The 114,183-nt window shown below is 58.0% G+C and carries 105 protein-coding genes, 1 tRNA gene and 6 pseudogenes (1 of these 112 only partly in view); 55 read left to right on the top strand and 57 right to left on the bottom strand.

Features of this window, described 5'->3' with window-relative positions:
• Both AC1DNW_RS26660 and AC1DNW_RS26655 read left to right on the top strand, forming a co-directional pair.
• On the top strand, positions 1–570 hold the 3' portion of the coding sequence (locus AC1DNW_RS26660) for a GntR family transcriptional regulator (RefSeq protein WP_477854880.1). Its footprint begins 198 nt before the window's first position; 570 of the gene's 768 nt are visible here — the last part of the coding sequence; the start codon falls outside the window, past its left edge; it ends in the stop codon at positions 568–570.
• Positions 571–707: 137 nt separating this feature from the next.
• Positions 708–1,469: a glucosamine-6-phosphate deaminase gene (locus AC1DNW_RS26655; protein WP_477854879.1), complete on the top strand. Its 762-nt coding sequence runs from the start codon at positions 708–710 to the stop codon at positions 1,467–1,469.
• A 548-nt stretch (positions 1,470–2,017) separates the two neighbouring features.
• Here AC1DNW_RS26655 and AC1DNW_RS26650 read toward each other — a convergent pair.
• Positions 2,018–2,866, bottom strand: a complete 849-nt coding sequence (locus tag AC1DNW_RS26650; protein ID WP_477854878.1) for an oxidoreductase — start codon at positions 2,864–2,866, stop codon at positions 2,018–2,020.
• Between the two features lie 194 nt (positions 2,867–3,060).
• On the opposite strand from AC1DNW_RS26650, the pseudogene AC1DNW_RS26645 reads away from it, so the two are divergent.
• A pseudogene (locus tag AC1DNW_RS26645) lies at positions 3,061–3,515 on the top strand (AraC family transcriptional regulator); the annotation flags it as partial.
• 147 nt (positions 3,516–3,662) lie between these two features.
• Positions 3,663–3,974, top strand: coding sequence for a helix-turn-helix transcriptional regulator (locus tag AC1DNW_RS26640; RefSeq protein ID WP_477854891.1), 312 nt, complete (start codon positions 3,663–3,665; stop codon positions 3,972–3,974).
• 55 nt (positions 3,975–4,029) lie between these two features.
• Here the strand turns inward: AC1DNW_RS26640 and AC1DNW_RS26635 are convergent, their stop codons facing one another.
• A complete protein-coding gene (locus AC1DNW_RS26635) occupies positions 4,030–4,404 on the bottom strand; it encodes a VOC family protein (protein ID WP_115036735.1) in 375 nt (124 codons plus the stop codon).
• 45 nt (positions 4,405–4,449) lie between these two features.
• Positions 4,450–5,256, bottom strand: coding sequence for an AraC family transcriptional regulator (locus AC1DNW_RS26630; protein ID WP_162805084.1), 807 nt, complete (start codon positions 5,254–5,256; stop codon positions 4,450–4,452).
• A gap of 70 nt (positions 5,257–5,326) precedes the next feature.
• Here AC1DNW_RS26630 and AC1DNW_RS26625 point away from each other — a divergent pair, with 70 nt between their 5' ends.
• From AC1DNW_RS26625 to AC1DNW_RS26610, 4 genes are read left to right on the top strand one after another with little or no spacing between them, the layout of a single operon-like run.
• Positions 5,327–5,692, top strand: a complete 366-nt coding sequence (locus AC1DNW_RS26625) for a hypothetical protein (RefSeq protein ID WP_115036734.1) — start codon at positions 5,327–5,329, stop codon at positions 5,690–5,692.
• Complete coding sequence (locus AC1DNW_RS26620) at positions 5,689–7,719, top strand: FUSC family protein (protein WP_477854877.1); 2,031 nt, start codon at positions 5,689–5,691, stop codon at positions 7,717–7,719. The genes AC1DNW_RS26625 and AC1DNW_RS26620 overlap by 4 nt, the downstream gene beginning before the upstream one ends.
• Positions 7,716–7,925, top strand: coding sequence for a DUF1656 domain-containing protein (locus tag AC1DNW_RS26615; RefSeq protein WP_113298913.1), 210 nt, complete (start codon positions 7,716–7,718; stop codon positions 7,923–7,925). The genes AC1DNW_RS26620 and AC1DNW_RS26615 overlap by 4 nt, the downstream gene beginning before the upstream one ends.
• A complete protein-coding gene (locus tag AC1DNW_RS26610) occupies positions 7,922–8,800 on the top strand; it encodes an efflux RND transporter periplasmic adaptor subunit (protein ID WP_477854876.1) in 879 nt (292 codons plus the stop codon). The genes AC1DNW_RS26615 and AC1DNW_RS26610 overlap by 4 nt, the downstream gene beginning before the upstream one ends.
• A 196-nt stretch (positions 8,801–8,996) precedes the next feature.
• Here the strand turns inward: AC1DNW_RS26610 and AC1DNW_RS26605 are convergent, their stop codons facing one another.
• The 3 genes from AC1DNW_RS26605 to AC1DNW_RS26595 form a co-directional block, all read right to left on the bottom strand.
• Positions 8,997–9,665, bottom strand: a complete 669-nt coding sequence (locus AC1DNW_RS26605; protein WP_477854875.1) for an NAD(P)-dependent oxidoreductase — start codon at positions 9,663–9,665, stop codon at positions 8,997–8,999.
• Positions 9,666–9,735: 70 nt separating this feature from the next.
• Entirely contained in the window at positions 9,736–10,209 is a 474-nt protein-coding gene (locus tag AC1DNW_RS26600) for an AtaL-like protein (protein ID WP_477854874.1), read from the bottom strand.
• Between the two features lie 35 nt (positions 10,210–10,244).
• Complete coding sequence (locus tag AC1DNW_RS26595) at positions 10,245–11,114, bottom strand: SDR family oxidoreductase (protein ID WP_477854873.1); 870 nt, start codon at positions 11,112–11,114, stop codon at positions 10,245–10,247.
• A gap of 105 nt (positions 11,115–11,219) precedes the next feature.
• On the opposite strand from AC1DNW_RS26595, the gene AC1DNW_RS26590 reads away from it, so the two are divergent.
• Positions 11,220–12,110, top strand: a complete 891-nt coding sequence (locus AC1DNW_RS26590) for a LysR family transcriptional regulator (protein WP_477854872.1) — start codon at positions 11,220–11,222, stop codon at positions 12,108–12,110.
• Positions 12,111–12,253: 143 nt separating this feature from the next.
• Positions 12,254–13,327 carry an extracellular catalytic domain type 1 short-chain-length polyhydroxyalkanoate depolymerase gene (locus AC1DNW_RS26585; protein ID WP_477854871.1) on the top strand — a complete coding sequence of 358 codons (1,074 nt, stop codon included), beginning with the start codon at positions 12,254–12,256 and terminating at the stop codon, positions 13,325–13,327.
• A 256-nt stretch (positions 13,328–13,583) separates the two neighbouring features.
• Here the strand turns inward: AC1DNW_RS26585 and AC1DNW_RS26580 are convergent, their stop codons facing one another.
• Positions 13,584–13,922: a hypothetical protein gene (locus AC1DNW_RS26580; RefSeq protein WP_113298920.1), complete on the bottom strand. Its 339-nt coding sequence runs from the start codon at positions 13,920–13,922 to the stop codon at positions 13,584–13,586.
• Positions 13,923–13,977: 55 nt separating this feature from the next.
• Entirely contained in the window at positions 13,978–14,169 is a 192-nt protein-coding gene (locus tag AC1DNW_RS26575) for a CsbD family protein (protein ID WP_477854870.1), read from the bottom strand.
• Between the two features lie 232 nt (positions 14,170–14,401).
• Here AC1DNW_RS26575 and AC1DNW_RS26570 point away from each other — a divergent pair, with 232 nt between their 5' ends.
• On the top strand, positions 14,402–14,578 hold the full coding sequence (locus tag AC1DNW_RS26570) for a hypothetical protein (RefSeq protein ID WP_477834400.1): 177 nt from the start codon (positions 14,402–14,404) through the stop codon (positions 14,576–14,578).
• A gap of 34 nt (positions 14,579–14,612) precedes the next feature.
• Positions 14,613–15,665, top strand: a complete 1,053-nt coding sequence (gene rsgA / locus AC1DNW_RS26565) for a ribosome small subunit-dependent GTPase A (protein ID WP_477854869.1) — start codon at positions 14,613–14,615, stop codon at positions 15,663–15,665.
• A gap of 90 nt (positions 15,666–15,755) precedes the next feature.
• Here the strand turns inward: rsgA and AC1DNW_RS26560 are convergent, their stop codons facing one another.
• The 5 genes and pseudogenes from AC1DNW_RS26560 to AC1DNW_RS26540 form a co-directional block, all read right to left on the bottom strand.
• A complete protein-coding gene (locus tag AC1DNW_RS26560) occupies positions 15,756–16,001 on the bottom strand; it encodes a hypothetical protein (RefSeq protein ID WP_113298923.1) in 246 nt (81 codons plus the stop codon).
• Positions 16,002–16,700: 699 nt separating this feature from the next.
• Positions 16,701–16,793: pseudogene (locus AC1DNW_RS26555) on the bottom strand (YjiS-like domain-containing protein); the annotation flags it as partial.
• Positions 16,794–17,227: 434 nt separating this feature from the next.
• A complete protein-coding gene (locus tag AC1DNW_RS26550) occupies positions 17,228–17,929 on the bottom strand; it encodes a GntR family transcriptional regulator (RefSeq protein ID WP_113297796.1) in 702 nt (233 codons plus the stop codon).
• Positions 17,930–17,966: 37 nt separating this feature from the next.
• Entirely contained in the window at positions 17,967–19,397 is a 1,431-nt protein-coding gene (locus tag AC1DNW_RS26545; RefSeq protein ID WP_477854868.1) for an MATE family efflux transporter, read from the bottom strand.
• Positions 19,398–19,408: 11 nt separating this feature from the next.
• Positions 19,409–20,041, bottom strand: a complete 633-nt coding sequence (locus tag AC1DNW_RS26540) for a cysteine hydrolase family protein (RefSeq protein WP_477854867.1) — start codon at positions 20,039–20,041, stop codon at positions 19,409–19,411.
• A gap of 307 nt (positions 20,042–20,348) precedes the next feature.
• Between AC1DNW_RS26540 and AC1DNW_RS26535 the strand changes: the two genes are divergently transcribed.
• Genes AC1DNW_RS26535 through AC1DNW_RS26505 form a run of 7 tightly spaced genes read left to right on the top strand, consistent with a single transcriptional unit; the run spans position 20,349 to position 27,164 of the window.
• Positions 20,349–21,464, top strand: coding sequence for an extracellular solute-binding protein (locus tag AC1DNW_RS26535; RefSeq protein ID WP_115038086.1), 1,116 nt, complete (start codon positions 20,349–20,351; stop codon positions 21,462–21,464).
• Positions 21,465–21,478: 14 nt separating this feature from the next.
• Positions 21,479–22,531 (top strand): ABC transporter ATP-binding protein, encoded by a 1,053-nt coding sequence (locus tag AC1DNW_RS26530; protein ID WP_477854890.1) that lies wholly within the window; start codon positions 21,479–21,481, stop codon positions 22,529–22,531.
• A gap of 2 nt (positions 22,532–22,533) precedes the next feature.
• Positions 22,534–23,406: an ABC transporter permease gene (locus AC1DNW_RS26525; RefSeq protein ID WP_477854866.1), complete on the top strand. Its 873-nt coding sequence runs from the start codon at positions 22,534–22,536 to the stop codon at positions 23,404–23,406.
• Positions 23,403–24,203, top strand: coding sequence for an ABC transporter permease (locus tag AC1DNW_RS26520; RefSeq protein WP_477854865.1), 801 nt, complete (start codon positions 23,403–23,405; stop codon positions 24,201–24,203). Before AC1DNW_RS26525 ends, AC1DNW_RS26520 begins: the two co-directional genes overlap by 4 nt.
• Before the next feature lie 16 nt (positions 24,204–24,219).
• Positions 24,220–24,840: a cysteine hydrolase family protein gene (locus AC1DNW_RS26515; protein WP_477854864.1), complete on the top strand. Its 621-nt coding sequence runs from the start codon at positions 24,220–24,222 to the stop codon at positions 24,838–24,840.
• A gap of 1 nt (position 24,841) precedes the next feature.
• Positions 24,842–26,227 (top strand): zinc-binding metallopeptidase family protein, encoded by a 1,386-nt coding sequence (locus AC1DNW_RS26510; protein ID WP_477854863.1) that lies wholly within the window; start codon positions 24,842–24,844, stop codon positions 26,225–26,227.
• Between the two features lie 46 nt (positions 26,228–26,273).
• The gene (locus AC1DNW_RS26505; protein WP_477854862.1) at positions 26,274–27,164 is read left to right on the top strand and encodes an MBL fold metallo-hydrolase; all 891 of its coding nucleotides are present in this window, start codon (positions 26,274–26,276) and stop codon (positions 27,162–27,164) included.
• A gap of 182 nt (positions 27,165–27,346) precedes the next feature.
• On the opposite strand, the gene AC1DNW_RS26500 is transcribed toward AC1DNW_RS26505, so the two are convergent.
• From AC1DNW_RS26500 to AC1DNW_RS26480, 5 genes are read right to left on the bottom strand one after another with little or no spacing between them, the layout of a single operon-like run.
• Positions 27,347–28,579 carry an amidohydrolase family protein gene (locus tag AC1DNW_RS26500; protein ID WP_477854861.1) on the bottom strand — a complete coding sequence of 411 codons (1,233 nt, stop codon included), beginning with the start codon at positions 28,577–28,579 and terminating at the stop codon, positions 27,347–27,349.
• A 9-nt stretch (positions 28,580–28,588) separates the two neighbouring features.
• Complete coding sequence (locus tag AC1DNW_RS26495) at positions 28,589–29,938, bottom strand: 8-oxoguanine deaminase (protein WP_477854860.1); 1,350 nt, start codon at positions 29,936–29,938, stop codon at positions 28,589–28,591.
• Between the two features lie 37 nt (positions 29,939–29,975).
• A complete protein-coding gene (locus AC1DNW_RS26490) occupies positions 29,976–31,172 on the bottom strand; it encodes an amidohydrolase (protein ID WP_477854859.1) in 1,197 nt (398 codons plus the stop codon).
• Positions 31,173–31,190: 18 nt separating this feature from the next.
• Entirely contained in the window at positions 31,191–32,228 is a 1,038-nt protein-coding gene (locus AC1DNW_RS26485) for a questin oxidase family protein (RefSeq protein WP_477854858.1), read from the bottom strand.
• Entirely contained in the window at positions 32,225–33,676 is a 1,452-nt protein-coding gene (locus AC1DNW_RS26480) for an NAD(P)-binding domain-containing protein (protein WP_477854857.1), read from the bottom strand. The genes AC1DNW_RS26485 and AC1DNW_RS26480 overlap by 4 nt, the downstream gene beginning before the upstream one ends.
• Positions 33,677–33,895: 219 nt before the next feature.
• On the opposite strand from AC1DNW_RS26480, the gene AC1DNW_RS26475 reads away from it, so the two are divergent.
• From AC1DNW_RS26475 to AC1DNW_RS26465, 3 genes are all read left to right on the top strand, one after another.
• Positions 33,896–35,182, top strand: coding sequence for an ABC transporter substrate-binding protein (locus AC1DNW_RS26475; protein ID WP_113297782.1), 1,287 nt, complete (start codon positions 33,896–33,898; stop codon positions 35,180–35,182).
• Between the two features lie 162 nt (positions 35,183–35,344).
• Positions 35,345–36,286 carry a carbohydrate ABC transporter permease gene (locus AC1DNW_RS26470; RefSeq protein WP_113310879.1) on the top strand — a complete coding sequence of 314 codons (942 nt, stop codon included), beginning with the start codon at positions 35,345–35,347 and terminating at the stop codon, positions 36,284–36,286.
• Entirely contained in the window at positions 36,283–37,101 is an 819-nt protein-coding gene (locus AC1DNW_RS26465) for a carbohydrate ABC transporter permease (protein WP_477854856.1), read from the top strand. The genes AC1DNW_RS26470 and AC1DNW_RS26465 overlap by 4 nt, the downstream gene beginning before the upstream one ends.
• A gap of 113 nt (positions 37,102–37,214) precedes the next feature.
• On the opposite strand, the gene AC1DNW_RS26460 is transcribed toward AC1DNW_RS26465, so the two are convergent.
• On the bottom strand, positions 37,215–38,363 hold the full coding sequence (locus tag AC1DNW_RS26460; protein WP_477854855.1) for an ABC transporter ATP-binding protein: 1,149 nt from the start codon (positions 38,361–38,363) through the stop codon (positions 37,215–37,217).
• 46 nt (positions 38,364–38,409) lie between these two features.
• Entirely contained in the window at positions 38,410–39,195 is a 786-nt protein-coding gene (locus AC1DNW_RS26455) for an SDR family oxidoreductase (protein WP_113297778.1), read from the bottom strand.
• A 165-nt stretch (positions 39,196–39,360) separates the two neighbouring features.
• On the opposite strand from AC1DNW_RS26455, the gene AC1DNW_RS26450 reads away from it, so the two are divergent.
• The 5 genes from AC1DNW_RS26450 (at position 39,361) to AC1DNW_RS26430 (ending at position 44,971) form a co-directional block, all read left to right on the top strand.
• The gene (locus AC1DNW_RS26450) at positions 39,361–40,212 is read left to right on the top strand and encodes a DeoR/GlpR family DNA-binding transcription regulator (RefSeq protein WP_477854854.1); all 852 of its coding nucleotides are present in this window, start codon (positions 39,361–39,363) and stop codon (positions 40,210–40,212) included.
• Between the two features lie 65 nt (positions 40,213–40,277).
• On the top strand, positions 40,278–41,078 hold the full coding sequence (locus AC1DNW_RS26445) for a BtpA/SgcQ family protein (protein WP_477854853.1): 801 nt from the start codon (positions 40,278–40,280) through the stop codon (positions 41,076–41,078).
• A 15-nt stretch (positions 41,079–41,093) separates the two neighbouring features.
• The gene (locus AC1DNW_RS26440) at positions 41,094–42,575 is read left to right on the top strand and encodes an FGGY-family carbohydrate kinase (RefSeq protein ID WP_477854852.1); all 1,482 of its coding nucleotides are present in this window, start codon (positions 41,094–41,096) and stop codon (positions 42,573–42,575) included.
• A gap of 72 nt (positions 42,576–42,647) precedes the next feature.
• Positions 42,648–44,207, top strand: a complete 1,560-nt coding sequence (locus tag AC1DNW_RS26435) for a gamma-glutamyltransferase family protein (protein ID WP_477854889.1) — start codon at positions 42,648–42,650, stop codon at positions 44,205–44,207.
• Positions 44,208–44,713: 506 nt separating this feature from the next.
• A complete protein-coding gene (locus AC1DNW_RS26430) occupies positions 44,714–44,971 on the top strand; it encodes a CrpP-related protein (protein ID WP_113297774.1) in 258 nt (85 codons plus the stop codon).
• 830 nt (positions 44,972–45,801) lie between these two features.
• Here the strand turns inward: AC1DNW_RS26430 and AC1DNW_RS26425 are convergent.
• Positions 45,802–46,158, bottom strand: a pseudogene (locus AC1DNW_RS26425) (transposase); the annotation flags it as partial.
• Between the two features lie 197 nt (positions 46,159–46,355).
• Here AC1DNW_RS26425 and AC1DNW_RS26420 point away from each other — a divergent pair.
• Entirely contained in the window at positions 46,356–46,838 is a 483-nt protein-coding gene (locus tag AC1DNW_RS26420; protein WP_477854851.1) for a hypothetical protein, read from the top strand.
• A 75-nt stretch (positions 46,839–46,913) separates the two neighbouring features.
• On the top strand, positions 46,914–48,971 hold the full coding sequence (locus AC1DNW_RS26415) for a sigma-54-dependent Fis family transcriptional regulator (protein WP_477854850.1): 2,058 nt from the start codon (positions 46,914–46,916) through the stop codon (positions 48,969–48,971).
• Positions 48,972–49,112: 141 nt separating this feature from the next.
• Here the strand turns inward: AC1DNW_RS26415 and groEL are convergent, their stop codons facing one another.
• The 7 genes from groEL to AC1DNW_RS26380 all read right to left on the bottom strand — a co-directional run bounded on the left by groEL (position 49,113) and on the right by AC1DNW_RS26380 (position 57,096).
• A complete protein-coding gene (groEL, locus tag AC1DNW_RS26410; protein WP_477854849.1) occupies positions 49,113–50,747 on the bottom strand; it encodes a chaperonin GroEL in 1,635 nt (544 codons plus the stop codon).
• A gap of 73 nt (positions 50,748–50,820) precedes the next feature.
• Positions 50,821–51,612: an iron-sulfur cluster assembly protein gene (locus tag AC1DNW_RS26405; RefSeq protein WP_477854848.1), complete on the bottom strand. Its 792-nt coding sequence runs from the start codon at positions 51,610–51,612 to the stop codon at positions 50,821–50,823.
• Between the two features lie 5 nt (positions 51,613–51,617).
• A complete protein-coding gene (locus tag AC1DNW_RS26400; RefSeq protein ID WP_477854847.1) occupies positions 51,618–52,640 on the bottom strand; it encodes an amidohydrolase family protein in 1,023 nt (340 codons plus the stop codon).
• A gap of 74 nt (positions 52,641–52,714) precedes the next feature.
• Positions 52,715–53,083: an MmoB/DmpM family protein gene (locus AC1DNW_RS26395; protein ID WP_477854846.1), complete on the bottom strand. Its 369-nt coding sequence runs from the start codon at positions 53,081–53,083 to the stop codon at positions 52,715–52,717.
• 17 nt (positions 53,084–53,100) lie between these two features.
• A complete protein-coding gene (locus AC1DNW_RS26390) occupies positions 53,101–54,159 on the bottom strand; it encodes an aromatic/alkene monooxygenase hydroxylase subunit beta (protein WP_477854845.1) in 1,059 nt (352 codons plus the stop codon).
• An 85-nt stretch (positions 54,160–54,244) separates the two neighbouring features.
• Positions 54,245–55,330: a 2Fe-2S iron-sulfur cluster-binding protein gene (locus tag AC1DNW_RS26385; protein ID WP_477854844.1), complete on the bottom strand. Its 1,086-nt coding sequence runs from the start codon at positions 55,328–55,330 to the stop codon at positions 54,245–54,247.
• Positions 55,331–55,422: 92 nt separating this feature from the next.
• Complete coding sequence (locus tag AC1DNW_RS26380) at positions 55,423–57,096, bottom strand: aromatic/alkene/methane monooxygenase hydroxylase/oxygenase subunit alpha (protein ID WP_477854843.1); 1,674 nt, start codon at positions 57,094–57,096, stop codon at positions 55,423–55,425.
• 476 nt (positions 57,097–57,572) lie between these two features.
• Between AC1DNW_RS26380 and AC1DNW_RS26375 the strand changes: the two genes are divergently transcribed.
• Genes AC1DNW_RS26375 through AC1DNW_RS26360 form a run of 4 tightly spaced genes read left to right on the top strand, consistent with a single transcriptional unit; the run spans position 57,573 to position 59,668 of the window.
• A complete protein-coding gene (locus AC1DNW_RS26375) occupies positions 57,573–58,013 on the top strand; it encodes a hypothetical protein (RefSeq protein WP_477854842.1) in 441 nt (146 codons plus the stop codon).
• The gene (locus tag AC1DNW_RS26370; protein ID WP_477854841.1) at positions 58,010–58,345 is read left to right on the top strand and encodes a hypothetical protein; all 336 of its coding nucleotides are present in this window, start codon (positions 58,010–58,012) and stop codon (positions 58,343–58,345) included. The genes AC1DNW_RS26375 and AC1DNW_RS26370 overlap by 4 nt, the downstream gene beginning before the upstream one ends.
• Position 58,346: 1 nt before the next feature.
• Complete coding sequence (locus tag AC1DNW_RS26365) at positions 58,347–59,465, top strand: WD40 repeat domain-containing protein (RefSeq protein WP_477854840.1); 1,119 nt, start codon at positions 58,347–58,349, stop codon at positions 59,463–59,465.
• Between the two features lie 26 nt (positions 59,466–59,491).
• Positions 59,492–59,668, top strand: coding sequence for a hypothetical protein (locus AC1DNW_RS26360; protein WP_477854839.1), 177 nt, complete (start codon positions 59,492–59,494; stop codon positions 59,666–59,668).
• A gap of 57 nt (positions 59,669–59,725) precedes the next feature.
• Here the strand turns inward: AC1DNW_RS26360 and AC1DNW_RS26355 are convergent, their stop codons facing one another.
• Both AC1DNW_RS26355 and AC1DNW_RS26350 read right to left on the bottom strand, forming a co-directional pair.
• The gene (locus AC1DNW_RS26355) at positions 59,726–60,022 is read right to left on the bottom strand and encodes a ribbon-helix-helix domain-containing protein (RefSeq protein ID WP_477854838.1); all 297 of its coding nucleotides are present in this window, start codon (positions 60,020–60,022) and stop codon (positions 59,726–59,728) included.
• 108 nt (positions 60,023–60,130) lie between these two features.
• Positions 60,131–61,183 carry an NAD(P)-dependent alcohol dehydrogenase gene (locus AC1DNW_RS26350; RefSeq protein ID WP_477854837.1) on the bottom strand — a complete coding sequence of 351 codons (1,053 nt, stop codon included), beginning with the start codon at positions 61,181–61,183 and terminating at the stop codon, positions 60,131–60,133.
• 222 nt (positions 61,184–61,405) lie between these two features.
• Here AC1DNW_RS26350 and AC1DNW_RS26345 point away from each other — a divergent pair, with 222 nt between their 5' ends.
• Entirely contained in the window at positions 61,406–63,280 is a 1,875-nt protein-coding gene (locus AC1DNW_RS26345) for a sigma-54-dependent Fis family transcriptional regulator (protein ID WP_477854836.1), read from the top strand.
• An 11-nt stretch (positions 63,281–63,291) separates the two neighbouring features.
• Here the strand turns inward: AC1DNW_RS26345 and AC1DNW_RS26340 are convergent.
• Positions 63,292–63,393, bottom strand: a pseudogene (locus AC1DNW_RS26340) (lactoylglutathione lyase); the annotation flags it as partial.
• Positions 63,394–63,903: 510 nt separating this feature from the next.
• Between AC1DNW_RS26340 and AC1DNW_RS26335 the strand changes: the two are divergent.
• The 8 genes from AC1DNW_RS26335 to AC1DNW_RS26300 all read left to right on the top strand — a co-directional run bounded on the left by AC1DNW_RS26335 (position 63,904) and on the right by AC1DNW_RS26300 (position 73,088).
• Positions 63,904–65,229 (top strand): acetyl-CoA hydrolase/transferase family protein, encoded by a 1,326-nt coding sequence (locus AC1DNW_RS26335; protein WP_477854835.1) that lies wholly within the window; start codon positions 63,904–63,906, stop codon positions 65,227–65,229.
• 431 nt (positions 65,230–65,660) lie between these two features.
• Complete coding sequence (locus AC1DNW_RS26330; protein ID WP_477854834.1) at positions 65,661–65,822, top strand: hypothetical protein; 162 nt, start codon at positions 65,661–65,663, stop codon at positions 65,820–65,822.
• Between the two features lie 338 nt (positions 65,823–66,160).
• Positions 66,161–67,954, top strand: coding sequence for a glycosyltransferase family 8 protein (locus AC1DNW_RS26325; protein WP_477854833.1), 1,794 nt, complete (start codon positions 66,161–66,163; stop codon positions 67,952–67,954).
• 35 nt (positions 67,955–67,989) lie between these two features.
• Entirely contained in the window at positions 67,990–68,676 is a 687-nt protein-coding gene (locus AC1DNW_RS26320) for a glycosyltransferase family protein (RefSeq protein WP_113297770.1), read from the top strand.
• A gap of 142 nt (positions 68,677–68,818) precedes the next feature.
• Complete coding sequence (locus AC1DNW_RS26315) at positions 68,819–69,040, top strand: hypothetical protein (RefSeq protein WP_477854832.1); 222 nt, start codon at positions 68,819–68,821, stop codon at positions 69,038–69,040.
• Between the two features lie 206 nt (positions 69,041–69,246).
• Positions 69,247–69,372 carry a hypothetical protein gene (locus tag AC1DNW_RS26310; protein WP_477834917.1) on the top strand — a complete coding sequence of 42 codons (126 nt, stop codon included), beginning with the start codon at positions 69,247–69,249 and terminating at the stop codon, positions 69,370–69,372.
• A gap of 1,122 nt (positions 69,373–70,494) precedes the next feature.
• Complete coding sequence (locus tag AC1DNW_RS26305; protein WP_477854888.1) at positions 70,495–72,090, top strand: ABC transporter substrate-binding protein; 1,596 nt, start codon at positions 70,495–70,497, stop codon at positions 72,088–72,090.
• A gap of 377 nt (positions 72,091–72,467) precedes the next feature.
• Complete coding sequence (locus AC1DNW_RS26300) at positions 72,468–73,088, top strand: helix-turn-helix domain-containing protein (protein ID WP_477854831.1); 621 nt, start codon at positions 72,468–72,470, stop codon at positions 73,086–73,088.
• Positions 73,089–73,132: 44 nt separating this feature from the next.
• On the opposite strand, the gene AC1DNW_RS26295 is transcribed toward AC1DNW_RS26300, so the two are convergent.
• A complete protein-coding gene (locus tag AC1DNW_RS26295; protein WP_477854830.1) occupies positions 73,133–73,459 on the bottom strand; it encodes a hypothetical protein in 327 nt (108 codons plus the stop codon).
• Positions 73,460–73,999: 540 nt separating this feature from the next.
• Positions 74,000–75,382, bottom strand: coding sequence for an FAD/NAD(P)-binding protein (locus AC1DNW_RS26290; RefSeq protein ID WP_477854829.1), 1,383 nt, complete (start codon positions 75,380–75,382; stop codon positions 74,000–74,002).
• 389 nt (positions 75,383–75,771) lie between these two features.
• On the opposite strand from AC1DNW_RS26290, the gene cysE reads away from it, so the two are divergent.
• Positions 75,772–76,620, top strand: coding sequence for a serine O-acetyltransferase (gene cysE, locus AC1DNW_RS26285; protein WP_477854828.1), 849 nt, complete (start codon positions 75,772–75,774; stop codon positions 76,618–76,620).
• A 628-nt stretch (positions 76,621–77,248) separates the two neighbouring features.
• Here the strand turns inward: cysE and AC1DNW_RS26280 are convergent.
• The 7 genes from AC1DNW_RS26280 to AC1DNW_RS26250 all read right to left on the bottom strand — a co-directional run bounded on the left by AC1DNW_RS26280 (position 77,249) and on the right by AC1DNW_RS26250 (position 86,535).
• On the bottom strand, positions 77,249–78,250 hold the full coding sequence (locus AC1DNW_RS26280; protein ID WP_477854827.1) for a GlxA family transcriptional regulator: 1,002 nt from the start codon (positions 78,248–78,250) through the stop codon (positions 77,249–77,251).
• Complete coding sequence (locus AC1DNW_RS26275) at positions 78,250–78,813, bottom strand: isochorismatase family protein (RefSeq protein ID WP_477854826.1); 564 nt, start codon at positions 78,811–78,813, stop codon at positions 78,250–78,252. Before AC1DNW_RS26275 ends, AC1DNW_RS26280 begins: the two co-directional genes overlap by 1 nt.
• 852 nt (positions 78,814–79,665) lie before the next feature.
• Positions 79,666–80,673, bottom strand: coding sequence for a fatty acid desaturase (locus tag AC1DNW_RS26270; RefSeq protein WP_477854825.1), 1,008 nt, complete (start codon positions 80,671–80,673; stop codon positions 79,666–79,668).
• A 250-nt stretch (positions 80,674–80,923) separates the two neighbouring features.
• Complete coding sequence (locus AC1DNW_RS26265; protein WP_477854824.1) at positions 80,924–82,519, bottom strand: ABC transporter substrate-binding protein; 1,596 nt, start codon at positions 82,517–82,519, stop codon at positions 80,924–80,926.
• 29 nt (positions 82,520–82,548) lie between these two features.
• Complete coding sequence (locus AC1DNW_RS26260; protein WP_477854823.1) at positions 82,549–83,742, bottom strand: M20 aminoacylase family protein; 1,194 nt, start codon at positions 83,740–83,742, stop codon at positions 82,549–82,551.
• Between the two features lie 202 nt (positions 83,743–83,944).
• Positions 83,945–84,358: a hypothetical protein gene (locus AC1DNW_RS26255; protein WP_477854822.1), complete on the bottom strand. Its 414-nt coding sequence runs from the start codon at positions 84,356–84,358 to the stop codon at positions 83,945–83,947.
• A gap of 560 nt (positions 84,359–84,918) precedes the next feature.
• Positions 84,919–86,535, bottom strand: a complete 1,617-nt coding sequence (locus AC1DNW_RS26250) for an ABC transporter substrate-binding protein (RefSeq protein WP_477854821.1) — start codon at positions 86,533–86,535, stop codon at positions 84,919–84,921.
• Between the two features lie 877 nt (positions 86,536–87,412).
• Between AC1DNW_RS26250 and AC1DNW_RS26245 the strand changes: the two genes are divergently transcribed.
• The 5 genes from AC1DNW_RS26245 to AC1DNW_RS26225 all read left to right on the top strand — a co-directional run bounded on the left by AC1DNW_RS26245 (position 87,413) and on the right by AC1DNW_RS26225 (position 91,975).
• Complete coding sequence (locus AC1DNW_RS26245; RefSeq protein ID WP_477854820.1) at positions 87,413–88,450, top strand: ABC transporter substrate-binding protein; 1,038 nt, start codon at positions 87,413–87,415, stop codon at positions 88,448–88,450.
• Positions 88,447–89,316, top strand: a complete 870-nt coding sequence (locus AC1DNW_RS26240) for an NmrA family NAD(P)-binding protein (protein WP_477854819.1) — start codon at positions 88,447–88,449, stop codon at positions 89,314–89,316. The genes AC1DNW_RS26245 and AC1DNW_RS26240 overlap by 4 nt, the downstream gene beginning before the upstream one ends.
• Before the next feature lie 5 nt (positions 89,317–89,321).
• Positions 89,322–90,572 (top strand): FAD-dependent oxidoreductase, encoded by a 1,251-nt coding sequence (locus AC1DNW_RS26235; protein ID WP_477854818.1) that lies wholly within the window; start codon positions 89,322–89,324, stop codon positions 90,570–90,572.
• A 16-nt stretch (positions 90,573–90,588) separates the two neighbouring features.
• Positions 90,589–91,239: an NAD(P)-dependent oxidoreductase gene (locus AC1DNW_RS26230; protein WP_477854817.1), complete on the top strand. Its 651-nt coding sequence runs from the start codon at positions 90,589–90,591 to the stop codon at positions 91,237–91,239.
• Positions 91,240–91,621: 382 nt separating this feature from the next.
• A complete protein-coding gene (locus AC1DNW_RS26225) occupies positions 91,622–91,975 on the top strand; it encodes a recombinase family protein (RefSeq protein ID WP_477854816.1) in 354 nt (117 codons plus the stop codon).
• Between the two features lie 146 nt (positions 91,976–92,121).
• Here the strand turns inward: AC1DNW_RS26225 and AC1DNW_RS26220 are convergent, their stop codons facing one another.
• Together AC1DNW_RS26220 and AC1DNW_RS26215 are read right to left on the bottom strand one after the other, a co-directional pair.
• Positions 92,122–92,592, bottom strand: a complete 471-nt coding sequence (locus AC1DNW_RS26220) for a GNAT family N-acetyltransferase (RefSeq protein WP_477854815.1) — start codon at positions 92,590–92,592, stop codon at positions 92,122–92,124.
• Positions 92,592–92,865 (bottom strand): annotated as a pseudogene (locus tag AC1DNW_RS26215) (type II toxin-antitoxin system TacA family antitoxin). Before AC1DNW_RS26215 ends, AC1DNW_RS26220 begins: the two are co-directional and overlap by 1 nt.
• Before the next feature lie 419 nt (positions 92,866–93,284).
• Between AC1DNW_RS26215 and AC1DNW_RS26210 the strand changes: the two are divergent.
• The 5 genes and pseudogenes from AC1DNW_RS26210 to AC1DNW_RS26190 all read left to right on the top strand — a co-directional run bounded on the left by AC1DNW_RS26210 (position 93,285) and on the right by AC1DNW_RS26190 (position 96,689).
• The gene (locus AC1DNW_RS26210) at positions 93,285–93,527 is read left to right on the top strand and encodes a hypothetical protein (protein WP_477854814.1); all 243 of its coding nucleotides are present in this window, start codon (positions 93,285–93,287) and stop codon (positions 93,525–93,527) included.
• Positions 93,524–93,646 carry a hypothetical protein gene (locus tag AC1DNW_RS26205; RefSeq protein ID WP_477854813.1) on the top strand — a complete coding sequence of 41 codons (123 nt, stop codon included), beginning with the start codon at positions 93,524–93,526 and terminating at the stop codon, positions 93,644–93,646. The genes AC1DNW_RS26210 and AC1DNW_RS26205 overlap by 4 nt, the downstream gene beginning before the upstream one ends.
• Before the next feature lie 142 nt (positions 93,647–93,788).
• The gene (locus AC1DNW_RS26200) at positions 93,789–94,301 is read left to right on the top strand and encodes a hypothetical protein (RefSeq protein ID WP_477854812.1); all 513 of its coding nucleotides are present in this window, start codon (positions 93,789–93,791) and stop codon (positions 94,299–94,301) included.
• Between the two features lie 207 nt (positions 94,302–94,508).
• Positions 94,509–95,432: pseudogene (locus tag AC1DNW_RS26195) on the top strand (HEPN domain-containing protein).
• 231 nt (positions 95,433–95,663) lie between these two features.
• Positions 95,664–96,689 (top strand): NAD-dependent epimerase/dehydratase family protein, encoded by a 1,026-nt coding sequence (locus AC1DNW_RS26190; protein WP_477854811.1) that lies wholly within the window; start codon positions 95,664–95,666, stop codon positions 96,687–96,689.
• Between the two features lie 14 nt (positions 96,690–96,703).
• Here the strand turns inward: AC1DNW_RS26190 and AC1DNW_RS26185 are convergent, their stop codons facing one another.
• Positions 96,704–97,318 (bottom strand): class I SAM-dependent methyltransferase, encoded by a 615-nt coding sequence (locus AC1DNW_RS26185; RefSeq protein ID WP_477854810.1) that lies wholly within the window; start codon positions 97,316–97,318, stop codon positions 96,704–96,706.
• A 159-nt stretch (positions 97,319–97,477) separates the two neighbouring features.
• On the opposite strand from AC1DNW_RS26185, the gene AC1DNW_RS26180 reads away from it, so the two are divergent.
• A tRNA-Val gene (locus tag AC1DNW_RS26180) sits at positions 97,478–97,553 on the top strand.
• Between the two features lie 20 nt (positions 97,554–97,573).
• On the opposite strand, the gene AC1DNW_RS26175 is transcribed toward AC1DNW_RS26180, so the two are convergent.
• The gene (locus AC1DNW_RS26175; protein ID WP_477854809.1) at positions 97,574–97,885 is read right to left on the bottom strand and encodes a tyrosine-type recombinase/integrase; all 312 of its coding nucleotides are present in this window, start codon (positions 97,883–97,885) and stop codon (positions 97,574–97,576) included.
• Between the two features lie 443 nt (positions 97,886–98,328).
• Here AC1DNW_RS26175 and AC1DNW_RS26170 point away from each other — a divergent pair, with 443 nt between their 5' ends.
• Positions 98,329–99,705, top strand: a complete 1,377-nt coding sequence (locus AC1DNW_RS26170; RefSeq protein WP_477854808.1) for a hypothetical protein — start codon at positions 98,329–98,331, stop codon at positions 99,703–99,705.
• A 37-nt stretch (positions 99,706–99,742) separates the two neighbouring features.
• Here AC1DNW_RS26170 and AC1DNW_RS26165 read toward each other — a convergent pair whose 3' ends face one another.
• The 13 genes from AC1DNW_RS26165 to AC1DNW_RS26105 all read right to left on the bottom strand — a co-directional run.
• Positions 99,743–100,978: a glycosyltransferase family 4 protein gene (locus tag AC1DNW_RS26165; RefSeq protein WP_477854807.1), complete on the bottom strand. Its 1,236-nt coding sequence runs from the start codon at positions 100,976–100,978 to the stop codon at positions 99,743–99,745.
• 10 nt (positions 100,979–100,988) lie between these two features.
• Positions 100,989–102,128, bottom strand: coding sequence for a non-hydrolyzing UDP-N-acetylglucosamine 2-epimerase (gene wecB, locus AC1DNW_RS26160; protein WP_477854806.1), 1,140 nt, complete (start codon positions 102,126–102,128; stop codon positions 100,989–100,991).
• Position 102,129: 1 nt separating this feature from the next.
• A complete protein-coding gene (gene wbjC, locus AC1DNW_RS26155) occupies positions 102,130–103,239 on the bottom strand; it encodes a UDP-2-acetamido-2,6-beta-L-arabino-hexul-4-ose reductase (RefSeq protein WP_477854805.1) in 1,110 nt (369 codons plus the stop codon).
• Positions 103,236–104,267 carry a polysaccharide biosynthesis protein gene (locus AC1DNW_RS26150; RefSeq protein WP_477854887.1) on the bottom strand — a complete coding sequence of 344 codons (1,032 nt, stop codon included), beginning with the start codon at positions 104,265–104,267 and terminating at the stop codon, positions 103,236–103,238. The genes wbjC and AC1DNW_RS26150 overlap by 4 nt, the downstream gene beginning before the upstream one ends.
• 13 nt (positions 104,268–104,280) lie before the next feature.
• Positions 104,281–105,489, bottom strand: coding sequence for a glycosyltransferase family 4 protein (locus tag AC1DNW_RS26145; protein ID WP_477854804.1), 1,209 nt, complete (start codon positions 105,487–105,489; stop codon positions 104,281–104,283).
• Positions 105,490–105,499: 10 nt separating this feature from the next.
• Complete coding sequence (locus AC1DNW_RS26140) at positions 105,500–107,518, bottom strand: acyltransferase family protein (RefSeq protein ID WP_477854803.1); 2,019 nt, start codon at positions 107,516–107,518, stop codon at positions 105,500–105,502.
• A gap of 10 nt (positions 107,519–107,528) precedes the next feature.
• On the bottom strand, positions 107,529–108,635 hold the full coding sequence (locus tag AC1DNW_RS26135; protein WP_477854886.1) for an N-acetyl sugar amidotransferase: 1,107 nt from the start codon (positions 108,633–108,635) through the stop codon (positions 107,529–107,531).
• A 24-nt stretch (positions 108,636–108,659) separates the two neighbouring features.
• A complete protein-coding gene (locus AC1DNW_RS26130) occupies positions 108,660–109,421 on the bottom strand; it encodes an AglZ/HisF2 family acetamidino modification protein (RefSeq protein WP_113301008.1) in 762 nt (253 codons plus the stop codon).
• Between the two features lie 7 nt (positions 109,422–109,428).
• Complete coding sequence (gene hisH / locus AC1DNW_RS26125) at positions 109,429–110,052, bottom strand: imidazole glycerol phosphate synthase subunit HisH (protein ID WP_477854802.1); 624 nt, start codon at positions 110,050–110,052, stop codon at positions 109,429–109,431.
• Complete coding sequence (locus tag AC1DNW_RS26120; RefSeq protein WP_477854801.1) at positions 110,049–111,485, bottom strand: hypothetical protein; 1,437 nt, start codon at positions 111,483–111,485, stop codon at positions 110,049–110,051. Before AC1DNW_RS26120 ends, hisH begins: the two co-directional genes overlap by 4 nt.
• Positions 111,482–112,765, bottom strand: a complete 1,284-nt coding sequence (locus AC1DNW_RS26115) for a lipopolysaccharide biosynthesis protein (protein WP_477854800.1) — start codon at positions 112,763–112,765, stop codon at positions 111,482–111,484. The genes AC1DNW_RS26120 and AC1DNW_RS26115 overlap by 4 nt, the downstream gene beginning before the upstream one ends.
• A gap of 4 nt (positions 112,766–112,769) precedes the next feature.
• Positions 112,770–113,867, bottom strand: coding sequence for a DegT/DnrJ/EryC1/StrS family aminotransferase (locus AC1DNW_RS26110; protein ID WP_477854799.1), 1,098 nt, complete (start codon positions 113,865–113,867; stop codon positions 112,770–112,772).
• Positions 113,864–114,183, bottom strand: a 320-nt coding sequence (locus AC1DNW_RS26105) for an acyltransferase (protein WP_477854798.1), incomplete at its 5' end; no start/stop codon positions are given. The genes AC1DNW_RS26105 and AC1DNW_RS26110, both read right to left, overlap by 4 nt.

The raw sequence follows: 114,183 nt of genomic DNA, 5'->3' as shown, positions 1-114,183 counted from the left end.
CGAGAGGCACTACTTCAGCTTGAAGCGGACGGCTTGGTCGAGATGATGGCCCAGGCAGGTACTTTCGTTGCCCGGATCCCGGTAAATCGCATCCGCGAAGCAATCATAATTCGACGGTCTTTGGAGGAAGTCGCAATTACGCGAATGGCAAAGGTTGCCGATCAAGCAGACGTTGCCGGTCTAGATGTCGTTCTTGCCAGACAGCGGCTTGCTGTTGCTCTTGGAGACATGGGCGGATTCCACGAGTCGGACGAAGCGTTCCACGAGGCGATCGCACTGGGTGCTGGTTTCACGACGCTTTGGCCAATGGTGCGGCAGATCAAAGTGCATTTGGATCGTGTACGAGTCCTGTCGCTGCCCGTGGAGGGTCGAATGGAGCAAACGCTAAAAGAACACCAAGGCATCCGCGACGCTATTGCTCACAACGATATCAATGCCTCTAGAGAGGCACTACGTGAGCATCTTAGTGTGATCGTTCCCTACATCGATAGCCTGAGCGAAGCATACCCCGATTATTTTATCCGGGCGCCGGATGCCGAAGGCCGAGCAAACCGGCACGAGTGGATTTGATCCTGTCGTCGTAGCCAGCAATAGAATCTGGACTTTCAAGCCTATGAGAAAGAGCACGTTGCCCTTAAGCAGCGGCGCCTTGTTCAATCGCGACTGAACCAACTAACGATCCTCCCAGATCTTCGAAAGAAAAACAAATGATCAAAACGCATTTTTTTAAAGACAAGGTCGATAGCGCTGCGGCGGCGGCTTTGCTCGGTGCCCAGCGAATTCAGGAGGCCATAATTCAACTTGGAAAAGCAAATATCGTTGTGGCGACGGGTGCAAGCCAATTTGAAATGCTGGAAGCACTCACCGCTCTTGAAGGAATCGACTGGTCGCGAGTGACGGGTTTTCATCTGGACGAATACGTGGGCATGTCGGAGACCTCGGACGCGAGCTTCCGGCGCTATCTGAAGGATCGGTTTGTTTCGAAACTCCCGGAGTTGGGCGCGTTTCATTTCGTCAATGGTGACGCCCCCGACATCGAAGCAGAACTATGCCGACTGAACGCTCTGCTAGATCAACATCCCATCGACGTGACATTCGCGGGTATAGGAGAAAACGGGCACCTTGCTTTCAATGATCCTCCGGCCGATTTTGAAACTACCGTCGCTTACAGAATTGTCGATCTGGATGAGAAATGTAGACTACAGCAGTTCGGGGAAGGCTGGTTCTCATCGGTTGATGCAGTTCCTAGGCAGGCGATCTCGATGACAGTACAGCGTATCATGGCAAGTGGAACCGTCGTCGTAACGGTTCCCGACGTGCGTAAAGCAAAGGCTGTGCGGGACGTTCTGGAGGGGCCAGTCATAAACGTCGTGCCGGCCTCCATTTTGCAGGACCACCTCTCGTGCCACATCTTTCTGGACAGTGGCTCTGCGAGTTCGTTGTCGAGAGAAAAGCCCGCTGGCGTGTAATGGCCAACCCGCGCGCGACCATGGGCGGGCGGGCTCGATCCACTGTTTCCGCAAAGTCATCGGTCAAGACGCACCCTGGCGGGCACTAACAGCTATTCCCGGGGGAGACGATGTCCGCCGAGGACGAATGCTCGCGCGCAAGAAACGCTGTGTCAATGGATTGAACGAAGCCGGCGATCACCCGCAAAGCCGAAATCCTAATCGCCGTCGAGCCGTTCATGATCTCAATTACATCGGAGGTACTTGCCGGCAGAAATCGTGGCTGACTACCCTGGCACCTCATTGATGCGTCCAGACACACCGCAGCTCTTCAACGACATTGGCGACGCCGGACGAAATGCCAGCCTGAACGGCACCTGCCACGTCGCCAGCGCGCATCACCCTGTGCGCTGGCGGTCCGAAGCGAGAAACTCGATGTCAGGCTGGGTACCTGGCCTTGAAAGACCATCGAAAGCCGACTGGTCGGGCACGGCGATTGGCCTCGGAAGGCGTCGACCTTCGTTCCCTCCTGACGGAATGCGAGCTCGCTTGGCTGCCGGACTTGAATATCACCTTTGAAACTCGGGAAAATCGGCACCGCGGGTCACGTCACTCCAATCGTCGAAATTCTTCCGAAGTGTTTCAAGACGCTTGTAGGCCAGATCCAAAGCAGATCCTCCCAAGAGGAGCCGCAAGGGAGGGGCTGGCGATTCAACTGCCATCTGGATAGCCGCTGCGGCGCGGGCGGGATCTCCCGGCTGATTGCCGGAAACCGCTTTCGTCGATACTCGACGCTTTCCTGCCGTGTCAGCATAGTCGTCAATGACGATCTGCGACTCCGCCATCGAGCTACCAGCCCAGTTGGTGCGAAATGCGCCGGGTTCTACAATGGTTACCTTGATGCCGAGCGGAGCGAGTTCCTGGGCAAGAGACTCTGAAACGGCCTCGACTGCAAATTTTGTCGCGTGGTAGTAACCGGTTGCCGCGAATGCCATGAGCCCGCCAAGCGAAGAGACGTTTACAATATGACCGCTTCTGCGCGCCCGCATGGGCGGCAAGACTTCCTTCGTAACATCGATGAGACCAAACAGGTTCGTATCGAACTGTTTGCGAACACCTTCCTCGTCTCCCTCCTCGATCGCTGCGAGATAGCCGTAACCGGCGTTGTTAACGAGAACGTCGATCTGACCAAAGATCAAGAGCGTTTCGGCGACAGCGCTCCTGATTGTCGAGCGATCGGTGACATCGAGGTTCAGCGCGAGCGCTTGCCCCTTGAATTGATCAGCGAGCCCGGCTAGCCGCTCGGGGCGCCTGGCCGTCAGGACCACCCTATAACCGAGACCCAGCACGTGTTTGGCGATCTCGAAGCCGAGGCCATTCGAGGCGCCGGTAATGAACCATACCGGTTTATTCGTCATTTTCGATCATCCTTCTGGTTGCGAACGGCAATGGCCGCAAAAGCGGTCTTTGCAGACCGGTCGCCGTTTCACGAAAGATACGAACGGCAGGATGGGACTGTTATGGCGAAACGCCCAGCGTTTCATACGATCCTACCAAATCTTATGTCACTGCCTACATTAGAGGCTATGCCATCGGTCATGAAGGAACGGATTTGAGGATCAAGGAAGAGCTTATCGCGATCATTGATCGACACGCTGCTGCGCCGAGACAAAAGACCCCTATCGCCGGTCTTTCGATCTTCAAGGTCGAGGCGCCGACCCTTCCTGTTGAAAGCATTTACACACCCCGCCTCTGCGCTGTGATTCAAGGCCAAAAGGAAATTTTGCTCGGCGGTCGCGCGTTCGAAGTTGATGACACGCAATACTTCATTGCCTCAGTGAACCTGCCGGTTTCCGCCCGCATCACCGCAGCTTCCACGACCATCCGCATTATGCATTGTCATTTGAACTTAACCGTCGGGACTTGGCCGAACTGCTTCCGAATGTCGCGGTCCGCCCTGCTCAGGCGCACCGGGAGGGTCTATCGGTCGCACGACAGACTGAAGACATCTTGAGCGCACTTCATCGCGTCGTACTGCTTCTTAACCGCCCGGAGGATCTGGCTGCGCTACTCAAGCCTGCAACGACGGAACTTTATTATCGGCTTCTCCAGGGTGAGCATGGTGCAACATTAAGAGACTACGCCACGAAGGATACGAAGATCGCCCAGATCGGGAAGGTCACCGCGTGGATAAAGGAGCATTACAATAAACCCATGGCAATCGACATGCTTGCCGACCTCGCGCGCATGAGTGCGACATCACTTCATCGCCATTTCAAGGCGACGACGCTGATGACGCCGCTGCAATATCGGATGCATGTCAGGCTTCAGGAGGCGCGTAAACGCTTGCTGATTGGCGGCTCGAGTGCCCGAACCGTCGGCTTCGAGGTCGGCTATGACAGCCAGACGCAGTTCACACGCGAGTACAGGCGTTTGTTCGGCCGCCCACCCATACAGGACACCGCCTATCTAAAGGGCATCGGCTCATCCAAACCGCCCCAGCACGTCGGCGGGACGGTGGCTTGACCGATATAGCGCAACCATTGATCACGCTGTCCACTAGCCGCTTCGCACGCCTATCTCATTTCCTCGGGTGAGACCGTACAGTGAGCTTGTTTCCGTCAGGGTCCCGAAGATATGCTACGAATGCCCCGTTCGGCCGCTCCGCAGGCTCGCTCTCAATTGCCGTGCCACCATGCGCGGTACCGGCGGCATGCCACGCTAGAACATGGTCACGGCTTGCAGCACCTATACCGATCGTCCCGCCGTTGGCTGCAGTCGCCGCCTTACCATCGATCGGCTTCGTGATCATCAGTCGGCCCCCCTCGTGAGCGTAGATCAGTCGGCCTCTCACATCCATCTCTCCGGGCTTGCCTCCTAATGCAGCGAAGGTGGCGTCGTAGAAGCTTCTGGCCCGCTCCAGGTCGTTGCTTCCGATCATCACGTGAGTGAACATGCTTCATCTCCTGCAGGGTGCTTCAGTAACTGTGTTTCCCGACACTTAACGGTAGAAGTTTCCTAGATACTTTGCTGGCGATGCGCCGAGGGCTTTCTTGAACATGGTGATGAATGCAGATACGGATTCATATCCGAGTTCGCCCGAAACCTGCTGCACCGTCGCCCCCGCTGCAAGGCTTCGGATTGCGATGATCAATTGCAACTGCTGTCGCCAACGGCCGAAGGTCAAGCCAGTCTGCTGCTGAACAAGACGAGCGAGAGAATTCTCGCTCATTGCCACTCGCTTTGCCCATTGCGCCATCGTGCTCCGGTCAGACGGGTCATCGACCAATACCGATGCGATCAAGTCAAGGCGAGGCTCATCTGTCAGGGGTAGATGCAGATCCTCTACCGGCATCCGCGATAAAGCCGATAGAAGCAGCGTCGAAATTAAATCAGCATGGGCGTTCGCGACGGGGGACTGGTCAGCCATCTCGATGATGAGCTCTCTGACGAGCGGGGAAAGCGAAAGCGTGCAACATCGATCCGGCAGATCGGCAGCACCCGGCTCAATGAACAGAAAGAACAAACGTGCGTTGGCGGTCGCCACATTGCTGTGCAGCATCCCTCCCGGAACCCAGACGCCGCAATGAGGTGGCACCATCCACATCCCGCTGGGAACGCGACATGTCACCCCTCCCCGTAACGCCATGACGAGCTGCCCCTTTCGATGACGATGCTCAGGTGCTTCGCGTTCGTTCTGCGACACGTCGATCCTCACGGCGCGCGCAAGCGCGGCAGAGTTTTCGAGATCATGATCGACGAGGGCTGCAGCAAGGGACAGCCGCGTTTGGTGGGATTCAGTGATCATTTGAGAGAATATCTAAATTCCCCCACGTGCTTTGTCGATAGGGTCGTCCGAAAGAATTCGGAGAATGACGATGGCGATACACGAACATGACCCTCACTGGTGGTCTGATATCTTCCAGACTGAATTTCGGCTGCCTCAGAAGCGCTATCGCAGGCTTTGCATCTTGCCTCCACAATATGTGCGCGTCGGGCCTAGTCGCGTAGCCAGTGCGCGAAAGGTTACGAAAGCCTTCCTTGTGAGGGTCCGCGGGTTCTTTGGCCACCAGCTGCCAGCCGCTTCGGCTGTTTCGTGCGCCGACCCGCTCGACGCTTATATGCATGCCTGCATCGCGGTTCCGTTCTTTTGCTACGTCTCACCCGCGATCTACGGCTTCACCGGCGCCATGGAAGAGCAAGGCGTCTCGCGGAAGAACCACCAATCGGGAGATGACTTGTGAGCGCTCGACCGGTTGTCACTACTGGGAACGTGATCTTTTCATTGAAGACATTCCTGGCGGCCATACTGGCCTATTACATTGCAATAAGCTTCGATCTGCCGCGGCCGTTCTGGACGGTGGCAACGGTCTACATCGTTGCCCATCCGCTTTCAGGCGCGATCGCATCGAAATCGCTCTATCGACTGCTGGGGACCCTGATCGGTGGCGGCGCGACGGTCATCATGGTTCCAAACCTTGTGAACGAGCCGATGCTGCTTTCCGCAGCGATCATTGCATGGGTGTCGGGATGCACTTTCGTTAGCCTTCTTGATCGCACGCCTCGCAGCTATGTTTCCCTGCTGGCCGGTTACACGGTGCTCCTGGCGGGACTGCCACTGGTCACCGCGCCGGCAAACACGTTCGACACTGTTGTCTCCCGCATCGAGGAGATCGGTCTTGCGATTACATGCGCCCCGATTATTAGCCACGTCGTCTTTCCAGTTCATGTGGGGACGGTACTCGTCAACCGGATCGACGGGTGGATGGCAAAGGCGCGGAAGGTCCTCGCGGCGACGGCGACTGACGAGACAGAAGAAAATCACAGCAGAACAGAACGACACGCTTTGGCGGCGGACGCGGCGGACCTTCGGTCGTTCACGGTCCACCTTCGATATGACGGATCCCGATATCGACGTGCAGTTTCGCTGGTGAGATCATTGCAGCACCGGATGGTGTCCTTGCTTCCGTTGATGAGCGAACTAGAGGATCTGCGACGAGCACTCGCCAAGCTCAACACCTCGAAATCGGAGCAGGCTCTGTCTTTGATCGCAAGGATCAGTTCTCATTCAACCGATACCACGGAGAGCTCCAGAGCAATGATCGACGCGCTAACCTCTTCCGGCGCGCCCCCGTTCTGGGAAAATCTTCTTCTTGCCAATACCGCCCGGAATCTGCGGGATATTCATCGAATTTCTCATGAGGCTAACTCTCTTCGTGAAGCTATAGAGGAAGAGAATGCGGCGAGGGCTGCTCGTCGTTTCGCTGCTCCCGGCAAGATGCCGGCTCTGCACCGCGACATCGGCATGGCATTGCTATCGGCGCTGGCCGTCGCGATCTGCCTGGCGACCTCCACCTTCTTCTGGATTGCAAGCGGCTGGACCGACGGGATGACATTTGCCCAGATTTCGGGAGTGTTTTGCTGCCTTCTTGCGACAATGGACGATCCTGTCCCAGCCATGCGCAAATTTGTCGACGTAACGATCGGCTCCGTCATCGCAGCGTTCGTCTACGGGTTCGCTATCCTTCCGATGATCAACGGCTTCGTGCCCCTCGTCGCTGCCCTCGGGCTGTTTCTGATCCCTGCCGGCATATGTCTCGCTTTGCCTTCACTCGCGATCGTCGGCATGGGGCTGTGCGTGAATTTCCCCCTTCTTCTCACCCTCCAGGCACACCAGAGCAGCGACTTCGTGACGTTTGCAAACTCGGCGATCGCGACCCTTCTTGCGATGGCCTGGACGATCGCCGTCTGCGGCATCTTCCGATCTGTAAGAGCGGAGACAAATGCCAGGAGGCTCTTTTCCGTTACCCAAAAGCATGTCGCCAGGATCGCGGCCGGCAGACATGCCAATGCTCATGTCACCTACCATCGCGGAATCGATCTCGCAGGTCTCTTTGCCTCCAGAGCGGCAAAACTATCGCCGACCTCCGATACCGCCGCTGCCGACCTTATCCGGGATCTGCGAGCAGGACTTCATATAACAGCGATGCGGGAGCTCGCGGATGAAGCATCGATGCCTATTCGCCTCAGGGCTGAAGCCGTCTTCTCAGGACTGGAGATCTTGTACCACCTGGCGCCCGCTGAACGTGGCGACGTCCTGGAAAATGCCGTTGGAATGCTGGATAACCTTATACTTTCCTCTCTGGAAATGATCGCAGCGGATGTAGACGGCGAACTTGTGGTGCACGCAGCCGCGCTCCGTCTGTGCCTCGCTCCGGACGCCGGACCACCGGTTTTCATAAAACCTCCTGCGAGGAGGATCGCCGCGTGACCGGACAATTCGACATCTATGGTGTCCTCCTTCCATGGTTCTCGGCACTCGCCCTGTGTGCATACGGTCTATTCCGCATTCTCACATCGGTTCTCGCCAAGCTCGGGTTTTATCCAGCGGTGTGGCATCGCTCCCTGTTCAACCTCGCACTCTACATCACCCTCCTCGGTGGGCTTTCCGCCGCTATCAACTGGTTGCAAAGATGAAGAACCTCACGATCACCTCAGGGCGAGCCCTGTTGACCTTGTCTATGGTGGGCTGCGCTGCAGTTCTTAGCTGGCACCTATGGTCCTTCTACATGGAAGCACCGTGGACACGGGACGCTCATGTCCGTGCGGATGTCGTTCGACTGGCAGCAGACGTCTCGGGGCCTGTCATCGAGGTTCTGGTATCGGACAACGCGCAGGTGGAGAGAGGGACGCCCCTGTTTCGGATCGAAACAGACCGCTTCGAACTTGCGCTGCGCGAAGCGGAGGCCCAGATGCAGAGCAGCAAAGCCGCGGCGGAACTGGCGAGAACCGAATTCGAACGGTATCAACTGCTCGCCTCCAGAGAAGCAGCCAGCTTGAAAGAGCGGCAGCATGCGGAAAGCCAGATGCATCAGGCAGACGCTACATATCAGTCGGCGCTAGCGGCTCGGGATCTGGCAAAGCTGAACCTCGACCGGACAACTGTGAAAGCACCAGCATCAGGGACAATCACCAACTTCTCCTTGCGTCGCGGGAACTATGTCTCCGTCGGGGACGCGGTTGGGGTGCTCGTGGAAAGAGAATCCATCTATATCGCGGGCTACTTCGAAGAGACCAAACTCCCACGAATCCAGGTCGGCGATCGAGTGAAGATCGATATCATGGGTGAGGCGGAATCGATCATGGGACATGTCGCAGGTATCGCCGCCGGTATTGAAGATCGAGAGCGGAGCGACAGTGTTGGCTCTCTCGCAAGCGTGGCGCCAACATTTTCATGGGTTCGGCTGGCCCAGAGAATTCCGGTTCGGATCGAGATCGATGATATCCCGAGCCCAGTCCGGCTCATTGCGGGGAGGACCGCGACGGTTTCTGTTCGAGCGAACAACAACTAAGGTGTGAACGCACCTCGTGCTCTGGAACGCGTGATCAGTGTGCTCACGTTCTTGTGCCTTCGTCGCCTCAATCCCTGCTGAAGCGAGGCTTGACAGTCCCCAAAGCGGTGCAGCCAAACAATGCCTGATTTCCACCATCCGCAACGATGGCCTTTATGACCGTACTAGCCCTCACAGCGCACAAGGCTGCACTCTGTCACCAGGTTATCAACGGTACACGATGGACCCAGGCATCGCCGACCACTTGGTCCAACACGAAACTGGCAACGTCTTGTCGCGCGATTTCACCGCCATGGAAGTCAGTCAGGTCGGTAAGCGTCCGGATCACTTTACCTCCGGGCTTGTTATTGAGAATGGAGGGCCGCACGATAGTCCAATCCAGTCCACTGTCCTTGATGAGGGCTTCCTGACGGTTCTTGTCCTCGTAAACCTTCCGCAAAAGCAGCGGAAAGATCAACCTGTCGAACAGAAAGCCCCCATGTCCATTGCTATCGCCAGCACCAATTCCTGTGATGCTGACAAGGCGTGAAACCTGCTCCGCCTGCATCGATTTGACGAGCGCTTGGGTCGAGGTCGAAAGAACGGTGACTTCACGAAAAGGACTTGCGGGTGTGCCGAGTGCACTGATGACCGCATCACGCCCCCTGATGGCCCGGCGAAGCAACTTCTCATCCTGAGCGTCGCCTATAACAAGCTTTGCTCCTTTGAGATCGGGGGCTTTTTCCGGGGAGCGCACCAGCACCGTGACATCATAGCCGCGGCTCAGAGCCCGGCCAACGATGTGGCGGCCGGTTGGGCCAGTGGCGCCAAGGACAAGGATCTTTGGGGCAATGGCTGATTGGGTTTCATTCTCGGACGTTCTCATTGCTTTTGTCCTTTTGAAAGGCAGGGCGCCTACCGAGAGGCAGCTCTGCCTGGGGTGTTGATGGTGGTGATCAGAGCCGGCCCTCTGCGAGCAGCTCGCGGGTCCGCTTCAGGGTCGACAGCAGGGCAGATTTGTAGCCCTTGTCACTGTCGAACTGCATCTGCTCGGCTTGCTCTTCAGGCCCATTCGGCTCTTTTCCGCGAAGGCCGAGGTAGCAGTAGAACCGAAGCTGCAGTGCACCGGTTTCATCTTCGAACAGTTCGTTGACGATGGCGCCTTCACGGGGGCCGGTCGCCTGGAAGAAGGTGACCTTGCTCTGCGGCTCAAGGGTGATGATCTCCCTGATCTCAGAGCCGGCGATGATGGCTTCGCGCACGAAGTGCGTTGCGCTTTCCTCGACGACATCACAGCGGGTGCACAGGCCAGGAGGAAGGAACAGACGCGCATCGCGGGCCTTCAGCTCTAGGCCCTTCCAGGCCTGCTCGCGGGTCAGTTTTGTCTCGCCGTGCGGATTTACCAGAACGATAGCGGTCGAATAGATCATGACGATAGTCCTTGTCCGGGGTGTGCGACGCTGCGTCAGGCAGAGGCAGCAGTCTCGGAGGCGAAGTTGTGGTAGGAGCGGAGCGGCCGGCCCAGAAGTGCCGTTAGGCGCTCCACGTCGCCGCCTTCGGGCAGCATGCCGTCGGTCAGGAAGCGGTCGCCCATGAGGCGCATGTCGTAGGCCATCCAGGCGGGCATGAACTGCCTGAGGTTCTGTTCGAAGGCTTGCGTATCGCTCCCGCCGTAGTGGATCAGGCGACCAAGCACGTCGGTCCAGATTGCGGCGATATCCGGTCCGGTGAGTGTGTCGGGACCGACGAGGTTGACGCGGCTGAGGGGAAGCGGCTGTTCAGACTGCTCGCGTCGCAGCAGTTCAAGGGCGGCGATCTCCGCGATATCGCGGACATCGATCATGGCGAGGCCCCTTTCCCCGACCGGCATCGGGTAGACGCCGTAGCCGGTGATGACGTCCTTGATCGTCAGATCGTTCTGGATGAAGTAGGCCGGGCGCAGGATCGTGGCGTGGAAATCCATCTGTTCGATCATCCGCTCGACGCCGAACTTGCCGGCAAAATGCGGCACGTTCACGTAGACGTCCGGTTGGATGACCGAGAGATAGACGATCCTTTCGATGCCGGCCGAGCGGGCGACGTTGAGCGCAATCAAAGCTTGGGTGAATTCGTCTGGCACGACCGCATTCAGAAGGAATAGTGAGGAGATCCCATCAAGGGCGCTTCGCAGGGAGTCAACGTCGAGAAAGTCACCTTTTACGACGGCGACGCCAGCCGGGAAGTTGGCCTTGGAGGGATCGCGGACGAGAGCGCGGACGTCAGCGCCACGGTTGACGAGGTGTTCGATGACTTGGGCGCCGATATTACCTGTCGCGCCGGTAACAAGAATGGTCATGGGATTTCTCCGGGTTGGTTTTGCTTGACACCCCGAATATGGACGGCTCATTGTCGATCCAATAGACCATCTTTTTGGACAGATCGTCTCGCCAGTGGAACGGATATGGATCTCCTTGCTCTTGCTGATTTCAATCTCGTCGCCCGTCATGGCGGCTTCGGTAAAGCTGCACGCGCCTCCGGCCGTCCGAAGGCAACGCTGTCCCGGCGGGTTACGGAGTTGGAAGCTGCCTTGGAGCTTCGGCTATTCGAACGTGGCGCGCGCAACCTGAAACTCACCGAGGAAGGACGCGCCCTTCATGAGCGGACCGCTGCTCTGTTGACGGAGCTCGACGAGACGGCAGCCGACATCGCCTCGGGCGCGGAGAAACCGCGCGGCAGGTTACGGATCAGCGCGCCACTCCTCTTGTCGCAGACCGCCATGGGCAAGATCGCGGCAGGTTTTGCGCTGAAATACCCGGATGTGCGACTGGAAATCACAACTGAGGATCGGGCCGTGGACATGATCGAGGAAGGCTACGATCTGGTCATCCGGGTCAATCCTGATCCGGACGAAAGTCTGGTCGGGCGAGCCTTTTTGCGAGACCACCTGGTCGTCGTGGCAAGCCCCAATCTCGCCCGCCCCGCTGGAGACCTCCATGCTCCCGGCGTCGTTCGTGGACCTGGCAACCAACAAACCTGGAACGTCATGACAACAGAGGGTGCTGCGGCAATCAGGATCGAGCCCGTCCTCGCCATGTCCTCGCTCATCATGGTCCGCGACGCCGTACGCGCCGGCGTTGGTGCTGCACGTCTGCCAATCTCCCTGGTTAGCCACGATATGGCGGACCGCACTTTGGTGCATTGGGGGGATATCCAGGGATCCGAGATTGCGCTCTGGGCGCTCTATCCCTCACGACGCCTGCTCAGTGCCCGTGTGTCTGCCTTTCTGGAATATCTGAAGCAGGCCTTTCCAAACGGCACACCTGACGAACTGGCCGCCTATATCGGCCGCTGAAACGGTCGAGCCACCCAAGTGCTGCGGGTTCAGCCATGACATCGACATCCTTCTCACGCCCGGGCCTTGCAATTGTGCGCTGCAGCATTAGTTAGCCCACTAGGAACGTCGGAAGGCTTTCCGCATTCTGTGGAGCACTTCTCATGCGAAGTCTGTCGGATACACTGGAACGGCTCAAGCGCTTCCGCACTATCTCGGCCGCGACGCCTCCTTCCCATCGACTGAAGCGGCTCGGGAGTTTCCAGAATCCCGGCGAACTGGTCGGATGGTATCACGTTCCTGAGGGCTCGCCGCATCCCGTACCACTGGTCGTGGTCCTGCACGGGTGTACGCAAACAGCTGCGGGATACGACCGGGGCTCTGGATGGTCCAGGCTGGCGGACGACTTCGGTTTTGCGGTGCTGTTTCCCGAACAGTCCCGGCAGAACAACCCAAACCTCTGCTTCAACTGGTTCGTCGATAGCGATGTCGAGCGCGACCACGGGGAAGTAGCCTCCATCCGCGCGATGATCGCCGTCATGACAGCGAGCCACGGTATTGATCCATCCCGGATATATATTACCGGACTTTCGGCCGGCGGCGCCATGGCGAATGCTATGCTTTCCTGCTACCCGGAGGTTTTCGCCGGTGGCGCCATCATTGCAGGACTTCCCTACGGTGTTGCCTCCACAATACCCGAAGCCTTCGATCGCATGCGGGGTCAAGGTCTGCCTTCTCCTGAACGTCTGCGGGATCGGTTGCGCTCTGCGTCATCTCACACCGGTCCATGGCCGACCATTTCGGTATGGCACGGAACAGCTGATCACACGGTTGCGGAAGTCAATGCGCTCGCGATCGTTGGTCAATGGCGAGCGGTCCACGATGTATCCGCTGATCCTACCAGATATGACGTTGCCGATGGCGTCGAGCACCGCGTATGGATGGACGCGAGCGGAATGTCGGCGATCGAGTTCTATCGCATTGCAGGAATGGGACACGGTACACCAATTGACGTAACGAGCGGTTACGGCACAGCCGCCCCATACATGCTTGATATAGGTGTCTCCTCGACGGAGCTCGTCGCACGCAGTTGGGGACTGATCCCCTCCTTCGAGCGCCGGACGAAACTTCGAGGAGAACAGAATGTTATCTCGGAGCCTAAGGCCAATTCGCAACCGACAAGCGATGTGCAGACGGTCATTGAACATGCGCTGCGCGCCGCAGGGCTCCTCAAGTAGGACTTAAACGGAATTGGCTGTAGCGGATGCCGGGCAACAGCCCAAGACGGCGGGAAATCCAAATGGGTTCCAAGCAGGGAGCAGACATGAAGGATGTGAAGGAATTTCCACGAGCAGTAGTGGCGACCGGTGGTCTCTCGATATGAACGATGGAGAGATCACGATCGTTCGTGCGGCAAATGAACCATCGGTGGTCACCAAAATCCGCACAGCCCTTGCCGCCTTCCTGCAAAAGCATCGAACTTCGTAGGCTCGATCACTGCGCGGTGAAGAAGGTGAGAAGAACTTTGCCCTTCTCGCCAAGAAGACAAACAAAACGATCAGGCTTTCCCGTCTTCTCCTTGCGAGCGATGTATGCTTCACCGAGTACGACCATTTTCACGGGAACGTCTCCGACTTTTGTGTCCGCCTTGCTGACCGCAAGACTTTCCATATCCAGAATTAGATCGGTGATATCAGCGGACCGTTCTTGGAGGGCAAGAAGTCCGGTCGATTTGCAGGCGTCAACCGCCGGATCGGCTGGCGCCTGAGCGAGCGCGCTTCCTGCGGCGAGTACAAATGCAAGTGCCGAGATTGTTGTCTTTGTGATCTTCATCGGGATTCCCTAAAAAGAGAAAGGCCGCGAAATTCGCGGGCTCCCAAGCCTTCAATCAGGCTTTGTCGACGACCTTCTTAACGGCGTCCTTGGCTTCGCCCTTCGCTACCTGCGCCTTGCCCTTCGCTTCCTGGACGCTTCCCTTCACCTGCTTTTCGTGGTTGTCCACGGCTTTGCCTACGGCTTGTCGGGCCTTGCCAGCAACTTCGTTGGTCTTTCCCGTGATCTTGTCGGACGTACTTCCCATGGTCGTTCTCCTCGCGATGGTTTTGCGGAAAAGGCGTGGCTGCGCGTTTCGTTCCATCCTCAAAGTCAGATTAGTCCCAATTGCTGAATCTGAAGCGAGGAACGAAATGCGAAATCGGCGTTGGCTAATCGTATTTTGCGCGAGCACATGATAGATCATTGACTGCCCAGTATGAGCCGTCGGGCACCATCTTTAGAGCAGAGAAACCTCGGACCGGACTGGAGAGCTTTTGATGGGTTGGAAAACACCGAAGATCGAATACGTGAATGGTTATAAGATCGTTGAAGTTGATGGGCCTATCTTCAAAGTCTACGATGGCGACCGTCAGCTCGGCGATGATTTCCCCTATCCCGGCGAGGCTGCTGCTTACGCAACCTCTTTGCCAAAACGGGATCACCCCCGCGGTTAGGCGAGAAGCAGCGGGAACCATTGAAAATCCCTTTATGGCAGCCTTACCGAATGCGGAACACGATTTGACCAGCTCCCACTTTTCTTCACCACTGGAACTGCTTGGGTGGACTGAATTCTTCTCAGATCAGGTCCAGCCCAGCGAAGCGCACTTGATCCCCAGACGCATCGCTTCAGTTCACCGGGCACGCATCGAGGCGATCGATGTCAACGGGCCCGTCGGGCTGAAACTTCCGGCCAATACCAACACTGCTGACTACGCGGTGGGCGACTGGGTTCTTGCCGATCCACTGACCGGTATGCTTATCAGCCGTCTTGACCGAAAAAGCGTCTTTCAACGACGCCCGGAAGGCGGACGTGGCCAGCAACTTGTTGCCGCCAACGTCGACACTCTGTTTATCGTGACCTCATGCAACGCAGATTTTAATCTTGCCCGGCTGGAACGTTACCTGATCATGGCCAACCAAGCCGGGAGCAATCCGGTGATTGTGCTGACGAAGGCTGATACCGCTGAAGATGCTGGCATGCTCCAAGCGCAAGCCGAGGCCTTGCAGCGTGATCTGCCTGTGATCGCCTTGAATGGTCGCTCCGCAGACGCCGTTTCCCTGTTGAGGCCCTGGTGCGGCGTTGGCCAGACGGTTGCGCTGGTGGGATCCTCCGGTGTCGGAAAATCGACGCTGGTGAACACCATGACCGGCCCTGGCTCTGACACAAGGCAGAAAACTGGCGCTATCCGCGAATACGACGCCCAGGGTCGACACACGACCACGGCGCGATCGCTGCATGCTATTTCAGGCGGCGGCTGGGTCATAGATACACCTGGGATAAGAACGCTTTACCTGAGCGATGTTACCGATGGTATAGACACCCTCTTTGCAGAAATAACCGAACTGGCGCCGCTTTGCCGGTTTCGCGATTGCACCCACGCACATGAACCGGGGTGCGCCGTTCAGGCAGCTGTCGCGAGCGGTGCCCTGGATGCTGATCGCTTGGAACGCTGGCGGAACCTGCTTGCAGAAAATCGCGACCGAACACCGGTCGTGAGCGGACCACGCGGCAACAAGATCGTTCGCAAGAAGAAATACTGAAAGTTTTGTGCGTTTGTAACGGTGCTCATCGGCGTCAGCGACGATCCGCCACCTTGGGGAATTGGCTGGGCCGTGGTCACCGCGTCAGGCTCAATGATTGGGTTTGCGGTCAAGAAGAACCTGCAAGCGGCCGCTCCCGCTTGAAATGGGTATGTCTTTGAACAACCGCGATATGAGGCGCGGTCGCAGTCCTTGCCTCTCATCGATGAGGAGAAATGACATTCTCTTTATCTCGATCGTGATCACGCCCGCATTGTCATGGCGACGATAATTCCCCGAATCGATCGCATGGAATCCGTTTTCCACCGCCCAGGCGGCTATCATGTCCGCGTTCATCAAGGTCCTGCTTTAGAGATCTCGGACATGCTTTTCTCTAGCTGTCCCGCTCGTGCAAATCGCTTTGCAGTCCCACGGATACCGTAACTGAAACGCTCTAATCCAGCCAAATCCGTCCAAGATTACAGTTCGCGCTTTGGTGTTGCCAGAAAGACTCGCAGCAATCGGTGCAAATCCGCCGTGGCCCCGCCCCGTTTGGTGCTCTTGGGCAAAGTTCGAGCCGACGCACCTTACATTCGCAGCTATTGAAGGAGAATAAAACTTGGTCCCGCGCTCCCTTTCGATACCTGACTAGAGCGCCCCTCGCTCTTTTGCTGACGGACGCGAACCTCGAAGGCAGCGTATGTCGACTGCAACTCAATCTTGACCTTCGGGAGAATAGCCCAAAACGAAAAAGCCTGCCGCGGGAGGAGGTGCGGCAGGCTTTGGAAAAGAATTGAACAGCGACTGGGAGGAGGAGTGGGCCGTCTGAAACTCGAAGTTCTGCGGGAGGATGCATCGCTTCGATGCGGTAATCTATACGCCGACTACGAACCACTTACTATTGCTGATGTTGCACTGCACCCATGCAAGAACGGCAAGTCGAAAAGATCGGGAAGGATCGATGGCAGGACTCGATCGCAGACAGTGGACATCGACGCAAAAACGCCCGCATCATGAGCGGGCGTCAAGCAGCTTCAAAGAGTGAATGCTGTGCGGTCAGCGGGCGATCGATGCGCGGGCGACGTTGCGGATATCAGCGCGGTCGATACCGAGATCCTGCAGTTCGCGGCTGGACATGCGACCAAGCTCAGCAGCCTTGCTTGGCTCCGGCGTCGTTTCGATGATTGGAATATAGGCGTTTCAATCGGTTAAAAACAGCGACAATCCGTCAGTCCACCTATGCAAGGAATGCATTGGTCATCGCTTTTCGACGGAAAGAGCCTGTTTTTTGAGCTCGGTGCCATCGGTCGCGGCGGATGCACCTTTGCTAAAAGAGGATCGATCCCGCCCATATGCCTTCAGCCGTTTGTTGTGGCGATAGTTACTTGCACTCGCTCAGAAAACAGGTCTACAAAGCATGCTTTGATAGAAGGTCCGTTACCTTGAACTGCTATGAGCCGTTGCACCAGCTATCGGGCTGAGCTGTCATGACAACGCTCCTGGTAGCTATCCCAGGCCGCATGCCGTTGCTGCGCCTTGTATTTCCGACCGCTTAACCTGCTGCTATCGCTAAGCAGCCCACCCTATTTAAGGCCGGCATATTCCTCATAGGAATCCTCGACCGTGAGAATGTGTCTGCGCATCGACTCCGCCGCAAGCTCGCGATTGCCTTGCAAGATCGCGACGAGTATCGCGTCATGTTCCTTGTAGGATTTTGCCAGCCGCCCGGCGGTCAGGAACTGCGCCCGGCGGAACGGCGAAAGCCGCCGCCGCGTCGCGAGTGTGATCTCCACCAGATAGGCATTCTGGCTACCGGCATAGATGGCCGCATGAAACTTCTCATTGAGCACGTGATAGTGGCTCGGGTCGTTTTCCTTGAGGATGCGCGCTAGACCCTCGTGGATGATCTCGAGGTTGCGCCGCTCCGAAAGCGTCATGCTGGCAGCGGCAAGGCTGGCGCAGAGCGCTTCAAGTTCTGCCATGACATGGAACATCTGCCGCAGATGTTCCGGCGACGGGCGAGTGACGATGGCGCTGCGATGCGGCCGCGTCTCGACGAGGCCCATGGCCGCCAGATCTCGGATCGCTTCCCTCAAGGGAGTGCGCGAAACGCCATAACTTGCGGCAATCTCGGTCTCGTCGAGAGGCATTCCGGGCGAAAGCTTGCCGTCGACGATATCGTCTGCAAGCCGTGCGCGCACTTCCTCGGCCCGGGTCAGCTTGCGACGCGATCCTTCTTCCTTAGCAGCAGAGATGTCTTCGCTACCCGAGGGCTTCTTCTTCATTATTGCGTCCAAGAGGGCCTTCTTTTTTTGAGTATTCTTATGTCGGACTGGTCTGCTTGCGCAACCAGCTTCGACCTCCACATGGGCCGGGCACATCCATCGTTGAAGACGCAGCGTTTCTGACCATGGTTTTCCAGCGCCAGACAAGCGTGCATGCGACACTGGTAATACCGACCAATACGCCGAACCAGACGCCGACGACACCCATGCCGAAGCCGAAGGAAAGCACGACGGCCACCGGCACGCCGAGCAGCCAGTAGCCGCAGACACCGATGACCATCGGCACGCGCGTATCCTTCAGCCCACGAAGGGCTCCGTTGGCGGCCGATTGCAGGCCATCGAAGATCAGAAAGGCGGCGAGGATCACGATCAGCTTTTGCGTCAGCACTGCGATTGCTGCAAAATCCGCGGTCTCCCCGGCTAGGAAGAGATTGATAATGTGCTTGGAACCGACGAGCATGATCACGCCGAACAACGCCATCAACCCGGCTACCGTGATCAGTGAAAGATTGCCTGTCAGCCGGGCGGCAGCGTCCCTGCCCGCGCCGCGATGGTAGGCAACCCGAACGGTCGCCGCCTGGGCGATCGCGACGATTGGATTGAAGGCGATGCTGTTCAGGGTATAGGCGATCTGGTTGGCAATGATCGCGATCGTGCCGAAACCGCTGGTGACCAAGGTCAGGACCAGCGTCATGCCGAGCTCCGCCGCATAGACAAGCGCGATCGGCCAACCGATCGACCAGACATCCCGGACAGCCCTGGCCGCAGTTGGGATGGCGGCACGGAAGGTTGCGAGCGGGAGATGTTTTCCGATGATCGCATAAGCTGTCAACCCAACGGCGATCAGCCACCAGGCGACGGCATAGGCAAGACCGGCACCGGCAACTCCATGACCGGGATAATTGAAAGCGCCAAAGGTCAGGCCAGACAGAAGCGGCATATAACAAAGCGCACCAAGCCCGACCGAGGCCATGATCAGCCAGGATTTTGCGCTGACGGAGCAATAAAGGCGAATCGGCGCGATCCAGAGAATGGCCGGCAGCGCAAAGGCGGCCCTGCCGATGAACTCTCCCACATCGTCGAGAATTTCAGGTGCAACGCCGAATGGGGCGAGGATCGCAGGCAGGTTCAGGAGGACCGCCATCGATAGAAGCGAGAGGGCAAGACCGGCCAACACCGCGCCGCCAAAGGCATAGGCCACCTCATCGCCTTCAGTTGTTTCCGTTTCGCTCCTGCCCTTGGCGGCCGCCATCAGTGGATGGGCACCGGCGATCACACCCTGGGAAACGACGGTCAGCGCCTGAATGAAGATCGCGCAGAGCCCGCCGGCCGCAAGCGCAGAGCCGCTGAGGCGGCCGAGCATCACGCTCGCCGACAGACCCATGATCAGCTGGCTCGCTTGGGTGACGGCCAGCGGAGCCGCGATACCGCCGAGCGATCGCAGCTCTTTCCATCTCATACGGCTCATACCTGTCCCGATCAGGCTGCGACTGCCTGGGCGGCGAAGGCACCGATGACCTCCTGGGCGCTGCGCCGTGCGCCCGCCTGAAGATATTCCATGGCGACCAGCGCCGCGTCATGCGCCGCCGTTCCGGAACCCGAAACACAATCCTCGATGACGCGGCAGTAGTAATCGCCCTGATGCGCATCGACGAAGCTGTAATGAATGCAGACGTCGGTAAAACCCCCGACAAAGAAAAGCGTCTCGGCTTTGACGGCCTTCAGCAGGATTTCCATCTCGGTACCGTAGAAGACCGAATAACGGCGCTTGGTTATGCGCAGGTCATCCGGCTTCATCTCCATTTCCTCGACCGGGAAAGGCGTGCCTGGCGAGCTTTCGAGGCAGTGAATGCTTTCCGAACCATCCAGCTCGCGACCGAAATCGATCAGGTTGTCGCGATGCGCTTCCTGCACGAAGATGACCGGAATGCCGGCCTTGCGTGCGGCATCGACCACCGACTTCGCGCGCCAGTTCCGCTCAATATGGTCACCCATGAATTCCAGACGGGACGTCGTCGGACGGGGCATGAAGCCCGATTTCTGAATATCAACGACGATCAGGGCGGCGCGCCCGACGATCAGGGGCTTCGGGACGATCGGATTTCCAGCCATCAGTTACACTCGCTTGCTTATCGATAAACACGGCCGCCGCTCCGTCTTTCTCCGTCATCAAATCCGGTCGGAGTGGCGTTTACCGCCTCCGTTATACACGACAGAGTACAGTATGCAATATTGCATACAATACGATCATAATTTGTGCATATGCCTATTACTTCTAAGATTTCAGGTCGACTTTCAGCAATCAGCAAATCACAACTGCACCATTAAATTACTGTTTTTTAATGTTTTTCTAAAACTGGCATGGTCGTTGCATAGATCTTCAGCATCCACTCAAGGGGACAGCAAAGGAGAACACAGCATGGCATCCAGGAAGCCCTCCGCGCCTTTCGGCCAGGACATGAACTCGTTGATATCGCGCAGATCGGTCCTGAAGGCCGCCGGCGGCCTTGCCGCGGCGACACTCGTTTCCGCACCCTTCGTGCGCCCCTCCTATGCCGCAACGACGCTCAGGGTCTCGAACTTCGGCGGCTTTTTCGAGGAAGCTTTTGCAAAGAGCGTCTACCCGGCCTTCACCAAACAGACCGGCATCGCCGTCCAGTCGATTGCGCAATCGGGTAGCGCGCAGTTCCTCGTCCAGCTCGGTCAGGCGATCCAGGCAGGCTCGGCTCCGATGGATATCTGCTGCGCCGGCCAGGCCGACGTCATCCGCGGCCGCCAGCGCGGCCTTTGGGCAAGCGTCGACAAGTCCAAGCTGAAGAATATCGGCAACCTGATGGACGGCTTCCTTTATGAGGACGCCGGCAAGGTCGACGGCGTCGGCGCCATGGCTTGGTACATCACTCTGATCGCCAACCCGTCTGAATTCGAAACGCTGCCGGACAGCTGGACCGAACTGTGGAAGCAGCGCGCTTCGGCCTGGGGCCTGCAGGGCGGCGGCAACAGCGTGCTTCTCGATATCGTCGCTTCCGTCTATTTCGGCGGCCCGTCCGTGCTCGACACCGAGGAAGGTATTGACAAGGTCATTGCCAAGATCGCCGAACTGAAGCCGAACGCGAAACTGTGGTGGACCGACGAAGGTTCGATGCAGAGCGCCTACCAGAACGACGAAGTCGTCGGCGGCCTTTATTTCCACGACGTCTCAATGATCATGAAGAAGGAGGGCACCGACGTCGCCTCGATCTTCCCGAAGGAGGGCGCAGTCCTCGGCTACAACGCTTGGTGCGTGCCGAAGGTCGGCGACGTCAGCGATGCCGCTATCGCCTTCCTTGACTGGAGCGCCACGCCCGAGTGCCACGAGTTGATCGCCCGCAATGTCGGCGCCGCGCCGCTGATCGAAAAGTCGAAGCTCAACCTGACCGCGGACGAATTCAACGCGGTGTCTGGCACCGGCAAGCCGATCGTCGTCGCCTCCGACGCCAAGGTGAAGCACGCCGACTACATCTCCGCGCAAATGCTCAAGATGCTTGGTCAGTAAGTCTGGACGCAATGATGCAAGGCCTGGAAATCTCAAACCTCACGAAGTCCTTTGGCGCAAATACGGTCGTCTCCGACGTCTCGCTTGCGATCGAACAGGGCAAGTTCGTCTGCTTCCTCGGTCCGTCCGGCTGCGGCAAGACGACCCTGATGCGCATCATCGCCGGTCTGGAGCAACCGACCAGCGGCACGGTGCGGCTTGACGGTCGCGACATTACCGGTGTTCCGACCAACGAACGCAACTTCGGAATGGTGTTCCAGGCCCTTGCCTTGTTTCCGCATCTCGATGTGGCCGGCAATATCGGCTACAGCCTTCGCTATCGCACGATGGCGAAGCACCATAAGCAGGAACGGATCGACGAGCTTCTGAAGCTCGTCGATCTGCCCGGAATGCAGTCGCGCCGGGTCGACCAGCTCTCGGGCGGCCAGAGGCAGCGTGTCGCGATCGCCCGCGCGCTGGCGCAGGAGCCGCTCCTTTTCCTGATGGACGAACCGCTTTCCGCGCTCGATGCTAAACTGCGCGACCATATGCAGGTCGAACTGCGGCAGCTGCAGCAGAAGCTGAAGATCACCACGATCTTCGTCACCCACGACCAGCGCGAGGCGATGACCATCGCCGACCAGATCGTCATCATGGCGCATGGCAAGGTGCAGCAGGTCGGCAGCCCGGTGGAGATCTACCGCAAGCCGGTCAACCGTTTCGTCGCCGACTTCATCGGTCAGAGCAATCTTGCCGAAGGCGTTCTCGTCGACCGCGAGCATGTCCGGATCGGCGAAAACGTCGTCGCCACCTGCCTCGCGCCCTCCCAATTCAAGCCCGGCGACAAGATCACGATCTGCGCCCGCCCGGAAAGCACGCTCCTGTCGCGACAGCAATCCGGCGGCACCGCACCGAACGCAACCGTCACTTTCGTGCGCGACCTCGGCTCCAGCGTCGAGGTGTTTCTCGACAGGAACGGCCGGCAGGTCGTCGCCTCGCTCGCGCCCGCTGCCTGGGCCGAGCTTGAAGACGTACGAGAATTTGCTGTCTCCTTCGCACCGGGTTCGGTGACAGTCCTGGAGGACTGACCATGTCGCTCGTTTCGGGACAAGAAGGTTTGAACCGTCGGCGCCTCTCCGTGGCAACCGGCCTCGCGTGGCCCTTCTTCATGATCGTCGCCTTTTTCGGCGTACCTTTCGCGCTGCTCTTGCGCGTCAGCGTCGCCCGCGTCGACCCCGCCTATTACCAGGGAAGCGGCTGGTCGCTCGAGGCGATGGCAAGCCTGTTCCAGCCCATGGTGCTGAATGGCCTCACGTTCTCGCTCTGGCTGGCGCTGACGGTCGCAACGTTCAGCATGATCATCGCCTTTCCGGCGACCTATTTCATTACCCGCATGAGCCGCAACGCGCAGATCGTCTGGCTGATCGGCCTTCTGACGACGCTGGCGCTCTCGGAGGTACTGATCACTTTCTCCTGGCAGATCATCCTGTCTAAACGGGTCGGCATCTCGAATATCGCCGTCTTCCTCGGCCTGCTCGACAAGCCCGTTTCGCTGACGCCCAGCTTTTACGGCGTCGTCAGCTGCCTCATCTATGTCGTCATCCCCTTCAACGTGATGACCATCTATCCAGGCCTGTCGCGCATGGATGCCTCTTATATGGAAGCCGCCTCTACCATGGGCGCCACGCCGATCCAGGCCTTTTTCAACGTGCTCCTGCCGCTGATGCGCAAGCCGATCGCCACCGCCTATCTGACGACCGTCGTAATGGCGATCGGCGCCTATGTCGCGCCGCTCGTGCTTGGCGGTCCGGCCAACTGGACGATCGGCGTCATCATAAGCGAAGTCGCCAATTCCGCCCAGAACTTGCCGCAGGCAGCAGCCATCGCCGTTCTCCTCATGCTCGTCACGGGCGCGATGATCCTCATCATCGGCAAGGTCGGCGGAAAGGGGTATAGGTCATGAGCCGGTTCATCCAGAAAACCGTGCGTCAGATCTTCCTCGTCTGCCTGGCCCTTTTCCTGGCGGCACCGCTGATCATCGTCGCCGGCGTCAGCTTCAACAGCACCGCACAGATGACCTTTCCTCCGCAGAATATCAGCCTGCGCTGGTATTCTGCCTTCATGCAGGACCCGGCCTGGACCACCGCCTTCATGCGCTCGGTCGGCATCGCCATCGCCGCCTCGCTGCTGACAATCAGCGTCGCCTTCCCGATCGCCTACAGCCAGTGGAAGACCAATTCGCGCTTCGCAAAGATATTGGCGGGAATGGCGGGCGTTCCCTTCATCTTGCCGCCGGTCGTCATCGCCGTCCTGTTCCTGCTTTTCTGGGGCACGGTCCGGCATGTCGGCCAGATCGAGAACATTGTCATCAGCCATGCCGTCACCTTCGTTGCCGTGCCGCTGGTGATGATCTCGCTCGGTTTCTCCAGCATCGACAAGTCGCTCGTCGAGGCGGCCCGGACGATGGGCGCCCGCGACAACGACATCCTCAGAACTGTCGCGATACCGATGGTGCTGCCCTTCGTCGCGTCCAGCTTCATCTTCGTCGCGATCTTCAGCCTCAACGAATATGTCATCGCCTTCATGGTGGCCGGTTTCACCGCCGAGACCATGCCGGTTAAGATCTTCTCCAGCATGCGCACCGGCTTCTCACCGACCATGTGCGTCGGCGCCGTATTCTTCATGCTGATCGGCCTTTTCGGCTTCATCACCGTCGCCCGCCTGGGCAATCTTCCGAAACTTCTCGGTGCACGTTTTTAAGATCAAGGAGCATCCCATGCCAAAGAAGCAAAACCCCATGATCGTCGGCCAGCCGGTGCTGATCGTCGTTGATATCCAGAAGGTCGGTTTCGACGATGATGGCTCCATTCCCCTGATGCCGGGCATAGTCGAGCGCATGCGCATGGCCCGCACCGTCATCGATGCCGCGCGCGAAGGCGGCGTGCCGATCATCTTCCTGCAGGAAAGCCACCGCAAGAGCGGCGTCGATTACGGCCGCGAGATGGATGGCGACGAGGACATGCATCTGCGCGAAGACTGGCCGGGCACGGCGATCGCCGCCGAGGAAGTCGGCCTGCGCGACGACGACTATGTCATCGTCAAGCGCCGTTATTCTGGTTTTATCGGCACTGACCTGCAGATCCTTCTGCGCGGGCTGAAGGCCGATACGCTGATCCTCGTCGGCGGCCTCACCAATATCTGCGTGCATTATACCTTCGCCGACGGTCACCAGTCGGATTACCATTGCCGCGTTGTCGAGGATTGCGTCGCCGGGTCTTCCATCGAGGCGCATGACGCAGCCCTCGCCAACATGGAGTATCTTCAGCACGGCGCCCGCCGCACGGCAACCGAGATCAACGAGGCCTTCCTTTCCTTCAAGCAAGGCAAGGCCGCCTGATATGCCAGATCGCCTGACCACGGAGACGCGCCGCATCTGGTCCGGCCTTGCCGCCGAGATCGAAGAGCTTTTTGCCGAGATGTGGAAAGTGCCGGAACTGCCGGCACTGGAATATAGGTCGCAGGCGATCCTCTGTGACTTCATCGAACGGCACGGTTTTACCGTCGAGCGGGGTGTCGGCGGTGTGCCGACGGCGTTCATCGCCCGCATTGTTAGTGGCGAAGGCCCGAAGGTCGGCATCCTGATCGAATATGACGCGCTGCCGAGCCTCTACAATGATGCGGTTCCCTATCGCCAGGGCAACCGCCGCAAGCCCGGTCATGGCTGCGGCCATAACCATATCGGCCCGGCCAATACCGGCGCCGGTATCGTCGCTGCAAAGGCGATGGTCGAGCTCGGTCTTGGGGGCGAGATCGTCATCATCGGCTGCCCGGCCGAAGAGATCGGCTGGGGCAAGCTAGCGCTTCAGGCCGCCGGCGTGTTCGACGGTCTCGACCTCGTGCTGACCTCGCATGGCGATTACCAGAACGGTTCGCTTGCAAGGCCTTGTCATGCAATGGCAAGCGGCGAGTTCAAGTTCATCGGCGAAAGTGCCCATGGCGGCAAGACCGCCACCCGCAATGCACTGCTCGCCGCCGAAGCTGCTTATGCGGAATTCGACCGCCTGCGCCAGGACGTGCCCGACCTGCAGCTTAAGCACGTCTATCGTTTTGCCGGCATCACGCCCGGCGTGACACCCGAAGAAGTCCGCCTCTGGTCTTCCGTCCGGCACTACGACTTCGACATGGTGCAGGTGGGCTACAAGCTGATGCATGACACCTATAGCCGCATCGCCGCCGAACAGGGTGTCGAGCTGGTATCCGAGCAGATCGCCAATTGCCGCGGTTATCTCGGCAATGACACGGTCGGCCGCGTGCTGGATAAATGCCTTCGGGAACTCGGCCCGCCGCGCTGGACCGATGCGGACATCGCATGGATGGAGGAACTCTCCGCGGCCTGCGATCCCGGCAAGCCATTCAAGCTGCATCGCGAGCTGGAATATTTCGACACCGGCATCGACTATTACGGCCAGGACGACGGCGACATCAGCTGGCAAATCCCGCTCGGCCGGGTTAACTGGGCCTATCCGGACAATGTGCCGATCCATCACTGGGCCTGGACGGCGCTGTCGGGGCATTCGTCGAGCAGTCCCGGCCCGCTGATGGCATCCGAAGCGCTGGCCATGGCCGCGATTGCATTGCTGGTATCGCCGGAAACGGTCGCCGCCGCCAAGGCGGAACTCACCGGGCGCACCGGCGGCAAACACATTGCCGGACCGGCACCGACAATTTCCGACGTGCTGGCAAAGGACCCGCAGTCCTTCTGGGATGCGACCTGGGCGCGATAGGTGCCCCGGTCATCAGAACTTGGAGCCGATATACGGAGACGATCGAATGACGGGAATGCTGGACGACTTCAGGATATTCGAACCCTATCCGGGCATTTTTGCCTATTATGACGGCCGTATCGCCGGCAAGCGGCTTTATTCGGAAGGGCCGAACTGGCTGGATGACGGCGCCTTCAGCCTCGGCATCGCCTCCTATGCGATCGTCGATGGAAACGAAGCGTTGGTCTATGACACCCATATCAGCCTTGACCACGCCCGCGCCATTCGCGCTCATCTGGAAGGTCTGGGTGTGGCGAAGATTACCGTCGTCCTCAGTCATTTCCACAACGACCATATCGCCGGCAACGAGGTGTTTGCCGATTGCGAAATTGTCGCCAACAGCGCGACTGAAAGCCTTCTCGAAGCGGAAAAGCCGCGGATCGCTACGCGCCTGCCGAAGATCGAACCCGTCGTCATGCCGAACACCCTGTTCGACCGCAGCCTGACGATCACCGTCGGCAGCCGCGTGGTCGAGCTTCATGAATTCAACATCCACAGCGCGGACGCGACCGTCCTGTGGCTGCCGAAAGAACGACTACTGTTTGCAGGCGATACTTTGGAGGACACCGTTACCTATATGACGGACCCCGCCGCCCTACCGGTACATCTGGACGAACTGAGGCGGTTGAGCTCCTTCCCCATCGCAAAAATTCTTCCCTGCCACGGCGATCCGGACCGCATCCTTGCCGGCGGCTACGAGCCTTCGTTCATCGACGCGACGATCCGCTATGTCGAGGCGATGAACGAGGATGTTGCCGAACCGGAAATCTGGAACCAGGCCCTGTCCGAGGCCGTTGGCCAAGACGTCAAGAGCGGCGCGCTGATCTACATTCCCGCCTACGAAGAGGTACACGCCTCCAACATCGCTCTGCTAAAAGCCTATCGCGACAAGGCCTGAACACCCGCGGGGGTTTCCGGACCGCAACCGATCTGCCCATGTCGCCCTCGTGCCAGGGCGCGAAGCATTCCGTGCGCCGTCCTGCCAGCCGCTCTCGAGCGATCGCGGCCAGCTTTCAGTCCAGGGAGCGCCGGCCTTTGTCCAATGGTCTTCCGGACACCTAACGCGAAGCGTGTGCGGTGCTAGCCTTGTTCCAGGAAAAGCTGCGGCCGCGGGCGAAGGAAGCTCTGGCGACCATTTTTCCAGCCGGCGCTCGCGGGGGCGATTGTCGCGACGGCGTCGACAGCCGAGGGGGCGTCGAAGAGGACGATATCTGCCGCGCTGCCAATCGCAATACCGTAATCCTTTCTTCCCAGGAGGGTGGCAGCCTGCGTCGTGATCATGGTGAAGACAGTGTCGAGGCCATCGGCGGTGCCGATCTGGGCGACGTTGGCAAAGAGATTGGCTATGCGCATCAGGTTGACGTCTCCGAAGGGCGTGAACGGATTCAGGACATTGTTGGTGGAGATGGTCGTGACGACACCGAGTGCTGCCAACCGGTGAGCGGGTGTCACGCCGCGCGGGACGAGATGGGTCGAATTACGGCCGGTGAGGAAGAGATCGGTGGCCGGCAGGACGGTCAATGCGATGCCGGCCTCGGCAAGACGACGGCCGATCGGCTCCAGCTCTTCCGGCGGCAGAGCAGAGAGCTTGGTGACATGGCCGACCGAGACTCGCCCCTGGTAACGGCGCGCAAGGGTCTTGGCGATGACGACAGGGAGATTGGAGCCTGCGGGGTCGAGGTCGAAATCGAGGTGGAAATCGACGGCGACGTCGTGGCGTATGGCGAGATCGAAGATGCGGCGGATATGTTCGGCCGGCGCCGGATCGGTGTAGGGGCAGCCCCCCACCAGATCTGCACCCGCCTTCAGCGCCTGTTCGAGCATATCCTCCGTGCCGGGATCGTTCGTCAGGCCCTCCTGGGCAAAGGCGCAGATCTCGATGTCGATGAGGGCGGCATAGTCTGCCTTCAGTTTTTTGATCGCCTCGAAGGAGCGGAAACCGGCACGCGGGTCGATCTCGACGAAGGTACGCAGGCGGGTGGTACCGTTGAGGATCGCCTTTTCGACGACCGCAGCAGCGCGGGCATAGACGTCTTCCTCGGTAAAGAGGGCCTTGGCTCGGGAGGTTTCGCTGACAGCCTCAGCGAGTGTTCCTGCGCAGAGGTTGCAGCGGCTGATGATGCCGGCCTTGTCGAGATGGATGTGGGTTTCGATGAGGCCTGCGCAGGCGAATTTCCCTTCGGCATCATAGTGCGGCGCATCGCAGACGAAACGAGGCGCAATCGCCGCGATGCGGCCCACCTCGAAGGCAATGTCGGTCGGTTCGCTCAAGCCGGCCATTCGGGCATTGCGGATGACGAAGTCGATCGCCATGAAGCCTCCTCAGACGGACAAAAGGAAATTGCGGGCGACGCGGTTGTGATCGGCGATCAGCGCCTCGATATCGACGCCCGCGGGCATACCGTCGGTGACGCGCCATTCGCCTGCGATCATGACGCGGTCGGCCGTGGTGGCACCGCAGAGCACCAGGGCAGCCAGCGGATCGCCGGCACCGGAGAAACGCAATTCGTCGAGCTTGTAGAAGGAAAGGTCCGCCTGGCGGCCGGGCGCAATGGTGCCGATGTCGTCGCGGCCGAGCAGTCTTGCCGAGCCGGCGGTTCCCCAACGCAGCACGTCGAGATGGGTGATGGCTTCGGCGCCATAGGTCAGGCGGTTCAGCATCAGGGCATGGCGCACACTTTCCATCAGGTTGGAATTGTCGTTGGAGGCCGAACCGTCGACGCCGAGACCGACTGGCGCCCCGGCAACCTCCAACTCGCAGGTGCGGCACATGCCCGATGCCAGCACCATGTTCGAGGTCGGGCAATGGCAGATGCCGACGCCGTGCCGGCCGAGCTCGGCGATCTCGGCATCGTCGAAATGGATGCCATGGGCGAGCCAGGTGCGGGCGTTCAGCCAATTGCAGCGGTCGAGATATTCCACCGGCGTGCAGGCGAATTTGCTGCGGCAGAATTCGGCTTCCGCCTTGGTCTCGACCAGATGGGTGTGGAGCCGGCAATCGTAGCGTTCCGCCAGCGCCGCCGTTTCGCGCATTAATTCCAGCGTGACGTCGAACGGCGCGCAGGGCGCGAGCGCCACCTGCGTCATCGCCCCTTCGGAGCGGTCGTGATAGCGCCTGAGCACGCGCTCGCTGTCGGCGAGGATCGTGTCGTCATCCTGCACGACATTGGCGGGCGAAATGACACCCTGCTGATCCTTGATGTTGAGACTGCCCCGCGTCAGCGTAATGCGCATGCCGAGACGGGCCGCCTCCTCGGCCTCCACATCCATCGCGTCTTCGAGGCCAGTTGCGTAGAGATAATGATGGTCTGAGGTGGTGGTGCAGCCGGAGAGAAGCAGCTCGGTCAGCGCGAGACGGACGGCAAGACGGAAGGCTTCGGGCGTCATGCTCTTCGCCCAGATCGGGTAAAGTGCGCGGATCCACGGCCAGAGCGACTTGTTGATTGCCGCCGGATGGGCGCGCGTCAGCGTCTGGAACATATGGTGATGGGTGTTGACGAGACCCGGAATGACGACGTGGCGGCTGGCGTCGAAGCGTGCATCAACCGAGGCAGCAGGCTGCCGTCCCGCCGCGACCAGCTCGATGATGCGGCCATTCTCGATGACAATGCCGCCTCCAGCGTCCTCGGCCATGATAGCGAGCGGTGATTGTATCCAGAGTCGGCCCTTCATCAGCGATGCTCCCATGCGCCATGCGTGAATGGAAAAGTCAGACGACGAGCCGGCCGCCGCGGGCGATGATGGCGCCGCCGCGGAAGACGGTACGATCGAGGGGACGGGCAGCGACGGCCTCTGCCAGCGACGCGGCAGGCAGGATGACAAAATCGGCGAGCGAACCGGCCTGGAGCGGCCCGACGGCATGGCCGAGGATTTCGGCCGGCGCCTGCGTCGCCAGGCGGAAGGCCGCAGCCAGATCCTCATCCGAACGGAAATCCTGGCGATCGCAGAGAATGCCGACACGCTCCAGCATGTCGCCATTGCCGAAAGGCGACCAGGCGTCGCGGATATTGTCGTTGGCACAGAAGAGCCGGACGCCTGCGGCGGCAAGCCGCTTGATCGGCGGCATGGGCACGGGTCCCGGCGCGCTGGTCATGATCGCTACGCCCGACCTGGCGAGTGCGGCGGCCGTGCGGCCGAAATCGGCATCTTCCAACTCGCCGAGACAAAAGGCGTGACTGACAACCACCTTGCCTTCAAGGCCGAGTGCGGCCGTGCGATCAGCGATCTGGCGAAGCTCGAAGGCGCCGAGTGCGCCCCCGTCATGCAGATGGATATCGAGCCCGACGCCGTATCTGCCGGCGACGGCGAAGATCGCATCGAGATGGCCGGTCACGTCATTGTCTATGCCGGCCGGATCGAGGCCGCCGACGAGATCGGCGCCGGCGGCAATGGCCGCATCGAGCAGCCCCGCGGTACCGGGATCGCGCAGCACGCCGGATTGCGGGAAGGCAACGGTCTGGATGTCGACGAGATGAACATGGCTCTGCTTCAGTGAAAGCACGGCCTCGAGGCCTTTCAGGCCAACTTCGGTATCGATATCGACATGGCTGCGCACGGAGAGCGTGCCATAGGCTGCAAGTTTCTCCAGCAGGGCGCCGCCGCGGGCTTCGACCGGCAGAGCCACCGTGCGCCGCAGGGATTTTTCCGCCTCGATGCGCTTGGCGACCGTATCGCCGGGGATATGCGGGATAAAAGGCAAGCCGATCAGCGTCTTGTCGAGATGAATATGACCGTCAACGAAGGGAAGGCAAAGCAGGCCGCCGGCAGCATCGAAACGCGGCACTACGGGGTCGATGCCGGCGGCCGCATTCGGACCGAGCGCGGCGATCCGGTCATTCTCCAGAACGAGTGAGACGATCTCGCCAGCTTCGGTCCTGGCGTTTTCGACTACGAGGCTCGGCATCATCAATTCTTCCATCATTCGCTATGCAATCAGCCCGACCCTGCGCGCCGCGACGACGCGATAGAGCGGATCCTTCCACACCTCTTCCTCCTGCAGGGCGGAAAAGACCAGGCTGACATCGTGTTCGTCGTCCGAGGAAACCGCGGCGCGTTTGATCTCAGCCCAGACGGGCGCCTGTCGGCTGCGCATTTCTTCCAGTGCCTCGGCGGTGGGGAGAGGTGGAAAGCCGATCTTCGGCACCAGCGAGGCGATCACCTGCCAGAAGGCGCGATAAAAGGGCTCGGCATTTTCGAGGTGCGGAGAGACGAGGCGCAGCCAGTGCATGCCGGTGACGGAATGAAGTGCGGAGAAATCCATGGTTCCGGCAAAGAGCGCGAGCGAGGTCGCGGCCATGCGGCGCGGTGAATCGGCGCCGAAAGCCAGGCGATCGATAACAGGACGGAAGCCCGGAAGTGCTGCGACGGCGCGGATATTATGCCAGAGCAGATCGGTTTCAGGCTCATAATCGCGGATGCCTTCGATATTGCCGACATCGGCAAGGATCTTTCCCGGATCGTCCGTATCGGGAGCGGCACCGGTCGCTGATGGCAGCGGCAGATAACAGGCCGCCCAGTAGCCGAGCGCGGTGCCGACCTCCTCGTCGTCCTTCTTGAGGACACCATAGGCAAGACGCATCAGAGGATGCATGGCGCTGCCGGCAACGCCGTTCACCATGGCGGGCAGATAGGTGCGGATAACGGTATCGATGCCGAGCCGGCGGGTTTCGCCGATGAAGAAGGCACGGTAATCCGCCTCACGCGTGCGGTCGCCGAGCGCCTCGGTCCAGGCTGCCCCGATAATCGGGGCGACCGATGGCGGCACAGGCGGGAGTGCATGGCTCTCACGATACTGCTCGTACCATTGTTCCAGCCGTTCCGGCGAGGCGCCGAGTCGATCAAGCGCGATCAGCACCATCGGAACGTGGTTGGCCAGCAGATAGGGAAATTCGACGCTGTCCTCGCGTGCCCGCAAAAGGATGGTCTCCAATCCCGAAAGTTGAGTAGCGGCAGCCTGTCTCATGCCAAAACCTCCCTTGGTGTCGTGGCGTCCTCGTCTATGCCAGGATCGAAATGCGGTTCGTCATAGGCGGCCAATGCTGCAAGATACCGGTTGGAATCCCCGATGAACAGCGCTTTCACCAGGGCGTCGACAATGCGCGGCACGCCGTATTTAAGACCGGTGACGCCATTGCTGATCGGGCCGAGGCTCGCCAGCGCGCCGGCATTGAACATATGGATGCGCGAGACCCAGCTGGCTTCGGCATATCTGGGCGTGAGCTCGAAACCGGGGCCAAGATAGGGATGGCCGGCAAGCATGGCATTCTCCTCTCCCTGCGGTGGCTGGAAACGGTCCTTCCAAAGCGCAGCGGTCGCGACGAGGCCGGCAAGCTCGGGCCTGAGCGCGAAATTAACTTCATAGCCGGTGCCGAGGAGGAGGTGATCGGCATGGAAGATGCCATTTTCGGTCGTCAGCCTGAACCTGCCGCCGTCCATCGAGAGCTCGCGTACATCACAGCCGAGTTGCATCGTGAAGCCGGGATGGCGGCAGGCCCGGTCATATTGCTCCTGGGTCGGCGGCACCTTGAAGTTGAAGTAGAGATTTGCGAAGCGCCAGCGCTCCAGATCCGGCAAGTCGGCGAAATGGCCGAGAAAACCGGGAAAGTTTGTCCAGGCAAGAACCTCGGTGCGCGGCAGATCGGCGCTTCGCGCAAACATCGTCACGTCCCGAGCCCCGGTTTCGAGCGCCGCCACCGCCCAGTCGAAGCTCGACGTGCCACCGCCAAGGATCGCAACATTCCTGTCCTTGAGGAAATCGATCGGTATCGGCTCGTTGCTATGCGTCCAGGCGGATTTCGGCAGCGTCTTGACCATCGCGGGTATGCGCGGCCCGCCGCAGCCGTCGATACCGGTCGCCATTACCAGATGACGACAGGTGATTGTGCGGCTGGTGCCGCCAGCGTTCGTCAAGGTGAGAGCAAGTCCGCCCTCCGCCTGATCTATCGAGGAAAGCGTCGTGCGGTTTTCGACGTCGATGCCGACAGTCCTCCGAAACCAGATGAGATACGCCATCCAGTCCTGGCGGCTGATCTTGTCGAGTGCATCCCAGGCGTCGCCACCATTCAGTGCCTCGTACCAGGAGCGCAGCGTCAGGCTCGGGATGCCGAGGTCCGGACCCGAGAGATATTTTGGCGAACGCAGGGTCTGCATGCGGGCGCAGGTGATCCAAGGGCCCTCCCGGCCCTCTTCGCTCTGATCGATCACGTGAACGGACCTGATACCGCGCCGCTTCAGGGCGAAGGCGATCGAGAGACCGGAGAGGCCGGCGCCGCAGATCACAACCGAATGCAGGTCTTTGCGGTCTTCATCGCCCAGCTTCGGCCAGTCGGCGCAGAGCGCTTCGATGCGCGCCATTTCATCATGGGCGCGACGTTCCAGCTCTCTCAGGCGCTCATCCGGTGGGGTCGTCATGAATATGCAGCTCACGCGCGTTGGACAGGACAGTATAAACGCGCAGGGAATGATCAGCTCCCTGCTATTTTTTATGCAACGCGCATAAAATAGGGACATTTATGCGCGAATATGTTCTAATTTGTGATTTTTAATGTTTACGATTTTTTGTCAAGTGCGCTTGAGTGCGATTTTGTTTGATGTATAGTGCCTCAAAGCAATCAAAAAAGGGGAGCAGACATGAAATCGCTCAGCAGTGTCACACGAAAATTGGCGATCGCGAGCCTCGTCTCCGTCGCATTTGTGGGCTCCGCCATCGGCGCCGACAGGAAATATGAAGGCATCACCCTCACGCTTGCCTCGCAGAACGATCAGTTCGCAGCCGTTCTGGCTGCCATCGCCCCCAAATTTACTGAGGAGACGGGCGCCGCCGTCAAAGTCGACATTCTCGACTACGGCTCGCTGCTGACCAAGACCACGACCGATTTCGTCGGCGGCACCGGCGGCTATGACCTGGTGACGATGGATATCGTCTGGGCGGGCCAATATGCGGAAAACAAATACACCGTCGACCTCACCGAGTGGATGAAACGCGACGCCGCCGAACTGAAACTCGATGATATCTATCCGACGCTTCTCAACGCATTGGGCCACTGGGGCGACAAGCAGGTTGCTTTTCCCTTTGCCGGTTATGCCAACGTGCTCGCCTATCGCAAGGATCTCTTCGACGCCGCCGGCCTGAAGGCGCCGACGACGATGGAGGAAATGATCGAGGCGGCATATAAGTTGACCGACGCCAGCAAGAAGACCTATGGCTTCGTCGCCAATGGCCAGAAAGGCCCGGCGGTCGCCCAGGACTGGATGCAGTACAATACCGAGATGGGCGGTTCGATCCTCGGCTCCGACGGCAAGCCGGCACTGAATTCCGAAGCCAATATCAAGAGCCTGACCGTCTACAAGGATCTATTCATGAAAGCGGCTCCTCCAGGTGCCGTTAATTACGACTGGGGTGGACGCGAGGAAAGCTTCCGCCAGGGCATTGCCGCGACCATGCAGACATGGTCGGTCGGCGCCCCTGGCTACTACGATCCCGCAATCTCGAAGATCGTCGATAAGGTGGCGATCACGACGGCGCCGCGCGGTGCCGGCCTGCCGAAGCTCTACGGCATCGGCGGCTGGGGCATGGCGATCAACGCCGGCATCAAGGAGCCTCAGAAAGAAGCCGCCTGGGCCTTCATCAAGTGGCTGGTCAGCCCGCCGGTGCACAAGGAATTCAACATGATGGGCGCCGGCAGCTTCCTGCGCAAGAGCGAGATGACCGATGCCGATCTACTCGCGAAGTTCCCCTTCCTGCCCGTCATCGCTGAGACCTTCGAGCATGGCGACGGCGAATATCGCCCGCGCATCCCGCAATATCCGGAGATTCAGGATCTGCTCGGCACCGCCGTCAGCGACGTCCTCGTCGGCAACGCCGACCCTAAAAAGGCGCTCGATGCCGCCCAGGAAGCTGCTGTGAAGCTATTCTGATTGTGGTTGCCGCCAGTCAGTTATCCCAGGGGCCGCGGCCTATGTCGCGGCCCCTGCCGTTTCCAGACCATTGATCCGATGCGCCTCCGGCTTCATGATCGGGAGAGCCCTGGGCTCGACCCTCTGGGACGGACATCGAACCAGGAACCTGATGGACATGACGTGACCCTATCCCTCACTTCCGCGCTGAAGCCCTCTCCGGCCTTGAGCATTTCCTATCTCGAGCGCAGGCGGCTGTTCTTCATCCTGATGACGCTGCCGGCCATCCTCTACGTGCTCGTCATCGGCGTCTGGCCGCTGGCACAGGGTATCTGGTTCAGCCTCTACGAATACAATCTGCTGAAGCCGGCACGGACGCACTTCGTCGGGCTCGGCAACTATGTCGATCTTCTCTCCGACACGGTGACGCGCGGGGCTTTCATCAATACCGTCATCTTCACGGTCGGCGCCGTGACCGTCGAACTGCTGGTCGGTTTCGCCATTGCGCTGGCGCTCTGGCGCGACGACCGCTTCAACCGGATCTGCCTGGCGTTGATCCTGATTCCGGTGACGATCACACCGCTTGTGGTCGGGCTGATTTTCCGGGCGCTGCTGCTCGCCGACTATGGGCTCATCGGTTATTATCTGGCCGAGTTCGGGCTTTCCGATCCGCGCGGGCTTTTCGCCAATCCGAGTTCGGCACTGGCGACCCTTATCTTCGTCGACATCTGGGAATGGACGCCACTGGTGGCACTGATCCTGCTTGCCGGCCTGAAAGCGCTGCCGGGCGATATTCTCGAAGCATCGGAAGTGGATGGCGCAACAGCCCTGCAGCGTCTGAGGATCATCATCATTCCGCTTATGCTGCCTTCGATCCTGCTGGCGCTGACGCTGCGCACCATCGATGCCTTCCGGGTCTTCGACAGCGTCTACGTGACGACGGGCGGAGGTCCGGGCAATGCAACCAACACGCTCATGCTGCATGCGGTGAAGCAGGGGCTGGAATTCTTCAATATCGGCCGAGCCTCGGCAATCTCGAACCTGACACTGATCTGCATCGCCGTAATCGCGGCAGGCTTCATTCTGTTGATACGCAAGGCGGACAGAAAGGCGAACGGGCGATGAGCACACCCACCCTCAGTCGCATCGGTCAGCGCGCCTTCATCCTTGTCATGCTCACCTTTTTCCTGCTGCCATTCCTATGGCTGGCATCGACCGCCTACAAGCCGTCGCGCGATATCTTCTCGATCCCACCGAAATTGACCTTCGTGCCGACCTTCGAACAGTTCGCGACTGTCTTCCGCCTGTTCGACGTCTGGAGTCTCGTATCGTCAAGTCTGCTGATCGCCGGCGGTTCCGTCATCCTGTCGCTGCTGCTCGGTGTGCCGGCGGGCTATGCGCTGGCGCGTTCGACCAGCCGCTACGCCATTGCCGTTGCATATTTCTTCATGGCGATCCGCATGGTGCCGGCGGTGGCAGCACTCATCCCCTTCTACCTGATGATGCGCGACATCGGCCTGCTCGGCAGCTGGGTCGCCGTCGTCCTCATCAACGCGATGCTGAATTCGTCCTTCGTCACCTGGATGATGTTTTCCTATTTCCGCAGCCTGCCGAAAGAGCTGGAAGAGGCAGCGCTGACGGATGGCTGCACGCTGTTCGGCTCCTTCTGGCGCGTGGCGCTGCCGGCGGTGCGCTCAGGGGTCGTCGCCTCCACGTTGTTCTGCCTGATGTTTTCCTGGAACGACTTCCTCTACCCGATGTTCCTCACCCGGCTCGATTCCAAGCCGATCTCGGTGGCGCTGCTTTCAGCCTATGGAACGAAGGACATCACCTGGGGCACGCTCGGCGCACTGGCGCATTTTTCGACGATCCCGATCGTGCTGATCGTGCTCTTCCTCAACCGCTATTTCGTGCAAGGCCTGACGAAGGGCATTCACTAATGCATGTCGCCCAAAAGCGCAGCGGTTTTGGGACAACGACATGCATAAAAACAAAGATCTAAAGCGCGTCGTATGAGTCCGATTCGGCGCGACGCGCGTTAAAGAGACACGCCTCAGCCGCGAATGGCCGCTTCCGTCGCGGCATCGAAGACATGGATGCGGGCGGGGTCGGCGGCAAGCGACAGGCGCTCGCCGATCTTCACGCGTTTGGTGCCGTCAACAATGACGCGCAGGCGCGGGGCAGACAATGCCACGTCATCCTCCTCCGCCGACAGCGATTTCAGCCGGTCGGCCGCCTCGACATCGACATGGATGAGCAGGTTGGCGCCAAGATCCTCTACAATGGCGACAGTTCCGGCCAAACCACCGGTATCGATCGGCTGGAAGGCTTCCGGTCGGATGCCGAGTACGACAGCACGGCCTGCAGCGGAGGCGATCCGCGGCCGCTCGGCAAGCACGTCGCCCGAGAAAAGGATGGAGGTTCGGCCGAAGCGGGCTTCGGGTCCATTTTCCGTCGTGACGAGATCGGCCGCCAGCAGGTTCATCGCCGGCGAGCCCATGAAACTTGCGACGAAGAGATTGGCCGGTTGATCATAGAGGCTGCGCGGCATGCCGAGTTGCTGCAGGAGGCCGCTTTTCATGACGGCGACGCGATCGCCCATGGTCATGGCTTCGACCTGGTCATGGGTGACATAGACTGTGGTGATGCCCGACATCTTCTGCATGCGGGCGATTTCGGCGCGCATCTGACTGCGCAGACGGGCATCAAGGTTCGAAAGCGGCTCATCCATCAGGAAAGCATGAGGGCTGCGGGCGAGCGCCCGGCCCATGGCGACACGCTGGCGCTGGCCGCCGGAGAGCTGGGCGGGCCTGCGGGCGAGATAGTCCTCGAGTTCCAGGAGCTTCGCCGTCTCCTGCACCTTGCGGGCAATGTCGGCCTTGTCGAGGCCACGGACGCGAAGGCCGAAGCCGATATTCTCGGCGACCGTCAGATGCGGGTAAAGCGCGTAGGACTGGAAGACCATGGCGATATCACGATCGCGCGGAGCGAGGTCGTTAACGACCACGCCGTTGATCGTCAGGCGACCATCGGTGACCTCTTCGAGGCCGGCGATCATGCGCAGTGCCGTCGACTTGCCACAGCCGGAGGGGCCGACGAGAACCAGGAATTCGCCGTCGCGGATAGTCATGTTCAGGTTGCGGATCGCCGCATAGCCATCGCCATAGCTTTTGCTGATTCGGTCGAAGACGATTTCAGCCATGCTTTTTCCTTGCTGAACGGGAGGCCTGTCGCAGATCCTGGACGGATCAGGTGGTGTAGACCCCGCCGGTGACGTTGACGCCCTGCCCGGTCATGAAGCGAGCCGAATTAGAGCAGAGGAAAACGACGACATCGGCGACGTCCTCAGGCGTTTCCAGCCGGCCGAGCGGCGTCTGGGCGATATAATCCGCAACGACGCGTTCGGGCGTGACGCCGCGCAGGCTCGCCTCCCAGGCAATCTCGCGTTCCTGCATGCCAGTCTTGACGAAGCCCGGGCAGACGGCGTTGACGCGAATGCCCGAAGCTGCAAGCTCGCGGGCGAGCGCCTGCGTCCAGCCGAGCACGGCAAACTTGCTGGCGGAATAATGCGCCAGCAGCGGCGCGCCGATCTTTGCGGCAAGTGACGCGGTGTTGACGATGACACCGGTGCCCATGCCCGTGAAGCGGCGGGCGGCAATCTGATTGGTCAGGAAGATGCCGCGAATGTTGACGTCGAAATTATAGTCCCATTCCTCGTCGGTCAGTTCCAGCGCGTGTTGCATAGTGGAGACACCGGCATTGGCGCAGAGGATATCATAGCCGCCCGTCCTCTCGACCACCTCGGAAAAGGTCGCCTCGACAGAGGTGCGCCTGCGAACGTCGATCGCATGCGCGGTGGCACCGTTGCCGATCTCGGCCGCCGTCCGTTCGGCCGCAGCCAGGTTGATGTCGCAGATCGCCACCTGGATAGACTGGCGAGAGAGAGCGGTCGCAATTGCACGCCCGATCCCTGTCGCCCCGCCTGTTACGATCGCACGCTTACCGGACAGTTCTGGAAAGCTCGGAGACTGCATTGCCCGCCCTCATGGAATGGAAACACCATCGATCATATATCAACAAAATCCCACACAACAAGAAAAATTTGTGTTTGAATTTGTTCGTATTATTCGATACACAGGAAGCAACAATCAGACAATCGTAGCCACGAGTTGCGATCGCGGGAGGATAATAACGGCATCATGGACGCAGAACATCAGATGGTCGCGACAGCGGAAAAACCGAAAGTTCTGGCCCAGGTGCGGCATGCACGCATCCTGGAGACACTGGCGCGCAAGGGCGCGGTCTCCGTCAGTGACGTCGCCTCCCAGCTTGCCGTTTCGGAAATGACTGTCCGCCGCGACCTGATCGAACTCGAAAAGGACGGCAGACTGGTGCGCACCCACGGCGGCGCAGTGCGTAGCGGCAAGACTTTCGAGCCGATCGCCAGTGAGGCTGTGGACCGCGAGGAACCGACTTTCGAATCCCGGCTGACGCGCAATGCCGGCTCGAAGCGGACCATTGCGATGGCCGCGGCAGGCATTGCCGCCGGCGCGCGCACCCTGGCGCTCGACGTCGGCACCACGACCTATCTGCTTTCCGGCCTGCTGATCAACCAGCCGCATACGAAGATCTTCACCAACAGCGTGCGCAACGCAGTGCAGCTAGGGACCGGCTTTGGCGAGGTTTACCTGCCCGGCGGGCGCATGCGTGGCGAGGAGATGGCGATCAGTAGCCAGTCGGCCGTTTCTCAATTCGAGGAACTCTGGTTCGACATCGCCTTCGTCGGCGTGTCGGGGATCACAGCGCAGGGAATCTACGACTATTCCTTCGAGGACACCGACATGAAGCGGGTCTACTTGCGCCGCGCCACGCAAAAGGTGGTGCTTTGCGATTCTACCAAGTTCAAGCGTATGTCGCTGGTGCATATCGCGCCGCTGCAGCAATTCGACATGCTGATCACCGACGCCATGCCACCGGCCGACCTTGCCGATGCGCTCGCCGCCGCCGGCGTCGAGGTGCGTATCGCGCCCGAGGAGCAGCCGCTGCTTTGATGTGCCCTTCCCGCATCCACCCCACGGATGCACGTCCCACAGATTCGGCTTCAGGGAGTTTCCGCATGATTTTCGATTTTTTCGGCGTCAAGAAGAAGGCGGTCATCGCCATGGCGCATATCGGCGCCCTGCCCGGCTCGCCCGCCTATAATGCCGCCGGCGGGCTGAACAAGCTCGTCTACGACGTTCTGTCCGATATCGAGAAGCTGCAGGCGGGCGGTGTCGACGCCATCATGTTCGGCAACGAGAATGACCGGCCCTACGTCTTCCAGGCACCGCCGGAAGGGCTGGCGGCGATGACCTCGATCGTCGAGCGGGTGAAGCCGCATCTGACCGTGCCGTTCGGCGTCAATTATCTCTGGGACCCCTCTGCAAGCGTTGCGATCGGGGCAGTGACGGGCGCGAGCTTCGTTCGCGAGATCTTCACCGGCGTTTTCGCATCAGACATGGGCATCTGGCAGCCGGATTGCGCCAAGGCGGCACGGCTGCGACATAGCCTCGGCCGCGATGACATGAAGATGCTCTTCAACATTAACGCCGAATTTGCCCATTCGCTGGACCAGCGACCGATTGAACTCAGGGCGAAGAGCGCCGTGTTCTCGTCGCTCGCCGATGCCATCCTGGTTTCGGGACCACTGACTGGACAAGCCGTCGATCAATCGGACCTCAGGCGCGTTTGCGAGACGGCCAAGGATGTTCCCGTCTTTGCCAATACCGGCGTCAATAAAGACAATGTGCGCGATATATTGAGCGTTGCCAGCGGCGTCATCATCGGCACGCATTTCAAGGTTGACGGCAATACGTGGAACCCTGTCGACAGCGACCGGGTAAAGCGCTTCATGGAGATCGTCGAAACGCTGCGCTGAACGACAGGAGCCGCCATGTCCATCACGCTCGGTCTCGATATCGGCACCACCTCCACCATCGGCATCTTGATCGAGCTGCCGAACCGCGTGCTCGGGCTCACCTCGCGGCCTTCGACGCTTCTTTCGCCTCAGCATGGCTGGGCAGAGGAAGACCCGGCCGAATGGTGGGCGAATGTCTGCAAGATCACCAGGGAACTGATTGCAACCAGCGGGATTGAGGCCGGGCAAATCTCGGCCATTGGCGTGACCGGCATGCTGCCGGCCGTCGTGCTGCTTGACGACGCCGGCTGGGTGCTGAGGCCCAGCATCCAGCAGAGTGACGGGCGTTGCGGCGAGGAGGTCGAGGAACTTAGGGCCGAGTGGGATGAGGCGGATTTTCTCGCCAGAGCGGGAAACGGCATCAATCAGCAGCTGGTGACAGCGAAGCTTCGCTGGATCGCCCGGCACGAGCCTGCTGTTTTCGAGCGTATTGCCACGGTCATGGGGTCCTACGATTTCATCAACTGGAAACTGACCGGCGAGAGGGCCATCGAGCAGAACTGGGCGCTTGAAGCGGGTTTTGTTGATATCAATACCGACATGCTCGACGACGAGTTGATCCGGCTCGCCAGAATTCGGCGGGACGCCATTCCTGGGAAGGCCGTATCGCATAAGATTCTTGGCGCTGTGACGGACGAAGCTGCCAAGGTGACGGGGCTCGCACCCGGAACGCCCGTCATCGGCGGGGCGGCCGACATGATCGCGTCGGCCTTCGGCGCGGGGATCAACAAGGCGGGCGACGTGCTGCTGAAATTCGGGGGCGCGGTGGATATCCTGACGGCGACCAATGTCGTGCGACCGGATCCACGCATGTTCCTCGACTATCACCTGGTTCCGGGGCTCTATATGCCGAACGGCTGCATGTCGACCGGCGGCTCGGCGCTTAACTGGTTCATTAGCACCTTCGCCGGACGCGAGGAGATCGCGGCGAAGACGGAGGGAATATCCATGCACCGCTATCTCGACCGGCTGGCCGCGGGATGCGGCCCTGGCGCGGACGGGCTAACGATCCTGCCCTATTTTCTCGGCGAAAAGACGCCTATCCACGATGCCGGCGCGCGCGGGCTGATCGAAGGACTGACGCTGTCGCATCATATCGGCCATCTCTGGCGGGCGATGCTGGAAGCCTACGCCTATGCGCTGCGTCATCATATCGACGTGCTGAACGACATCGGCCATCCGACGACGCGTTTCATCGTTTCAGACGGGGGTTCACAGAGCCGGATATGGATGCAGATCGTTTCCGATGTGCTCCAGCAGCCGCTGCAGGGCCTCACTGGCCATCCCGGCTCCTGCCTCGGCGTCGCCTGGGCGGCGGCAATCGGCGCCGGACTGACCGAGGATTGGTCCGGCGTGACCGCCTTTGTCGGCCAAGGTGAAAGGATCGTACCCAATCCTGACAATGCGGCGATTTATGCTAAGGGCTATCGGACCTATCGTGCGCTTTACAGACCATAGACGGGTCGGGATTTGAGCTTGGTGACAGCGGAAAACCGGAACTCCACAAAACAGGCGGTCGGACGCGGCGGCATGGTGACGTCTCCGCATACTCTGGCGAGCGAGGCGGGCGCGGTAATCCTGCGGAGCGGCGGCAACGCGCTGGAAGCTGCGATCGCCATCGGCAGCACGATTGCCGTCGTCTATCCGCATTTCTGCGGGCTCGGCGGCGACTCCGTCTGGATCGTTGCCGATCGCAGCGGGCGGAAAACATGTTTTCTCGGCATCGGCCAAGCGGCACGAGAATTGCCGGATTTCGACGGACGCATTCCGCTGCGCGGACCGCTTTCCGCGCTGACCTCGGCCTGCGCCGTCGATGCCTGGCAGCACGCGCATGACTATTCCGCGCGGCACTGGGGCGGAAGGATCGATTTTCCTGTCTTGCTTGCCGATGCGATCCGTCATGCGAAAGAGGGCTTTCCGATCACACGCTCGCAAAGTTTCTGGCTTGCCTTCCGGCAGGCGGAAGCCGCCAACTGGCCCGGTTTTGCCGCCCTTTTCATGCCGAACGACGCAACGCGGAAAACAGGCAGCCTGTTCCGGCAGGAGAACTTGGCACGGTCGCTTTCGCTGATTGCCCACGATGGACCACGCTCCTTCTACGAGGGCGAACTCGGCGCGAGGATTGCTGCGGGGCTGCAGGCTGCCGGCTCTCCCCTGACCAGCCATGATCTCAAGGCCACCCGCACGCGCGAGGTCGCGCCCATCAGTCTCTCCTATCGCAATTTCGAGCTGCTTGCGCCGCCACCGCCAACACAGGGCCTGTCGACACTTGCGATCATGGGCATTCTCGCCCATTTCGATCTCGCCGCCTATTCAGCCGGCAGCGCCGACCATCTGCATCTCTGCGTAGAAGCCGTCAAACGCGCCTTCCTCGACCGCGGCGACATTGCCGACCCCGATGTCGCGCCGCAGCCGGTGGAGGAATGGCTGAGCATGCGGCATCTTGCACTGGCGGCGGCATCCATCGATCCCGCACGAGCGCTCGAATGGCCGGCACCCTTTCGCAATGGCGATACGGTATTCTTCGCCGCAACCGATGCCGAGGGCGGCAGCGTCAGCGTCTTGCAGAGCACCTATTTCGACTGGGGCAGCGGCGTGGTCGTCGGCGATACGGGCATTCTCTGGCAGAACCGTGGTGCAGCCTTTTCGCCAGATCTCAAGCATGTCAATGGCATCGCCCCCGGCAAACGGCCTTTCTATACATTGAACCCCGGCCTCGGTCTGCGCAACGGCAGGCCCGCCCTGCTCTATGGCACGCAGGGCGCCGACGGCCAACCGCAGACACTGGCGATGCTACTGACCCGGCTGATCGATTTTGGCGAACAGCCGGCAGCAGCACTCGCCGGCCCGCGGTTCCTTCTCGGCAAGACCTTTTCTGACAGCCGCGACAGCCTGAAACTGGAAGGAGATGCCGGCGAAGCGGTTCTTGCCGAACTGGCCGCACGAGGCCATGTACTATCACCGATCGAGGCGCAGAGTCCGCTTGCGGGGCAGGCCGGCGCCATCACTATCGACGAGGATGGCATGGCGACCGGCGCGCATGATCCACGTGGCGACGGATTGGCGATCGCGATCTCTTCTGGAGCATGAGTTGTGGGATTACGCGTCGGCGAGACGCCTTCAAATGCACGAAAGCGGGACAAAGCCGGTAGTTGATCGGGCGGGCCACCGAATACCTTCTGGAGCATCGTACTCCTCGCAGATCGGCGACCTTCTCCACACTGGGTATTCGTCCGCTACGGATTCGAAAGTCGCCGAGGGTCCCAGTGGAAGGCCTTAGCGCTTTGGGTCATAATCGGCGCTGGCCACGACCTCCCGAGGTTTTAAATTACATCTCAAAATCAATATGATGATCTTTGCCGATAAGAGTCGACAAACGTTGATTTCAGTGAGTCAGAAATCGCCGGACGCGGCGCTAGGCCTACCAGTCCGGCATGCATATGAATGCGGCGGTCTGTCGTCCTGCAGATAGGACGAACAGTAGCCAGGAGCGGTCACCCCCCCCCCCGCAACTGTGCCAAGTTAACCCATATTTTAGCATTCACTTGCATGCGCCAGCTACGATGCTACCGTCGCCGACACCGTGGGGGCGCATTATGACAATCGAAGAATTGATAGATTTGCAGGAAGCAGGCTCAAGGGGGCGGGTGCTTGGACTGAAGGTTCACGAGAACCCATACCTCGCGGCCCATAGGATGCCTAGTGGTGATACCAGCGCTCTCGGAGATTGGCTTGCACGTCACGATGCATGGAAATTCGGCTGGGAAGTGGAGGACGCCAGTCGCGAAGGTAAGATTCTCGTTCACTTCAAGGATCTGATCTCGATTGCCAATCGACGTGCGCTCGATCCATAACGTTTAGCGGACAGCCGGGCTATGGTTCCCGCGCGGTCATTTCGTCATGGTATCTCCTGTTCCTGGCATTTAAGCCGAAGCCAGGCAGAAATTCCACTTATCCCCGCTGTTCAAATTTCCCGAACCAGCTCAGGCGGCCTATATGTGTCTGCTTGACAAGCAAGAAACCCGTCTAGGGTCAGGACACGTTAATCACAGCCAGAAGATGACGGAAGCTGCGATGCAGAGCCGAGCTGGGCAGTGATGGCATCTGTACAGGCCGGCGTGCATCGCTGTTGTTGCTCATATCGTCCGACATCCTTTTTATGCCCTGCCCTTCCAACGCGAATGCTATGCCCATGCGAAAGCCGCCCGAACAGCGGCCAGTGATTGACGACGAATTATGATCAAGGTACGTGGCCCACCGCCATGCTCAGCTTTGACGAGGTGGCAATGGGGAGGCCCGGTCAGCACGAGGGATCGGGCCTCTGCCCCTGTCACGCCTTTTTCACGCGACTGGTGACTGTTGCCGTGGTTAGCTCCTTTTGCTGATGCTGCAAACTCAGCAGAAGGGCATCATTTCGTTCGAGAGTGAGCCCTTCACCCACTTTCTCCTGAGAAGCCGCCGACACCCCTCGGTGGCTTCTTTGTTTCCGAGGTAAGGTCAGCACAACGCCCTTGATAATGGAGCGGTAGGATGCGCGATGAAAACCACGCGCTTTCTCGGATTTCTTTTGAGCTGCCCAGCTGCACTGTATTGCCGCACCGAGCATGGGATTGGTTGACCACGGCGTAGGCGCTGGTGTGTTTCGGCGTGGAATATTGTCTGACGCAGGTTTGGTGCAATTCTCTCATGTCGCACCGATCAGGCGGGCTTGAAGAAGATCAAGCTTCCCGCGACCGTGCATCTGGCGCTTCACCAGCTTGAGCTTGGTGATCTGCCCCTCGGTTTGTCCGTTGGACCACGGTGAGACGATCGCTGCCCGGACAGCCTGTATGTCTTTCGCCACTCCATTGCCAAACGAGGAAACCAGGCTGTCACGGGCGCGGTCGATCCACGGCGTGAGCTCATTTTCTGCCTTGCACCGGATCACAAGATGGAAGTCGGCGATGATATCGCGAGCCATGACGAGCAAGGGAACGCCGCTTTCGATCGTGGCGATGGGAACGGTTTCAGACTTCGTCAGGTTGTCTATGTTGGTTGTCAAACTGCATACGGTGAGCTTACATTTGATGGGAGCACAGTTCCACAAGAGACCGTGGTACGAATAGTGTTTCTGCAATAGCGGGATACCACCCAGTTCAATTCTGCTGCCTTATACTTCCTGCCTCGTATCTGCGGGTTGTGCTACGCTTTTGTCGAAAGATGGTGCATAGTCCGCTCTGACATGATCTGGGAGGATTCATGGTCGAGATATTTTCGAAGCAGGACGGACCGCGTCGGGAGGACGTGCAAGTCAAAAGGCTGATCGAGGAGAACCGTGGCGTGATCACCCGGTTGGCCGACCAGTTCAGCGGTGGGCGCTATTCGGAATCGAAAAAGCCCAAGCCGGTGCCCCGGGCGGAAGGCCTGATCATTCATATAGGCGACAGCACCAGGCCCGTGCGGGAACCGGAGCCGAAAATCCGCGTGACGACCAACGGCCGCGTCATCGTCGTCGATGACGGGACAGGACGGCAGCTGCAATATTTCGGAGAGATCCGTGAAGCGCGTGGCGTCAGGATTTTCCGGCTGGCGACAAAGGCCAATGGCTTCATTGCGCCGCTCGAAGACGCAATAATCGATATGCTCAGCGATATCGACGGCGTGCTTTTGGGGCCATCCTACACGCAGACTGATCTGGCGACCGATATAGGCCAGAGACTCGACATTCCTCGCGCGACGTGACGGCTGCAGGCGCTGAAGACCGCCAGCATTTTAGTGTCTGATGTCCAGAATTTCGAGCGAGGAAGGTGACAGTTGATGAGACAAAATTCATTTACGCCCGAGGACATCCTTCCGAACCGAGCGCAGCAGGTCGGCAGCCGCATGGCAAACGAAGTAGCCCTCTACCAGGCTTACGACGAAGTCGAGACGATGAAGGCATGGGAAACGCTGCTGGAGGGGCGCTCGGAGCCATCGCGCCGATCGCTGCCCGTGCGCTCGGCCATCCACGATTCCTGGTATCGATGCGCTGATGGCGGCATCAATGCCCAGTGCAACGAAGCTCCACTTGAAACCGACCGCGATGCCGTGGAAGCTCTAGCGAGAGGCAGCTCCGAGCTGCTGGAGGCGGCGAAGCAGCCGTTTTCGGCGATCGGCCGGCTGCTGGACGGCACGGGCGCCATGCTGGTGCTGGCGGATAGCGAAGGCGTTTTGATCGATGCCATCGGTGACAGGCGGACGATCTATAACGGCATGGACATCCATCTCGGTGTCGGCGGCAAATGGACCGAGGACGTTGTCGGCACCAATGGCATCGGCACGGCGCTGTGGACCGGCGAGCCTGTTTTCGTTCATGCGGCAGAGCATTTCTGTGCCGGCATCAAGACCTGGACATGCGCAGGCGCGCCCATCCGCGACCCGTTCGACGGCAAGATCATCGGCGTGGTGGATCTCTCCGGCCATCCGGATATCTTCCGGCCACACAATATGGCGTTGGTGACAGCCGCCGCCCGCGAGATCGAGCGAACACTGTCCGACTCCCAAAACGAGCAGCGCATGCGCCTGCTGGAGGCCTTCATCGCCTCGGCGAGCAACTATCGGTCGAGTGATGGTGTGATGATCGTCGATCGCCACGGCCGGGCAATCTACAGCAACAATGTGCCGCTGGCGGAACGGAAGCGCTTCGGCGACACGCTGCGCCGGGGCAACCGAAGCTGTCGGTTGCCGGAGCTCAGCAACTCCGGCTTCCTCGACAGCGTCGCTACCGCCCTTCCCGAGGACATGCAGTCCTGTCATGTCTCGCCGCTGGAGCTCGACGGAGCGGTTCGGGGTGCGGCGCTAGTATTCCCGAAACAAAGCAACCACCTGGTTTCCATCGGACGCCGCTCCTCCCTCAGGCTGCAGGAAGAACGTGCAGCGATCGTCGGCGAAAGCGAAGGGCTGAAGGCAGCGGTCGACATCGCCTGCCGCGTGGCGGAGACGGAGGAGGTCACTTCTCTGCTGATCGAGGGTGAGACCGGTGTCGGCAAGGAACTGTTCGCCCGGCTGATCCACGCCGGCAATCAGAAACAGGCCGGAAGCCCGTTTATCGCGCTCAATTGCGGCGCCGTTACCAAGGACCTCTTCGGCAGCGAGCTTTTCGGTCATGTCAGCGGCGCGTTCACCGGCGCCACGAGGGAAGGCAAGCCCGGCGTGTTCGAGCTTGCCAATGACGGCGTGCTGAGCCTCGATGAAATCGGCGAAATGCCGCTCGACATCCAGCCCTACCTGCTGCGCGTCCTGGAGGAACGCACCGTGAGCCGGCTGGGCGAAAGCCGCGCGCGACCGGTGAATGTGCGGCTTGTCGCATCCACCAACCGAAATCTGAGACGGGAAGTCGAGGCAGGTCGCTTTCGCCGCGACCTATACTATCGGATAAGCACGGTCTCGATCCAGGTGCCACCGCTCCGCGACCGTGGCGGCGACAGCCTGCTGCTGATTGCCCATTTCAACGAGAAGATGGCCACACGAAAGAACGTTGTGCCGCTGCACTTTTCAAACGAGGCGCTCGATAGCCTGCTTGCTTACCGCTGGCCCGGCAACGTTCGCGAGTTAAGGAATCTCGTCGAGAGGCTGCATATCCTTTCGCGCCACAGCTTTGTCGGCGTGGAAGATTTACCGGTAGAAATCGTCGAACGGCATGTTCCAGCAAGCGCGTCGCAAGTGCCGGGTCCGATGCCGATCGTAAGCTTCGAAGATGCGGAGCATCAGGCCATCAAGAATGCGCTCGCCGCTGAGCACGGCAATCTCAGCAAGGTCGCTCTGAGGCTCGGCATATCCCGGCCGACGCTCTATCGGAAACTGGAGCAGTTCGGCATAAAACGCAGCTTTGTTTGAAATGCTGCGCTGTGAGGAGGCCCACGCCCGTGTAGGCCCCCTTCATCCGGCGCAACGCCCCATCCGCGAGGGAAAGGAACCGCGGACCGTAACATCAGCGGCCACGCGGATGTTACGGCCGCAAGCGCGTCGATATAGCGACTATGGTCGCCCGAGTTTCTCCGCGCCGCCGCCGAGCGCCGGCCCCTCGGTCGGATCAACCTCGTTCTCGGCAAGATCGCCAATCAGTGTTTCGGTCGTCAGTATCAGCTTGGCAACGGATGCGGCGTTGCGCAGCGCGGTATAGGTCACGCGCACCGGGTCGATGATACCCGCCTCGATCATGTTCTGATAGGTCCCCGTTGCGGCATTGTAACCGTGGCCACTGTTGACGCGGGTGACCTCGGAAATGATCGCATCCGGATCGCCACCGGCATTGGTTGCAATCCGCCAGAGCGGACGGGTGAGCACCGAGCGAACGAGGCGCACGCCTTCCGCAACATCGTGATCGACACTTGCGAACACGCTGTCGAGCACCGGCGCAATCTGCGCCAGAGCCGAGCCGCCACCTGCAACGACACCTTCCTCCGCAGCCGCCCGCACGGCATGCAGGGAATCCTCGATAAGCTGGATCGTGCGCTTCTGCTCCACCGGCGTCACACCGCCGGCGTATATGACTGCGGTACCACCCGAGAGCTTGGCGAGACGTTCACGAAGCTTATCCTGCTCGATATTCGGCGGCGCCATTTCATATTGTCGCTGCACCTGTGCCCGACGCGCGACGATGGCCGCGTGATCCCCACCGCCGCGAACGATGGTCGTATAGGTCGCGCTGGTGATGACCCTTTCCGCCGAACCGAGATCCTCGAGCGTTACGTCCTCGATCTGGCCACCCAGATCCCGGGCGATAACCCGGCCGCCGGTCAAGATGGCCAGATCCTCCATCATCGCCTTGCGCCAATGGCCGTATTCCGGCGGATGAACGATAAGGTATTTTCCAGGGCCTTCCTTGCCGAGCAATGTCACCACGACATCGGGAGAAACTTCTTCGGCAACAATCAGGAGCGGCCGATCTGCCTGGCTCGCAATCCGACGCAGGGATCCTATCGCGGAGGGCTCGCGGATCTTCAGGTCCGTCATCAGAATCAGCGGCCGCTCGAGAACGGCTTCCATTTTCTCCTGGTTGGTCACCATGTGGTGAGAGAGATAGCCGCGCTCGAAGGACATGCCCTCCACCACGTCAAGCGTGGTCTCGGTGGTGACGCTGAAATCGGTGGTGATGATGCCGTCGGAGCCCACCCGCTCGTAGGCCTCAGCAACCAGCGCGCCGAGCTTCGGATCGGTCGCGGCGATATTCGCGACAGCCCTCAGCACGCCATTGCCCTTGGCGGGCTTGGCTTTGGCCTTCAGCGCTTCGACGATCTTGTCGACGGCCAAATCTATGCCCTTGCAGAGATCGACGGACTTGGCGCCGCGCTCATTTGCCTCGATGCCCTTCTGCACCAGCGCATTGGCAAGCACGATCGCCGTGGTCGTGCCGTCGCCGGCCACCTCGTTGGTCTGCATCGAGACCTCCCGGACGACCTGGGCGCCCATATTCTCGAAGCGGTCAGGCAATTCGATCTCCGAGGCGATCGAGACACCGTCGCGGGTGACCATGGGTGTCCCGAGCGGCCGGTCGATCATGGCGTTCATGCCCCTCGGGCCGAGCGTCGGCTCGACGGCGGCGGCCAGCCTGGCGACGCCGCGGGCAAGCGACCGCCGCGCATCGGAATTGTGCAACATCAATTTGGACATGACTCCTCCTTCCGCCTGACGGGCGGTTTGTTGATTTGGGGCCTTATGCTGGAAGGCCGTTTTGATGGTTCAGTTAGTGCGCCGCCGGTGCCGGTACCCGGTTCATGATGAAGTCGACGAGCGTCGGCTCGCCCTCGACGATTTCCATTTCCTTGTAACGGGTCATCTTCAGTCCCCGGCAGAGCGCGCCGTTGAACTCCATGTTGATACGGACGCTGCGAAGCTCCGCGAGATAGGCCGGCAGGTCTTCGGCGAAAACCCGTTGACCATCGTAGGTGACGATGACGGGCTCCTGTGGAACGAGTTCAGGCAGACGCCGAACCAGTGCCTGACGATATCGCGCCCTACGCTTGCCGACCTCCCCGTCGGCAATTTCGATCGCATCGAACGCGCCGAGCGTCATTCGGGCGACTTCGCTGTCGCCGATGCCCATGGCGCGAAAATCGAGGATCACCGCCTCCTGCCGCCGTTTGAAGGCCTTCTGCCGGAACTTTTCCCGCAGCGCCTCCATGTCGGTTTCCTCGGCAAGCGAACCGAAGATGTCGGCGAAGCTGCGGCCCTCGGCGATCCCCTTGTTCACCTCTTCGGCGAACATATGGTCATGCAACGTGATATGATAGGCTGGCGACCACGAGAGATCATCAAGCGCCGTTCTGATATCATCGAGCATAAGGAAGGCGAAATTCGGCGAGCACCAGTAGGTCGGCAGGCGAAAACCGACCTCGACGCTGCCATCAGCCGCGATGTCCGCGCGCTCGACGAAGCCCATCTCGGTGACGGGCTCGTCGAGTTCGGGATCGTCGACCGCTTTAAGGCGCCGCCAGAGTTCCCCCTGGCGGCTTTCTGACGGAATGGTGGAGGTCATTTCGCTCACTCCGCAGCGATGCTGAATGGCGAATTGGCGAATGCCGCCTTCTTCGCCGCGATGTCGATATTGTAAATGCGGGCGGCGTTGAGGCCGAGGATCTTCTCCTTGATCTCTGGCGTCAGCTGGACGCCGCGCTCCTTGGCAATGTCCTCCGGAAGTTCGAAGGCCCAGAACTTCTCAACGAGCCAACGCGGCGTCCAGATGGCATAGTCCGATCCGAACAAGATCTTTTCCGGGCCGGCCCAGAACAGCAGTTCGGAGATAACTTCGGCGAAGTAACGCGGCCGGGAATGAATGAATGGCAAGGCAACTGCCAGGCCGCCATAGACATTGGTTTCCTGCACGGCGATCCAGCAGAAATCGTCCAGACGCGGCAGGCCGCAGTGTTCGACGATCCAGTTGAGATTCTGGAAGTCCGTGGCAGCATAATCGACATCATGAACGTCGAAGGCATCCTTGCTGAGCGGGATGATCGTTGGTCCCTTATGAACATGGATATTCTTGATGCCGAGCTTTTCACACAGCTCGAAACACTTGTAGGCGTTGGGATCGTTAAGCTTCCAGCCCTTGGAGGCGCCGTTCCACTCAGCCGTGTACATCTTCACGCCCTTGATATCGTAGGTCTCCTTCATGAAGTGGATGTATTCGAGGGCCTTCTCGCCGTCGCGCGGATCGAAGGAACCGTTGACGATGAAGCGCTCCGGATATCGCTTTGCGACCTCGGAGTTGCGCTCGATCGTATTGAAGCCGTTCTTGTAAAAGTCCTTGAGGTATGTGGACTGGATAATGGCAACATCATCCGGGCCGTCAATGAACAGGTCGCGATAAAGATCGTCGGCGCTGTACTTCTCGAACTTGCTCTTTTCCCACAGCTGCTCCTTGGGGCTGAGAGCGGTGTGATAGCCGTAGAAACATTCGACGAACTGCTTGCCGTGGATATTGCGCTGGTTTTCCGGGCTCCCATCCCAGAAGTGGGTGTGGCCGTCGACGATGAATACTTCCTTGCCTTCGGGTGTGACGTACATGGTTCTCTCCGCTTGCGGTGATTTGAATTTCCGGCGCGCCGCGAATGCGCCGCGCCGCCCTCCTCCGTATCCGCTCAGATGTATTCGAAGACCTCGTCCATATCGCCGAACAGGATGACCTCATTGTCGTCAATGCGGACCATGCGGCCATAGTGCGTGGATGTGTTGACCTCGAAGATCTCGGCGGTCATCTCGCGCCCGAGGTATTCGCTGATTTCGTCCATGCGGAAGATCAGCTTGCCGTTGCCATCGATACGGATCATCGCCGGGGCATAGGTGACGATGACGCCAGGCTTCTTGCCCATGAACTCGGCAATGGCGCGCGCCTCTACCGAATCGTTCATGGTAACCCCACACTGATGCGAGATCGTCTGCTCGAAGGTGATGTCTTTCATCGACTTGAAGATGTTATTGTGCGATGCGTCGCGTGCTACAGTAGACATGCTGTTAACTCCTTGTTTTAGCGGGACAAGCCAAGCTCGCCGAGGATCTGCTTCACGCGTTCGCCGGATTGGACATGCGCGTCGCTGAAGGAGACGGGCTTGGAATGGGGCATGGACCAGATCGGCTGAAGGCCGAGGGCTGCCTTATCCGCGAGCGCGCCGTGCTTGGCGACCCAGCCCTGGAACAGCTTGCGATTGGCTGCGCTATGGGTGGCGTCGTTTGCCAGGAGGTAGACGAGGTCTATGGTGTTGGCGAGGTTGCGCTCGTAGTCGGCCTCGGCGGCAGAGATCACCGGCGGGGTGATGAAGTCATGGTTGGCGGCGGCGGCCTGCATCAGGAAGCCGGAGCGGAACAGTTCGCCGACGAGCGGTTCAAAGATGATGTTGATGGCGAAATACTGCTCGAGATAATCGGACGTGCCCATGATCGTCTCGATGGCTTCGCGCGTGCCCTGCCAGACGCTGTCCTCGAGCCAGTGCTTCTTCCCCAGCATGTCGTCCCAGCCGTCGATATCCATGCCGATCTCGGCGAGATAGAGCGTGATGTCCTGTGCGAGACGCATCTTGTAAGACGAGTTGGTCAGCGTCGCGTTATTGATCATCTGCGTATAGCCGTAGCGCTGCGCCTGCATCAGCGATGTGCCAAGGCCAAATTCGGCGTGCTTCCAGGCGCCGAGATGCGCCTGCAGGATCTTGATCCAGACCTTGTCGAAGGCCTTTGGTGCGCCGGCGCGGCGGGCGTTGGTGATGACGCTCTGCACCATGGTCTCGATCTTGGACTGACGCTGGTAGTGGGTGCGTTCCCATTCCTGGTCCGGCGCGCGGTAGGCGTGCCAGTTGGAGCTCTGTGCTGCGGTGTTGTCCTTGACATACGCGCCCTTGCCGTTCGCGAAGGAAATGATCCAGTTCTGGATTAGATAGCGCTCCGGATCCGGCTGGACGTCGACGGTGACGTCCTCGTAGTGGGTGGCGCGCTGACCGCGCGGTTCGAAATAGCGATACTTGCGGCTATTCGAGTCGGCAAAGATCGCCGATCCCGCTGCACCTGACCCGACTGAACTCGACATTGCAGGCATAGTTCTCACTCCCTTGTTGCAGTTCCTCTGATGCTGCCCATTCTTCGTCCAGCCCGGCAGCGCGCTGCACGCACGACGCATACGGCTAATGCCCCGGGGTTCCTCCCCCGGACGAAGTTGTGAATTTGTCGAAGAAGATGCGCTCCGACTCGAAGCCGTTCATGAACAGCACGGGCTGCAGCGCATCGATCATCGGCGGGGGGCCGCAGGCGTAGACGTCGCCTTCACCGTCCACCGCCAACTCCTTCAGCTTCGCATCGACCGACTGGTGGACGAAGCCGCGTTCGCCGCTCCATCCGCCGTCTTCCGGCGCATGCGACAGAACCGGGATGAAGGTAACTTCGGGATGACTGCTGACGAGTTCGTCTATCCTGTCGCGATGGAAGAGGTCTTGTTCGGTCCGTGCGCCGTAGAAGAAATAGACCGGCCGATCTTCGCCGCTCTGAAGATGATCGTTGAGAATGGACCAGACCGGCGACATGCCGGAGCCGGCGCCGACCAGCACTAGGGGTCCCTGCCGGTTCTCGCGTCGGAAGCAGGTTCCGTAGGGTCCGACGACGGTGACGTCGGCTCCGACACGGATGCCTCCGGCATCAAGTTCGCCGGAGAATTTTCCTTCCGGGTATTTTTTGATGATGAAGGAGAGTTTCTGGGTTTCGCTCGGCGTATTTGCCATGGAGAACGAGCGCGTAATCGTCTCCCCTTTTTCCGTGGTGACCGTGATGTCGACATATTGCCCCGCCCAGAACTTTATCGGCGATGCGAGTTCGATCTCGATGCCCCTGATATCGTGGGTCAGTTTCTCGACATGGGAAATGCGCCCCTTGAACGTCTTCACCGCAATCGATTTCGACAGCACTTCTTCGTCATAGTTCAGCAGCTCGACTTCCATGTCGGAATAGGCCAGCGAACGGCAAAGCAGGATATGCCCGGTATCCTTCTCCATGTCGTTGAGTGCGAATGTCGAATATTTCAGCATGTCGACTTCGCCGTCGAGCAGCACGCATTTGCAAGCGGAACACTGGCCTTCCTTGCAGCCGTGCGGCAGGGCGATGCCCTGGCGGAATGCTGCATTGAGTACCGTCTCGCCCGGTTCGACTTCGAATTCGACGCCGACAGGCTCAAGCCTTACCTTGTGTGCTTCCAGATGCGCCTTAAGAGCTTCAGCCATCTACACGACCTCCCAATTCCCGTGCGTTCCCGTTGGGGACCGGTCCTCTTTGAAGTCGCGGAGGCCGGAGCCGGCCTCCGCGGTTTTCTGTCTCAGTGGAAAGGTGTGATCGTGAAGCCGGCGCGATATTCGGCGACGTGCTTCTCGCGATCTACCAGCGACATGTCGCGCAGGATCTGCAGCGGCGACATCAGCGTGTGGCCACGGACATCGTCGAGGGTCCACATGTCCTTGCCGTCGAAACGCAGGTGCGGCTGCGGCACCAGAGTCTTGCCGTCGGAGCGGACGAAGTTCAGATCCTTGATGGCGTCGGCGAGATCCCAGCCATGGTAAAGGGTTTCCCACTCGCGCTTGCCGCTGAAGCGGCCCATGGCCGGCGTCGGGCGACCCTGGTATTCGTCCGAGAAGGCTTCTACGGCCGTCCAACGGTCGAGCTCGTGGGCGAAGGTGTGTAGCTTGCCGTCGATCTCGTCGACCACCATGTCCTCGCGGATCAGGCAGGGAACGAGGCAGCTCCAGCAGCGATGCGGATAGACGTAGCCGGTTTCCTCGTTGAAGGTGATGATCTTCTCACCGCGATGACTGAGCTTGTCATACCACTTCCAGAAATCGCCGAATTCAGCATACCAGCCCGGATACTTCTGCTCGAACCATTCGAAGTCGGCCTCGCGCTGGGCTTCAATGCGCCAGAAGTTGACCGGCCAACCCACCGCGAAGAACTGCGCCACCTTGTGGACATAGTGCTTTTTGGTGATGCGGTTCCAGGCTTCATGGACGTCGTCGTGGTGAACCTTGATGCCGTATTTTTCGAGCGGCAGCATGTAGGTGCGGTAGTAGTCCTCAAAGATCCAGCGGTGCCACATTTCCGCATAGGATTCCTTGTTCTTGTCGCGGTTTGTGGTGCCGTATTCGATGAAGGTGCCAATGGCGGCATCAACGATCGCGTGGTTCTGCCAGAAGGAGTAGCGCAGGTCGCGCTCCAGCAGCAGGTGGTTTTCCGGCTCCTTGAGGGCTGCCATCAGCAGCGAGTGGCCGTTGCCAATATGGCGGCTTTCGTCCGACTGCACCGACAGGAACACGGTTGGCAGCGCATAGTCGCCGTTACGGGCGGCTTCCGACGGCATAGCCACGAACAGCGTGTTGGTAAAGGCGGTTTCAGCAACAACGGTAAGGTACATGCAGGCCGAGGTCATCACATCGCCGGTGATGAAGCCTTCGCCGAACTGACGGCCGATCGTCGTGGCATAGCATTTGCCGAAGGCCTCTTCGGTGATGTCGAAGCCAGCCGGATCTATGTAGTTCTCCATGTACCACTTTTTCAGGTTCATCTGGATCGTCGAGTGGCGAAACTCGTCAACCATCTGCATGGTGAAGCCGGTTCTGAGGTCTTCGCCGGGGGCGAGGCGGGCAACCATGGCCATCGAGCGGGCAGCCGAGATTTCCGGGAACGGAATGATCGCCAGAAACAGCTTCATCCATTCGACCCAGCGGGGCTCGACATTTCGGAACATGTCGCCGCGCAGCGCTGCATCGAGTGCTCCGTAGACGCGGTTGTCCTTTTCTTCCTGCATCGGGAAGTAAGAGCGCAACACCTGCTTCATCGGATCGCGTGGCGCCTTGGTGATCTTGTAGTCTGTCGGGAAAGTCATCGCTTCCTGGACATAGGTGGGATTCCAACCGAGATCGGAAATCTTCTTGGTTGCCTCGCCAACGGAAATACCGCGCTGCGAGGTGATCTTGTTAAGCGTCAAAGACGACATCTTCATCAGCCTCCACTGTGTTTGAACCGCAAGCCCCTATAGCCCCGGCCGGAACGGCGCATCGGGCGCCGCAAGCGAAAATTGGAACGGCACGACAACAGGACGCGCCAAGGCGCGATCCGGGGTCCGGCCACTCAAGTGGATCACGGCGAAGGTCTCTAGGAATTCCGGCCTCCTCGACCGGATGCGTGCAAAGCCGCTCCCACTCCTTCGTTCTTCTAGCGTCGCTGTGAACGCGATGGCTTCTTATGGGATAAACAATGCAACGGCCGTGCCAATTCGAAAATTCCGCGCTTTTGGGGCTAGTTGCCGTATAATTCTTCGAGAGTGTAATATTATTTTACGATCGTAATTTACAAATGTATAGTTATGAATATCAATATATTATGCTGCTTTGCAGATAAAAACAGATGTAGACAAGAATTTATTCTTTAATTATTCTTTCCTCTATCGAGAGGCTGATTTTCCTTTTGCAGGGTGACATGATGAGCGGCGACGGGGACAGTTTCGGATCCCTTGACGATGTGACAACCGAGCTCGCGGGGTTGATGCAACGCGATCTCGTCTTCGTCATGCGCTTTATCGGCGAAAGTCAGCTTCTGATGCAGAACCACTTTCAAAATTTTATCCTCAAAGAATTGGCGATGACCGGGGTGACGCCACACACGCATCCGATGATCCACGCCTTCGCAGAAACGCACGCAATCATGCTGCGGGATTTCGTGTTTTCCGGTGTCTCTCTATCGCGGCAGTTTCGCATCAAGGAAATGGAGCAACTGACAGGCGACACGATGATACGCGTCGACATATGGGACCAGCTGCGCAGCTATGTCAGTACGGGCGAAGACCAGTTCCGGAGCCAGTTGGCGACATTGCCGGCCGTTCTCGAAGACTGGAAATCGCCTCGGAGCCAAAAGAAATGACCCCTTCGAACAGTGCGCCGAACGAGCAGGACCAAGAGGCGTTTGCGCTGACCAAACGTCGGGCTGAGGCCGTTGCCATCGTCTCGTCACTCACCGCCAAGGCCCTGAAGGTCTCGCAAGCAATCGCCGGCGTCGAAATGGAGGTGCTTCGACTCGAACTGGAGATTGACCGGAATCCGGCAGACCGCAAGCTGGTGCAGGAATTGCATGACACCGAAGAGAGCGCTGCAGCGATGCGGGAGACCCTGGCGGAATGTGCAGGGGAAATCGAGGCGGCTGAGGAGGATGTGGCAGCGCTCGATCATTTGATCGCCGTGGCGAGGGGAGGATGAGATGGATCAGCATGTAACGCCCAGCCCGAGCCTGTTCGACCTTCTGGCACGCCAGTGGCAGCGGCGGGCGGCCGTTACCAGGCTATGCTTCAACGGCGACGGCACCTTGCTGGCGATATCGGCTGCAGATGGGACGGTGGCGCTGGCGCGCCTTGCCGACAACGAGCCGCCGGAAGCACGCATCACCGTTGATAACGGCCAGGCCATGATCCGCCCGCGCGAGGGCAAGGCGTCTCCGCTCATCAACACACGCATAGAGGAGGCGACGCAGCTTTCGGCAGGGCCGGAAGGCGGCTTTCTGGCGTTGACTGCCAAGGGTGAGCTCCTGCAAATCAACCGCGGCGGCGAGATCACCGGAAAGCGGCTCGCAGACCAAAGTCCCATTTCGGCTTTCGCTCATTGCATGTCCACGGGACTAACCGCAGTCACCGTGCGAGGCCGCTTGAGACTGCAGGCGCGAGATGCCGAAGAGATCACGAATATCGATCTCGGTGCTGCGGCCATGGAATTGCTGTCAATCTCCCGGGACGGCGCATGGATAGCGATGGCCGGCGGCAACGGCCTCCGCATCCATGCCGCATCGGCTCCCGGCGAGCCGATAGGCGATCTTGCCCTTCCGCATCGACCGCTGACACTCGAATGGAGCCCGAATGGCGGCTGGCTGGGCTGCGGGATGCAACAGGGCGGGCTCCTGTTGGTGGACCGGGAGACGGGAAGTCATCTGGAATTGCCCAACTTCCCCGGCCCTGTCGGCACGATAGGCTGGAGTGCCGAATGCGATGCGTTGTTCGCATCAGGCGCCTATCGCATTGCCGGATGGCGGCCAGATACGCCTTCGCTTTCCGACAAGCTTCAGGGCGCGCTTTTCACCGGCCGCGCCGGCTTTGTCCTAGTGGCCGCAGTCGCGGCACACCCGACGCGGAGGTTGGCAGCGGCGGCCTATGTGAATGGCAGGGTTGTTGTTGCGCCCATTGGTGCACCCGAGGAACTGGCTGTCCGTGAGGACGGTGGACCTGTGACTGCACTGACGTGGTCGCCGAACGGCCGCCACCTGGCGATTGGAGATGCACTTGGTAGCGTGGCGATCGTCACATTCCCGGATGAGCTCTTCAAGCACTGATAGTCGTAATGACAAGGGAGGAAAAGATGCAGACAAAAGTGACCGCAGAGGAAAAGAGCAAGGACGCGTTTTTCGAAAAGATCGCAAGGCTTTCCGAGGAGATGGTAGCTGTCCACGGCAAGGAGTTCAGCATGGGAGCGCTGGTTTTGGGCGCCCGCTGGATAGCCGAAGGTCGCGTCAAAGTCGATGCGAAGACCAACTGACACGTCGACTAACGAGAAGGCCGACAGCTTTCATCACATAGCTACAGATCTTCTGCTTCAGCTGAGGTGCGAGCCGGCAACCCGCTGGCTACGCTCCTCCTGATAGAGAAGGCAGACTGTCCTGAGAACGGAGGCAAGATTGGACATTCCGCCATAAATCTCAAGCGCCTCCGCATAAAGCTGGGATATGAGGCCGGAGGTCGAAAGGCCCTCCATTTTCGCCATTTCTTCCAGCGCCTCCCAGAATGCGGCTTCGAGACGCACGCTGGTGGAATGTCCCGATATCCTGATCGAGCGACTGACCTTGCGAAATTGCTGCGAACTCTGTCCTGTCAAGACCCTACACATCATCATTTCTCCTCCCGCGAGATTATGCTTATGGCAAACAATCGTCCTCAAGCCTCAGCACGAAGCGTTGCCCGATCAAGGAGACCGCGCAACGCTCGGGCCGATCGGCATATGTCAGGGAATAAGCACCGCACGGCCATGAATCTTGCCGTTGTGCAGATCCTTGAGTGCTTGATTTGCATCCGCAAGCCGATATTCGACCGTGGTCAGATCGACGAGACCGCGGTCGGCCAGTGCCATCAGCTCCACCAGTTCGGCCCAGGTGCCGACCAAGTTGCCGATGATGTTCTTCTCGGTGATCACCATATCGACCGTCGGTACGCGTATGTCCTCGCCATAGCCGACGACGTAGTAGCTTCCCATCGGTCGGGTCATGGCAAGGCCCTTGGTTGTCGTACCCTTCTCACCGACAAAGTCGATCACGGCCTCGGCACCCTGGCCTCCGGTCAGCTGCAGCACGGCCTCAACCTCGTTCCTATCGGCCTTGACGAGCCTGTCGGCACCGATCTTGCCGGCGAGCTCCAGCGACGCATCCGATCTGTCGACGACGATCACGTCGGCGGCACACATTGCCTTGAGGCACTGGATTCCGATGTGGCCAAGGCCGCCGGCACCGATCACGACGCAGGCTTCGCCGGGCAGGAGGTGCCGGGTTGCCTTCTTGACCGCGCGATAGGCGGTGAGGCCGGCATCCGCATAAGGGGCCACCTCCTTGGGCGCCAGCGTCTTCGGCAGCGCAACTATGTTACGCTCCGAAGTGCAGAGATATTCGGAATAGCCGCCGTTGCAATCGAGACCGGGGAACTTGCCGGGCCCATGCATATCGAAGCCGCGCCGGCAGGCAAGGCAGGTGCCGCCCGAGATCTTCGGATGGACGATGACGGGATCGCCGACCTTGATGCCCTCGACCTCCTTGCCGATCGCCTCGACCCAGCCGGCATTCTCGTGCCCCATGATCAGCGGCAGCAACGCATTGCCGTTCGGGTCCATGTGCGGCCGCCAGATGCCTTCGATAATGTGCAGATCGGTACGGCAGACACCTGCGCCGCCGATCCGGACGATGACGTCGGTCGATTTGGTGATCTTGGGGTCGGCAACATCCTGCAGCGAGACCCACTGGTCGGCCGTCAGGTTGTCGTCATATTTGGTCAAAATTTGCGCTTTCATGCTTCGCCTCCTCCGTTGCCGGGATTGCTTCCGGTCGAAAGATACGCAGCAAGTCTTATGCCATAAGGAAATCGTCAAAAACATCAATCACATGACAGAAAATCGTGCCCTCGGCGGCGTACAGTGCCTGAACGCATCCAGCAGCGACGCTGTCCAGTTTCTGTTCATTGCGCCAGCCCACGGGGCTGGTAGCCTGTTCAGCTTGATGCATGAGGAGGAGACATGCAGCATCTATCCGGAATGGACCGCGCCCGCTTAGCTCTCGAAAAAGGCGATCGCTTTCCCGTCGGCGCATTGCAGCCGATGGTGGCCGAAAGCTGGCAACGCTGCCGTAACGCCAACCTCGATCCGCGGGGCACGCCACGCCGCAGCGTACTGGCATTTGCAGAAGTCAAACGCCGACGCGAGGCCAATGCAGTAATGCGCCTGCTTGCTCTTGCCGAGATGCAACTGCTCTACTCACAGATTGCCGGCTCGAATTTCATGATCGCGTTCGGTGATGCCGACGGGATCGTGCTCGACACGATCAGTGACCAGCATTTCGCCGACAGCGATGCCGGCCGCTCGATCATTCCCGGAAGCACGTGGAATGAGAGCGAACGCGGTACAAATGCGCTCGGCCTCGCCGGCATGACGGGCGCACCCGTGGCGATCTACGGGCGCGAACACTATTTCGCTTCACATGGGCATCTGAGCTGCATGGCCGCGCCAATCTTCAATTCGGCCGGCGAAATCCTCGGCCTGCTGGATGCCTCCTGCGTGAACGAGGCACGTCAGGAGCACACCCATGCGCTTGTGCGCATGGCAGCGGCGCAGATTGAGAACAGCCTCATGTATCAGGCCAGCGCCAAAAGCTTTGTCTTCGCATTTCATCCGCGGGCGGAATATCTCGACACCTTGTCGGCCGGGCTCCTCTCGGTCTCGCTCGAAGGCGAGGTTCTTTCGGTCAACCGGCCAGGCCAGGCGCTCCTTGCGGGACTGCCGGCCACGCCGGGCCAGCCCTTCGACAGCCTTTTCGAAGCGGGCTTCGGTCCTGCGATGGATGGGCTTTTGAACGGTGGCGTCGTGCGCCTGCGCGACCGGGCCGGCAGCGGCGTGTTCATGGTCTGCCGGCAGATCGGCGAACGCGGAAAGGTGAACATCAAATCTGTCTCGCCAGCGATACCGTCGCTCTTGCGACGCCTTGATGCACCGGATTTTGTTGCCGACGATCATCAGATCAAGCGCTCGCTCATTGATATCGCCGAAGCGGCAGCTCTGTCGCTGCCCGTGCATATCACGGGGGAAACCGGCACCGGCAAGGAGTTGATGGCAAGACATGTTCATCGGCTGAGCGGTCGCAAGGGCGAGTTTGTGGCAGTCAATTGCGGCGCGGTGCCCGAAGAGCTTTTCATCGCCGAAATCTTCGGCCACGAACGCGGTGCCTTTACCAACGCGCGTAACGAAGGCTCGCCGGGGCTGGCACGCGCTGCAGACCGCGGCACCCTGTTCCTGGACGAGGTTGCCGACATACCGCTCGCAGCCCAGACGTCGCTTCTGCGGTTCCTCGACAGCATGGAAGTTCGTGCCGTCGGCGGACAAAAGACGCAGAAAGTGGACGTGCAGATCGTTTCCGCCACCAACCGCGACCTCGAAGAAATGGTCGCCGCGCGGCAGTTCCGCAGCGATCTCTACTACAGGCTCAACAGTTTTCTCGTCCGATTGCCGCCGCTGCGTTTGCGGACAGACTTCGGAAGCGTCGTTCGGCATCTCATGGATCACATGGCGCCCGGCACGGCAGTGACTGATGCCGCAGTCGCGGCGATCTCGCAACGAACATGGCCAGGCAACATACGCGAACTGAAGACCGTGCTACAGCGGGCGCTGGTGCGACGTCGCTCGGGCTATATCGACGAGAGCTGCTTCGACGGCGCAACGCCCGCGGCTCATCCATTCGCGGATTGTTGCGACGAATGTCGCAACCGGCCGCTCACCCGCAGCAAGTGTCAGGAAATCCGCGCCGTCTATCACAGAGCCGGAAAAAACATAGCAAAGACGGCGCGAGAACTCCGCCTTTCCAGGACGACAGTCTACAAACATGTGAACGGTGCCGACTAAAGATAGCGTTCTCAGCGTTGTAGCACTTCGACCTTGTAACAGTCCGGATCGCTGATGAAGAAGAAGCGGGCCAGCTGTCGTCCATTATGCTTGAAATCGCGCGCGGGGCACGGGAAAGCGGGTCGCGTCAGACGAGGGCGTGAAGAAGAACAGCCGGAGGAACTTCAGCGTCAGCGGTGCGAAAGCAGAAGCGGGATCGACTGCCCCACGTCCTCGTGTGACGCTTTCGGGCCAGACTCGCCAGCAATCGCAGCCCTCGCGCTCGAGGCCGGCCTTGCACTCCCCTCACCTGCCCGGCCGTACCAACGACCGTGCGATATCGATGACGTCATCGCGCGAGCGGTCCGGTCCTCGCAACTACACTTGCTGTCTAGGAGCGTCCAGCTGGCGGGCAATCGAACAAAACCGGCGTCGCTTCATCGTCTGAACGTGCGCCCGATGGCTTGCGCCGCTTTTGCTTCTACCCCACAGGCCCACGAGATCGGAACATATCAAGCCGAACTGAAAGATCGGCATTGTCATGCGATGAACGCTCTCGCTTTGGTGGTGGACAATGCGCATAATGACGTTGCGGAGGCGTGCATTCAAATCGTGCGTCCTGTGTGCACTGGGAGGAGGGCCCAATGACCACGATCCATCAGAGGCTGTATCGCGAGCGGCTGACATCTGCAGATACGGCGGTCGCAATGGTTCCGTCCGGGGCCAAGGTCGCGATGCCACTGGCCGCCGGTCAGCCACCGGCTGTCCTTGGCGCGCTTGCGCAACAGGCCCGCGCGCGCGCCATCGAGAATGTGCGGCTCTACTATCTTCTCTGCACGGGCGTTGCAGGCACCAGTGTGTTCGATTTCGAGCTGCGCGACCTGATTGTCCCGATGAGCTACTTTCATTCAGGCGTGGAGCGTGCGCTCGACAAGAGAAGATTGGCGGAAGCGATGCCCGCCGTCGAGCTGGTGCCCTGTCATTTCAGTCAGGTGCCGCGCTCGTTGGTCGAGCATGTTGGCGTGGACACGTTGATTGCGACTGTGTCGCCAATGGACGCCGATGGCAATTTCAGCCTTGGCGCCAGCACCGACTATGCGCTGACGGTATCGCGAAAGCCTGGAATCCGCCTCATCCTCGAGGTCAATCGCAATATGCCCTATGTGCGGGGCGATTGCATGATCCCTTTGTCGAGCGTGACAGCGCTGGTCGAAAACGACATCAGCCTGCCCGTGTTGCCGGCTGCCGCGCGTAATGAGGTAGATGATGCGATCGGCGCGATCATTGCCGGTCTGGTGGACGATGGCGACTGCCTGCAGATGGGGATCGGTGCTTTGCCCGACGCAGTGTGTTCCGGGCTTTCCCGGCACAGCCACCTTGGTATCCACACGGAAATGATGACGCCGGGTCTCGCCAGCCTCGTCAAGGCGGGCGTGGTCGACAATAGCCGCAAGCAGACACATACCGGACGCTCCATCTTCACCTTTGCGCTTGGAGATCAGGCGCTCTATGATTTCCTGAACAACAATCCGGCGGTTGAGGCCTATCCCGTCGACTATGTGAACAATCCCTTCGTTATCGCCCGAAATGATCGCGTCGTTTCGGTCAACGCGACGCTGCAGATTGATCTAAACGGCGCGTGCAATTCCGAGTTCATGAACGGGAGGCAGTTCAGCGCGTCCGGCGGCCAGGTTGATTTCGTGCGTGGCGCTTATGCCTCGCGTGGGGGACGATCGATCATCGCCTGTCATTCGACTGCGGCAAAAGGCACGCTCTCGCGGATCGTTCCGGCGTTAACCGGACCGGTGACAACAGCGCGCAACGACACGCATATCGTCGTCACCGAGTATGGATGGGCGGACCTTAAGGGCAAGTCCGTGGCCGAGCGGGCTAGAGCGCTGATCGGGCTCGCGCATCCCGATTTTCGCGAGGAGCTGGACCGGACAGCGAGAGGCGCAGGGCTTTGCTGAATTTCATGTTGATCGCGTGTTTGAGATCGAGGTCGCGCGCGTCTGCGTGAGGACTGCCCGATAGGGCAAGCGCGCATGCCGAAGAGCTTGCCGAAGCTGCGCCTCCCGAAGGGCGCTCGACCCGGTGATGGAGCGCCCGCATATGCTGCGCGGGATCGTGCTTCTGCGAACGGGTCCTTTTAGCGACCGGTCGTTGGCGAGAAGGGGTTTGGAACGGGGTCGGTCGATCATCTGTGGATTACTTCAGAAAGTTCTAAAGAAAGGTTGTCGTCAGGCGTCAGGCTGGTAGCGTTCGTGCAGTCACCTTACTTTGTGCGGACCTGACTGTGATGACACTCTAACTGCCCCGCCATAGATGGCCAGTTCGATAGAAGTGGCGGGCGCCGATCATCGGTTCTTCGTTCGTGCTGACGAGGAAGAGCGGAGCGAAATTGAGCCTGAAGGCAAAGGGCGCGATCGAGACGGACGAGATCGTTGCGGGGCTGAAGGGTTATGCCGATGGCGTCCATTGCATGGTCCATGAAATGGACGATCGGATGAAAAGACAAGCCGAGGAGGCGGCAACAATCGAAGCCGGACTCCGCAACCCTTGAAGAGACAATATTTCGATTGCCGGCAATATCAAGAGCTTGGCCAACGAACAGTCATCGCCGCCCTCGCTTTTGTGTGAGGGGAATAGGGGTTGACGTGGGCGTCGATGGCCGACGCCTGAGCTCACGGGCCTGACGTTCCACACCGCGCCGCCTCGTCAGTGACATTACGGCGAATGCCTAAAAGTAAAAATCCCTGATGGCATTGACAAAACTCTCGCGTGCAATGTCTAATCGTTAACATATTTGAGTGCGGATGGATTTTCCTGCATTTTCACTGAACAACCAAGATAAATCAGGCTTCTGTCGTCGTTCAATACTGCATTTCTCTGGGGGATGGGATGTCGGTTGGCATACATAGCAAAGCCATATACGTATGCACAGATGCGCGAATGCTTCCGGCAGCATGCTGCACGCTTTTATCTGTTGCACGTAATAGTCAAGAGAACGACATCAAGCTGGTGATCGTCGGCATCGATTTGCCAGAGGACCAGAAAGCTGGCGTTGCTACCTTCAACGCGGTGAACGGCATCGATATCGACGTCGTCGATTTTACCCTTCCCGCCGATACACCTGGAACGGCAGGCCGCTGGCACAAATCGACGCTTGCGCGCCTCTATCTCGACGAGCTGATGGGCAAGGTGCTGGAGCGGGTTCTTTACCTTGATGCGGATATATTGGCTGTCGGCAATGTCTGCCCGCTCTTCGATGTCGATCTCAACGGCAAGGCGATCGGTGCCGTTAACGACTACGTCGTTGCCTTCCCCGAGAAAATCAGACAGCGGGAGCAGGAACTCGGCCTCGACCGGGGCGCGGGATATTTCAACGCTGGGGTATTTCTGTTGGATTGCGCCGCAATCCGGGCCGGCGGTTTTTTCGAAACGGCGCGTTCGCTGCTCAGATCGGGGCGATGCTTTGCCTCTAACGACCAGGATATTCTCAATATCGCCTTTCGTGGGACGTGGCAGCGGCTGGACAACCGGTGGAATGTCCAGACCGGGACCATGCCTTATATCCGCAATCCTGTGCTGCTGCATTTCACTGGACGTCGCAAGCCGTGGCATTTGTCGGTGCAGACAGGGCAGTCGGTCTATGCCGAGATTTATTCGAGCATGCTTTCGAAGACGCCGTGGTCGGGATTTGTCAGCCGTCGCAGTCGTTCCCGAAAGGCGGCCGATTATCTTCTGTCGCTTGGCAAGCGCGCCGGCGCAATGAGCCGCTCCCAACAGCTGAAGGCATATTTTGGCTCGAGTGAGGTCTCAATGGATGAAAGGAATCCCAGACCTGAAAGCTCCGGAAGCCACGTCTTTCATACACAGGGGGCCGATGCCTGGCGCACATTCTTCAATCGCTTTTCGTATATCGTTCTTGTCGCCAATAGCGAGGCGCTCGACCCGCAGTCGATGCGGACGGAGTTTCCCGGCGATACGTTGTTCGTCTTCTTCAACAAGGTCTACAAGGTTCTCGACAACAGTTTCCCCGGGCATACCATTCTTGTGGCGCGCAGTGGTATGATGGGCGCCAATATCGTCCATCGGCGGGAGGTGGATGAGGTCCTGAAATTCTTCACTTCGGACAAGTTCCTCGGCGTTCTGAATATCCGTACCGCACCCGAGGAGCGCTTCAGTCCCGTCGAAGCATTCAACGGGGCGACAGTCATGTACAGCGACCTCGAGACGCTGATGTCGGGGCACTATCCACCGGACAAGATCCCGACGAGCGGCTTTGCGCTGGTTGCGTGGATGCGGGAGCTTCAGGTGACGCCGAAGATCGTGCTCGCCGGATTTTCCGGGAAACGGAGTGCGCGCTGGAAGGTCTTCGACGTTCATGACTGGACATTCGAGCGTATCTATTTCAGGCTTCTGGTGCGAAGGGGTATCATCACCAGCGCCGAACATGCGAGGCCGTCACGCTTCGATCTTCTGACCGAGCATTTTCCGGATGCTAAATGCGAGGAGATCCAGACGGCGACCAACGATGCGCTCTCCACGCGGCTCGATCATGCGCTGACCCTCATCGACGGCCTGATGTCACTAACCAAATGGCAGCGGGCACTCGATCAGGCCTTCCGCAAGGCGCGGCCAAAGACCCGCAAGCAGCGCGCGCTCGACTCCCAGAAGAAGCAAGCTTCCTGAATGCAATACATAATTTGTGCCAAGGAGAGATTGATATGACCGATATCGTCAACATCTACGTTGGTTTTGATTCAAAAGAAGTTGTCGCCCATCACGTGCTGTCCCAAAGTATTCTGGAAAAGTCGAGCGTACCGGTGAGAATCACGCCGATCTACCTGTACAATATCGAAAACACGTTTACGCGTGAACGCAACGCCCTGCAGTCGACCGAGTTCTCCTTCTCGCGCTTCCTGACGCCCTATCTCAGCCAGTATGAGGGATGGAGCCTCTTCATGGATTGCGACATGCTGGCGCGCACGGATATTGCCGAGCTCTGGGCGCTGCGCGATGAGCGCTATTCCGTCATGTGCGTGAAGCACGATTACCAGCCGAAGGTCGAAACGAAGTTTCTCGGCCAGGTGCAGACGAAATATGAAAAAAAGAATTGGTCGAGCCTGATCCTCTTCAACAACGCAAAATGCAGGGCGCTGACGCCTGATTATGTCAACACCGCAACCGGGCTGCAGTTGCACCAATTCAAGTGGCTCGACGGCGACGATCTGATCGGCGAGCTGTCAGTCACCTGGAACTATCTCGTCAACGAATATGACAAGCGCGATGACGCGAAGATCGTGCATTTCACAGATGGCGGACCCTATTTCGACGAATACAGGAACGACGATTACGCCGAGGAATGGTTCGCGACGCGCGAGCGCATGCTGCATGTCCAGCAGCGCGGCTGACCGGCATGCCGGGCGGATGGGGCGTTTATCGAAGGCCCAGCCTCCCAAAACGGAGTAACTTCGCGGTGAGCAGGCCTGGTGACCTTGCCCCTGAGGTGCCCCCGATTTTGTACGGCCGTCGACGGCGACAGGAGGGCGCACCATGCTTCAGGAACGCGCGTTCCCTATCATCCATATCTTCCTTAGTGCGGTAACCGTAATCGCGATGGCAGCAGCATTTGCCTCTCTCATCGGTCATGTCGCTGGAATTGTGCACGAGCCAGGCGCGACAGTCTGGCTGTTCGCAACATCTGGTATTCTTTTACTGTCAACTATTTTGTCGGTTCTCGCCGCAATAGCGGCTCAACATCTCGGCGTCGGCTGATCCCGCTGAAAAGGCGCGAATGTTCCCCAAGCCGAGTTGGGCCAGCGGATCGGTCAGCGCCAAACGTTCGTTTCAGAATTTGAGCTTGGTTAAAGGCGCCTCGCCGCGGCAGAGTTCGTAAAGGTCAGCTGAGCGATCGGTGCCGATTCGTACTCCATCATGAAGAAGCCTGGAACAAACTGGTTCAAATCATGTTGCATGCAGAAATGAGCAACACAGAACAAAAAGCCAGCAACGGCATGATCAAGTTCGTGCTGACCATCTTCGTCATCGCGATGATTGTCGCGGTGGCCTACCTGGTGTTCTTTACGACCGGTCAGTCCGTGCAGTAGCACTTGGGATGCTCTGTCAAAGCGCCCGTCACAGATCTCGACCGGGTGGTTCATAGTGGTGCACGCGACTCGAACTGGATGACGCCGTCAGCCAGCCATTACGACCGTATGACGTTCACCTCTTGTATTGATCCACAACTTAGGCGATTTTCTCATGTCCTGACTTTTCTGGCGGGCTAACCCGGAGGTTGATTATGAGTGTCAAGGCTCTACTTGGATCTTCGCTTCTCTCATGTACGCTTGCTCTTGCAGTCTTCGTGTCACCGATCGCGGTTCCCGCGGAAGCGAGCGCTCAGGTTATCATCGGCTCCGGCAGCAGCCTAAACCACGGGCGAGGTATATCCTGCCCTCAGGGCGCGCGGCTGCTTCGTACTCGAGGCTTTCGCGGTGTCCGTCAGGTTGATTGCCGCGGCAGGTACTTTACCTATCGCGCAGTCCGCAACGGGGTGCGCTACGAGATCGGGGTCCGTCAAAGAGATGGGCGCATCGTCGATCAGCGGCGCACTAGCCAACGGCAGTAGCGCATTCATCCCGGCCACCACCAATGCTGGCTACGACAAAGCGCGCCTCGGCTAAGCGCGCGGGCTGTGGTGGTGGGAATCGTTGGGAGTACTCCCAAGATTAGCTTCCAAGGTACGCCGGGAAGACCACGGATCATTTGCCCTATCGGGCAGCCCTTCCTTCGCGGACAAGCCTGCGGGAAGTCTCCGATGAGATTTCCTTCCTAAATCGTCTCTCTCGCCAGGCCCAACAGCAGCCTCGTCATGGCAGGGCCAGATCATCGTCACATTGAACAGGGCAATCGCTCATCACGCCTGATATGTCGTTCGTCGACATAGACCGGATAGCTATTCTTGGCTGCCATAACAGCATCCCTATCGATTTCGATGGCGATCATCGGCTGCGCCGGACCCGTCTCGGCGATCGAGAATTAAGCCGAGCTTCATCATTGAACTTCAACCGAACCGTTTGATGGCCACACTGAACTGATCAGAGCTCGCCTTGCAAATACCAACGAATTTTTTCTTTCGGGCCCACGAAGAATAATAGTTTTGACCAACTGCCCCTCGCGGTGAACGTTTCACCAAAACTGTCAATGGCGAGGCACCCATGTCGTCCAGCATCCTCCTTTCGCGCCGTCGCATGCTTTCCTTGAGCGTGGCGGTCGCCACCATCCCGTTCATTGCTCCGCTTGTCTCGCTGCCGGCGCTGGCGGAAGAACCGACAAGCGGGGGAACGCTCACCTATGCTTTCCGCAATGAGTCCCCGACACTCGTCGCGACCAACAATACGTCCGGCACGGCCTGGACAGTCGGGCCGAAGATCTTCGACGCCCTTCTGCAATATCGTGACGACATGACCCCCGAAGCACAGCTGGCGACGCAATGGGAGGTTTCGCCTGATGGGCTTCGCTACCGATTTACCCTTCGCCAGGGCGTCAAATGGCATGACGGCCACGACTTCACCTCGGCAGACGTCGCCTTTTCGATCAATTTTCTCAAGGTCGCCCATCCGCGCGGCCGCAGCACCTTCTCGAGCGTCATCGATATCGAGACGCCGGATCCGCTGACAGCAACCATCGTGCTCGACAAACCGGCTCCCTATCTTCTGAGCGCCCTTGCCGCAACCGAGAGCCCGATCATCGCCAAGCATATCTTTGAAGGCAGCGATCCTGCCTCGGTCCCCCGTGACGACCAGCTCATCGGAACGGGACCTTTCGTCTTCAAGGAATATGTGCGCGGCAATTACATCATCCTAGAACGCAACGCCGCGTACTGGAACGCGCCCAAACCCTATCTCGACAGGATCGTCTTCCGCTTCATCACCGAGGCGGCAGCCCGTTCGGCCGCTTTCCAGTCGGGCGATGTCGATATCGGCGACGCCGGCTCCGTCCCGCTCGGCGATATCGAGCAGATCTCGGGCTCGCCCAACCTTGGGGTCGAGACCAAGGCCTACGCCTATTCCGGCAGCCAGTATCAATTGATCTTCAACTTCGACAATCCCTACCTCAAGAACCAGAAGGTCAGGAGGGCGATTGCCCATGCGATCGATCTGAACGTCATCGTCGATACCGTTTTCTACGGCTTTGCGGCGGTCTCGCCGTCACCTGTCAGTGTCACCCTGCCAAGCTTCGTCGATCCCGCCATCAAGCCCTATGCAGTCGATCTCGACCGCGCCAACAAGCTGCTCGACGAGGCGGGATATCCGCGCAAAGGCGGACAGGCGCGCTTTTCCCTGCGCCTTCTCTTCAATCCGGCACAGGACAAACGGCTGGCAGAATATTTCCGTCAGGCGCTGCGCTCGATTGGCATCGATGCTGCCATCGAGAGCTATGATTTTGCGACCTATGTGAAGGTCGTCTATTCCGACCGCGCCTTCGACCTGACGTCGGAAAACCTCAACAACGCCTTCGACCCAACGGTCGGCGTCCAGCGCGTCTATTGGAGCAAGAACTTCAAGGTCGGATTGCCGTTCTCGAATGCGGCGCATTACGCAAATCCCGAGGTCGACAGGCTTTTGGAATCGGCAGCCCGCGAACCCGACGCCGACAAACGCCGGTCGCTGTTTTTCGACTTCCAGCGTCTTATCATTGACGACGTTCCGGCGATCAACACGGTCGCCCCCGCGGAGGTCGTCGTCTACAACAAGCGCGTCAGGAACTTCGCACTCGGTGCCGAAGGTCTGAGGCGTAATTTTGCGGATACCTATTTACAATAGGGCCTGATGGAAACGGCTGACCGGAACGGCGGCTGGGTGCGCGTCATTGATGACGTCGACATAATTGCGAACTGCTTTGGCAAGACAGACCAGATCATTAGCACAAGATTTTCCTCCGATCGTCAGGATTGGATGAGAACGCCTCCTCTCCCATCGGCGCTGCCTGTAGGATCACAGCCACTTGTTCAAGGAGACATTCATGCCAACTCAGACGGCTGACGTCATCGATTTGCAGGCGTACCGGAAATCCCGCAGTCAAGCGCACACCGAGGGCGCCCCACGCATCGCTTACATGGCACCCTTTGCAATGCAGCCTGTCTTCATGTGGGTGCCCCTTTGGGGTTTTATGCCTGTCATGACAGTGGGTCTTACCGGATATGGCGTCTGACCTAGCGATCACTGACGACAGCATCGGAAGAGAGGACGAGGATGAGGTCACCATCCGCACCGGCCGGAACCTGCGCCGCATGCGAACGCGCCGAGGCCACTCCCTTGACAGACTGGCCAAGATTGCAGGCGTCAGCCGCGCCATGCTTGGTCAGATTGAAACGGGCAAGAGTAGCCCGACGCTCAGCATCCTATCCAAGATCGCCGCGGCGCTTGAGATCCCTTGTTCCGCTCTGATTTCCGAGCGCGAAGAAACGTCGATCGTCACCATACCTCGATCGAAATCTAAGGTTCTTTTTTCCTCGGAAGGGCGGTTCCAGAGCCGGGCTCTCTTTCCCTTCGAAGGAGAGCGGAAGCTGGAATTCTACGAAATCAGAATTTCACCGCATCACAGCGAACAGGCTGATCCCCACCAGCACGGCACGGTCGAGAACCTCGTCGTGGCACAAGGAACCGTCGAAATCATCGCCGGCAAACAGCCGCCGCAAATCCTCGGTGAAGGCGATGCGATCATCTTCGATGCCGACGTAGCGCATGTCTATCGCAACATGACAGGAACCGAAGCCATTCTTTACCTCGTGACCACCTATATCGAAGACGTCCGGGGTTAAAAAGCCTCCGTCTCCGGAGGCTCTTGTCGAGGCAGAAACGGCGCTCAGGCAGCCATCGTGCAGCACATCATCATGCCGCCGCAGGACATCATCATCGGCATGCCGCCGGACATCATCGACATCATGCGCTTGCAGGATTCCATGAACATGTCCTTGTCCATGCCTTCCATCGGCTTCATTTCGCAGACCATGCCCTGGTCCGTCATGGTGCACTTCATTGCGCCCATCATCATCATGGGCATCATCATCGGCATGCCGCCCATCATGGGGTTCATCATGCCGCCCATCATGGGGTTCATCATCGGCATCATGCCACCCATCATCGGCATCATGTTGTTCATCATCGGCATCATGTTCATCGCGGGGTTCATATCGCTCTCCAAATCATCAGTTCTGTTTTTTTCAATGCTTGATGATTTTCGAGGTATATTACCTAACTATAAGCCTCAATAGAGAATAATATTCTTAGTTATTTTCCTCCGTTAGTACGGAATATCCGTCTCTGGATTGCGAATATCTGCCTATTATCTTAGAATTTTCTCCATTATGGCAGAAGATGTCGTATCGGTACGTCGCCACCATGGCAGCCGCATGCGGTGGACGTGGATTTGTTGCGCATATCTTGTCGAAGAGCACATGCAAGATTGCGGAAAGGGAATTTTGATCACAGGCGGCAAGCTGCCGGCAATCTAGCCGAGCGTCACGATGGAACGGCGGGGCCGCCTCATCTCAAGTTCAACAGCAAGAGGTTAGCCGTGACGATCCTGCCAAACGGCAGCGACTTGTCGAGCATGCCGAGATCCGGTTGAATTCAAAAAGCCGTTCGTTGATCACCCCGTCCGTCGTAGAATGGGAGCATCCGAGCCATCCAACAGGAGCTAATCGCGGATACGGATTTCTTCAGTTGCCCATCACACGGATGCCGCCTGCACAGCGCTCGCGACGTTGCCAATCCATTCATTCAGCGACGCAGCGGCGGCATGGCTCTGTGAGACGATCTGCGGCACCAGATCGATATCGGCAACACTGCCAAGACCCAGGAGGCCCATCGCGAAAAGACCCCGAACTGAACGGTGCGCACCAATAGTGCGCCCGCATTCGTCTGCGAGGAGACCGAGTTCGAGTTCATCGCGTTTTGCCAGACCGCATGCAACAACGGATCTTATAAGGGAACTGTCATTGCTGGACGGACGAAACCGGCAGTCAACCGTGAAATCGGCGTGAAGTACTTCGAGAGTTTGCGAGACCGACAGCAACACGCCATTGCTGGCAATGCGTTCAACCTTGCCCTTCCTCAATGTGATGGCGCCACTGTCGATAGCCTGATGCAGGTGCCTGTAATCTTCTGGCGGCAACCGGCGGCGATGGCTGTCATACACTGCCTTCACATGGCGTTTGAACCTTGCGCGTTCATCCGGCTTCAACTCCTCCCAAAGCTCGCGTGCCTGTAGCCGAAACCCGTTCATGATGCCCTGCCATCCAGAACCCTCGGCGTCCGCCCGCCTTGCCGCATCGCGCAGATAGCGGAACGCACCACGCAACGTCCGCGGGATGGGTTCGCCCGCAGCGGCGGATCCGACCGCTGCCTGGGCATGCGATTGTGGCAGTAAGCCGGATTCGGAAATGAGATTGATATGAGGGACCTTGCCGTCTTTCAGAAGCGCGAGGGCCTGACCCACGGCTTTGACACCGCCTCCGATCACGACACCGCTTTCGGCTCCGACGGGTATTGTGGGTTTTTCCAGACTGTCGCGCAAACCATAGCCCGTCGCCAGGAAGACGACGTCGAAATGCTTCCTCTGGTCATTGCCGAAAAAAACAGAAAAGCCCATCTGCGGATGGCGATCGACTGCGGTAACGGTCTCCGGAAGGAATTGAACAACCACGTCTGGCCGCGCCATCAACGCCTCGGCGAAACGCTTGTAGACGTAGCTGCCAAACACCCGCTCCGAAACGAATGAGTGCTCGAGCCCTGCAGAATAGGCGGGAAGGCCACCATGCCGATCCCTGTCCGCTTCCAGCCAGTTCTGGAAGTCGTCCCTGCGCGTGGGATCGACGGACAAGTCACGAACACGGCTGTTCAGTACCGTTGCCACTGCATGGTTCACGCCCTCTCCAACATCGATCTCGGGTCGAGGATCGAACATTATCAGGTGAAAAGGACGATCGATGCCTTTGAATAGAGCGATTGCGGCCATGATGCCGGTAAAACCCCGGCCGACAATCGCAATTCTTGCAAGGCGGTCCGCGTCTTTCCCCTGAGGGTCCAAAGAGTGGGGCGAGAGAAGAGTCATGCGTTGGCTCCTTCTGCGTCGGATCAGCCCGGTTTAAAAAAACATAGCCGGAACTGTTCTTGCCGCGTTAATCTCTACAAAGATGATAGACAATGGTCACTGGATAGCAAGATGTATTCGGCAAGTTATCCTCGCCGACCCCTCTCCATAGGACGCAAGCCGTTTAATTCGCTGGGTAACTTCTCAACCACGTCCGCACGGAGCTGCCGCGGGATGCGACCTCTGACCTGCATCGAAAGCAGAATTTTCTCTTTTTCTATCGAATATATAGGAAAATAAACGAGCTTTCGTCGTCGTCGCGAACCTTTGCGACCTCCCCCCGCGGCAGCAACCGGCCTAGCATCGCTGCCTACAAAGGAGATGAGTGCTCGCGGTCTGAGGAGGTTGGCATGGCAGGTTTGAACCGCAGCTTGAGCGATCTGTCAAAAGAACCGCCTCCTTCGTCAAACGTTTCCAGATTGTGGGACGCGCTTTGCGGTGAGGCGATGGATGCAGCCTCGAAGGATCCGTCCCTGACCCGTACAATGAATTCCGCAGTTCTTTATCATGCGAGTTTTGCTCAGGCGCTCGCGCAGCGCATCGCCTTCAAACTTGCCAACCACGACCTTGATCAGGATGAACTCTTGTCGGTGGTCGCCCAGGCGCTGATCAGCAACGCGGATATCGTCGATCATGCTGCTGCGGATTTGGCGGCGATCAAGGAACGTGACCCCTCAAATGCGGAAATCCTGACGCCATTCCTGTATTTCAAGGGGTTCGTGGCTTTGCAGGGACAGCGTGTCGCGCATTGGCTTTGGCATCATGATCGCATCCATATGGCCCGGCATTTGCAAAGCCGCATTTCCGAAGTCTTTGGGGTCGATATTCATCCCGCCGCAAAAATGGGAAAGAGCATCATGCTCGATCATGGAAGCGGCCTCGTTATCGGCGAGACAGCGGTTGTCGAAGACGACGTATCGATCCTTCAAAACGTGACCTTGGGCGGAACAGGAAAGGAAAGCGGTGATCGCCATCCAAAAGTAAGGCGTGGGGCGCTCATCGGAGCCGGAGCCAAAATCCTCGGGAATATAGAGATCGGCGTGGGCGCCAAGGTTGGGGCCGGCAGCGTGGTCGTCGGTTCCGTTGCGCCCTACACCTCCGTCGTCGGCATTCCGGCGACACCGACCGGAAAACGCCATTCAAGCCTTCCCGGGATCACGATGGATCAAGCGCTGGCAGAGCCGGAATACATCATCTGATGCAGGCTTTCGCAGCCGCTCATGTCCCGGATCCCTATCTCTAGGAGACTCCGGAGCGGATATTGCCCCTCGTTGCGTTCTGGTTTCGCATCTTTCGAAGAACCGTACTCGCCGCTTCAGGCTCTGCTATCTTTGCCCAATCGGGAATAACAACAGCAACGTTCTCGATGCGCAGCGGCGGGTTCTTGCCGACATCGTCTTTCTCCATCCATCGGCTGATTGCGGGTCGTTCTGAGACCGCCGCGGTAGAATTTGTCAAGGAGCGCCTCGATTTGAGTGCCTTATACTTCGCATCAGCAACGACCTTCGGTCATCATCTCGACAGTCGACGATCTTCCGCGGTTCATTCCTCCCGACCCGCTACGTCGGCTGTTCCCCCCTCTGGAGGTTCTTGACCTTCACACCTCGAGGCCCGGCTTTACGCCCGTGGTCTCTTTTTTTGTCCATCAGGCACAGATCCCGTTGCCACACAGCCGTTGTTTGCGCGCTCTTTTCCAAAAGACCCCATCGGCTGGAGTTTGTTGTCTATAAATTGCAACCCGCATCGCCTGCCGCTGAAACAAACGGCGACGCGTTTTCTCAGCACAATTTCGAATTCTGTGTCTGGATCGGGGATTTGATCGAGCTTTCAGCCCTTGGCAGGCGCTCGGATGTGGCCCGGTGGCGTGTCGTGAACTCGTCTCCAGGCCCGCCGAAACTGGCGAGCCGACGAAAAGCCGATGCGTTCGGCGACGTTTTCCATATCGAGTCTTGAACCGGTGATGAGTTCTCGTGCGAGCGCAATTCGCATGCGGTTCACATAGTCGGTCACGCTCATGCCGGTGTGCTCGTTGAAAAGCCGTGACAGATTGCGCGGGCTCGTCGCGGCGATCTTGGCAAGCGCCTCGACAGACCAGTTCTGCGACGGATCGGCACCGATGGCATCCTGAGCTCTGTGGATTGCCGGATGGAGGTGGTTTCGCCCTTCCAGCCACGGCGATAGCTGAGGATCACCGCCGGCCCGTCGCAGATAGATGACCAGAGTGCGTGCGACGGCAAGCGACACGGCGTGGCCGACCTCTTTTGCGACAACGGCAAGCATGAGATCGATCCCTGCGGTGACGCCTGCACTGGTCAAGCGCTCGCCATCCTCGACATAGAGCCGGTTTTCGCGGACGCGAGCGGTCGGAGCAAGTCGGACGAGATCCTGCAGCATGGAATGGTGGGTGGTGCATTCGTGTCCCTCGAGCAGTCCCGCGCGCGCCGCAAGCAAGGCACCGGAACAGATCGTCGCAAGCCGAATGCCAGGACGGACGATCCCCCGCAGCCATTCAACGATTTCCGCTTCCAGAGCCGCGTCTCCTGGAGCAGTCTCGACCGCTCCGGCGAGCGGTTCATCCACCGCACCGGAAACAACGAGAAGTGCGTTATCGGGCAGGCGTGCCGGAAGCGGGGAAATCCTGGCCAGGTCGAGACCGGTCGAACTTCGCACCTCAGCGGCAGGTCCGATGTAGGTCGGCACGAACCCTATCGATTCCTGTTCGAGATTGGCTCTGCGCAAGACTTCCATCGGACCTGCGATATCGAGCAGGAGCGCCCGCGGCGGCACGACCACAAAAACCGGGATAATGCGCCGGAGGCCTTCCCCCATTATGCGGCCGCCCGGGCTGCAAGCCCGTTGAGCACCTGCTCCACGGTAACGATACGGGCAAAACGATCGGCAAGGACCAACTCCGTGCGCGCCCTGATCTCGGCGGCACTCCACTCGCGGCCGGATGTATCGGTCATTGGAAAGGTCAGTGTCGCCTCACCGACATAGTCCACCTCATAACCGAGGTCGGAGGCGTGCCTGGTCGTCGTCTCGCAGCACTGCTCTGTGCGAATGCCGGAGATGATAACGCGCCGGATGTGGTTTTCAGTCAGCCAGACGTCCAGGCCGCTGCCAACGAGCGCGCTGTGGCGGCGCTTGCGAAACACCGCATCCGCCTCGATCTGAAGCGGCGTCAGCGGACGGATGAAACCCGAGCCTTCAGAGAAAACGCCTGTCTCCTCGACGTGAAATATCTGGACGACTGGAAGACCGGCCATTTTTGCGCCATCGATCAACGCCTGCTGAGACGCGATGTAAGTCCCGATCTCATCTTCGCGAAAATAGGGTCGATGACGGAAGGATTCCTGGGCATCGATGACGAGGAGTGCGGTATCTGCGGACATGTGATTATCTCCAAGGATGAGCGTGAAGACAGTCTACCGACAACACCATACTGCGAAATGCCGATTGCGGACAGATAGCGGACAAATCGCGCCAAGCCGAAGAACGAACACCGGAGTTCCCCATTTGTCGAAGACACTCACACAGATTTGCTGCGGAATCACATTATCGGGCGTTCCGACATGACCGGCATCCGATGCGGAAGCGTTCGTCGGAAGAAACGGATGCCGCCGATCATTCTGTCCTGTCCGTTAGATTCGCGAAGCAGGTCCGCATCGGCCGGCGGCCTAAACATCGATCTTGTAACCGAGGTCAATGTCGCTCGCCGCTTCCCATGAAGCCCCCAGTCTGAGGCCGGCGCTTCGACGAGGATGGTTTTGATATCGGAGGCGGGGAATACCACGGGGCGAGAGCTCCCTCGCCAAGCCAGCGCAGAGCCGCCGCTCGGCGTCGTCCGTACGGCCGGAAAAAAGCGGTACCTCCACCACCATATAGGAGGAACCTTTCCCGGGCGGGGTAATAGTGGAGTCGTCATCGTACTCAAAGAGACGCACACACCGGTCGTCACTTGGCAGTTTCAAAGCGTCCGATAACGCACGTTGCACGGCTTCGATAAGTTCGAGCTTGCGCTCCCTATCCATCCACGCCGTGTCTCGATCCGAGTCGAAGGCATCAAAATCTTCAGTCCAGCACGTGATGCGGGATGATCGGCATGCCGTTCTTTTCGCAATTCATCGCCAAGCAGCGTTCGCTCCGCTCCAAGGTTCGATTAGTGATACGCCGCAACGCTGGTTCATCGATTGGCGATCGGGACACGTGTGCTCTCAGTCGTTCCTGGCAAGCGCTGCGTTCCGTTATGCCCCGGTCAGTTGTGTCTCTCCCGTCGTGACAACGCCTTCATCGTGCCATCGAGCGAGAGGTTCTGAAAAAGCGTGACGTGGATGGCGTGGATCATCATGTGATGTCAGAAAGAAGCGACGGGCGACATCGATATAGCCATCATAGACGAGACCACCATTGATCGAGACAAGCAGGTTCCGGTGCCGGCGGTAGAGACGCGGAATCCGATACCATGGCATGCTGGGTCTCTGATGATGGAGAACATGCAGGTTGTTGTAGAGGAACAGCAGACCGAACAGCGGGCTGTTTTCAACGATGGCCGTGCGTTCGTGGTGATGATCGGCAAAGCGGTGTTCGGCATAGGAGCGCAGCCTGCTGAGGGACGCGCCGCCATAGACGAATCCCAGCAGATAAAGCCAAATCGGCATTTGGCAAATTGCGCCAATCCAATAAAGAACGACCGCCATGCCGACGAAATGCCATGCCCATAGTATCGCACGATGCCTGTCTCCGCCCGTGACCCTGACGAACTCTTCCCCCGCAAAGTTTAGGATCATGACGAGGGGGCCAAGGGTCAACCGTCCCAATAGCGTTGTATTCCAGACAGCCAAACCGCGGCCGAAGCGGCCCATGCGGTTCCAAGCCACCTGGGTAAAGTATGAGGACTCCGGATCCTCGATCGGATCAGTCAGATGTTCGTCGCGGTGATGGACCAGATGGGCCTCGCGATAGATGGCATAGGGCAACCAGAGTGATAGCGGCGGCCAACCGATCGTATCGTTGATACGCCGATTTCGCGTCGGGTGCCCATGTATCACCTCGTGTTGCAGCGATCCGTGCCAGGCAATCAACCAGCTTCCAAGCGCGATGACAACAACGAGCGGCAATTTCTGCCAAAACCAAGTCAGCGCCAGAAAGCCGCCATAGATGACGAGCACCAAGGCAACGGTCTGCCATTCAATGCGTGCAATGGAAACGACGGACTGGGAGGGAAGATTTTCGACACCCGTTCGGAGCGGCATTCATTTAATCCAAAAAGCGATATCTTGAACAACCACTATAGAGGCGATCAAGCCGCACTTGCGCCGCACAAGTTTGCCGACCGCGTTTCAAACAAGGAAAAGTCATCGCGCTACAACGCAAGATCGAAAAATATTTATCTATAAGAATTATAGATTAATTGCGATCTTGCATGGCTGGTCAACTTCGGATCCAGCGGCCAAAGGAGGTTTCAATCGCACATGTCGGAGGCATCTTCGACCCCGAGCTCCATTAGAGATCCAACCACGCCTTTGCAAAATCGCTCGAGGTCACGTCGATCGTCGTGACCAACGACTTCGCCTTCGCTGAGCTTGCTATCACCGTGGGCAGAGCAACGAGGGCGACGTTGGGAAGATCCTCACCGACAATCTTCTGAATTTTCCTGAAGTAGGTGGCGCGTTTCGTATCGTCTTGCTCAACGGCTGCAGCCCGGAAAAGACCGTCAACCTCCGGATTGTTGTAGTGAGCTGCGTTGACGTATGGCGCAACGTTCTTGATCCCGTCTGACCAGTAGAGGCGTTGGACCCCAGTCGTGGGATCGAACAAACGGCTGATCCCGTTCAGATTTATATCGAAATCACGTTCGGTGTAGACGCGCTTAATGTAGGTCGCCAGGTCTCCGTCAAGTATCTCGACCTTGACCCCCAGTTTGCCAAACGCCGATCGGAGATACTCGGAGGTCTTCTTGAAGGTTTCACCGGGTAAAAAGGCAAGACGGAGGTTAAAACGCACGCCGTCCTCCTTCTTGTGATAGCCGGCAGCGTCCAACAATTCCTCCGCTTTCCCGAGATTGAAAGGATAGTTGAATGGAGCCTCATCATTGTATGCGGTGAAGACAGACGGAATGGTCGAGGCGGCCGCCTTCGCGGTGCCCAAAAAGACCGTTTCGACAATCACATCGCGATTGATGGCGTGCGCAAGAGCGTGCCGGACTTCCTTTTTCGCCAGGACCTCTTTCTCGATATTGAACTCGAAGATCTGCGCATTATTGAGATATTGATCGGTGAAGACATCGACGGCGACGTTCGGTGTCTGTTTGAGGCGTTCAATATCATTCAGAGAAATGTCGGTCGAGTAATGCGCCTCTCCGGTCTCAATTGCGATGGAGGCTGCCGCCGCGTCGCCGATAAAACGGGCCACCACGCCATCAAGGTATGGCAGTCCCTTTTGCCAATAGTCCGGATTGCGAGCAAGCTTGACGTGGCTGCCACGCTTCCACTCCTCAAACACAAATGGTCCCGTCCCTACCGGAGCGTTTCCGTTCTTGCTGCTCGCGAGATCGTCGGTCGGGTAAGTGTGTGCGGCGACGATTGGTGTCTCCCCGCCGGTCAATGCCCTAAGCAGGAATGGCGTAGCCTTGGCAAGGACAATGACGGCGGTGTGCTCGTCGGGTGTCTCGACGTCGATCACATTGGCAAACGTGATACGACCGCGAGGCCCAACCCGCTTGAATGTCAGAATGGAAAAACGGACATCGGAGGACGTAAACGGCTTGCCGTCATGCCACTTGACTCCTTCCCTAAGCTTGAACTCGTAACGCAATCCATCTGGTGCGATGGTCCATTCCGTCGCGAGGACCGGCTGCGGGTTGAAACGCTCGTCGAATCGGACCAACCCTTCCAGGATCTTGGTCGAAATCGTTCGTGTGCGCGTGTTCGAATCCAGCAGCGGCACGAGGGTCGTCGGCTCTCCGACCGCGATGGTCGTCAACACACCGCCGCTCTTCGGGCCACTCTGACCGTTTGCGATTCTAGGGCCGAGGATCGGCAGCAGGCCCGAACCCACAGCAGCTCCCAGCAGCAAAACATTTCGTCTGGAAATGAGCATCTTTGTATCCTTTCAAGTATATCTAAGGGCTAGGCGGCGGCCAGACGGCGCTCCACCAACCGCGCAAACAGGGTTGCGCCGACGGGCAAGATAGCGTCGTCGACAATGAACCCCGGATTGTGAGCAGGCACGGTACCGGAATGGCCAAGAGTGAAGAACGCACCTGGGACATGCAGGAGAAAGTCTGCGAAGTCCTCGCTCCCCATTGCCTGTTTGGGAACGGTGGACACGTTTGCTTCGCCGAGCACCTCGCGCGCGACCTCGGCGACGAACTCAACTTGATCGCCCGTGTTTGTCAGCACAGAAAAGATGTCTCTGATATCGATCTCGGCGGTAAGACCGTGTGCCAGGGCAATATTATGCGAGAGCGTTTTAAGGCGATCGCGGACGAGCTCTCGCGTTTCGTCTGAAAACGCCCGAATGGTGCCGCCGGCACTCGCCGTTTCCGGAATGACGTTGTACGCAGAGCCCGCGTCCAGCTTTGTGACCGAAAGCACCGCTGGTTCGGTCGGCGCTATGTTCCGGCTTACGATCGTCTGCAGTGCTTGCACCAACTCCGTGATCGCCGGGACAGGATCGCGTCCAAGCTCTGGATGAGCGCCATGGGCGCCCTTTCCTCGAAACGTCACATCAAAGAAATCGGCTCCCGCCAGGATCGTGCCTTTGGTGACATGCAGGTGATTGGGAGCCAAGTGGGTCGCGTTATGCAGTCCGTAGATTTCATCGACCGGAAATCGCGTGAAAAGATCGTCAGCGATCATCGCCCGAGCACCGCCCAACCCCTCCTCGGCAGGCTGAAAAATCAGAATGACGGTACCTGCGAAGTCGCGTGTCTCGGCCAAGTAGCGCGCAGCGCCTAGCAGGATGGTCGTGTGAGCGTCGTGACCGCAACCGTGGAACCTACCAGGGTACTTTGAGGAAAATGGGAGACCTGTTTCCTCCGGCATAGGCAATGCATCCATATCTGCGCGTAGGCCGATGGTTCGATTGCCCGGATGACGTCCGACCAGGCGCCCGACAACGCCCGTCTTCCCGATATTGCGATGAACCTCGATTCCCCAGGACGCCAGCTTTTCTGCAACGATCGCCGCTGTACGCACCTCTTCGAACCCGATTTCAGGATAGGCATGAAGATCGTGACGAATCTCGGTCAGTTCGGCGGCATAGGCCTCGATCCGCTCAATGGTTTTTGGATGTGATAGGTTGCCGATCGACTGGTTCATAAATGTTTCTCCGAATAGGAGGTTGGACATATTGAAAGATCCGACCTCGGGTACGCCATGCATGATTGGGAGCGCCTGGGAAGCTACCGACTAGGCTGCCAGTGGGTGCGACGGACCGGACATCGGCGCGCTTCGGTCAACCGGCGCACCAACGGAAGACGCCATTGAAGGAAGGTCGTGGGGGGCGTCAGATCCCATGGGGCTAATACCACGGGCCAGGATTCGCGCCCCAATAGCGCCGGTCGCAAGATTGAGCCGAATCCAGATGGTCCTCGCGGTCGCGAACTGGAAAATGCGCGCGGGTTTCGACCCGGTTTTTCCTTTCATGATCCCGGCGAGTGGACCAAGCCTTGAGCATGACGAAAGACGAAATCGCCCGTGGGATCCAGCCTGGTTTACGCTCGGAAAATCGGGAGCCGGTCTCAGCGTATTCATAGCGACCGCAGACGCTCTGGATCTCTTTGCCAATTTCCAAGATGCGGGCGCGCAGGTCCCTCTCCGTGCCTCCGTCGGAATCGTATTCGTCAAAGCAATGTCGGGCTTCCTGCAGGAGAAGCTGTTTCTCCAGGTGGTCACGGATCCGAGAAAGCTGTGCGCAATGTCTCGAGGCGCTCACTGCCAATCTCCTTCACACTCAATTGCGCGTTAGCGAAAGAGTAATCTACTAATTTTATAGACAATAGGCACAGGACTCTAAAGAAGCTGGCCTGCTTGAAAAGCGTTTCCTTCGACGTAGGCCCGGAGGGTGAAGTGCGACCCTTCCTGCTTTCAAAAAAAGCGATGTCCGACCAATTTCAGCCTACGACGACTGCGCTATTACGAAATCCACTTCCATGAGCACTCCCCGTCCAAGGGCCGCAACCCCGACCGTGGTGCAGGCCGGCAGCCGCTCGCCGTTCGGAACGGCGATCTTAGACAGCATTGAAGCTGGCATAGGCACGGTCGAAGTTACGAAGATAAATCCACGCGAAAACCCGGTCCTTCAAGGAAAAGCCTGAAGCGAACCGGCCGCGACTGAATTGCTTCCGCCTGGAGATCGAAGGCATCCTCAAAAACCCACAGTCAGCCTAGGCATATCCTACAAGCCTGGCACTTTATTAGACGAAACATGGTCAGCTTAAGGTGCACAGAAGAAGCGGTGCGGCCACCTTTCGAGCGGCCGCGACACATTGAGGATCAGGCTGACAGATAGATATCCGCGCCATTGCTCCAAAGATCTTCTGCGCCGCCCTTGAGGTTCTTCACCCGCTTGTCGAAAACCGTGATTGCGGACGGCGTGACGATGTCGAGTGTTGGTAGGTCTTCGACGACAAGCTTCTGGAACTGATTGAAGAGCTCCAATCGCTTTTTCGGATCGACCTCGACGGCTGCGGTCTCCAACAAGCGGTCCACCTCCGGATTGGAGTATTTCGAACCGTTGGTGAACGGCACGCCCGGTTTGAAGTTCTTCGACCAGTAGAGGCGCTGAATGCCGACCGTCGGATCGTAAAGATTGCTCATGCCCTCGATAGCAATGTCGAAGTCACGATCCGTGAAGATCCGTTTGACGAAGGTGGCGAAATCCTGGCTGCGCAGCTCGACCTTGATCCCGACCTTGGCGAGCGCCTGGACGAAATATTCAGCCGTCTGCTTGGGAGGACCAGATGGCTGAGTGGGGTCGACAAACAGCTTGAAGCGGATGCCATCCGCGCCTCGCTTGTATCCTGCCTCGTCCAGAAGCTGCTCGGCTTTCGCCGGGTCGAACACATATTTCGGAAGATCAGGCGTATAGAATTTTGCCAGATCCGGGCTGACAGGTCCGTCCAGTCGCGTTGCATAGCCCAGATAGATGGTGTTGACGATGAAATCCTTGTCGATCGCGTGGGCTATGGCGTGTCGGACCTTGATGTCGGCCAGATATTTGTTCTCCAGATTGAATTCCGCCCGCGCGATGCTGGGTGAATAGGGCGCTGGCGCGGTATCCACCACCAGGTCCGGGTTGGCCTTCAGCCGATCGATATCGGTCAGCGGAAGGTTGGCTACGGAGACCTGCACCTGCCCTGTCTCGACGGCGACGACTGCGGCTGCCGGATCGATGATGAAACGGAAGATGATCTGGTCGAGATATGGCTTTTGCGATGCCCAGTAGTCTTCGTTTCTCTGGAAGATCACGTGGCTCCCACGAACCCATTCGACAAACCTATAAGGGCCGGTACCGACAGGTGCGAAGTTGTGGGGATTCTCGGCGACCTTCGTGCCTTCATAGAGATGCTTCGGCACGATGGGAGACTCAAAGCTTGCAAAAGCCGTGAGAAGGTAAGGAGCAGGTTTCGATAGAATGATTTCGACCTCATGCGGATTGAGGGCGTTCACGTGCTGAACGGAGGCGAAGGTCGCTCGGCCGCGGGGATGATTTTCCTTGAGTGCCACGACGGAGAACGCGACATCGTCAGCGGTGAATTCCTTGCCATCGTGCCAGCGCACACCTTCGCGCAACTTAAACCAGTAGCGCAGACCGTCGTCACTCACTTTCCATTCAGTCGCCAGAAGGGGCTGCGGGTTGAGGTCCCTATCGTAAGTCAGAAGCCCTTCGGTCACCTTGCCGCTAGTGTAGTAGGCGGCACCTGCGCTATGGGCGATCAGGACAAGAACCGGCGGCTCCGTGCCAATGTTGATCGAGACACTGCCACCATGTGGAATATCATCGGCGGCGCGTGTTTCGTGCGGGATCGCGAAAGCTGCGACGAGAGCAACGCTTGACAGCAGAAAGGCGCGCCGTGTTGGTGCAGGTATGCGGATAGTTTGATTGGTCATGAATTTTCCTCTGTCGGCGAATTCTTTGCCGATGGGACTGCGTCAACCGCCCTGGCGCCGGATTCGCCCCGGGGCCTTCCCTTTCCAGCGGCCACATCGGTTGCTTTCCCGATGTTTCCTTTGGATAGGTTTTCCAGCCTCTTCGCCCAGTCGCCCTCGGTTAGCGCCCCGTGAACTTGGCATTTTAATAGTTGACTAAATCTATGTGTTTTGTCAAATCTGATTAGTAACTAAAACCTGCAAACTGATGGTTTTCGGAATGATATTCTGGCTATTTCCAATTTGCCGCATTTTTCCAGAAGAAACTTCCGAACCCATCGCAGTTCGCGGTACAGCGCACTCTTGGCTGGAGGTTACGGGAAAAACAATTTCTGCATTGAAGGATTAAGTCACGCATGGCCGAGAACAGGCTGGTTGGAAACGGTTGGATAAAAGCTCGCCCCGTCGAGCTCAGCGAGCTCGTCAGTCCCGACGCACCACACTGCGAGGCCACCTATTGTCAGGGCTGGCTTGGACGGATTGAGATTTTGTCCACGACAAATCGCCGCCCCTTGCGTTGCTTTGCCGAGGACTTCGACACCCGACGCCCTCTTGATCGACCTGTAGCGTCCGTCGCGCCTGCGAGGATCGAGCAAGCCTTTTCTGTTGTGACACTCCCCCTGAAAATGGGCATCAATCGCGATATCCACCTGGGCGTCACTACCGAGACACATTCGGGCAAGGCACGCACGCCGCAACCGATCGCATTTGGAGGGCGCTCCTCTAAGCCGTGCTCGAGCGCCATGCGTCGGCACCAGCGGAGCCAGCCAACCGGTCCCTATGTGCACCGGCAAACAATCCCGCCACTCTCCCGTTAGCCAAACCCCGGAGCTTTTGAATGTCCGTCCCCCTCGACTCCGTTTGGTACACCCGGTGTCCGGCACCGACGCCATTGTCGATTGCCCATCAGCTCGGGTGGGTCGATGAGCAATTCAAGACATTGGGGATCTCGGTTCGCTCCATACGCGATAGCAAGGACCCCGCCGTGCGGCAAAGCCACTTCACGCACGCGCTCGATTATTCGTTCAGGCAAGGTGGCAACATCCCTCCGATCTGGGCTCGATCGGGTGGCCGTCAGACCCGCGTCGTTGGCATCACGACGACCGACGAGTTTCAAGCGATCATCGCGCTTCCATCCTCCGGTATTAGGACAGGCGCAGACCTCAAGGGACGCCGCCTGGGTGTTCCCCGCAAACCCGATGAAGCGATCGTAGACTTCCAACGGGCAACAGCGCTCAAAGGAATTGTCTCAGCGCTGTCGCTCGAGGGGCTAAGCCACGGCGACGTTGAGTTGGTCTACCTCGACAACGGCGAGGCCAGTTTGATTGAGCGAGGGAATGCAGCCTTCCTCGGGCTGAAGCGCCGGTATCCTTATGGGGACGAGTTACTGGCGCTCGCGGTGGGAAAGATCGATGCGTTCTTCGTCAAGGGCGCTGAGGGTATCGTCCTTGCCAACCAAATCGGAGCGGTCGTCGTCTCGGAGTTCGGCTTTCACCCGGACCCTAAAATTCGCATCAACAACGGCACGCCGAGACCGCTCACGGTCGATGCGCGTTTTCTCGACGGATATTTCGATGTCGTCGTAAGCCTTGTTGCGGCTGTCGATCGGGTTGCTGATTGGGCGATCGCCAATCCAGGCGATGCGGTTCGCTTTATCGCGAACGAAATCGGGGTTGGAGAGGACGCGATCTGGGCAGCCAACGGTCCTGATGTGCACAAGCATCTCGGTCTTTCCCTCGACGAGGAGCAGATCACCGCGTTTGACCACTTCAAGCATTTTCTGCTGGAATGGGGCTTCATCCCAGGCGATTTTGATGTCTTCGCATGGATCGATCGGGGTGCCCTCAAAGCAGCAAACAGGCGGACCGCGGCATGACGGAGAAGCCTATTCTCGTGACAGGCGCGACGGGCAAACTCGGTCGACTTATCGTCACACGCCTCGTTCAACTGCAGCGGCCTGTCCGTATCCTGACGCGCCGACCGGATGCCGCGAAAGATCTCTTTGGGGATACTGTTGACGTCGTAGCCGGGGATTTTGACGATGCCGCCTCACTTGCCAGAGCGACGCGCGGCATCGGCCGCCTGCTTTTGCTTTCGCCGATCGGTGACAGGCTCGTGGGTCATCAGATCGCCGTTGCCGAAGCAGCAGCCTTTGCCGGATGTGCGCGTATCGTGAAGATTTCCGGATCGGACTGGACCATAAAACCACCCGGAAACTCGATTGCCGGCGACGCCCACTCCGCGGTCGAGCAGCGTCTTAGGGAACTCCCCATCGAAAATGTCTCGTTGCGTCCCAACGCCTGGATGCAGGTGTCGCTTCACAATACGATACGGCAAGGGCTCGACGGTCACCAGATCGCGGCGCTAAATCCGTCAGCAGGTGTCGGATACATCGACGCGCGCGATATCGCCGATGTCTCCGTCCACCAATTGCTTGCGGACAGGGTGGCGGGTGATGTTCTCATCTTGACGGGTTCCGCGGTCATAACGCCTCGGGAGATCGCCGCGCTCCTGTCTCGATTGCTTGGCCGGCCTGTCGGAGTGGTGGAGAAGCCAGCTCTTCCAGCCGGCGAAGACGCGGATTTCGAACATCGCGCCGTGGCTCAGTTTGTAACGTTGATCGCCGCCGGCCGGGCCGCGACGACGACAAACACCGTTTCCGATCTGCTCGGCAGAAAGCCGCGCACCGTCGAGGCCTTTATCGCCGAGACACTAGCGGTTGAGACGGCGAAAGCCGGATGAAAATCATGCCTATTCCATTCGTCGATATCGCCGTCATAGGCGGGGGACCGGGTGGCCTCGCAGTCGCACAAGGCCTCAAAAAGAACGGGATAGAAGTCGCCGTTTTCGAGCGAGATCAGGCGCGGACGGACTATGTCCAAGGCTTTCGCATGAGGATACGCCAACGCGGAATAGACGCGCTCAAGGCCAATCTTCCGGCACATCTCTTTCAGGCTTTCCTCGATACGCTCGGCCTTGCTCCGACCGAAAACCTGGTGCTCGACGAGCATTTCGAGAGGATTGAGAATCCTGGATCAGGAAGCGGCGAGCCCGAAGACACCCACATCGAAAAATCCGTCAGCCGGATCACTCTAAGACAGATCCTGCTTTCCGGGCTCGAAGGACGATTCCACACGGGAAAATGCTTCGAGCGCTATGAGAATGTTCCTGACGGCGCGGTCATTGCATATTTCGATGACGGCTCGGCCGTGCAGACCAACCTGCTCGTCGGTGCCGATGGTGCGGGGTCGGCCGTAAGGCGGCAGTTGCTCCCCGACCTGAAAAGCATCGATACCGGAGTCAGGAGACTTGCGGGTAAGATCACCCTGGAGAACGCCGCTCGTCATGGCATCTCTCCCCTGCTGACGGAGTTCAACGCAAACATCCGCCCGAGCGCTGGCCGGAGCCTGATGACCACGAGCCATCGCGTGTCCAGAGACCCCTATTCCAAGCATGGGCTGATCGGCGCGGAAGACCCTTCGCACAGGTCCATTTCCGGATTTCATTTCAACAATACGACAAGTTACGCTTGGTGGAATACCGCCTACGATACCGATGAACTTGGCCCTGACGGACTGCTTGGGACACTCGACGGAAGCGCTTTGCTCCGCCTGTTGCTGGAGCGGATCGAACATTGGGACGGGAGAATACTCGATCTTATCCGGCATACCGACCCATCGACTGTTGCCTTGCTCAAGGTCAAAAGCTCCACGCCTGGGGCGGTTTGGGAAACGGGACCGGTTACGCTGCTTGGCGATACAATCCATGCCATGACCTACTTCCGCGCACTCGGTGGCAACACCGCGCTCTACGACGCCGGTCTCCTCGTGTCTGAGCTCGTGGCGGCACGGCGGGACGGAAAGCATCTTAGCCCGGCCGTCAACGACTATGAAAACGCGATGCGTGCACATGGCTATGAGGCAGTCCGCTCGTCCCTCTCGGCCATGCAGCGCAATGTGGGTGCCAACCGTCCCCTCAAAACCAGTGGGTTCCAGTAAGCGAGGAAATGAAAATATGTCCATCGTCGTCTTTGGTGCATCGGGAAACATCGGAAGCAATATCCGCAAAGAAGCGCTTTTGCGTGGCCACCGCGTCACCGCCGTTACCCTCACGTCTGATCTCGAACCCGTTGAGCGGCAGACACTTATCAAGGCTGACATTGCCAACTCAGATGATGTTGCCAAAATCGCTTCCGGACACGACGCGGTGACTAGTGCCTATAGCCCCGGTCTCCGGAAATATTCGGCAGAGGACGCTGCGGAGTTGATATGGAAGGCCCATGAGGCATTGTTGAGTGGCGTGAAGGCGTCAGGCGTCAGACGAGTGATCATCGTGGGCGGGGTCGGAAGCCTCGAGGCCAGTCCCGGCGTCGATGTCGTTGATAGCGACTTCTACCCTGCGGAGCACAAGGCGCACACGTTGCGTAACCGCGAGATTCTCCGAAGTCTGAAACGGGGCGAACATGATCTCGACTGGACCTATGTGTCACCGCCGCTTTCGATTGCTGCAGGAGAGCGCACGGGAACGTTCCGGCTCGGCAAGGACAGGCTGCTTCGCGACGAGGCTGGCCTAAGCCGCAGCTCGGAAGCGGATTTTGCCATCGCCATCCTCGACGAGCTTGACCGTCGCCAATTCATCGGTCGCCGTTTTACTGTCGCCTACTGAGCCCCATACCGGGTCGTCAAAGCCGTCTATCGGTCCCGGCGGTGTGCCTGCTGCTCGTGCGGATGGGTCTGACAGACGTCCAGGGTGTCGTATCAGTCGACCGCCATAGGAGCGTGGTGAGCTACGCATGATCCCGTCGAAACGAGTGAACATTACGCTTTGAAATTCCGCTGACCGGCGGGAAGGATGTCCTTTGCGGGATGATGGATGAGGTGTGCGCGCGTTTGGCTCTTGCACCGATCGTTGTGACGCTCAGGACATGCGTCAGATTGCACCGCCCCGTTCTTCTGATCCCATGATGGGAGGGTCAGGTGTCCATCCCGGAGAGAAGCAAGGGCTCGCAAATGGTGTCGAAAGCTGGTCAAAGGAGACTTGAAACCGCTTGACGCAGCCGCGCCGAATAGAGAAGAGCCAATATCGTAGGAAGGCGCGGCTTGGAAGCTACCATCCGAAATGCGGGAGCGGAGATCAATTCGTCGTCTGGCGAATCGATCGTTTAAGCCGGAAGAGCGTGCATCTGATTTCGACGGTGGAATTTTTGACGGAGCTCGGGGTTCACGTTCGCGTGCTGAACGGCCGAGGAACACATGCCAATTTCGCGGCTCCGGAAGGCCGGTTCGTGCTCGGCGTCATAGCGAGTTTTACCCAGCTCGAACATGAAGTAATTTCGGTTCGCACAAGACACGGGGTGCGCCGACAAGGCTCGCCCCCGGCTTATGCGCCAACCTTAACGTGAAGGCCAGCCAGGGGTGGCTCCGGAGCCGTTTCCGCTTGCCGGCTAAGGGGCACCGGCAGTCTCTAACGTCGATAAACCGGCCTTGATTCTCTCCTAATTGAGAACACGGCGGTTATCACCGTTGGTATTTCGGATTACATCAAGCCTTATCGAGCTTTCAACGATAGCAATAAGGTCATGGGGTTCGCCGGCGAGGCCGTAAATCCATAATGCTCATAAAAGGCCCTAGCTTCCTCAGAGATCGCGTGAACCAGCGGGTCGCGAATACCCATGATATGCGCCGCCTGTCCGGTGCGTAGCACGGCGTCCTGCAACAGTGCGGCTCCGAGGCCTTTTCCCTGCCAGTTTCGATCGATAGCCAGACGGCCGAGCACTGCCGTGGGAACGGGGTCGGGCATATTGCGGAGGACAGCTCCCGACGCGTCCGCAAGCGCTCCTGATGAGAGGCAATAGTAACCGATCACGCGCTCGCCCTCGCAAACGACATAGGTTCGCGATGCGCCGCTGACCTGATTGGCCCGCGCGCGGCGGCACAGCCATTCATCGAGGCTGTCATGTCCGCTGTCGAAGAGCTGGAGATCGTGCGCTTCGCCGAGAAGCGCCGGTGCTGACAACATCACGGCTGCCAGGGTTTGGGAGCGTTCATCAGCCGTTCGAAGCCTTCGCCGTCGGGCGGCTGGTCGAGGACGTCGAGATGATGTTTATAGCTGTCAGGATCGACCTGCACCAATGGTCGAGACGCGCGTCTTCGGCGGCGCGGCGTCGATCATAAAATGCGAACGGGTTTTCCCCTGAGCTTTGGCGGCACGGTCGATCAGGACGCGAACGTCCTCGCGAACCTTCAAATTGACAGGGCGTTTATGGGTATCGGTTGCACTTTTGCTGGCCATGAAATTTTTCCTTCGAGATCAGCGAACCGCAAACGCATACACAATGTGTATCTCGTTATTGCGATATCCTGGTTCGATAGCCTTAAGCCGCCCCCTCCCGCTCTTCGCGACATCAGGCATCTATTACTGTCGACTATTTTGGCAGTTCTCGTTTCGATCGCTATTCAACATTTCGGCTTCGACTGAGTGCCGGATTCTCCAGCTGGCAGTTTCCTCTCATGGAGAGCTGGGAACGCTCGGCGTCTCATGACCTCCCCGTGTGCTCCATGCGACCGCATCTGTCCCTTTCGCATCGCAGCAGCATTGAACGCAGAAAAGCAAACCCAGTCATGCTTCCACAATTGTCGGAGCCCAAATAGAAGCCACGCACTTGGAAACGGCAGGGCATGCCTCACCGCCCTCACCCTTTGGAACAGAGCATGGCTTCAATACGGACGGCACAACCAACCGCGGCGCTGGTGGTTATCGGATCCATTCAAACTACCGTCGTGATTTTCGATGCGGCAGGCGGCACGCCCGGCACCAGGCAATGGCTGATCATCCTCATCTTCAGAAGTGACGGTAGGATCGTCCATATCTGGATAGGCGTGGTGCGGATGGCCAAGATGAAACTGGATCCCGTGCGGTTTGAACCTGCAAGACGGGTCGGCGTGCAGCCATGACACGCAAGACCATGCTTCACCTGCTCGCAAACCTGCTTTTCGCGACGATCCTGTTCAGTGCGCTTCTCGGCGGTCCGATCGTGATGCTCATTCTGATTTCGGAACGGCTTGCGCTATGACGATGGCGAACGCCAGCTAGGACATTCCGGTGCGCGGCAATCGTGCCCGCCCGCACTGTCGCAGAAATGCCGCATGAACCCGCGAGGCGACGGTCATTCGGAAATATACGACCGACGCGCTTAACAAATCAAAATATCTCTCGTGATGACATTGCCGAGCACGTTGAAGAATATCGCGACAACATCACCGCTGGTCGAAGGGCATGGCCTCGTTTCCTCCCGCTCGATTTTATTCCTCAATCGCGCCCTGCCATTAGACGGTACTCACCCAAAGGAACACGTAATGCGCAAAGTTCGCTTGCCAGGAGACCGCTCTTCTCACCGATTTTTCATGCCATTACTCGTCCTTACGATTTTTGCCGGCACACCGGCGCGAGCCGAAGAACCTCTTTCCAGCGTCATCGCCGACGGCAAACCGTGGGAGATGGTCGTCGTCAAACGAAGAGCCTCAAACATCCTCGTGTTTCGTCCGGATGGCGGTGGAACAATCAGCGACAGCCTGGTGAGCATAAATCCGACGTGGAGGTCCGCACCGGACGGGATTTGCATAAAGGCGCGGCCGGGAGACGCTGAAAAGTGCCTTCAACTGACCCGGACCAAAGCCGGCATCGAAGCGTCGCAGAACGGCAAGACCGTTTGGGTGCTCAAGCGATGAAGCACATTCAGGCAATCCGGATTTCGGTGTTGACTGCGGGAAGAAGCATCCACTCGCATCGTTTCGCGACGCTTCTGATACAAGTTTCAGCTTCAAAAAAAAGATGCGAAAACCAGGATCACAACACCCCACAGTCTATCTGTGGTTGCTTAGCTGACAATAATCGCGTAAAAATTTACACCTGCGAACATCGGGTGAGCCGTTACAATGGATACGATTCCTACCGAAGATTTTGTCGCGGCTTTTACCTTGACCGATACCATCTGCCGGCAGCCAAGCGGCGCGAGCTTGCCCGTGCTTGAAATCATCTTTTCCGAGGTCCAACAGTTCCGTGCCACAAAGCTGTCGGCCAAGCGGGCCAACAGCCGCGTCCTGAAGGTTATTCTCTACGGATCCTATGCGCGCGGCGACTGGGTGGAGGACCGTTTGAGCGGCTACCGCTCCGACTACGATATCCAGATCGTCGTCAATTCCGAGGCCTTCGCCCAAGAGCAGGAACTGTGGCTCGGCCTGGATGAGCGGCTCCTCCGCGAGCAGATTGCCCACCGGATCGAAACGCCGGTCATCCCGATCGTCCACAGTTTGCATGATGTCAACGACCAGCTCTCACGGGGCCGGCCCTTCTTCGTCGATATCAAAAGAGACGGAAAGGTTCTCTACGAGGAAGATGGCCATCCCCTCGCCCAGCCGAGGCCGCTGACCAAGGAAGAGGCGAAAGCTGAGGCACAGAAAAATTTCGAGCAATGGTACCAGCTGTCGCAGGAGGCCCTCGTCGGAGCCCAACTGATGCTCGAACGAAACATCTGGCGACACGGTGCCTTCATGCTCCATCAGGCGGTTGAGGAAGCATATCATTGCCTTCTGCTGACGCTAACCCTCTACAGCCCCAAATCGCATCGCAAAAAAATGCTGCATTCAAAAGCCGAAGATCTCGACAAAAGATTGATCGACGCCTGGCCGCGGGACAACCGTATGGCCGGTCGTCGTTTCGAGCTTCTCTCCCGCGCCTACGTTGAGGCGCGCTATTCGCCGAACTATTCGATCACTCCCGAGGAGCTTGGATGGTTAGTGGGACGAGTGCAGGCACTGCAGGCATCAGTCGCATCAATCTGTGAGGAACGCCTCCGCTAATGTCCATCGCGAATATAGCAGAACATTGACGTAGAATTGGAGACATTCGAACCTTCGCGAGACTACTGCGAATCCTGTAGTTGAAGTGCCACTGGGGTCGCCTTGGATCGCTTAGAAGCCCCGAAAATTCAGGTGATTGTTGATCTCGGGAGCATCTATCCGATAAGTGAAGCGATCAAATACGGATTCGGTTACTTTGCCACCGGCAGGAGACCCGAGAAAAAGGTAGAAATGCGCTACTTCATTACGGGAACGGCAGGCTTCATTGGCTTCCATCTGGCTCGCCGCCTGTTGCAGGACGGGCATGAGGTAACAGGCTTCGACGGACTGACGCCCTATTACAATGTCAGGCTGAAGGAGATGCGTCATGCCGCGCTGACGCAATATCCTGCCTTCCGCCCCATTGTCGCCATGCTGGAAGACAGGGCAACGCTGGAGGCCGCCGTTTCAGCTACAAGGCCGGATGTTCTCATTCATCTGGCCGCGCAAGCCGGTGTGCGCTACAGCATCGAAAATCCGCAAGCCTATCTGCGTTCGAACATCGAGGGTTCCTGGAACATTCTGGAGCTGGCAAGCCGTATCGAGCTTCGCCATCTCATGCTTGCCTCGACCTCCTCGATCTATGGCGCCAATACGACCCTCCCCTTCCGCGAGACCGACCGCGCCGACGAGCCACTGAGCTTCTATGCCGCCAGCAAAAAATCGATGGAGCTGATGGCGCACAGCTATTCGCATCTATACAAGATTCCGACCACGGCCTTCCGCTTCTTCACCGTCTACGGCCCGTGGGGCCGGCCCGACATGGCACTCTTCAAGTTCGTCAAGAACATGATCGAGGACAAGCCAATCGAGATATACGGCAAAGGCAAAATGAGCCGCGATTTCACCTATATCGACGATCTCGTCGAAGCCGTGGTCAGGTTGTCGGACGTCATTCCGTCAGAAACCAATCGCGTCACTGACACAGGAATAGAAACCCTTTCGCATCAGGCCCCCTTCCGCATCGTCAATATCGGCGGCGGGCAACCAGTCAGCCTCATGGACTTCATCGAGAAGGTCGAGAATGTAATGGGGCGCGGAGCAGAGCACGTCATGCTTCCCATGCAGAAGGGTGACGTGCCCCGAACCTTTGCAAGCCCGGACCTTCTCATGGCCCTGACGGGCTACCAGCCGAACACCCCTTTAGAAATCGGCGCCAAGGCTTTCGTGGAGTGGTATCTGGAAGCCAGGCAGGAGCTCGGAACCGTCGACATCTAAGCTGCTGACGGCAATCACGATCCGCCCATACGCTTGAGGCAGTAGGAAAAGTGAGCATCCGGCTCGAGCGTCAGAAATTCGAAGCGCCAGCCATACTCCAGGCAGAACTTGTTGACCGCCTCGACAACCCCATAAACGACGGGTTTGACTGTGTTACCAGTGCAGAAATCATGGCCGGCGATCCTGCCATCCGGCTTTACTTTGCGGTCCGCCAGCAGGAGCTCCTGCCATGTGAGTGCGAAGGAATGATCGGTGTCGATATAGACCCAATCGAACGTGCTGTCGTCGAACTGGGACAGCATATCGAGCGACGTACCCTGGCGAATGACAACGCTGCCCTCGGCAATTTCCTGTCCGAATTTGCCGTTGATTATTCGGAGACCTTCTGAGTACCGGTCCATATTCCAGGGATCTATGAGAAAGAGCCGCTGCGGCTGATTGCGCGCAACGATCTCCTCGCTAAAGGCGCCTTCTGCAACCCCCAACTCAGCCACAATCCCACCTTTCGGCAGCTTGTCGAGAAGCTTGCCGCGATCGGGAAGCAACCTCGCCTGTTCAGTGTGGGCGTAATCCAGAAATGTCCGAGGGGTGCTTTGCCGAAGGGCTGCTCGCTGCTCGCGCGTCGTCATTTTCGCTCCGAATGTTTTCAACCGCACCTCTACAGAGAATGCCCGCTATGGGGAAGAGCGGCGCCCACAAGCAAATTGCACAGAAACTCAAAAAGAGGCTTGCGGTTCTTTCCCAATATCGCTAGAGACGCTGCACCGATCGATGACACAGAGCATCGAGGGCGATTAGCTCAGTTGGTAGAGCGCCTCGTTTACACCGAGGATGTCGGGAGTTCGAGTCTCTCATCGCCCACCATTCCGATATTTTCCCTTTGATTATGCATTGCTTTTTTCCTCGTTTGTCTCATTTGATTTTTGAGGCCGCGAAAGTGAGACACTTTCACTCTCAATAGAACGCTCGCGACGCTCAAACGCGTTCGCCGTCATCCGCCGTTTGTTTGCTTTTTCGACGTAAATTTGCGCCGTCTTAAGATTAGTCCAACCGAAGATCGCCATCAGTTCGGAGGCGGAAGCGCCGCTCTCAGCAAGAGCCACAGCCGCCGCCTTCCGAAGGCCGTGCGACGAGCATTGCGACAAGCCTGCCTCGTCGCACCATCCCCGCATCTTGTTCCCGAGTCCCTCGATCACGAACGGCTTCTGAAAGAGGTAGCAAGATAGGCGTCGCGACCGACCTCCATGGCGGCTGTCGCTGCCTCAGATTCTTGGTCATCGGCGCTTCGATCGTCACCGGGACACTCGGCGTGGAAGGGGGTCAGCGGAGAGGCGCAGAAACTATCGATAATCTGGCTAGAAAGTGTCGCCGCCTCGCTTCGACGGGCTTCTTTTTGCCCCGCAGCACGGCTAGCCGAGATACAGACGATGACCGGCGCGGAATTCATCGAGATCATAGAGGCCGAAGCCCAAATTTCGGCACATTGACGGTCTTTGGATGTCACACTTATTTTAAGAGACTCTAATATGTTAACATGCTTAACTTCCTCGGTATGATTCGTGTCGGCGGACCACGCGGGGGCTTGTCTCACTATTGATTAGCGCGGCGAGGCCCCATCATGGCACCGTAGGGAGGCATTGTGACCGATCAGACCATTTCCATCTCCTATCCCTCCGCCGCCATCTGGGACTGGTATCGACGAGGTGGAGACATCATCGTTTATCTTGCCATCTCCCTCGGCATGGCACTCTTTATTGGCCAGGAACGGATCATATCTCGAGGTGATGTCGCTTACTGGCTTCTGGTTGGCCCCGGACTAGTCATGCCTCTGCTCCGCCTGCGACAGACATTGGAGAACCTCCTCCTGGGCACAGCGCGACCCATTGCTGCCTTTGGCATCCTGAGCGGCATTTGGTTCATTACACAACGAGATTTCTCAGCAATTCCTCCAATGTTCCTCATCGTGTGGGTCGCCGGATGGGCCTGTCGTCCTGAAGCTCGCATAAGCGCAAGAACACTCTGCGCGCTGGCGTTGGTCTTTTACGCCGTGGGGATTTCGGCCTTCCTAACGCAGGAAGGCTATGAGCAGCATCCGTGGCTTGAGCAGCGTCTTGAGCAGCCGGTGGCTGCGGATAGCCCTGGGGGTGACGTAGAACTCGCCTTACCCGAGCAAGACCGCGACGGATTGAACATCAACGCTTGGGGCATATTGCCGGGTCAGACGGCGACAGCCTTCCAGCCCTGGCGCGTTTCCGCGACGCCGAACATCGCCACTTCCGGAATATTCTCGCTTATGGTGCTGCTCATTCTTGTCCGTCACTTCAAGCCAAAACCGTTGGAGGCCGCGACCGCCGTTGCTACGATCTATTTTTCTCTGCTCTCCTTTGTCAGAGCGGTATTTATCAGCACGGCGCTCTTCGGGGCAACACTCGGCATCATGGCGTTGTTGCCAAAAAGGCCGGGTCTGCGCGTCGCGGCGGCCCTATTTATGACAGTCGGTTTGACGCTGCTCGTCGCGTTCTCTCCCTTCCTGCTCTACTCGCTACAGGACTGGGGTATCGTGTCTCGCATGTTCCTGCGGGGACATACAGGAATGTCCGTTGCAGACATCTATCGCCAAATGTACCGACCGTGGCTCTGGGGTGAGCATATGAAGTTATTCTGGAGCAGCCCCTATCTGATGGGTCAAGGCAGCGAATTAGCGGCTAGCGCGCTCAAGAACATCATCAACGCTGGGCAGATGCGATCGGACTCCGTTTCGTTCCTCACCCGAATGGTGGCGACATACGGCATCCCCGCTTTCGGGATTATCATCTTCCTGATCGAGCGGTGCTATCGCCACGCTAAAGACAACGACATTTGGGCTGTCGCAGTCCTGTCCGTAATGGTGTGGCTGATGATGAGTTGGGGGAGTATCTTCCATCCCAGCAACGGCATGTTCGCCCTTGCCTTCCTTCTCATCGGTAACGGATCTCAAGCATTCTTACGCAGTAAAACATGCGGAGACGAAGAATAACACCAATAAGCACCGTGTTTTAGGGGTAGAGGGCCAGTTAAGGCTTGTTGAGCTTAACGAGGCGCAACCTCTCCAAGAGTATGCTCAACTCGTCGATACGATTATCTCTGTTGAAGTCCTTTTCGCTTAGCTCCAACCCATTCCGACCCATCTGCAGACGGTCTTGTTGATCCATATTTATCATTTCGAGGACGGTCTCCGCTAACGCAGCCCCACTACCCGCAGGAGCAACGAGGCCCGCATTGGCCCGGCTTATGACATCAGCACCCTCCCCATCAAGCATAGCGAGGACGGGTAAACCCTCGGCGAAATACGATTGCAATTTGCCAGGAATTGTCATCGAGAAAATCGGTTCCGCCTTCAGCGAAACGAGCAGGGCATCCGCATGCATATAGAACGATCGCATGCGCTCAAGCGGAAAGCGACCAGGAAGCAAAACGCTGTTATCTAACTTGCGGCGTTTGACTTCATCTCGAACCCATGGCGCCATTCTCCCATCACCGACGATGATCCACCGAAGTCTCTCGTCGTGCTTCAAAATTTCTGCTGCATCAAGAACAGCACCAAAGTCCTGAGCCTCCCCAATGTTACCTGTGAAGACAATGGAGAACTTTTCACTGTCTGTGGGAACCTCGGGCGCTGGTTTCTTGTCAATATCGCGGTCAACTTTATCGGCCCAACTTGGAAAATAGGCTATTTTCTCGGGAGGCTGGAGAAATCGAACTATTTCCGGAATAAAGCTTCGTGACTGAGCGAGGATCAAATCGGATCGATCATAGATAAACTTTACGATCTTGCCGACCTGCTTCAAAACGAATTTAGAGCGAACGACGCCGGTGGCCTCCAAGCTCTCAGGCCACAGATCCAATACCCAAAAAGCAACCGGTGCTTTTTTCAACCAGCGCAGAACTATTGCGGGAAAGCCGACAGAAATAGGCGACGGTTCGAAGACGAATATTGCGTCGAACTTCCTGCCCCGCAGCTTGAACGCGCCAAAGAGCGAGCCACAGAGCGCGAAGCTTGCATAGTTCAATAGCAAAGTGATCGCCCGCGCGCCCCTTGCTAACATAGGCACCCTGACAATCGGGATCCCGTTATAGCTAGCGAATGCGGATGGATCCTGCAGATATTCTGGAAAGATTTTGCCGGAGGGATAGTTGGGTTTTCCAGTCAGCACGGTGACCTCATGCCCCCGGTCAACAAGGCCAGCCACAAGATCGTTGATCCTAAACCCTTCCGGCCAGAAATACTGTGTGACGACGAGGATCTTCACAGCGGTCCGGCTACTCAGCCGTACGCCAGACGACACGATTCACGTAATCCGTATAGCTATATATGATCCTGACAACCTTGTCGGCGACATTTGGCATGCTGTAGTCAGACACAAGTCTGAACGCCCGATCTGTGGACGAGTGCTGTGCTTCAACCACATCGAGCGCCTGCAGAATTCGAGTTTGCGACAGCCCCGTCATAACAACCGCTGTCTCTTCCATTCCTTCAGGCCGCTCATGCGCCTCGCGGATATTCAACGCAGGAAAATTGAGAATTGATGCCTCTTCAGTGATTGTGCCGCTATCAGACAACACGACGCGCGCATTCTGCTGAAGGTTGACGTAGTCAAAAAAGCCGAGTGGCTTTGATATGTTGATCAGAGGGTGAAACGGGAGTCCGGCCGCGTCAATGCGCTTTCGCGTTCGTGGATGGGCGGAGACAATCAACGGTATGGCATAGCGCTCCGCAACGGCATTCAAGGCTTCAACCAGTTTTTTAAAACTGACTTCGGGCTCAATATTTTCCTCTCTGTGAGCACTCACCACAAAATATCGCCGCGGCTCCAGTCCAAACCGGCTCAAGACATCAGATTTTTCGATTGAAGGCATGTAATGATTGAGAACTTCATACATCGGGCTGCCCGTCTTTATAACACGATCTGGCGGCAAGCCCTCGCGCAGCAAGTATTCGCGCGCGATGGTCGAGTAGGTCAGATTGATATCGGCTGTATGATCAACAATCTTGCGGTTGATCTCCTCGGGTACGCGCTGATCAAAGCATCGATTCCCGGCCTCCATGTGGAAAATCGGGATCTTTCGCCTTTTTGCAGCAATCACGGACAGACAACTATTGGTATCCCCTAATACCAATAGGGCTTCGGGCCGGACAGTGTCCAGGACATCATCGCAGGTAGCGATAATCTTTCCAATGGTCTCGGCCGCGTTCTTTCCTGCAGCGTTCAAGAAATGGTCTGGCTTGCGAACACCGAGATCGTTGAAGAATATCTCGTTCAATTCGTAGTCGTAGTTTTGCCCAGTGTGGACGAGTATATGATCACAGTGCTCGTCCAATTTGGCGATGACGCGCGACAACCGGATAATTTCGGGTCTCGTCCCTACAACCGTCAGAACTCTCAATTTTTTCTCTGGCATTTCAGACCTGCTTGACGATTGTATCTGGCTTTTGCGGATCGAAGGTTTCGTTCGCCCACAATAGGACGATCATTGTGTCTCTGCCGACATTGGTAATGTCGTGTGCCCAGCCTGGGACCGTCTCGACAATACGAGGAGTGCTGCCGTCAGTGAAAAGCTCCGCCGTCTCATTGCTCAAGACGTGGCGGAACCGAAACTGAGCCTTGCCTTGGACAACAAGAAACTTCTCATTCTTTGTATGATGGTAGTGTCCGCCGCGCGTCACGCCAGGATGGGCCGTAAAGAATGAAAACTGCCCAGCATTTTCCGTTCGGAGCATTTCCGAAAATTCGCCCCGCGGATCTCGGTGAGTGACCAGATCATACGCGAAATGCTCCGGCTTCATGAATGAAAGGAACGTGGCATAAAGAGCTCGCTGTAGCCCGTTGCCAACCCCGCCGGGGGTCAGTGTCTCTCGACTGGCCTTGAACCCCTCCAGCTGTTCTGCCAGTTTGCCTACGGTTGTCGAATACACTGGCTCAACAGTCGGGTATTCGCTTGTACGCAGACCGTTCTCCAAGCGATCGATGAAGTCTGTAACCAAATCATCGATGTAGACTAGATGGATGACTGCTTCAGGATCGTGGATCGCAATCGGCTCGCCGTTAATAATGTTGTGACAGAATGTCGCCACGACAGAATTGTAGGCAGGCCGGCTCCATTTGCCAAAGACGTTCGGCAGACGATAGATTGCGTATCTCCCACCCGATCTGCTGGCGTAAGCACGAATGACCTCTTCTGCGTCGTGCTTGCTGCGTCCGTAAGGGTTGTCCCTTGTGGCCTGGATCGATGAGGTATAGATGACCGGAATTGCGGTTTCGAGGGACTCGAGCGCTTGGCACAGACGCTCGGTCATACCGACATTGCCGCTCTCGAATTCAGTATCATCCACCGGCCGGTTGACCCCGGCGCAGTGAAAAACCATAGACGTCCCATCGAGCACGCTTGCCATTTTTGCAACATCATGATTTCGAGCGAGCTCTCTGACGCCGAAGCCGCGTTCTCGAAGCCGCACAGCCAGATTTGCGCCTATAAAGCCGTTTGCACCAGTGATGGTAACTGTCTTGCTCATACATCAAACCTTACCGGTTTGCCTGCCCGCATCTGTTCGACGAAGCTGAGCTTATGCAACAGCTTGATCATGCCGTCGACATCCAACCGTGTCGTCGTGTGTGAATTGTAATCCTGGCTTTCGGAAATCTTCGCCTCTCCTTCTTCGACATATTTCGCGTAGTTCAGATCCCGAAGGTCGGGTACGACGCGAAAATAATCGCCAAGATCCTCCGCTGAGGCCATCTCTTCAGCGCTTAGAAGCGTTTCATAGAGTTTCTCGCCGTGGCGGGTTCCCATGACATGCACGGGATAGGACTGCATATTCATAATCGCCCTGATAGCCTCCGCGAGTACCTCAATCGTGGCTGCCGGGGCTTTCTGGACGAAGATATCACCGTTGTTGCCACGCTCGAATGCATAGAGAACAAGATCAATAGCATCATCAAGCGTCATCATAAACCGCGTCATCGCGGGGTTCGTGATCGTCAGCGGCTTTCCTGCCAAGATCTGCTCGACAAAAAGCGGAATAACCGATCCGCGCGACGCCATGACATTGCCATAACGAGTACCGCAGATGACAGTGCCGTTGTTGAGATTTCTCGACTTGGCAACCATGACCTTTTCCATCAATGCCTTGGAAATTCCCATGGCGTTAATCGGATAGACCGCCTTGTCCGTGCTCAGGCAGACGACTCGCTTGACGCCGTTGGTGATTGCAGCCTCCAGCACATTTTCGGTGCCAAGCACATTCGTCTTGACCGCTTCAAGCGGATGAAACTCACAGGATGGAACCTGCTTCAGCGCTGCTGCATGAAAGATGTAATCGACGCCGCGCGTGGCGTTTAGAACACTTGAATAATCGCGCACATCGCCAATGTAGAACTTCAGCTTGTCATTGTTGAAGGCCTTGCGAACATCATCCTGCTTTTTCTCATCACGGCTGAATATGCGAATCTCGCGTATTTCGCTGTCCAGGAAACGGCGCATCACTGCATGGCCGAACGAACCAGTGCCACCGGTGATCAGGAGACAAGCATCTGTAAACATCTCTTCTACTTCTCTATCTAGATAATCCAAGGCATCGACGAAATACCGCATATAACTTCATAGCATTTTGATCCACGCTGAAATTGCCCTTGGCAAGCTCAAAGGCAGCCAAACCCATTCTTCTAGACCGCTCACGATCGTTCGCGAGAGTATCGATCGCATCCGCAAGCCTTTTGGGATCATGCGGCGTAACAGCCAATCCCGTTTCGCCATCGATGAGAGTATCCTTGGTTGGATTTGTCACTGCAACAATGCTCGGAATAGCGGAAAATGCGGCTTCGAATACGGGGCGGCCTGGCGCGTTATAGTGCGATGGAAAACACAACACATCCATGGAACGATAAGCTTGAGCGATATCCGACATGAAACCGACCAGGTGAAAATCCTTGGCCAAATTGTAGCTTTGCAGTCGCTCCTCCACCTCTGCCCTGATATTCTGATTAATTCCGAGAAGGCTGAGGATACGTGCGCGCAATGTTTTTGAGGAGCGGGCGTCGTCACCGATAATGACGTATTCGACGTCGACGCCGCCGTCTTTTAGAATTCGCGCCGCCTCGACCAAGTCGAGGATACCCTTCACCTTCAAAAGGTTGCCAACAAAGCCAACTTTCAGCGAGCCGGGGCGGGTTTTGGCCATAGCCGTTCTAAAAGCGGGATCGGGATCAGCAACTGGCTTCGGTGTGAAGGCGTTGTGAATAACCTCTACGTCCAAGTCCGCGGGCAGGCTTTGACGAACCGTTTCGTCAATTGCAATGATAGCACTGGCATTTCGCCGCAAGAACGAATTCACCCACTTGGTGCGCCAGGAACGATCATTGCTTCGCGCCACAGAACGGACGTGGACCACGACCGGTACCTGATACAGTCGTTTTGCAAGCCACATCGGGAAAACGCCGGTGAACTCGTTGATGTGGATCAGATCGATGTCCGGCCATTGGCGATGAGCGCTCCTGATCGCAGCGATAGTTGCGGGAATGTTGAGAATTTCCCTCAAGAGGACAATCCATCTTGCGCCCCGATAGTACCCGTACTGCGTATTATCGAACTGACTTAGCCCACGGACAGCGATAACTTTCCCTATCTTGCTGAAAAACGGCATGACGGTGCCACGGGGCGTGACGAAATGCGGCTCGACAGACGACGGAAATGCCCGAACAGCTTCCGTGAGGCTGCGTGAGGCACCACCGAAGGTACCGATCATATGTATGAAGAGGACTTTCACGTCTGCCGTCCTATCGCTCCGTTGGGATCATGCGAGACTTCCGTAGCTGCTCTGTCATATAATCGACGAGCATGGTAGCGCCCTCCCGGCTAAGATGGTCCGTGTCCGTGTACAGCAATCGGTCGGAGGTGTGAGTGATGCAGCGCCCGCTTTCCTTGTTGCAGAAAACGTCGTCCGGATAGACTGCGAGAAAATTCGACCGGCCGTCAAACATCTGCAGGACGTCATACACTCTTCGATTGCGATCAAGATAGACCTGCCGCGCCGTGGTAAGCGGCATTGCTCCTGTTGCAGTCAGTTTGAGCACTGTATGGGGCACGTTCCAGCCGACCTCCGGTACTGGCGCGATGTAGATCACGGCCAATCCGCTATCGAGCAATGTTTGTATCGTGCTCGAAAGCGCGCCTTGAACTCCCGCGATCCGGTCGAGTTCGTTTGCTGGCGTTACCCCCGTCACTTCCACGGGAATCGGCTGACCCGGTTCCACACCACCCTCATGGTTGTCAAATCGCGTCCCCTCCATATAGGCATTGACCCGATCGTTTATCACGACAGTGGCAATGCGGTCCTTCTTTAGCTTATCCAAAACGGCGCTTGCAAAATTCGCACAATGCTCCGTCGTATAGACAGGATCGACGCCCAAAACATACGGGCAGCCAGGATAGGTGAGGATTTCGGCGGACACGCCAAGCTTTTCAAAAAGCCCCGACAATGCGTCCGAAAGGGTCTCGGCATGACTGTCACCGAGCACCGCCCACGTGGGAGGAACGCCCCGCAAGCCAATCATGCAAGCCTTTTCAATCGATGCCGATTTGCAGTCTTGCCCCTTGAGGCTCAATGTCCCGCGCTCAGCTGACACTGACATCATTGCTTGCTGGTCTGGTGTATAGCGTTGTGGCAACCCTTCGGTGACCAGATTGACCGACAAGACGATCGCAAGAAGCACCGTGGTCACGGTGCACGTCACCAATACCGTCATATTGCTGAACGCACCCGATTTTCTGAAGGGCTTTTCAACAAGCAACCAGGTCAAGACCGCCATCGTCACTGCGGTTGCGATCAACAGAGCTCGTTGCAAATTCGAAATCTCGCCGATGGCATAGTGACGAGCAAAAGCGAATATCGGCTGGTGCCAAAGGTAGAGGGAATAGGAAACGAGCCCGATGCCAACGAAAGGACGGGAGGAGAGCAGGCGGCTCATCCAATCGCCGTTCCCCGCGAAAGCTATGATACTGCAGGCGCCGACAATTGAGAGAACGGTAAAGGCGTAACCGGCCAGGCCCAATGGTTGACCAAGAACGAAAGCCATCAGGAGCGCCACGCCTCCAAACAACGGAAAAAATCGGCTCCCGGACAATCCAGTCAGGACGAGCGACGACCGATGCCGAAGAACGACAGCGACTATGGAGCCGGCCAACAGCTCCCATGCGCGAAATTGGACAAGATAAAACACTTCCGCCTGTTGTGAGCGTTGAAATCCAAGCGCAAGAATAAGCGAAAATGTGCTGAGGCCGATCAGATATTTCGCGGGCTTCCCAAGGCTAAATCCATAAATGAGGCCAAGCAGCAGCGGATAAGCAACATAGAACTGTTCCTCGACCGAAAGCGACCAAAGATGGAGGAGGCTTGAAAGGCCGGCCGCCTCAGAGAAATAATCCTGCGTCAGCCATAGATATATATTTGCGACAAAAGACAGGGCGGCTAGGCCATTTCTCGAAAACTCCTTCAGCGAATCCGGTGGAAGAAGCCAAATAGCCGCCAGTGTCGAAATGCCGATAACGACGTAGAGGGCAGGTAATATACGTCGAATGCGGCGCATATAGAAACGCCAGAAATCCACTCGACCACCAGCCAACTCATCGAGAAGAATGCTGGTAATCAGGTAGCCGGAGATGACAAAAAATACGTCGACCCCAAGATAGCCTCCCGGAAGGATTTGCTTGCCCCGCCAGAAGAACTCTGCATGGAAAATAACGACTGCGGCAACGGATATCGCCCGCAGACCGTCGATTTCAGGCCTATAGCGCATCGGAAACGGATCAGCCGATATATTGACGCGTCGCGTTCACCATCTTCTTGGCAAACTCGAAGAAGCCATGACTATTTGGGTAATCTTCAAACGTCTTGCACGGAGCCTGCATCATCGCCTCGAAGCTTTCCTCCGACATGCCCAGCTTCTTAATTGTGTACTCCCTATCTTCCTCCAGCATGTGTTCCGGGTAGACGGGCTGCAGCATCGCCTCAATGGCTTCATCGCGATTCATTTGCCCGGACAGTATTAGATTCGAGTAATGGGCCTTCCGTTTATCAATGCCGAATTTCCGCGGAAGAATATACGCTTGGTAGAAACGTGTATATATGGATTCATAGTGCTTCCCTCCATAGTATACCCAACCAAGATCACTCTCCAAAACCCTCATTGCCTTCTTCTTGTCATACTCAACGAAATTTAGGACGGAAACCATCCGTATTTTTCTTAAGAAGACGTAGTAAAATAAATCCAAAAGCGAGAAATGAGGGTAATTGGTGAGTTTCGCACTACCAAACTTGCGATGGATACTCTTAACATAGCGCCAGTCAAAGTAGCCGTAGCCCCATTTCTCGGGAAGGATCGCCTCAGAGATTACATTCGTACCGGTGATAACGTGGCGTAGCCCATATTTCGCGGCAAATCTGTAAAGGAGCGCAAATATTGCGTGGTCGGTCGGCACCTCTCCGTCGGGCGTTGAGGCTTTGAGAAAGGACAGCTGCAGATCCTTAAAATCGTCCCAGTTGAGCACGTGTGTGTGCAGATCGATATCGAGGGTTTTGAGGGTCTTTTCGATATTGGCGACAGCAAGCTCTGAATTCCAGCCGTTGTCCAGGTGAACGGCCAACGGACGCAATCCAAGGTCCCTTACGAGCCAGGCGACATAGGTGCTATCGACGCCGCCGCTCACACCGATGACGCAATCATAGTCCTTGCCGGCACCCGCCTGCTTGATCTCATTCACCAAGGCATTCAACCTGGCTTCGCGTTCCTCCACTGCGACGAGACGCGTCTTGGAGACGGTGTCATATCGATAGCAATGGTTGCAGACCCCATCAGCGTCAAACTTGATGTCGGGGTCGGTCGTGTCCATGATGCAACGCGTGCAAACGATCATCGGCACGGATCTCCTGAAAGCAGCTCAGCCGAGCGCGCGCTCCAGCGCATCGCGAGGCGGATAGGTGATGAGAACCGCACGATGCGGCCCCTGAAAAACAAACATGGCACCAGCGGCCACAGCGGAAGCGCCGCCTTGGGATTTTGCCATTCGAAAGTCTTCTATAGTAGCGGCGCCACCCGAGGCAATAACCGGAATTCTGACCGCACTGGAAACGGACTGGATAAGTTCCAGATCGTAACCTTTCATTGTGCCTTCATTGTCGACAGCGGTGAGGTAGATCTCGCCGGCTCCCAGTCCTTCAGCCATTCTGGCCCATCGAACCGGATCTTTTTCCGAAACCTTTGCACCGCTTGAGGAATAGACTTGGTAACCTCCCCACAGTGACTTCTTCACGTCGATTGAGACAATGACGGCTTGGCTTCCAAACTCCGAGGCGGCCTTCTTGATGAGTTCCGGATCAGCGATCGCTGCGTGATTGACGACAATCTTCTCGATACCTGCCTTCAGGATCGCGCGAATATCATCGATCGATCGAATGCCGCCTCCGTAGGAGAGCGGCATGAAACACTCATTTGTAATGTTCCTGATCGTTTCAAAAGCGGGCCCCCGCCCATCCTTCGATGCGGTGATATCCAGAAGCACCAACTCATCGACTTCCTTGGTGTTGAAGATCTTGATCGCGTTTATGGGATCGCCGATGTAAACAGGGTTCTTGAATTTTGTCGTCTTGACGAGCCCGGAACCTTTTAGGAGCAGGCTGGGAATTACTCTTGTCGCGAGCATCTCAACCTCAGCATTTCTCTGCAAAATTCTTGAGCAACCACATTCCGTAGCGATGGCTCTTTTCAGGATGGAACTGGGCGCCACGAATGTGGCCTCTTTCGATGCCCGATGTGAAGCGCAGGCCAGCGTATTCGGTTTCCAACAGGGCGTCTGCAGGGTCATTGCAAACGACGTGATAGGAGTTAGCAAAATAGAACCGCGGCCGCCCGGGAGCTGCCTCCGTCAGTGGCGAGACTTTTCTCACATCGACCTCATTCCAGCCCATATGCGGTACGCGCATCTCGGGGTTGCTTGCATTGTCAAATCGAACTGCACGAGAATCGATCCAGCACAGGCCAGTCTCCACGCCCTCTTCACTGCCGGCACCCAACATCTGCATACCGAGACAAACTCCTAGAATAGGAACCTGCTTCTCGAGAACCACCTGATTTAAACTCTCGATCATTCCGGTAGCCCTCAGCGTCCGCATGCCCGCATCGAAGGAGCCGACCCCTGGCAAGATAATCTTCTCCGAAGAAAGTACATCTTCCGGCGTAGTTGCGAAACGCGAACCGACACCCAGCTTCTTGAGCATGTTCTGCATTGAACCAAGATTACTCGTGCCATAGTCGATGATGGTGATTTCGGTCATTTCGTCGCTTCGTTACCTTCTGCTTGTTGCTGCAGCACTCGCTTCATATTACCTACGAAACCACTCGCAAAGAAATGATCCCTAGTCTCTAGAGGCACCGCCGGCCAACCTCTCCTGGAGACAATTGCTGCAAACCTCTCAGGATTGTCCACCAGAAACGCACCCTCGTGATGCAATATTGACGAAACCGATTGATAGGTTTCAAAAGGAATAATCCCAGTGGGCGTACCGATTCCAAGCGCATCGTAATGCGAAGCTGATGAGATGCTCAAATGCAGATCGGAAAGCGCGATCAATTCATGCGTAGAACGAGCTGATTTTCCCGAGATAATTTCCACGCGCGGCTCCGACCCGAGGTAGCGAACATACAACTCCTCTTCAACGTCGTATGCGGGATGGAGTTTTATATAAATCTTCATCGGCAAATTTGCATTCTGCAGGAATACAGTAACGAACTGGCATAATTGTTCCGTAGCGACACCTTGGGTGGTGATCGTAACTTTCACCTCTTCAGACGGTTGGAAAGCCGAATCGCGTAGCATCCGCGCGCGCTCTATGAAGGGCGCACCCACGGCTTCGATCCGGCCATCTGCTTCCAATGCAGAGCCCAGAAGTACATCGCGGGTAAAATTGCCATAAGCGGCAAGGATCGAAGGCTTGATGACACTCGCCTGCGACGGCAATTCCTTTGGCAGAACATTAGGGTGGACTGCGGTGAACACGCCGTGCTGCAGCTCAACAAATCCCACTTTTCGGATTCGGCACGCATCCATCAATGCAAATTGGCCGCTATCAGGCGCCAGAACTACAACTGGCATAAATTTTTTGAGAACCAGCCCATATAGATAAGACCGCCAACGAAAGACATTATACTGCCTCGCCAAGCGCCCAGCGGTATAATCGTTGTAGCCGAACTCAAGGGCAAGCGCCTTGGCAAGCAGATCGAAGACCGGGTCTGTTTTCTTGTAAGGAAAATAACGACCGAGAACTGCGCTAAGAACGATGAGCGACGTATCATCGAAGACTGGACGGCACTTCGCCCTCGCGACCGTATCTTCAAAGCCGGCGGCATCGTATGAAGACATCTTGGCGCCGCCGTCGATCTCATCGCACAAGGCGTCAAAGTAGATGTCGACCGATTGGTCTCCCTGCATGCCACGATGGGCGGAATCATAGGTCTTGCAGAGGTAATGGTAGTGTCGGCTCGGCAAAAGATACTGCAGGACACCAATAAATGCGCCAGTGATCAGTCGTTTGCGTGACAACGGAGCGCGGACAAGCCCTCCCCGCTGTTTCCGCAATGACACTTCAAAGCGGATGAGCTGCCATAAGCAGACGCCGTCAACAAGTTTCGAAAAAAGATCCCATCGCTCCTCAAATGAGCGCACGATTGCGCTGACCTCAGCTTCCGTGAGATTGGTCTCTTGGGTCATGCGAGCAGCTTTCCCCGAAACAGAGACCGCAATGCTTCGAACCATGGCAGTGGATGCAACTTTTGCGAAAAAATCCAGACTGACAAGAACATCAAGAGCTGAGCAATGGCATAGGCTTGGGCGACACCCTGCAGGCCTTCGACATGTAGGAGCAAGTAAGCCAGCGCGAGATTCAATACGCCGCAAGATATCGTAATGCCGGCAAGATATGCTGTCTTTTCGCGATAGAAGACCACATTGGCGACAACCAGATACATACCTCCAAAAGCCTGACCCAGTGCAATGAGCATCACGAAAGAAGACGCGTTCATAAACGCCTGACCAACAAGGAAGGGGAGGATCCAGGGGGCAAAAAACCCCACCATCATCGCTAAGATGAGAAGAGCAGCAAAATAGATCATACAGAATTTCGCAATGAGCACGTTCTTCTGATGTCTATTCTCCTTAATCGCCTCGATCAGCCACGGTGACACCGCACGGCTGCAAGCGTCCGAAAGCAAATTCACACCCAATCCGATTTGGATAGCGACCATATAGATGCCAGTGCTCGCGAGATCGAGAAAATTGGTGATCAACAGCCGATCGACCATGGCGATAAGCATGCCACCGACAACATGGGGAACGAGGGGAACACCGAACTTCAAGGCGTTCCGCACGTAGTCGACTCGAATATTGAGATCGATCCAGCGACCGTAAAATAGTATCCCCAGCGATATTGTGCCGAGAATGGCGATCGCCACGGACATACCGATGAGCCGTCCCTCCCACGCAAGACCAAAAGAAACGACAAGCACCAGAGATAACAGGGCATCAATTACAGCCTGACCAATTCGGAGCAGGCTGAACATGCCGGCTTGCTTTGCAGACTGGAAGATCGAAAGCATTGTCAGCAGGAGGAACTGCATCCCAGAGGTAAACACCGCGATCAGCAGCCATTTTCCCGGCAGATTGGTCAAAGCGATTAAGGGAACCTGCAGAAGAGTGACTGAAACGAAAACGATACTCGTCGTCGCAACCAATATTGCCAGGCACGAACCCACATATTTGGGGAAATCAATCTCGGCACGATCAAAGTAACGCATCCCGACAGCGCCGTGAACGCTCAGTCCGGTCAGCGCTCCAAGTGCCGTTAAGAACACGGAATACATTGCGACGAGACCGTAGTCCTCTGGCGAAAGCACTCGCGTCAGGATCGGCAGAAGAAGCAGTGGAAGTCCCGAGGCCAATGCATTCGTGGCAGTGAATACGAATACCGAACGAATGACCTGCAGGTTGAACATCTAATCAACCGAAGAAGGATTTGATCGCGGTCGACACAGTCTCAACGTCGGCGTCGGACATGTGTTCACCAATCGGCAAGCTGAGGAGTGTCTTGTCAGCCCGATTGACGAAGAGGTCTTCCTGGCCTTGGCCGAGATAATCGTAGGCCTTCAATTTCGGCAAGGCGACCGGATAGTGGACGCCTGTTTCAATGCCCTTTTCGGACAGCCACGCGCTCAACTCGTCTCGTCTGTCGGTTCGGATAACGAAAAGATGGTAGACTTGCATGGCCCAGTTTGCGCGACGCGGCAAGACTATCTCACGTACGTCGGAAAGCTCTGCAATATAGCGATCGGCAATTGCAATACGTCGTTCCGTCCACGCTGGCAGGTTCGGCAGCTTTACACACAGAATTGCCGCCTGGAGACCGTCGAGGCGGGAATTTCTCCCTTCGAAGTCGTGGTCATATTTCGCAACGCGCCCGTGATTGGCAATCATGCGGGCACGCTTTGCCAAATCAGCATCCCCTGTCACGATTGCGCCTGCGTCGCCATAGGCGCCCAAATTCTTCCCGGGATAAAAGCTGAACGTGGCGATATCGCCGATCGTGCCAACGGTCTTGCCGTGGCACGTCGCGCCGTGCGCCTGCGCACAATCCTCAAGGATTTTCAGACCATGCTCGCCCGCAACCTCCTTGAGGGCAACCATATCGCATGGGTGACCATAGAGGTGGACGGCCATGATGGCGCTGGTACGAGGAGTGAGCTTTGCCCGCACCGTCTCTGCGGTCAGCGTATAGTTGCCGGGATCGACATCGGCAAAAACCACCTTCAAACCGCTTCGCGTGACAGCTTCGGAACTGGCGATGAAGGTATTGCCGGGAATGATGACTTCCGAGCCAGCGGGGAGTGCCAGGGCTTCGAGCGCGATCTCGATCGCATCCGTCCCATTTGCCACGCCGATGCAGAATTCAGCCCCGAGATAATCGGCAAAGGCCTGCTCGAATTCCTTGACATTCGGACCGCCGATGAAGGCGCTGCTCGCCAGAACCTTGGCGATTGCATTATCGATATCGGACTTGATCGAAAGATATTGTGCGTGCAGGTCGAGGAATTTTATCATGGCAGATTCCGCAGTTTACGACATGGGTTTCCAGCGTAGATTCCCGGCTGAGAGATATCGCGTGTCACGACGCTTCCCGCGCCGATGACGACGTCATCACATATGGCTACTGGCAAAATTGTGGCATTGCTTCCGATCGACACCCGATCACCGATCCGGGTGCTTTTCCACTTCGATTTGTCGCCTCGGGCCGGTCCGCCGGTAGCAAAAAGATCGTTGATGAACATCACACCGTGACCGATGAAACAATCGTTGCCGATATCGACGAACTCGCAGATAAAACTGTGTGATTGAATGCGTGTTCCAGAGCCAACGG

The sequence above is a fragment of the Rhizobium sp. 05L429 genome, assembly GCF_056397645.1.
Note: the sequence above shows the minus strand (reverse complement) of the source record. Positions and strands in the feature narration are given on the sequence as shown.

What these genes read in the sequence shown, in the direction of transcription:
- AC1DNW_RS26655 (WP_477854879.1), top strand. Translation starts at nt 708, where the DNA reads ATGATCAAAACGCATTTTTTTAAAGACAAGGTCGATAGCGCTGCGGCG.
- AC1DNW_RS26650 (WP_477854878.1), bottom strand. Translation starts at nt 2,866, where the DNA reads ATGACGAATAAACCGGTATGGTTCATTACCGGCGCCTCGAATGGCCTC.
- AC1DNW_RS26640 (WP_477854891.1), top strand. Translation starts at nt 3,663, where the DNA reads ATGGCAATCGACATGCTTGCCGACCTCGCGCGCATGAGTGCGACATCA.
- AC1DNW_RS26635 (WP_115036735.1), bottom strand. Translation starts at nt 4,404, where the DNA reads ATGTTCACTCACGTGATGATCGGAAGCAACGACCTGGAGCGGGCCAGA.
- AC1DNW_RS26630 (WP_162805084.1), bottom strand. Translation starts at nt 5,256, where the DNA reads ATGATCACTGAATCCCACCAAACGCGGCTGTCCCTTGCTGCAGCCCTC.
- AC1DNW_RS26625 (WP_115036734.1), top strand. Translation starts at nt 5,327, where the DNA reads ATGGCGATACACGAACATGACCCTCACTGGTGGTCTGATATCTTCCAG.
- AC1DNW_RS26610 (WP_477854876.1), top strand. Translation starts at nt 7,922, where the DNA reads ATGAAGAACCTCACGATCACCTCAGGGCGAGCCCTGTTGACCTTGTCT.
- AC1DNW_RS26605 (WP_477854875.1), bottom strand. Translation starts at nt 9,665, where the DNA reads ATGAGAACGTCCGAGAATGAAACCCAATCAGCCATTGCCCCAAAGATC.
- AC1DNW_RS26600 (WP_477854874.1), bottom strand. Translation starts at nt 10,209, where the DNA reads ATGATCTATTCGACCGCTATCGTTCTGGTAAATCCGCACGGCGAGACA.
- AC1DNW_RS26595 (WP_477854873.1), bottom strand. Translation starts at nt 11,114, where the DNA reads ATGACCATTCTTGTTACCGGCGCGACAGGTAATATCGGCGCCCAAGTC.
- AC1DNW_RS26590 (WP_477854872.1), top strand. Translation starts at nt 11,220, where the DNA reads ATGGATCTCCTTGCTCTTGCTGATTTCAATCTCGTCGCCCGTCATGGC.
- AC1DNW_RS26585 (WP_477854871.1), top strand. Translation starts at nt 12,254, where the DNA reads ATGCGAAGTCTGTCGGATACACTGGAACGGCTCAAGCGCTTCCGCACT.
- AC1DNW_RS26580 (WP_113298920.1), bottom strand. Translation starts at nt 13,922, where the DNA reads ATGAAGATCACAAAGACAACAATCTCGGCACTTGCATTTGTACTCGCC.
- AC1DNW_RS26575 (WP_477854870.1), bottom strand. Translation starts at nt 14,169, where the DNA reads ATGGGAAGTACGTCCGACAAGATCACGGGAAAGACCAACGAAGTTGCT.
- AC1DNW_RS26570 (WP_477834400.1), top strand. Translation starts at nt 14,402, where the DNA reads ATGGGTTGGAAAACACCGAAGATCGAATACGTGAATGGTTATAAGATC.
- rsgA (WP_477854869.1), top strand. Translation starts at nt 14,613, where the DNA reads ATGGCAGCCTTACCGAATGCGGAACACGATTTGACCAGCTCCCACTTT.
- AC1DNW_RS26560 (WP_113298923.1), bottom strand. Translation starts at nt 16,001, where the DNA reads ATGAACGCGGACATGATAGCCGCCTGGGCGGTGGAAAACGGATTCCAT.
- AC1DNW_RS26550 (WP_113297796.1), bottom strand. Translation starts at nt 17,929, where the DNA reads ATGAAGAAGAAGCCCTCGGGTAGCGAAGACATCTCTGCTGCTAAGGAA.
- AC1DNW_RS26545 (WP_477854868.1), bottom strand. Translation starts at nt 19,397, where the DNA reads ATGAGCCGTATGAGATGGAAAGAGCTGCGATCGCTCGGCGGTATCGCG.
- AC1DNW_RS26540 (WP_477854867.1), bottom strand. Translation starts at nt 20,041, where the DNA reads ATGGCTGGAAATCCGATCGTCCCGAAGCCCCTGATCGTCGGGCGCGCC.
- AC1DNW_RS26535 (WP_115038086.1), top strand. Translation starts at nt 20,349, where the DNA reads ATGGCATCCAGGAAGCCCTCCGCGCCTTTCGGCCAGGACATGAACTCG.
- AC1DNW_RS26530 (WP_477854890.1), top strand. Translation starts at nt 21,479, where the DNA reads ATGCAAGGCCTGGAAATCTCAAACCTCACGAAGTCCTTTGGCGCAAAT.
- AC1DNW_RS26525 (WP_477854866.1), top strand. Translation starts at nt 22,534, where the DNA reads ATGTCGCTCGTTTCGGGACAAGAAGGTTTGAACCGTCGGCGCCTCTCC.
- AC1DNW_RS26520 (WP_477854865.1), top strand. Translation starts at nt 23,403, where the DNA reads ATGAGCCGGTTCATCCAGAAAACCGTGCGTCAGATCTTCCTCGTCTGC.
- AC1DNW_RS26515 (WP_477854864.1), top strand. Translation starts at nt 24,220, where the DNA reads ATGCCAAAGAAGCAAAACCCCATGATCGTCGGCCAGCCGGTGCTGATC.
- AC1DNW_RS26510 (WP_477854863.1), top strand. Translation starts at nt 24,842, where the DNA reads ATGCCAGATCGCCTGACCACGGAGACGCGCCGCATCTGGTCCGGCCTT.
- AC1DNW_RS26505 (WP_477854862.1), top strand. Translation starts at nt 26,274, where the DNA reads ATGACGGGAATGCTGGACGACTTCAGGATATTCGAACCCTATCCGGGC.
- AC1DNW_RS26500 (WP_477854861.1), bottom strand. Translation starts at nt 28,579, where the DNA reads ATGGCGATCGACTTCGTCATCCGCAATGCCCGAATGGCCGGCTTGAGC.
- AC1DNW_RS26495 (WP_477854860.1), bottom strand. Translation starts at nt 29,938, where the DNA reads ATGAAGGGCCGACTCTGGATACAATCACCGCTCGCTATCATGGCCGAG.
- AC1DNW_RS26490 (WP_477854859.1), bottom strand. Translation starts at nt 31,172, where the DNA reads ATGATGCCGAGCCTCGTAGTCGAAAACGCCAGGACCGAAGCTGGCGAG.
- AC1DNW_RS26485 (WP_477854858.1), bottom strand. Translation starts at nt 32,228, where the DNA reads ATGAGACAGGCTGCCGCTACTCAACTTTCGGGATTGGAGACCATCCTT.
- AC1DNW_RS26480 (WP_477854857.1), bottom strand. Translation starts at nt 33,676, where the DNA reads ATGACGACCCCACCGGATGAGCGCCTGAGAGAGCTGGAACGTCGCGCC.
- AC1DNW_RS26475 (WP_113297782.1), top strand. Translation starts at nt 33,896, where the DNA reads ATGAAATCGCTCAGCAGTGTCACACGAAAATTGGCGATCGCGAGCCTC.
- AC1DNW_RS26465 (WP_477854856.1), top strand. Translation starts at nt 36,283, where the DNA reads ATGAGCACACCCACCCTCAGTCGCATCGGTCAGCGCGCCTTCATCCTT.
- AC1DNW_RS26460 (WP_477854855.1), bottom strand. Translation starts at nt 38,363, where the DNA reads ATGGCTGAAATCGTCTTCGACCGAATCAGCAAAAGCTATGGCGATGGC.
- AC1DNW_RS26455 (WP_113297778.1), bottom strand. Translation starts at nt 39,195, where the DNA reads ATGCAGTCTCCGAGCTTTCCAGAACTGTCCGGTAAGCGTGCGATCGTA.
- AC1DNW_RS26450 (WP_477854854.1), top strand. Translation starts at nt 39,361, where the DNA reads ATGGACGCAGAACATCAGATGGTCGCGACAGCGGAAAAACCGAAAGTT.
- AC1DNW_RS26445 (WP_477854853.1), top strand. Translation starts at nt 40,278, where the DNA reads ATGATTTTCGATTTTTTCGGCGTCAAGAAGAAGGCGGTCATCGCCATG.
- AC1DNW_RS26440 (WP_477854852.1), top strand. Translation starts at nt 41,094, where the DNA reads ATGTCCATCACGCTCGGTCTCGATATCGGCACCACCTCCACCATCGGC.
- AC1DNW_RS26435 (WP_477854889.1), top strand. Translation starts at nt 42,648, where the DNA reads ATGGTGACGTCTCCGCATACTCTGGCGAGCGAGGCGGGCGCGGTAATC.
- AC1DNW_RS26430 (WP_113297774.1), top strand. Translation starts at nt 44,714, where the DNA reads ATGACAATCGAAGAATTGATAGATTTGCAGGAAGCAGGCTCAAGGGGG.
- AC1DNW_RS26420 (WP_477854851.1), top strand. Translation starts at nt 46,356, where the DNA reads ATGGTCGAGATATTTTCGAAGCAGGACGGACCGCGTCGGGAGGACGTG.
- AC1DNW_RS26415 (WP_477854850.1), top strand. Translation starts at nt 46,914, where the DNA reads ATGAGACAAAATTCATTTACGCCCGAGGACATCCTTCCGAACCGAGCG.
- groEL (WP_477854849.1), bottom strand. Translation starts at nt 50,747, where the DNA reads ATGTCCAAATTGATGTTGCACAATTCCGATGCGCGGCGGTCGCTTGCC.
- AC1DNW_RS26405 (WP_477854848.1), bottom strand. Translation starts at nt 51,612, where the DNA reads ATGACCTCCACCATTCCGTCAGAAAGCCGCCAGGGGGAACTCTGGCGG.
- AC1DNW_RS26400 (WP_477854847.1), bottom strand. Translation starts at nt 52,640, where the DNA reads ATGTACGTCACACCCGAAGGCAAGGAAGTATTCATCGTCGACGGCCAC.
- AC1DNW_RS26395 (WP_477854846.1), bottom strand. Translation starts at nt 53,083, where the DNA reads ATGTCTACTGTAGCACGCGACGCATCGCACAATAACATCTTCAAGTCG.
- AC1DNW_RS26390 (WP_477854845.1), bottom strand. Translation starts at nt 54,159, where the DNA reads ATGCCTGCAATGTCGAGTTCAGTCGGGTCAGGTGCAGCGGGATCGGCG.
- AC1DNW_RS26385 (WP_477854844.1), bottom strand. Translation starts at nt 55,330, where the DNA reads ATGGCTGAAGCTCTTAAGGCGCATCTGGAAGCACACAAGGTAAGGCTT.
- AC1DNW_RS26380 (WP_477854843.1), bottom strand. Translation starts at nt 57,096, where the DNA reads ATGAAGATGTCGTCTTTGACGCTTAACAAGATCACCTCGCAGCGCGGT.
- AC1DNW_RS26375 (WP_477854842.1), top strand. Translation starts at nt 57,573, where the DNA reads ATGATGAGCGGCGACGGGGACAGTTTCGGATCCCTTGACGATGTGACA.
- AC1DNW_RS26370 (WP_477854841.1), top strand. Translation starts at nt 58,010, where the DNA reads ATGACCCCTTCGAACAGTGCGCCGAACGAGCAGGACCAAGAGGCGTTT.
- AC1DNW_RS26365 (WP_477854840.1), top strand. Translation starts at nt 58,347, where the DNA reads ATGGATCAGCATGTAACGCCCAGCCCGAGCCTGTTCGACCTTCTGGCA.
- AC1DNW_RS26360 (WP_477854839.1), top strand. Translation starts at nt 59,492, where the DNA reads ATGCAGACAAAAGTGACCGCAGAGGAAAAGAGCAAGGACGCGTTTTTC.
- AC1DNW_RS26355 (WP_477854838.1), bottom strand. Translation starts at nt 60,022, where the DNA reads ATGATGATGTGTAGGGTCTTGACAGGACAGAGTTCGCAGCAATTTCGC.
- AC1DNW_RS26350 (WP_477854837.1), bottom strand. Translation starts at nt 61,183, where the DNA reads ATGAAAGCGCAAATTTTGACCAAATATGACGACAACCTGACGGCCGAC.
- AC1DNW_RS26345 (WP_477854836.1), top strand. Translation starts at nt 61,406, where the DNA reads ATGCAGCATCTATCCGGAATGGACCGCGCCCGCTTAGCTCTCGAAAAA.
- AC1DNW_RS26335 (WP_477854835.1), top strand. Translation starts at nt 63,904, where the DNA reads ATGACCACGATCCATCAGAGGCTGTATCGCGAGCGGCTGACATCTGCA.
- AC1DNW_RS26325 (WP_477854833.1), top strand. Translation starts at nt 66,161, where the DNA reads ATGTCGGTTGGCATACATAGCAAAGCCATATACGTATGCACAGATGCG.
- AC1DNW_RS26320 (WP_113297770.1), top strand. Translation starts at nt 67,990, where the DNA reads ATGACCGATATCGTCAACATCTACGTTGGTTTTGATTCAAAAGAAGTT.
- AC1DNW_RS26315 (WP_477854832.1), top strand. Translation starts at nt 68,819, where the DNA reads ATGCTTCAGGAACGCGCGTTCCCTATCATCCATATCTTCCTTAGTGCG.
- AC1DNW_RS26310 (WP_477834917.1), top strand. Translation starts at nt 69,247, where the DNA reads ATGAGCAACACAGAACAAAAAGCCAGCAACGGCATGATCAAGTTCGTG.
- AC1DNW_RS26300 (WP_477854831.1), top strand. Translation starts at nt 72,468, where the DNA reads ATGGCGTCTGACCTAGCGATCACTGACGACAGCATCGGAAGAGAGGAC.
- AC1DNW_RS26295 (WP_477854830.1), bottom strand. Translation starts at nt 73,459, where the DNA reads ATGAACCCCGCGATGAACATGATGCCGATGATGAACAACATGATGCCG.
- AC1DNW_RS26290 (WP_477854829.1), bottom strand. Translation starts at nt 75,382, where the DNA reads ATGACTCTTCTCTCGCCCCACTCTTTGGACCCTCAGGGGAAAGACGCG.
- cysE (WP_477854828.1), top strand. Translation starts at nt 75,772, where the DNA reads ATGGCAGGTTTGAACCGCAGCTTGAGCGATCTGTCAAAAGAACCGCCT.
- AC1DNW_RS26280 (WP_477854827.1), bottom strand. Translation starts at nt 78,250, where the DNA reads ATGGGGGAAGGCCTCCGGCGCATTATCCCGGTTTTTGTGGTCGTGCCG.
- AC1DNW_RS26275 (WP_477854826.1), bottom strand. Translation starts at nt 78,813, where the DNA reads ATGTCCGCAGATACCGCACTCCTCGTCATCGATGCCCAGGAATCCTTC.
- AC1DNW_RS26270 (WP_477854825.1), bottom strand. Translation starts at nt 80,673, where the DNA reads ATGCCGCTCCGAACGGGTGTCGAAAATCTTCCCTCCCAGTCCGTCGTT.
- AC1DNW_RS26265 (WP_477854824.1), bottom strand. Translation starts at nt 82,519, where the DNA reads ATGCTCATTTCCAGACGAAATGTTTTGCTGCTGGGAGCTGCTGTGGGT.
- AC1DNW_RS26260 (WP_477854823.1), bottom strand. Translation starts at nt 83,742, where the DNA reads ATGAACCAGTCGATCGGCAACCTATCACATCCAAAAACCATTGAGCGG.
- AC1DNW_RS26250 (WP_477854821.1), bottom strand. Translation starts at nt 86,535, where the DNA reads ATGACCAATCAAACTATCCGCATACCTGCACCAACACGGCGCGCCTTT.
- AC1DNW_RS26245 (WP_477854820.1), top strand. Translation starts at nt 87,413, where the DNA reads ATGTCCGTCCCCCTCGACTCCGTTTGGTACACCCGGTGTCCGGCACCG.
- AC1DNW_RS26240 (WP_477854819.1), top strand. Translation starts at nt 88,447, where the DNA reads ATGACGGAGAAGCCTATTCTCGTGACAGGCGCGACGGGCAAACTCGGT.
- AC1DNW_RS26235 (WP_477854818.1), top strand. Translation starts at nt 89,322, where the DNA reads ATGCCTATTCCATTCGTCGATATCGCCGTCATAGGCGGGGGACCGGGT.
- AC1DNW_RS26230 (WP_477854817.1), top strand. Translation starts at nt 90,589, where the DNA reads ATGTCCATCGTCGTCTTTGGTGCATCGGGAAACATCGGAAGCAATATC.
- AC1DNW_RS26220 (WP_477854815.1), bottom strand. Translation starts at nt 92,592, where the DNA reads ATGTTGTCAGCACCGGCGCTTCTCGGCGAAGCGCACGATCTCCAGCTC.
- AC1DNW_RS26210 (WP_477854814.1), top strand. Translation starts at nt 93,285, where the DNA reads ATGGCTTCAATACGGACGGCACAACCAACCGCGGCGCTGGTGGTTATC.
- AC1DNW_RS26205 (WP_477854813.1), top strand. Translation starts at nt 93,524, where the DNA reads ATGACACGCAAGACCATGCTTCACCTGCTCGCAAACCTGCTTTTCGCG.
- AC1DNW_RS26190 (WP_477854811.1), top strand. Translation starts at nt 95,664, where the DNA reads ATGCGCTACTTCATTACGGGAACGGCAGGCTTCATTGGCTTCCATCTG.
- AC1DNW_RS26185 (WP_477854810.1), bottom strand. Translation starts at nt 97,318, where the DNA reads ATGACGACGCGCGAGCAGCGAGCAGCCCTTCGGCAAAGCACCCCTCGG.
- wecB (WP_477854806.1), bottom strand. Translation starts at nt 102,128, where the DNA reads ATGCCAGAGAAAAAATTGAGAGTTCTGACGGTTGTAGGGACGAGACCC.
- wbjC (WP_477854805.1), bottom strand. Translation starts at nt 103,239, where the DNA reads ATGAGCAAGACAGTTACCATCACTGGTGCAAACGGCTTTATAGGCGCA.
- AC1DNW_RS26150 (WP_477854887.1), bottom strand. Translation starts at nt 104,267, where the DNA reads ATGTTTACAGATGCTTGTCTCCTGATCACCGGTGGCACTGGTTCGTTC.
- AC1DNW_RS26140 (WP_477854803.1), bottom strand. Translation starts at nt 107,518, where the DNA reads ATGCGCTATAGGCCTGAAATCGACGGTCTGCGGGCGATATCCGTTGCC.
- AC1DNW_RS26135 (WP_477854886.1), bottom strand. Translation starts at nt 108,635, where the DNA reads ATGATCGTTTGCACGCGTTGCATCATGGACACGACCGACCCCGACATC.
- AC1DNW_RS26130 (WP_113301008.1), bottom strand. Translation starts at nt 109,421, where the DNA reads ATGCTCGCGACAAGAGTAATTCCCAGCCTGCTCCTAAAAGGTTCCGGG.
- hisH (WP_477854802.1), bottom strand. Translation starts at nt 110,052, where the DNA reads ATGACCGAAATCACCATCATCGACTATGGCACGAGTAATCTTGGTTCA.
- AC1DNW_RS26120 (WP_477854801.1), bottom strand. Translation starts at nt 111,485, where the DNA reads ATGACCCAAGAGACCAATCTCACGGAAGCTGAGGTCAGCGCAATCGTG.
- AC1DNW_RS26115 (WP_477854800.1), bottom strand. Translation starts at nt 112,765, where the DNA reads ATGTTCAACCTGCAGGTCATTCGTTCGGTATTCGTATTCACTGCCACG.
- AC1DNW_RS26110 (WP_477854799.1), bottom strand. Translation starts at nt 113,867, where the DNA reads ATGATAAAATTCCTCGACCTGCACGCACAATATCTTTCGATCAAGTCC.